This is a genomic window from Candidatus Rhabdochlamydia oedothoracis, assembly GCF_019453995.1.
Taxonomy (GTDB): Bacteria; Chlamydiota; Chlamydiia; order Chlamydiales; family Rhabdochlamydiaceae; genus Rhabdochlamydia; species Rhabdochlamydia oedothoracis.
Genome location: NZ_CP075587.1, coordinates 570,452 through 685,794 on the forward strand (window position 1 = coordinate 570,452; position 115,343 = coordinate 685,794).

113 protein-coding genes, 1 tRNA gene and 18 pseudogenes (1 of these 132 cut by a window edge) are annotated in these 115,343 nt (G+C 35.5%); 71 read left to right on the forward strand and 61 right to left on the reverse strand.

Annotated elements, in window-relative coordinates; genetic code table 11:
• Positions 1-175: 175 nt before the first annotated feature.
• The 3 genes from RHABOEDO_RS03160 to RHABOEDO_RS03170 all read right to left on the reverse strand — a co-directional run bounded on the left by RHABOEDO_RS03160 (position 176) and on the right by RHABOEDO_RS03170 (position 3,863).
• Positions 176-457, reverse strand: a complete 282-nt coding sequence (locus tag RHABOEDO_RS03160) for a transposase family protein (protein WP_220017869.1) — start codon at positions 455-457, stop codon at positions 176-178.
• 317 nt (positions 458-774) lie between these two features.
• Positions 775-2,319 carry a hypothetical protein gene (locus RHABOEDO_RS03165; RefSeq protein ID WP_220017758.1) on the reverse strand — a complete coding sequence of 515 codons (1,545 nt, stop codon included), beginning with the start codon at positions 2,317-2,319 and terminating at the stop codon, positions 775-777.
• Between the two features lie 71 nt (positions 2,320-2,390).
• Positions 2,391-3,863 (reverse strand): hypothetical protein, encoded by a 1,473-nt coding sequence (locus RHABOEDO_RS03170; RefSeq protein ID WP_215217656.1) that lies wholly within the window; start codon positions 3,861-3,863, stop codon positions 2,391-2,393.
• Between the two features lie 223 nt (positions 3,864-4,086).
• On the opposite strand from RHABOEDO_RS03170, the gene RHABOEDO_RS03175 reads away from it, so the two are divergent.
• From RHABOEDO_RS03175 to RHABOEDO_RS03195, 5 genes and pseudogenes are all read left to right on the forward strand, one after another.
• The gene (locus RHABOEDO_RS03175; RefSeq protein WP_215217041.1) at positions 4,087-4,440 is read left to right on the forward strand and encodes a transposase; all 354 of its coding nucleotides are present in this window, start codon (positions 4,087-4,089) and stop codon (positions 4,438-4,440) included.
• Positions 4,397-4,912 (forward strand): transposase, encoded by a 516-nt coding sequence (locus tag RHABOEDO_RS03180; protein ID WP_215216393.1) that lies wholly within the window; start codon positions 4,397-4,399, stop codon positions 4,910-4,912. Before RHABOEDO_RS03175 ends, RHABOEDO_RS03180 begins: the two co-directional genes overlap by 44 nt.
• A gap of 664 nt (positions 4,913-5,576) precedes the next feature.
• Positions 5,577-5,738: pseudogene (locus tag RHABOEDO_RS03185) on the forward strand (IS5/IS1182 family transposase); the annotation flags it as partial.
• Between the two features lie 30 nt (positions 5,739-5,768).
• A complete protein-coding gene (locus RHABOEDO_RS03190) occupies positions 5,769-6,431 on the forward strand; it encodes an HAD family hydrolase (protein ID WP_215216766.1) in 663 nt (220 codons plus the stop codon).
• Positions 6,432-6,682: 251 nt separating this feature from the next.
• The gene (locus tag RHABOEDO_RS03195; protein WP_215216765.1) at positions 6,683-8,206 is read left to right on the forward strand and encodes a peptide ABC transporter substrate-binding protein; all 1,524 of its coding nucleotides are present in this window, start codon (positions 6,683-6,685) and stop codon (positions 8,204-8,206) included.
• A 32-nt stretch (positions 8,207-8,238) separates the two neighbouring features.
• Here the strand turns inward: RHABOEDO_RS03195 and truA (RHABOEDO_RS03200) are convergent, their stop codons facing one another.
• The 3 genes from truA (RHABOEDO_RS03200) to RHABOEDO_RS03210 are packed head-to-tail and all read right to left on the reverse strand — an operon-like array spanning position 8,239 to position 9,992.
• The gene (truA, locus tag RHABOEDO_RS03200; RefSeq protein WP_215216764.1) at positions 8,239-8,997 is read right to left on the reverse strand and encodes a tRNA pseudouridine(38-40) synthase TruA; all 759 of its coding nucleotides are present in this window, start codon (positions 8,995-8,997) and stop codon (positions 8,239-8,241) included.
• Positions 8,997-9,710: a 2-C-methyl-D-erythritol 4-phosphate cytidylyltransferase gene (ispD, locus tag RHABOEDO_RS03205; protein WP_220017759.1), complete on the reverse strand. Its 714-nt coding sequence runs from the start codon at positions 9,708-9,710 to the stop codon at positions 8,997-8,999. The genes truA (RHABOEDO_RS03200) and ispD overlap by 1 nt, the downstream gene beginning before the upstream one ends.
• Positions 9,711-9,731: 21 nt before the next feature.
• Positions 9,732-9,992 (reverse strand): SWIB/MDM2 domain-containing protein, encoded by a 261-nt coding sequence (locus tag RHABOEDO_RS03210; protein WP_138106898.1) that lies wholly within the window; start codon positions 9,990-9,992, stop codon positions 9,732-9,734.
• 418 nt (positions 9,993-10,410) lie between these two features.
• Here RHABOEDO_RS03210 and RHABOEDO_RS03215 point away from each other — a divergent pair, with 418 nt between their 5' ends.
• A complete protein-coding gene (locus RHABOEDO_RS03215; protein ID WP_215216762.1) occupies positions 10,411-12,489 on the forward strand; it encodes a UTP--glucose-1-phosphate uridylyltransferase in 2,079 nt (692 codons plus the stop codon).
• An 88-nt stretch (positions 12,490-12,577) separates the two neighbouring features.
• Here RHABOEDO_RS03215 and RHABOEDO_RS03220 read toward each other — a convergent pair whose 3' ends face one another.
• The 4 genes and pseudogenes from RHABOEDO_RS03220 to RHABOEDO_RS03240 all read right to left on the reverse strand — a co-directional run bounded on the left by RHABOEDO_RS03220 (position 12,578) and on the right by RHABOEDO_RS03240 (position 15,076).
• On the reverse strand, positions 12,578-12,946 hold the full coding sequence (locus RHABOEDO_RS03220) for a hypothetical protein (RefSeq protein WP_215216761.1): 369 nt from the start codon (positions 12,944-12,946) through the stop codon (positions 12,578-12,580).
• A gap of 201 nt (positions 12,947-13,147) precedes the next feature.
• A pseudogene (locus tag RHABOEDO_RS10705) lies at positions 13,148-13,387 on the reverse strand (IS5/IS1182 family transposase); the annotation flags it as partial.
• A 78-nt stretch (positions 13,388-13,465) separates the two neighbouring features.
• Positions 13,466-14,441: pseudogene (locus RHABOEDO_RS11695) on the reverse strand (IS701 family transposase).
• Positions 14,442-14,488: 47 nt separating this feature from the next.
• Complete coding sequence (locus tag RHABOEDO_RS03240; RefSeq protein WP_215216757.1) at positions 14,489-15,076, reverse strand: hypothetical protein; 588 nt, start codon at positions 15,074-15,076, stop codon at positions 14,489-14,491.
• A gap of 199 nt (positions 15,077-15,275) precedes the next feature.
• On the opposite strand from RHABOEDO_RS03240, the gene prfB reads away from it, so the two are divergent.
• From prfB to RHABOEDO_RS03260, 4 genes are all read left to right on the forward strand, one after another.
• Positions 15,276-16,365, forward strand: a protein-coding gene (gene prfB / locus RHABOEDO_RS03245) for a peptide chain release factor 2 (RefSeq protein ID WP_215216756.1) whose coding sequence is annotated in 2 segments (ribosomal slippage) — positions 15,276-15,344 and positions 15,346-16,365 — 1,089 coding nt in all. Because the reading frame shifts where the segments join, the coding sequence is not laid out codon by codon here.
• A 90-nt stretch (positions 16,366-16,455) separates the two neighbouring features.
• A complete protein-coding gene (locus RHABOEDO_RS03250) occupies positions 16,456-16,872 on the forward strand; it encodes a GNAT family N-acetyltransferase (RefSeq protein ID WP_220017760.1) in 417 nt (138 codons plus the stop codon).
• A complete protein-coding gene (locus tag RHABOEDO_RS03255; RefSeq protein ID WP_215216754.1) occupies positions 16,869-17,381 on the forward strand; it encodes a GNAT family N-acetyltransferase in 513 nt (170 codons plus the stop codon). The genes RHABOEDO_RS03250 and RHABOEDO_RS03255 overlap by 4 nt, the downstream gene beginning before the upstream one ends.
• Positions 17,382-17,390: 9 nt before the next feature.
• Complete coding sequence (locus RHABOEDO_RS03260) at positions 17,391-18,107, forward strand: YebC/PmpR family DNA-binding transcriptional regulator (RefSeq protein WP_215216753.1); 717 nt, start codon at positions 17,391-17,393, stop codon at positions 18,105-18,107.
• On the opposite strand, the gene RHABOEDO_RS03265 is transcribed toward RHABOEDO_RS03260, so the two are convergent.
• The 5 genes from RHABOEDO_RS03265 to RHABOEDO_RS10710 all read right to left on the reverse strand — a co-directional run bounded on the left by RHABOEDO_RS03265 (position 18,104) and on the right by RHABOEDO_RS10710 (position 23,970).
• On the reverse strand, positions 18,104-19,324 hold the full coding sequence (locus RHABOEDO_RS03265) for an Lpg1974 family pore-forming outer membrane protein (protein ID WP_215216752.1): 1,221 nt from the start codon (positions 19,322-19,324) through the stop codon (positions 18,104-18,106). The two genes, RHABOEDO_RS03260 and RHABOEDO_RS03265, sit on opposite strands and share 4 nt — an antisense overlap.
• A gap of 165 nt (positions 19,325-19,489) precedes the next feature.
• Entirely contained in the window at positions 19,490-20,113 is a 624-nt protein-coding gene (locus RHABOEDO_RS03270) for a TVP38/TMEM64 family protein (RefSeq protein ID WP_220017761.1), read from the reverse strand.
• A gap of 96 nt (positions 20,114-20,209) precedes the next feature.
• Positions 20,210-23,077 carry an insulinase family protein gene (locus tag RHABOEDO_RS03275; RefSeq protein WP_215216750.1) on the reverse strand — a complete coding sequence of 956 codons (2,868 nt, stop codon included), beginning with the start codon at positions 23,075-23,077 and terminating at the stop codon, positions 20,210-20,212.
• 237 nt (positions 23,078-23,314) lie between these two features.
• The gene (locus RHABOEDO_RS03280; protein WP_320412789.1) at positions 23,315-23,854 is read right to left on the reverse strand and encodes an IS630 family transposase; all 540 of its coding nucleotides are present in this window, start codon (positions 23,852-23,854) and stop codon (positions 23,315-23,317) included.
• Complete coding sequence (locus RHABOEDO_RS10710; protein WP_320412793.1) at positions 23,806-23,970, reverse strand: IS630 transposase-related protein; 165 nt, start codon at positions 23,968-23,970, stop codon at positions 23,806-23,808. The genes RHABOEDO_RS03280 and RHABOEDO_RS10710 overlap by 49 nt, the downstream gene beginning before the upstream one ends.
• A 60-nt stretch (positions 23,971-24,030) precedes the next feature.
• On the opposite strand from RHABOEDO_RS10710, the gene RHABOEDO_RS03285 reads away from it, so the two are divergent.
• Together RHABOEDO_RS03285 and RHABOEDO_RS03295 are read left to right on the forward strand one after the other, a co-directional pair.
• Positions 24,031-24,399 carry an IS630 transposase-related protein gene (locus RHABOEDO_RS03285; protein ID WP_215216866.1) on the forward strand — a complete coding sequence of 123 codons (369 nt, stop codon included), beginning with the start codon at positions 24,031-24,033 and terminating at the stop codon, positions 24,397-24,399.
• 65 nt (positions 24,400-24,464) lie between these two features.
• A pseudogene (locus RHABOEDO_RS03295) lies at positions 24,465-24,889 on the forward strand (IS630 family transposase).
• 4 nt (positions 24,890-24,893) lie between these two features.
• Here the strand turns inward: RHABOEDO_RS03295 and RHABOEDO_RS03300 are convergent.
• Positions 24,894-25,109, reverse strand: a complete 216-nt coding sequence (locus RHABOEDO_RS03300; RefSeq protein WP_220017764.1) for an IS630 transposase-related protein — start codon at positions 25,107-25,109, stop codon at positions 24,894-24,896.
• A 471-nt stretch (positions 25,110-25,580) separates the two neighbouring features.
• Between RHABOEDO_RS03300 and RHABOEDO_RS03305 the strand changes: the two genes are divergently transcribed.
• Entirely contained in the window at positions 25,581-26,348 is a 768-nt protein-coding gene (locus RHABOEDO_RS03305; protein ID WP_220017765.1) for a leucine-rich repeat domain-containing protein, read from the forward strand.
• A gap of 7 nt (positions 26,349-26,355) precedes the next feature.
• Here the strand turns inward: RHABOEDO_RS03305 and RHABOEDO_RS03310 are convergent, their stop codons facing one another.
• The 3 genes and pseudogenes from RHABOEDO_RS03310 to RHABOEDO_RS03320 form a co-directional block, all read right to left on the reverse strand.
• Positions 26,356-27,390 (reverse strand): IS630 family transposase, encoded by a 1,035-nt coding sequence (locus RHABOEDO_RS03310; protein WP_220017632.1) that lies wholly within the window; start codon positions 27,388-27,390, stop codon positions 26,356-26,358.
• Between the two features lie 285 nt (positions 27,391-27,675).
• A pseudogene (locus tag RHABOEDO_RS03315) lies at positions 27,676-28,131 on the reverse strand (integrase core domain-containing protein); the annotation flags it as partial.
• A gap of 436 nt (positions 28,132-28,567) precedes the next feature.
• A pseudogene (locus RHABOEDO_RS03320) lies at positions 28,568-28,806 on the reverse strand (helix-turn-helix domain-containing protein); the annotation flags it as partial.
• A 23-nt stretch (positions 28,807-28,829) separates the two neighbouring features.
• Here RHABOEDO_RS03320 and RHABOEDO_RS03325 point away from each other — a divergent pair.
• Positions 28,830-29,015, forward strand: a complete 186-nt coding sequence (locus RHABOEDO_RS03325; RefSeq protein WP_220017767.1) for a hypothetical protein — start codon at positions 28,830-28,832, stop codon at positions 29,013-29,015.
• A 106-nt stretch (positions 29,016-29,121) separates the two neighbouring features.
• Here RHABOEDO_RS03325 and RHABOEDO_RS03330 read toward each other — a convergent pair whose 3' ends face one another.
• On the reverse strand, positions 29,122-29,661 hold the full coding sequence (locus RHABOEDO_RS03330) for an IS630 family transposase (RefSeq protein WP_320412794.1): 540 nt from the start codon (positions 29,659-29,661) through the stop codon (positions 29,122-29,124).
• Positions 29,613-29,981 carry an IS630 transposase-related protein gene (locus tag RHABOEDO_RS03335; protein WP_215216866.1) on the reverse strand — a complete coding sequence of 123 codons (369 nt, stop codon included), beginning with the start codon at positions 29,979-29,981 and terminating at the stop codon, positions 29,613-29,615. Before RHABOEDO_RS03335 ends, RHABOEDO_RS03330 begins: the two co-directional genes overlap by 49 nt.
• 189 nt (positions 29,982-30,170) lie before the next feature.
• On the opposite strand from RHABOEDO_RS03335, the gene RHABOEDO_RS03340 reads away from it, so the two are divergent.
• Complete coding sequence (locus tag RHABOEDO_RS03340; RefSeq protein ID WP_220017871.1) at positions 30,171-30,641, forward strand: ISAs1 family transposase; 471 nt, start codon at positions 30,171-30,173, stop codon at positions 30,639-30,641.
• Between the two features lie 161 nt (positions 30,642-30,802).
• On the opposite strand, the gene RHABOEDO_RS03345 is transcribed toward RHABOEDO_RS03340, so the two are convergent.
• Positions 30,803-31,816, reverse strand: a complete 1,014-nt coding sequence (locus tag RHABOEDO_RS03345; protein ID WP_215216525.1) for an IS30 family transposase — start codon at positions 31,814-31,816, stop codon at positions 30,803-30,805.
• A 179-nt stretch (positions 31,817-31,995) separates the two neighbouring features.
• On the opposite strand from RHABOEDO_RS03345, the gene RHABOEDO_RS03350 reads away from it, so the two are divergent.
• Positions 31,996-33,069: a hypothetical protein gene (locus RHABOEDO_RS03350; protein ID WP_215217097.1), complete on the forward strand. Its 1,074-nt coding sequence runs from the start codon at positions 31,996-31,998 to the stop codon at positions 33,067-33,069.
• 2 nt (positions 33,070-33,071) lie between these two features.
• Here the strand turns inward: RHABOEDO_RS03350 and RHABOEDO_RS03355 are convergent, their stop codons facing one another.
• The 9 genes from RHABOEDO_RS03355 to RHABOEDO_RS03395 form a co-directional block, all read right to left on the reverse strand.
• Positions 33,072-33,986, reverse strand: coding sequence for a 1-acyl-sn-glycerol-3-phosphate acyltransferase (locus tag RHABOEDO_RS03355; protein WP_220017768.1), 915 nt, complete (start codon positions 33,984-33,986; stop codon positions 33,072-33,074).
• Between the two features lie 67 nt (positions 33,987-34,053).
• Positions 34,054-35,595, reverse strand: coding sequence for an Rne/Rng family ribonuclease (locus RHABOEDO_RS03360; protein ID WP_350339704.1), 1,542 nt, complete (start codon positions 35,593-35,595; stop codon positions 34,054-34,056).
• 61 nt (positions 35,596-35,656) lie between these two features.
• The gene (gene plsX, locus RHABOEDO_RS03365) at positions 35,657-36,679 is read right to left on the reverse strand and encodes a phosphate acyltransferase PlsX (protein ID WP_220017769.1); all 1,023 of its coding nucleotides are present in this window, start codon (positions 36,677-36,679) and stop codon (positions 35,657-35,659) included.
• A complete protein-coding gene (gene rpmF, locus RHABOEDO_RS03370) occupies positions 36,663-36,845 on the reverse strand; it encodes a 50S ribosomal protein L32 (RefSeq protein ID WP_215217101.1) in 183 nt (60 codons plus the stop codon). The genes plsX and rpmF overlap by 17 nt, the downstream gene beginning before the upstream one ends.
• A 57-nt stretch (positions 36,846-36,902) precedes the next feature.
• Positions 36,903-37,385, reverse strand: coding sequence for a DUF177 domain-containing protein (locus tag RHABOEDO_RS03375; RefSeq protein ID WP_215217102.1), 483 nt, complete (start codon positions 37,383-37,385; stop codon positions 36,903-36,905).
• 54 nt (positions 37,386-37,439) lie between these two features.
• On the reverse strand, positions 37,440-38,567 hold the full coding sequence (lpxB, locus tag RHABOEDO_RS03380; protein WP_215217103.1) for a lipid-A-disaccharide synthase: 1,128 nt from the start codon (positions 38,565-38,567) through the stop codon (positions 37,440-37,442).
• Positions 38,567-39,319: an alpha/beta hydrolase gene (locus RHABOEDO_RS03385; RefSeq protein WP_215217104.1), complete on the reverse strand. Its 753-nt coding sequence runs from the start codon at positions 39,317-39,319 to the stop codon at positions 38,567-38,569. Before RHABOEDO_RS03385 ends, lpxB begins: the two co-directional genes overlap by 1 nt.
• Positions 39,291-40,541, reverse strand: coding sequence for a polynucleotide adenylyltransferase PcnB (pcnB, locus tag RHABOEDO_RS03390; protein WP_215217105.1), 1,251 nt, complete (start codon positions 40,539-40,541; stop codon positions 39,291-39,293). Before pcnB ends, RHABOEDO_RS03385 begins: the two co-directional genes overlap by 29 nt.
• An 80-nt stretch (positions 40,542-40,621) precedes the next feature.
• Positions 40,622-41,095, reverse strand: coding sequence for a hypothetical protein (locus RHABOEDO_RS03395; protein WP_215217106.1), 474 nt, complete (start codon positions 41,093-41,095; stop codon positions 40,622-40,624).
• A 66-nt stretch (positions 41,096-41,161) separates the two neighbouring features.
• Here RHABOEDO_RS03395 and RHABOEDO_RS03400 point away from each other — a divergent pair, with 66 nt between their 5' ends.
• Together RHABOEDO_RS03400 and RHABOEDO_RS03405 are read left to right on the forward strand one after the other, a co-directional pair.
• Complete coding sequence (locus tag RHABOEDO_RS03400) at positions 41,162-42,085, forward strand: thioredoxin fold domain-containing protein (protein ID WP_215217107.1); 924 nt, start codon at positions 41,162-41,164, stop codon at positions 42,083-42,085.
• 137 nt (positions 42,086-42,222) lie between these two features.
• Entirely contained in the window at positions 42,223-42,423 is a 201-nt protein-coding gene (locus tag RHABOEDO_RS03405; protein ID WP_215217108.1) for a helix-turn-helix domain-containing protein, read from the forward strand.
• Positions 42,424-42,513: 90 nt separating this feature from the next.
• Here RHABOEDO_RS03405 and RHABOEDO_RS03410 read toward each other — a convergent pair whose 3' ends face one another.
• Positions 42,514-42,687, reverse strand: a complete 174-nt coding sequence (locus RHABOEDO_RS03410) for a transposase family protein (RefSeq protein ID WP_220017770.1) — start codon at positions 42,685-42,687, stop codon at positions 42,514-42,516.
• A 52-nt stretch (positions 42,688-42,739) separates the two neighbouring features.
• Between RHABOEDO_RS03410 and RHABOEDO_RS03415 the strand changes: the two genes are divergently transcribed.
• The 4 genes and pseudogenes from RHABOEDO_RS03415 to RHABOEDO_RS10715 all read left to right on the forward strand — a co-directional run.
• Positions 42,740-42,904: a hypothetical protein gene (locus RHABOEDO_RS03415; RefSeq protein WP_220017771.1), complete on the forward strand. Its 165-nt coding sequence runs from the start codon at positions 42,740-42,742 to the stop codon at positions 42,902-42,904.
• The gene (locus RHABOEDO_RS03420; RefSeq protein WP_220017772.1) at positions 42,855-43,253 is read left to right on the forward strand and encodes a helix-turn-helix domain-containing protein; all 399 of its coding nucleotides are present in this window, start codon (positions 42,855-42,857) and stop codon (positions 43,251-43,253) included. Before RHABOEDO_RS03415 ends, RHABOEDO_RS03420 begins: the two co-directional genes overlap by 50 nt.
• Before the next feature lie 87 nt (positions 43,254-43,340).
• Positions 43,341-43,949: a hypothetical protein gene (locus RHABOEDO_RS03425; protein WP_220017773.1), complete on the forward strand. Its 609-nt coding sequence runs from the start codon at positions 43,341-43,343 to the stop codon at positions 43,947-43,949.
• 708 nt (positions 43,950-44,657) lie between these two features.
• Positions 44,658-44,807 (forward strand): annotated as a pseudogene (locus tag RHABOEDO_RS10715) (transposase); the annotation flags it as partial.
• A 336-nt stretch (positions 44,808-45,143) separates the two neighbouring features.
• On the opposite strand, the gene RHABOEDO_RS03435 reads toward RHABOEDO_RS10715, so the two are convergent.
• Genes RHABOEDO_RS03435 through rpmH form a run of 3 tightly spaced genes read right to left on the reverse strand, consistent with a single transcriptional unit; the run spans position 45,144 to position 47,632 of the window.
• Complete coding sequence (locus tag RHABOEDO_RS03435; protein ID WP_215217542.1) at positions 45,144-47,147, reverse strand: ATP-dependent helicase; 2,004 nt, start codon at positions 47,145-47,147, stop codon at positions 45,144-45,146.
• Positions 47,125-47,508 (reverse strand): ribonuclease P protein component, encoded by a 384-nt coding sequence (gene rnpA / locus RHABOEDO_RS03440; protein ID WP_220017775.1) that lies wholly within the window; start codon positions 47,506-47,508, stop codon positions 47,125-47,127. The genes RHABOEDO_RS03435 and rnpA overlap by 23 nt, the downstream gene beginning before the upstream one ends.
• Positions 47,498-47,632: a 50S ribosomal protein L34 gene (gene rpmH, locus RHABOEDO_RS03445; protein ID WP_215217544.1), complete on the reverse strand. Its 135-nt coding sequence runs from the start codon at positions 47,630-47,632 to the stop codon at positions 47,498-47,500. Before rpmH ends, rnpA begins: the two co-directional genes overlap by 11 nt.
• Before the next feature lie 184 nt (positions 47,633-47,816).
• On the opposite strand from rpmH, the gene rpmJ reads away from it, so the two are divergent.
• Positions 47,817-47,954, forward strand: coding sequence for a 50S ribosomal protein L36 (gene rpmJ, locus RHABOEDO_RS03450; RefSeq protein ID WP_138106870.1), 138 nt, complete (start codon positions 47,817-47,819; stop codon positions 47,952-47,954).
• Between the two features lie 13 nt (positions 47,955-47,967).
• Positions 47,968-48,273: a 30S ribosomal protein S14 gene (rpsN, locus tag RHABOEDO_RS03455; RefSeq protein ID WP_215217540.1), complete on the forward strand. Its 306-nt coding sequence runs from the start codon at positions 47,968-47,970 to the stop codon at positions 48,271-48,273.
• A 16-nt stretch (positions 48,274-48,289) separates the two neighbouring features.
• On the opposite strand, the gene RHABOEDO_RS03460 is transcribed toward rpsN, so the two are convergent.
• Positions 48,290-48,688 (reverse strand): DUF4339 domain-containing protein, encoded by a 399-nt coding sequence (locus RHABOEDO_RS03460; protein ID WP_215217539.1) that lies wholly within the window; start codon positions 48,686-48,688, stop codon positions 48,290-48,292.
• Positions 48,689-48,840: 152 nt separating this feature from the next.
• Between RHABOEDO_RS03460 and RHABOEDO_RS03465 the strand changes: the two genes are divergently transcribed.
• From RHABOEDO_RS03465 to RHABOEDO_RS03475, 3 genes are all read left to right on the forward strand, one after another.
• Positions 48,841-49,320 carry an Asp23/Gls24 family envelope stress response protein gene (locus tag RHABOEDO_RS03465; protein WP_215217538.1) on the forward strand — a complete coding sequence of 160 codons (480 nt, stop codon included), beginning with the start codon at positions 48,841-48,843 and terminating at the stop codon, positions 49,318-49,320.
• Between the two features lie 15 nt (positions 49,321-49,335).
• Positions 49,336-49,728, forward strand: coding sequence for a hypothetical protein (locus tag RHABOEDO_RS03470; RefSeq protein WP_215217537.1), 393 nt, complete (start codon positions 49,336-49,338; stop codon positions 49,726-49,728).
• Between the two features lie 209 nt (positions 49,729-49,937).
• Positions 49,938-50,207: a helix-turn-helix domain-containing protein gene (locus tag RHABOEDO_RS03475; RefSeq protein ID WP_220017776.1), complete on the forward strand. Its 270-nt coding sequence runs from the start codon at positions 49,938-49,940 to the stop codon at positions 50,205-50,207.
• A 912-nt stretch (positions 50,208-51,119) separates the two neighbouring features.
• On the opposite strand, the gene uvrC is transcribed toward RHABOEDO_RS03475, so the two are convergent.
• The 3 genes from uvrC to RHABOEDO_RS03490 form a co-directional block, all read right to left on the reverse strand.
• Positions 51,120-52,922 carry an excinuclease ABC subunit UvrC gene (gene uvrC, locus RHABOEDO_RS03480; RefSeq protein ID WP_215216781.1) on the reverse strand — a complete coding sequence of 601 codons (1,803 nt, stop codon included), beginning with the start codon at positions 52,920-52,922 and terminating at the stop codon, positions 51,120-51,122.
• The gene (mutS, locus tag RHABOEDO_RS03485; protein WP_215216782.1) at positions 52,922-55,510 is read right to left on the reverse strand and encodes a DNA mismatch repair protein MutS; all 2,589 of its coding nucleotides are present in this window, start codon (positions 55,508-55,510) and stop codon (positions 52,922-52,924) included. Before mutS ends, uvrC begins: the two co-directional genes overlap by 1 nt.
• 77 nt (positions 55,511-55,587) lie before the next feature.
• Positions 55,588-56,022 carry a hypothetical protein gene (locus RHABOEDO_RS03490; RefSeq protein WP_215216783.1) on the reverse strand — a complete coding sequence of 145 codons (435 nt, stop codon included), beginning with the start codon at positions 56,020-56,022 and terminating at the stop codon, positions 55,588-55,590.
• A 212-nt stretch (positions 56,023-56,234) separates the two neighbouring features.
• On the opposite strand from RHABOEDO_RS03490, the gene dnaG reads away from it, so the two are divergent.
• Positions 56,235-58,016, forward strand: a complete 1,782-nt coding sequence (gene dnaG, locus RHABOEDO_RS03495) for a DNA primase (protein ID WP_215216784.1) — start codon at positions 56,235-56,237, stop codon at positions 58,014-58,016.
• Here dnaG and RHABOEDO_RS03500 read toward each other — a convergent pair.
• Both RHABOEDO_RS03500 and glyS read right to left on the reverse strand, forming a co-directional pair.
• Positions 57,983-58,984, reverse strand: coding sequence for a dipeptidase (locus RHABOEDO_RS03500; protein ID WP_215216785.1), 1,002 nt, complete (start codon positions 58,982-58,984; stop codon positions 57,983-57,985). The two genes, dnaG and RHABOEDO_RS03500, sit on opposite strands and share 34 nt — an antisense overlap.
• Before the next feature lie 64 nt (positions 58,985-59,048).
• Complete coding sequence (gene glyS, locus RHABOEDO_RS03505; protein WP_215216786.1) at positions 59,049-62,015, reverse strand: glycine--tRNA ligase subunit beta; 2,967 nt, start codon at positions 62,013-62,015, stop codon at positions 59,049-59,051.
• A 193-nt stretch (positions 62,016-62,208) separates the two neighbouring features.
• On the opposite strand from glyS, the gene RHABOEDO_RS03510 reads away from it, so the two are divergent.
• From RHABOEDO_RS03510 to RHABOEDO_RS03520, 3 genes are all read left to right on the forward strand, one after another.
• Complete coding sequence (locus RHABOEDO_RS03510; RefSeq protein ID WP_220017777.1) at positions 62,209-62,472, forward strand: hypothetical protein; 264 nt, start codon at positions 62,209-62,211, stop codon at positions 62,470-62,472.
• 318 nt (positions 62,473-62,790) lie between these two features.
• Positions 62,791-63,825 (forward strand): dual-specificity RNA methyltransferase RlmN, encoded by a 1,035-nt coding sequence (gene rlmN / locus RHABOEDO_RS03515; RefSeq protein ID WP_215216788.1) that lies wholly within the window; start codon positions 62,791-62,793, stop codon positions 63,823-63,825.
• 82 nt (positions 63,826-63,907) lie between these two features.
• Complete coding sequence (locus tag RHABOEDO_RS03520) at positions 63,908-64,501, forward strand: CDP-alcohol phosphatidyltransferase family protein (RefSeq protein WP_215216789.1); 594 nt, start codon at positions 63,908-63,910, stop codon at positions 64,499-64,501.
• Here the strand turns inward: RHABOEDO_RS03520 and RHABOEDO_RS03525 are convergent.
• The 3 genes from RHABOEDO_RS03525 to RHABOEDO_RS11430 are packed head-to-tail and all read right to left on the reverse strand — an operon-like array spanning position 64,484 to position 66,626.
• On the reverse strand, positions 64,484-65,932 hold the full coding sequence (locus RHABOEDO_RS03525) for a glycogen synthase (protein ID WP_215216790.1): 1,449 nt from the start codon (positions 65,930-65,932) through the stop codon (positions 64,484-64,486). The genes RHABOEDO_RS03520 and RHABOEDO_RS03525 overlap by 18 nt on opposite strands.
• Positions 65,933-65,940: 8 nt before the next feature.
• On the reverse strand, positions 65,941-66,468 hold the full coding sequence (locus tag RHABOEDO_RS03530; protein ID WP_215216791.1) for a disulfide bond formation protein B: 528 nt from the start codon (positions 66,466-66,468) through the stop codon (positions 65,941-65,943).
• Between the two features lie 2 nt (positions 66,469-66,470).
• Positions 66,471-66,626 carry a DUF5993 family protein gene (locus tag RHABOEDO_RS11430; protein WP_350339698.1) on the reverse strand — a complete coding sequence of 52 codons (156 nt, stop codon included), beginning with the start codon at positions 66,624-66,626 and terminating at the stop codon, positions 66,471-66,473.
• Between the two features lie 545 nt (positions 66,627-67,171).
• On the opposite strand from RHABOEDO_RS11430, the gene RHABOEDO_RS03540 reads away from it, so the two are divergent.
• From RHABOEDO_RS03540 to RHABOEDO_RS10720, 3 genes and pseudogenes are all read left to right on the forward strand, one after another.
• Entirely contained in the window at positions 67,172-67,474 is a 303-nt protein-coding gene (locus tag RHABOEDO_RS03540) for a helix-turn-helix domain-containing protein (protein ID WP_215216793.1), read from the forward strand.
• 98 nt (positions 67,475-67,572) lie between these two features.
• Complete coding sequence (locus RHABOEDO_RS03545; protein ID WP_256439904.1) at positions 67,573-67,992, forward strand: transposase; 420 nt, start codon at positions 67,573-67,575, stop codon at positions 67,990-67,992.
• 47 nt (positions 67,993-68,039) lie between these two features.
• A pseudogene (locus tag RHABOEDO_RS10720) lies at positions 68,040-68,292 on the forward strand (helix-turn-helix domain-containing protein); the annotation flags it as partial.
• Between the two features lie 57 nt (positions 68,293-68,349).
• On the opposite strand, the gene RHABOEDO_RS03560 reads toward RHABOEDO_RS10720, so the two are convergent.
• On the reverse strand, positions 68,350-69,363 hold the full coding sequence (locus tag RHABOEDO_RS03560; RefSeq protein ID WP_215216525.1) for an IS30 family transposase: 1,014 nt from the start codon (positions 69,361-69,363) through the stop codon (positions 68,350-68,352).
• Between the two features lie 75 nt (positions 69,364-69,438).
• On the opposite strand from RHABOEDO_RS03560, the pseudogene RHABOEDO_RS03565 reads away from it, so the two are divergent.
• The 14 genes and pseudogenes from RHABOEDO_RS03565 to RHABOEDO_RS03625 all read left to right on the forward strand — a co-directional run.
• Positions 69,439-70,008 (forward strand): annotated as a pseudogene (locus RHABOEDO_RS03565) (IS5 family transposase); the annotation flags it as partial.
• A gap of 27 nt (positions 70,009-70,035) precedes the next feature.
• Positions 70,036-70,317, forward strand: a complete 282-nt coding sequence (locus RHABOEDO_RS03570; RefSeq protein WP_215217243.1) for a transposase — start codon at positions 70,036-70,038, stop codon at positions 70,315-70,317.
• Positions 70,318-70,729: 412 nt separating this feature from the next.
• Positions 70,730-70,801: transfer RNA gene (locus RHABOEDO_RS03575), tRNA-Gln, on the forward strand.
• A 25-nt stretch (positions 70,802-70,826) separates the two neighbouring features.
• Complete coding sequence (locus tag RHABOEDO_RS03580; RefSeq protein ID WP_215217244.1) at positions 70,827-71,744, forward strand: ribose-phosphate diphosphokinase; 918 nt, start codon at positions 70,827-70,829, stop codon at positions 71,742-71,744.
• 43 nt (positions 71,745-71,787) lie between these two features.
• Positions 71,788-72,348: a 50S ribosomal protein L25/general stress protein Ctc gene (locus RHABOEDO_RS03585; protein ID WP_215217245.1), complete on the forward strand. Its 561-nt coding sequence runs from the start codon at positions 71,788-71,790 to the stop codon at positions 72,346-72,348.
• A 19-nt stretch (positions 72,349-72,367) separates the two neighbouring features.
• Complete coding sequence (gene pth / locus RHABOEDO_RS03590; RefSeq protein ID WP_220017781.1) at positions 72,368-72,967, forward strand: aminoacyl-tRNA hydrolase; 600 nt, start codon at positions 72,368-72,370, stop codon at positions 72,965-72,967.
• A 32-nt stretch (positions 72,968-72,999) separates the two neighbouring features.
• Positions 73,000-73,323 (forward strand): annotated as a pseudogene (gene rpsF, locus RHABOEDO_RS03595) (30S ribosomal protein S6); the annotation flags it as partial.
• On the forward strand, positions 73,312-73,569 hold the full coding sequence (rpsR, locus tag RHABOEDO_RS10725; protein WP_245397591.1) for a 30S ribosomal protein S18: 258 nt from the start codon (positions 73,312-73,314) through the stop codon (positions 73,567-73,569). The pseudogene rpsF and the gene rpsR, both read left to right, overlap by 12 nt.
• An 11-nt stretch (positions 73,570-73,580) precedes the next feature.
• Entirely contained in the window at positions 73,581-74,048 is a 468-nt protein-coding gene (rplI, locus tag RHABOEDO_RS03600) for a 50S ribosomal protein L9 (protein WP_215217247.1), read from the forward strand.
• Positions 74,049-74,054: 6 nt separating this feature from the next.
• The gene (gene ispE / locus RHABOEDO_RS03605; RefSeq protein WP_215217248.1) at positions 74,055-74,915 is read left to right on the forward strand and encodes a 4-(cytidine 5'-diphospho)-2-C-methyl-D-erythritol kinase; all 861 of its coding nucleotides are present in this window, start codon (positions 74,055-74,057) and stop codon (positions 74,913-74,915) included.
• A 24-nt stretch (positions 74,916-74,939) separates the two neighbouring features.
• Complete coding sequence (gene rfaD, locus RHABOEDO_RS03610; RefSeq protein WP_215217249.1) at positions 74,940-75,929, forward strand: ADP-glyceromanno-heptose 6-epimerase; 990 nt, start codon at positions 74,940-74,942, stop codon at positions 75,927-75,929.
• The gene (locus RHABOEDO_RS03615; protein ID WP_215217250.1) at positions 75,923-77,251 is read left to right on the forward strand and encodes a bifunctional heptose 7-phosphate kinase/heptose 1-phosphate adenyltransferase; all 1,329 of its coding nucleotides are present in this window, start codon (positions 75,923-75,925) and stop codon (positions 77,249-77,251) included. The genes rfaD and RHABOEDO_RS03615 overlap by 7 nt, the downstream gene beginning before the upstream one ends.
• Before the next feature lie 114 nt (positions 77,252-77,365).
• Positions 77,366-78,169, forward strand: a complete 804-nt coding sequence (locus tag RHABOEDO_RS03620; protein ID WP_215217251.1) for an HD domain-containing protein — start codon at positions 77,366-77,368, stop codon at positions 78,167-78,169.
• Positions 78,170-78,519: 350 nt separating this feature from the next.
• The gene (locus RHABOEDO_RS03625; RefSeq protein ID WP_220017782.1) at positions 78,520-78,915 is read left to right on the forward strand and encodes a helix-turn-helix domain-containing protein; all 396 of its coding nucleotides are present in this window, start codon (positions 78,520-78,522) and stop codon (positions 78,913-78,915) included.
• On the opposite strand, the gene RHABOEDO_RS03630 is transcribed toward RHABOEDO_RS03625, so the two are convergent.
• Positions 78,904-79,938, reverse strand: a complete 1,035-nt coding sequence (locus tag RHABOEDO_RS03630) for an IS630 family transposase (RefSeq protein ID WP_220017534.1) — start codon at positions 79,936-79,938, stop codon at positions 78,904-78,906. The genes RHABOEDO_RS03625 and RHABOEDO_RS03630 overlap by 12 nt on opposite strands.
• Positions 79,939-80,107: 169 nt before the next feature.
• On the opposite strand from RHABOEDO_RS03630, the pseudogene RHABOEDO_RS10730 reads away from it, so the two are divergent.
• From RHABOEDO_RS10730 to RHABOEDO_RS11095, 3 genes and pseudogenes are all read left to right on the forward strand, one after another.
• Positions 80,108-80,212: pseudogene (locus tag RHABOEDO_RS10730) on the forward strand (IS5/IS1182 family transposase); the annotation flags it as partial.
• Positions 80,213-80,479: 267 nt separating this feature from the next.
• Positions 80,480-80,887 carry an ISAs1 family transposase gene (locus RHABOEDO_RS11090; protein ID WP_220017784.1) on the forward strand — a complete coding sequence of 136 codons (408 nt, stop codon included), beginning with the start codon at positions 80,480-80,482 and terminating at the stop codon, positions 80,885-80,887.
• Positions 80,865-81,209, forward strand: coding sequence for an ISAs1 family transposase (locus RHABOEDO_RS11095; protein WP_220017785.1), 345 nt, complete (start codon positions 80,865-80,867; stop codon positions 81,207-81,209). The genes RHABOEDO_RS11090 and RHABOEDO_RS11095 overlap by 23 nt, the downstream gene beginning before the upstream one ends.
• 208 nt (positions 81,210-81,417) lie before the next feature.
• On the opposite strand, the gene htpX is transcribed toward RHABOEDO_RS11095, so the two are convergent.
• Positions 81,418-82,359, reverse strand: a complete 942-nt coding sequence (gene htpX, locus RHABOEDO_RS03650) for a protease HtpX (RefSeq protein WP_245397555.1) — start codon at positions 82,357-82,359, stop codon at positions 81,418-81,420.
• A 405-nt stretch (positions 82,360-82,764) separates the two neighbouring features.
• A pseudogene (locus RHABOEDO_RS03655) lies at positions 82,765-83,031 on the reverse strand (transposase family protein); the annotation flags it as partial.
• 54 nt (positions 83,032-83,085) lie between these two features.
• Between RHABOEDO_RS03655 and RHABOEDO_RS10740 the strand changes: the two are divergent.
• Positions 83,086-83,358: pseudogene (locus RHABOEDO_RS10740) on the forward strand (transposase); the annotation flags it as partial.
• A gap of 21 nt (positions 83,359-83,379) precedes the next feature.
• Here RHABOEDO_RS10740 and RHABOEDO_RS03670 read toward each other — a convergent pair.
• From RHABOEDO_RS03670 to rpmB, 9 genes and pseudogenes are all read right to left on the reverse strand, one after another.
• Positions 83,380-83,933: pseudogene (locus tag RHABOEDO_RS03670) on the reverse strand (transposase family protein); the annotation flags it as partial.
• Positions 83,934-84,249: 316 nt separating this feature from the next.
• Positions 84,250-85,122, reverse strand: coding sequence for a methionyl aminopeptidase (locus tag RHABOEDO_RS03675; protein WP_215217725.1), 873 nt, complete (start codon positions 85,120-85,122; stop codon positions 84,250-84,252).
• Positions 85,123-85,131: 9 nt separating this feature from the next.
• Entirely contained in the window at positions 85,132-85,884 is a 753-nt protein-coding gene (truA, locus tag RHABOEDO_RS03680; RefSeq protein ID WP_215217724.1) for a tRNA pseudouridine(38-40) synthase TruA, read from the reverse strand.
• Positions 85,885-85,891: 7 nt separating this feature from the next.
• Positions 85,892-86,491: a MarC family protein gene (locus RHABOEDO_RS03685; RefSeq protein ID WP_215217723.1), complete on the reverse strand. Its 600-nt coding sequence runs from the start codon at positions 86,489-86,491 to the stop codon at positions 85,892-85,894.
• Positions 86,492-86,550: 59 nt separating this feature from the next.
• Positions 86,551-87,344 (reverse strand): annotated as a pseudogene (locus tag RHABOEDO_RS03690) (IS5 family transposase).
• A 297-nt stretch (positions 87,345-87,641) separates the two neighbouring features.
• On the reverse strand, positions 87,642-88,157 hold the full coding sequence (locus tag RHABOEDO_RS03695; RefSeq protein WP_215216393.1) for a transposase: 516 nt from the start codon (positions 88,155-88,157) through the stop codon (positions 87,642-87,644).
• Entirely contained in the window at positions 88,114-88,467 is a 354-nt protein-coding gene (locus RHABOEDO_RS03700) for a transposase (protein ID WP_215217041.1), read from the reverse strand. Before RHABOEDO_RS03700 ends, RHABOEDO_RS03695 begins: the two co-directional genes overlap by 44 nt.
• Positions 88,468-88,629: 162 nt before the next feature.
• The gene (locus RHABOEDO_RS03705) at positions 88,630-89,664 is read right to left on the reverse strand and encodes a phospholipase D-like domain-containing protein (RefSeq protein WP_215217227.1); all 1,035 of its coding nucleotides are present in this window, start codon (positions 89,662-89,664) and stop codon (positions 88,630-88,632) included.
• Positions 89,651-89,926, reverse strand: coding sequence for a 50S ribosomal protein L28 (gene rpmB, locus RHABOEDO_RS03710; protein ID WP_215217226.1), 276 nt, complete (start codon positions 89,924-89,926; stop codon positions 89,651-89,653). Before rpmB ends, RHABOEDO_RS03705 begins: the two co-directional genes overlap by 14 nt.
• Before the next feature lie 111 nt (positions 89,927-90,037).
• Between rpmB and sthA the strand changes: the two genes are divergently transcribed.
• The 3 genes from sthA (at position 90,038) to RHABOEDO_RS03725 (ending at position 93,225) form a co-directional block, all read left to right on the forward strand.
• Entirely contained in the window at positions 90,038-91,453 is a 1,416-nt protein-coding gene (gene sthA / locus RHABOEDO_RS03715; protein ID WP_215217225.1) for a Si-specific NAD(P)(+) transhydrogenase, read from the forward strand.
• A gap of 6 nt (positions 91,454-91,459) precedes the next feature.
• Positions 91,460-91,921, forward strand: a complete 462-nt coding sequence (locus RHABOEDO_RS03720) for a hypothetical protein (protein ID WP_215217224.1) — start codon at positions 91,460-91,462, stop codon at positions 91,919-91,921.
• 92 nt (positions 91,922-92,013) lie between these two features.
• A complete protein-coding gene (locus RHABOEDO_RS03725; protein WP_215217223.1) occupies positions 92,014-93,225 on the forward strand; it encodes an MFS transporter in 1,212 nt (403 codons plus the stop codon).
• On the opposite strand, the gene RHABOEDO_RS03730 is transcribed toward RHABOEDO_RS03725, so the two are convergent.
• Entirely contained in the window at positions 93,197-95,806 is a 2,610-nt protein-coding gene (locus tag RHABOEDO_RS03730; RefSeq protein ID WP_215217222.1) for an ATP-dependent Clp protease ATP-binding subunit, read from the reverse strand. The two genes, RHABOEDO_RS03725 and RHABOEDO_RS03730, sit on opposite strands and share 29 nt — an antisense overlap.
• Positions 95,807-96,299: 493 nt before the next feature.
• Here RHABOEDO_RS03730 and RHABOEDO_RS03735 point away from each other — a divergent pair, with 493 nt between their 5' ends.
• Together RHABOEDO_RS03735 and RHABOEDO_RS03740 are read left to right on the forward strand one after the other, a co-directional pair.
• Positions 96,300-97,229, forward strand: a complete 930-nt coding sequence (locus RHABOEDO_RS03735) for a hypothetical protein (protein WP_220017788.1) — start codon at positions 96,300-96,302, stop codon at positions 97,227-97,229.
• Positions 97,230-97,829: 600 nt separating this feature from the next.
• A pseudogene (locus tag RHABOEDO_RS03740) lies at positions 97,830-98,114 on the forward strand (DDE-type integrase/transposase/recombinase); the annotation flags it as partial.
• Positions 98,115-98,270: 156 nt separating this feature from the next.
• Here RHABOEDO_RS03740 and RHABOEDO_RS03745 read toward each other — a convergent pair.
• A complete protein-coding gene (locus RHABOEDO_RS03745) occupies positions 98,271-99,305 on the reverse strand; it encodes an IS630 family transposase (protein WP_220017482.1) in 1,035 nt (344 codons plus the stop codon).
• Positions 99,306-99,449: 144 nt separating this feature from the next.
• Between RHABOEDO_RS03745 and RHABOEDO_RS03750 the strand changes: the two genes are divergently transcribed.
• Both RHABOEDO_RS03750 and RHABOEDO_RS03755 read left to right on the forward strand, forming a co-directional pair.
• The gene (locus RHABOEDO_RS03750; RefSeq protein WP_220017789.1) at positions 99,450-100,232 is read left to right on the forward strand and encodes an IS630 family transposase; all 783 of its coding nucleotides are present in this window, start codon (positions 99,450-99,452) and stop codon (positions 100,230-100,232) included.
• Positions 100,186-100,482: a transposase gene (locus RHABOEDO_RS03755; protein WP_220017790.1), complete on the forward strand. Its 297-nt coding sequence runs from the start codon at positions 100,186-100,188 to the stop codon at positions 100,480-100,482. The genes RHABOEDO_RS03750 and RHABOEDO_RS03755 overlap by 47 nt, the downstream gene beginning before the upstream one ends.
• A 230-nt stretch (positions 100,483-100,712) precedes the next feature.
• On the opposite strand, the gene RHABOEDO_RS03760 is transcribed toward RHABOEDO_RS03755, so the two are convergent.
• The gene (locus tag RHABOEDO_RS03760; RefSeq protein WP_215216525.1) at positions 100,713-101,726 is read right to left on the reverse strand and encodes an IS30 family transposase; all 1,014 of its coding nucleotides are present in this window, start codon (positions 101,724-101,726) and stop codon (positions 100,713-100,715) included.
• 144 nt (positions 101,727-101,870) lie between these two features.
• Between RHABOEDO_RS03760 and RHABOEDO_RS03765 the strand changes: the two genes are divergently transcribed.
• From RHABOEDO_RS03765 to RHABOEDO_RS03795, 7 genes are all read left to right on the forward strand, one after another.
• Complete coding sequence (locus RHABOEDO_RS03765) at positions 101,871-102,707, forward strand: hypothetical protein (protein WP_220017791.1); 837 nt, start codon at positions 101,871-101,873, stop codon at positions 102,705-102,707.
• A gap of 2 nt (positions 102,708-102,709) precedes the next feature.
• Positions 102,710-103,696: an NAD(P)/FAD-dependent oxidoreductase gene (locus RHABOEDO_RS03770; protein WP_215217167.1), complete on the forward strand. Its 987-nt coding sequence runs from the start codon at positions 102,710-102,712 to the stop codon at positions 103,694-103,696.
• Positions 103,693-104,499 carry an MBL fold metallo-hydrolase gene (locus tag RHABOEDO_RS03775; protein ID WP_215217166.1) on the forward strand — a complete coding sequence of 269 codons (807 nt, stop codon included), beginning with the start codon at positions 103,693-103,695 and terminating at the stop codon, positions 104,497-104,499. Before RHABOEDO_RS03770 ends, RHABOEDO_RS03775 begins: the two co-directional genes overlap by 4 nt.
• The gene (hflX, locus tag RHABOEDO_RS03780) at positions 104,489-105,775 is read left to right on the forward strand and encodes a GTPase HflX (RefSeq protein WP_215217165.1); all 1,287 of its coding nucleotides are present in this window, start codon (positions 104,489-104,491) and stop codon (positions 105,773-105,775) included. Before RHABOEDO_RS03775 ends, hflX begins: the two co-directional genes overlap by 11 nt.
• Positions 105,776-105,778: 3 nt before the next feature.
• A complete protein-coding gene (radC, locus tag RHABOEDO_RS03785; protein WP_215217164.1) occupies positions 105,779-106,471 on the forward strand; it encodes a RadC family protein in 693 nt (230 codons plus the stop codon).
• Positions 106,472-106,548: 77 nt separating this feature from the next.
• Positions 106,549-107,793 (forward strand): tRNA (N(6)-L-threonylcarbamoyladenosine(37)-C(2))-methylthiotransferase MtaB, encoded by a 1,245-nt coding sequence (mtaB, locus tag RHABOEDO_RS03790; protein WP_215217163.1) that lies wholly within the window; start codon positions 106,549-106,551, stop codon positions 107,791-107,793.
• Complete coding sequence (locus RHABOEDO_RS03795) at positions 107,790-108,878, forward strand: hypothetical protein (RefSeq protein WP_215217162.1); 1,089 nt, start codon at positions 107,790-107,792, stop codon at positions 108,876-108,878. Before mtaB ends, RHABOEDO_RS03795 begins: the two co-directional genes overlap by 4 nt.
• A 548-nt stretch (positions 108,879-109,426) precedes the next feature.
• Here RHABOEDO_RS03795 and RHABOEDO_RS03800 read toward each other — a convergent pair.
• On the reverse strand, positions 109,427-110,737 hold the full coding sequence (locus tag RHABOEDO_RS03800) for a PhoH family protein (protein ID WP_215217161.1): 1,311 nt from the start codon (positions 110,735-110,737) through the stop codon (positions 109,427-109,429).
• A 204-nt stretch (positions 110,738-110,941) separates the two neighbouring features.
• On the opposite strand from RHABOEDO_RS03800, the gene RHABOEDO_RS03805 reads away from it, so the two are divergent.
• The 5 genes and pseudogenes from RHABOEDO_RS03805 to RHABOEDO_RS10745 all read left to right on the forward strand — a co-directional run.
• Complete coding sequence (locus tag RHABOEDO_RS03805) at positions 110,942-111,721, forward strand: hypothetical protein (protein ID WP_215217160.1); 780 nt, start codon at positions 110,942-110,944, stop codon at positions 111,719-111,721.
• A gap of 64 nt (positions 111,722-111,785) precedes the next feature.
• Positions 111,786-112,579, forward strand: a pseudogene (locus RHABOEDO_RS03810) (IS5 family transposase).
• A 140-nt stretch (positions 112,580-112,719) separates the two neighbouring features.
• A complete protein-coding gene (locus RHABOEDO_RS03815; RefSeq protein WP_220017792.1) occupies positions 112,720-113,922 on the forward strand; it encodes an SH3 domain-containing protein in 1,203 nt (400 codons plus the stop codon).
• A 186-nt stretch (positions 113,923-114,108) separates the two neighbouring features.
• Positions 114,109-115,122, forward strand: a complete 1,014-nt coding sequence (locus tag RHABOEDO_RS03820) for an IS30 family transposase (RefSeq protein WP_215216525.1) — start codon at positions 114,109-114,111, stop codon at positions 115,120-115,122.
• A gap of 177 nt (positions 115,123-115,299) precedes the next feature.
• Positions 115,300-115,343: pseudogene (locus RHABOEDO_RS10745) on the forward strand (IS5/IS1182 family transposase); its annotated part runs 61 nt beyond the window's last position; the annotation flags it as partial.

Sequence of the window (115,343 nt, forward strand, 5' to 3'; positions counted from 1 at the left end):
TTTTACGCATATCAAGCTATGCAGCTTCTTCCAAATCTGACGCTGAGGTAACCAATCTAATTTCTCAGTCGCCCATACTTCTCTTATCTCACTACGTCCTCGATTACATTTTTCAGACCGCCAATAATCACAGCTAGCTTCTTCCGGTATAACGTCCTGTGCTTGTTCAAAAAAGTTATGAGCTTCTGCATGTAAGTGGTCTTGAATGCATAAAACATGTACGGAACGAATGAGGATTTAAAAAGGCAAAAAACCTCTCATAGGTATCATGAGAAGCAGCTCCATATTTGCAGATATTAACAGATTGTAACCAATCGAGGTTCATCTGTGTCCACAAGCTAAAGCCCATGTAATCATCTTGTCCACATAGCATGGCTAGGATAGATGTGCTGATAATATCATGAAGGCTATTATAGTTGATTGCGCGCCTTTCTTGGGTCTGGTAATTTCGAAAAATGCATCATAATAGATGAAGAATGAATGAATCCTTCCATTTTATACTCCTTATGAAAAAGGAGCCAGAATCATTTTTTATCTCTCAATTATCAAGCAAAATCTTCATGCGTTGGCCCTGATCTTTAATAGGTGGCTTATTAATAGTCTATCTTCTTTAGTGATATGGTTAAAGTATTTATCCATCGACTAGTTTACTCCAAAAGTATAAAGTTTAGTTACTTTGTTGCATTTCGGTTAGAACTGGTGACGGTTTCATCAAGTTGTTTACCAACAAGCCGATAAAGTGAATGCCGATAGTATAGCTGCTTTTTAGGCAAGCTAAGAAAACCCTATCAATAAACGCGAGAGCATACCAGGCTTATGGTATTTTGTCGCAGATAACTTTTTCAACTTTCTTTCTATAAGATTTTCTTTTGTTTGTAGTGCTTTTTCTGGAGGATGAGTTTGTTTTAACTTATCTTTTTGCACTCTGCATAGCGCTTTGGCTTCTTTGGAAGGTCCATACAATCTTGCATCTGCAGGATCATTAATACAATATAAAAAAATTTTAAACCGTTCCCATTCGTCTATCAATTCTTTCTTTTGTTCAGAAGAAAATAATTGCTTTTCTGTATGGGCAATAAAAGTTTCAGTAAGTTTTTTTCCTTGTAAAGAGCAGTCATTGATTTTTTCCTGCTCTTTTTGATATCCTTTATAAATATCCTTGATTTTTCTCATACTGTTTTCTGGCTTTGCATCATAGGATGCATAAGATTCATGAGCATCAATCGTACGCCCCAACATCTCATCCTCCATAGCTTGGCGTGCCTCAGAGGCAATTTTAGCTAGAGCTATAATAAACTTATTCCTTTCTGTTCTTAATCGACCACTATCAAATTCTTTCTCTACTTTTGACAAGCATGCCTGCATAAAGGTTTCTAAACAAGTAGGCCGGATATAACAAAGTTCTATTGTTTGTCTTTTATGAGGCGGAATTCCCAATTCTAACTGGTTGAACATTATTCCCTCTAGGGGAAAATGTAAATATCTATTATTCGAATCATCTAGTTCAGAAAGTTGGTCTTTTTTGTTCTCTGTCAATGTTTCAATGGAGTGGCTACTAGGTACTTTGGGTAAAGAAGTAGCTAAATCCTCTGCTTCCAGATCATCGATGTTCTCCAAGCTATTGGTTTTTAATTTCGCTAACCTGTCTGAAATTTCTACTGTTTCTTTCTCTAAGAAGGAGAGTCGTTCGAAGCGCTCACAGGATTTTTGAAAGGCTGTTTTAGAACTTTCATCAGCTTCATTCATTAATCGGTTATAAACATTTTTAGCTAATTTCCATCCGGACACCAGACTGATTTTCTCTTTCTCAATAGATAATTTACAACTATCCGTGACGAAATTTTCTCGGATGACAAGGGAGTAAGTTCCTGTTCGTTCATCAACGAGACCCTTTAAACGCAGGTGATAGAGTATGCCTACCTTAAATGAAGTAGCTTCTTGAGGAAATGCGTCGACGAGTGCTGTATTATCTAAGGCTTGTTCGAGACATTTAAACTCCTTATATTCAAATTCCTTATCAGGATAAGAAGTTTGTTGTAAGGCTATTTTATAGCGTTGTTCATAAGGAACAATCCTGAGATTATCACGTTGTTTTATTAGTTCTAGCATCTGATTTGCGTAGTATTTCAACGATTCAAATTCCTTATGCATAGAAGCTGCACATTGTGGCATAAGCTGATCCCCCATAAAACAACTTGACTCTTCTTGGATATTAGCTTTTAAGGCGTTAAGCTGGGTATCGTATTCTTTTTGGATATGCGAGGCATTTAATCCTTCTTGGGACATGTGTTTATGGGATCTTCTTGGCGTAGGATCCATAACAGATCGGGAGTTTAGCATGTTGTTGGATTTTTCCTTTACGTTGAAAGTTTATTTTTAAATGACGTCGGTTAAGTCGTTAAGTGCTGTTTGTTTTTTAGTCTTGATTTATTGGATAATTGCTCTTCTTCTTCCACAGCGTTGTTGGTGGGCATATTCGCTGTTGTACCGAATAAACCCAATGGATTTGCCCGCTGCTCTTGTCTAAAAAGCGATTGGTTATAACCATCTGCAGTTTTTTTAACAAGCGCTAGAGGTCTTGCTTCATTATTGGAAATACAACCGATTCCCACAGATGCTATGAGAGGGTTGCTTCGATAATTTTCATGCAAGAAAGAAGCACATCCAGCACTGTCTTTAGGATTTGTTCTGACATTAGAGTTTGTTTCATGATGAAGAATCTTTGTTGGGCCGTTATTTTTATTAGCTTTTGCCAACGTTTCTTTGTTTATTTTTTGTAATCTTTCATCAAGTTCACCAATTAACTCTCTCCCCAAGGTTCCTATCTTGCTTATATTACTACCAATCGGTTGAATAGGCGGATTATTTGAAGCGAATGTTGAAGTTTCTTCATTCACTTCGCCTCTGAGGATTTTTAAATTTTCATTAAATTCTGAGAGGTGTCTATTTAATGTCCCTAAATGTATATCACGAGTATTTTTTGGTAAAATATTAAGGTTTCTATGCAGCTTGCTTTCTGCCTTGGCTATTTTAGAATTAATTTTGCCGATGTGATTTTCTTGAATATTTATTGCTTGCCTTTCTGCAGATAGCTTATCTTTTCCTTTTTTTTGGGACAACAAAGAATTTTTTTGTTCCATCTGATTTGTCCACATAGCAATATAATCTTCTGATTTTAACTTGACTAAATTCGTCATTTCCCGCATACATTTTTCTTCATATCCCTCCTCTGAGGCGCTCTGATCGTAAAGTTCATCTAATTGCTTGGTAATTCCGTCTACGCTTTTTTCTAAATTATAGAAATTTGAATTTCTTTGTGATTGACGGATGATCTGTTCTGCCAGTTTGTCTGCATGTGTCTCCAATTCGTTACTCTTTACATCAAAATTAGGCAATTCGCAGCGTAAGTTAAGATCTTTGATAAGCGCTTGATGGATTATCTCGCCACCTTTAACTGTAATCTTATTGTTCGCAAGCCCCAAAAAAAAATCTTCTGGGGTTTTATGTGGATTAATCATGTCTTTTACTAAAAAATCGATGCTTGTATCACTGATCTCATTATTATTCAGATAAATTTTTAACCCAGGTGAAACAGATGCATGGTTTTTAATGATAGGTTTCATCATATGTTTAAATTCCTTATCATTAATTTTTTTCCCCTCTTGTTGTTGATCGAACGTAAATGTCGTGTTTGGGAGTGCCTTTTTGATTACAAAACCAGAAAAAAATTCTAACAGTAATTTTCTTTCCCGGTAACTGGAACTGGTAGGCTGTTTGATATAAAGATTATAGCGATCGACTAATGAAGAGCTTTTAATAAACTTCTCAAATTGAATCGTTGAGTGTGAATCTAAAGGTGTCATAATATCTTTTCTCGTTTTTAATTTCGGTTTGTTCATTTCTAATGAATAATCGTTTGAGTCTTTTACTTTTACAAAAAAAGCTGTTTTTAAAGAACCGCGTAAGTTTTAAACTATTCATAACTATAAAGAGTTCTCTAATTGCACACAAGAACCTATCTTGAATTGAATATAAATTTTCGCTATGATACCAGATCTTTTTATTTTTTAACTAAAGACAGATGACATGAGCAAGCAAGGATTAAATGAAGAACAGTTTAAAATACTCGAACCTCAAATGGAAAAATGGGTAAATCGTAACCATTATGGAAGAAAATTAGCGCCATGGAGACCTGTAGTGAATACTATTTTCTGGGTGCTTCGGACAGGAGCTCCTTGGAAAGATGCACCTAGAAACAAGGAGTTTTCTCATCCCTCAACAGCACACGCATGGCTTGGAAGAATGCAATCTGCTGGATTTTTAGATCAATTTTTAGAAGAGCTGCTTAAGCTTGCCGAACAGCTGGGGTGTATTGATGCCCAGAGACTCTCTGTAGATGGTTTTTTTTTCCAGCGGACGCGGAGGAGGAGAGCAAGTTGATTATGGCTACAAAGGTAAAGGCGTGACATCGCATTTACTGGTAGAAAAATCAGGAAAGCCTCTTGCAATCACTTTTACATCAGCATCCGGGGATGAGAAAAAACAAGTGATCCCTCTGCTTAGGAAAGTCATTCCCTTCATTAAAAAAGCATGGAATCAGGGAAAAGTACCCATACTTGAAGCAGATAAAGGTTATGACTCAGAGCAAACACGTATCGATGTTCTTTCCCATGAGGTTTTTCCTCTGATAGCTCGGAAAAGAAACACTAAGGGATATAAGATAAAAGGCATTTGCTACCTTGAAAAGCAACGTTGGGTCGTTGAGAGAACGATTTCTTGGTTAAAGACATGCTTCCGTCGTCTTACAGTGCGCTGGGAAAGAAAGGCAATATATTGGAACGGACTATTAATGTTTGGACTACTGGGATATTGGATGAATTTCTTAAGTCGGCAAGTATCTTTAAAACAGTAAATTTAATTCAAGATAGGTTCAACCTTTGTTTTTAAGTATTACTATTACTTATTAAGTGAGTTATTTTTATATTATTTATTTTAACATAATTGTGTTTAAATAATACATTAATTTATATTAAGCTCTTTATAGAGCAAAAGAGAGATATACAGAATTTGAAAACTGCAAATTGTATAATTACCTGAAATAGGCTACATGTTTAGTCCCAAAGTATAATGGTGTATACTATAAACATTTAGCATCAAAGGAAACATTACGTACTCTCTATAGAGGACCGTGCTGCTTATCAATCCACTTTATTGCTGCAGTTCTTCCCGATATTTAGGAATGTTTTCAAAAAAGGCATAAATTGCCGTCTTGAAATTTAAAAATTTTTCATAATACCGATTATTGTGAACTTTATTTATTCATGAGTCGCCAAAGGCGTTCAATCAGATTGAGATCAGGAGAATTAAGGAGGCAAGAATTTGATTTCTACTCTGGATGTTTTTAGGTAATTTGCAACGATTTATCCCGTTCATGGCAATGACGAGCCTTAAGGATGTCTTTTTGATTTCTTGTTAAAAAGTTCGCTTCAGGTTGCATAGGGCTAAGGTTTATAACTCAATCAATGAGAAAAATTCAATCGGCTGCAAAAGATTCATTCCCATACAAATATGCCTAAAAGAAAAAACAACAATCCCTTGCCAAAGAACGCGTAATTAATGAAAATGTAATCGGGATGCTTAAGCGTTTTAAAATCATAGTAGATCGATATAGAAATCGACGGAGATGCTTTTGCTTAAGATTTAATCTTATAGCAGGAAGCTATAATTGGGCGCTTTAAAATTCAGGTTATGCAACAGCTCTAATAAACATGTTTAAAAAATTATTTGATTCTTACGATATTATTCTCTTTGACTTTGATGGTCTGCTTGTAGACACAGAACCCTTGCATTTTCTTGCATATAGGGAAATGTGTTCTAAGAATGAGATTTGTCTGAATTGGGACTTTGTTCGTTTCTGCCAAGAAGCGCATTCAAGTGCATTTGGAATTTGGAAAGCGTTTCAAAAAGAATTTCCTACTTTATTAAAAAAAAAATCAAAAGAGGTACTATATCAAGAAAAAAAAGAGATTTATCAAGAGTTACTAAAAACCACTATTTTAAAGCTTATGCCGGGAGTTCATGCTCTTTTACAAGCATTAGCTATGAGTAATACGCTATCTGCAGTTGTAACAAACTCTGCGCTCTCTCAAGTAGAGCCTATTCGCAAAACTCTTCCTATTTTAAATGTCATCCCTCTTTGGATAACACGTGAGGATTATCCATTAGCCAAACCAGCTCCTGATGGTTATTTACAAGCGATAGAACAACTGGGTAGAAAAGAGAGGATCATTGGGTTTGAAGATACATTAAAGGGTATTCATGCATTGCAAGCAGCTAAAGTAGAAGCTGTTCTTGTAAACCCTATATGTCCAGAAGGAGTCAAGGGGTTTATTCATCTAGATAGAATCGATCATATTTGTTTAAACATATAATTCTTTCCAAAAATACATTTCTGGACCTAATTGAAAATTAAATTGCAAGGTTGTAATTTGCAATTAATAGTATAATGCAGTACTCTTGTTTTTTTTGAATTATTGACCCAAGGCTATTTTCTATGGAAAGAACCTTTTTCCTCATAATTATTATCTCTGGCGTCCTTTTTTTTTTTATATTTGTTAAAAGCCTGAATCAAACTAAAATAGTTCAAACACTCCGCTTAAATATTAAAGCGGAACCAAAAACAATGGATCCTCGTAAAGGAGGAGAACAGTATTCTTCTCAGATGCATTTTCTGTTTTTTGAAGGACTTGTAAAACTCTATCCAGATGGCTCTATTAAACTTGCTCAAGCAGAATCCTATGAATTATCCGAAGATAATTTGCAGATTACGTTTCATTTAAGAGATACGGTTTGGTCAAATAACACTCCTGTGACAGCTTATGATTTTGAACAATCCTGGAAAGATATTCTAGATCCTAAATTTCCCTCCTTGCAATCAAATCTATTTTCTCCTATAAAAAATGCAGATGCTGCAAAACAAGGCCTTATTCCTCTTGATGAGGTAGGTATCAAAGCAATAGATGCAAAAACTCTTAGGATCACTTTAGATAAACCCACTCCTTATCTTTTTAAACTACTTGCCTGCTCCTCTTTTTCCCCTGTAAATATCAAAAATGATCGGCAGAATTCCAATTGGGCTGATCATGCAGGTCTTAACTTCTTATGTAATGGTCCTTATCTATTGGAAAAGTGGGATCATGAAAACCAAATCATTGCTATAAGTAATCCTCACTATCGAAAAACACAAGATCTGCGACCTAAAAAAATTATTTTCAATGTGATTAAGAATGATCAAATCACACTACAGATGTTCGAAAAAGGCTTAATTGATGTAATTGGTGATTCTTTAACTTCTATCCCTTTAGATGCAGTTCCTAGTTTAGAAAAAAAATGGACAATTTCTCGCAAACCAAGGGCTTCTACTTTATTGATTACTCTTAATACAGAGAAGTTTCCCTTTAATCATCCTAAAATCCGTAGGGCATTTGGCTTGGCAATTAATCGTCAAGAGCTGATTGGGTCATTTGGAAAAGGTATTAAAAAAAGCATCTTGGCTGATTATATTAATATTGCCTATCAAGCAAGCATGAGCGCAACGAATCTTGTTCCTCCTTGCTTAAAAGAAAACCGCCATCGATCTTTCTTTAAAGATAATGACGTGGTTCAAGCAAAGACTTTTCTGGAGGAGGCAATGGTTGAACTGGGGATAAGTAGAGAAATTTTTGATTCTGTAATTCTCTATTATTATTCTCGAACATTTGGAGCGGATGAGTTGATGCAAAAACTCCAGCAACAGTGGTTAAATGCTTTAGATATTTTCATAAAAATAGAATATTTAGACTCTAAAACGATTATGGATAAATTGATTAAAGGAGATTATCACATGTGTTTTATGCGCAGAGACGCTCTATATAATGATCCTATGAGTGTTTTAGAAAGATTTAAGTATAAAGATTATATTAAAAATTATTCCAATTGGGAAAACCAGGAATATATCCGTTTATTAGATAAGTCTTTTTATGAGCAATCAGATGCAAGATCTCAAATTCTAGAACAAGCGGAAAGGATTTTCTTAAATGAAATGCCAGTTATTCCTTTGTATCACGAAGATTATATATATATTATCAACCCCAACCTAAAGTATAAAGTACCGTTATCTGGAGATCGATTGCTTTTACCCTTGTCTTTTGAGGATCAAGGTTGTTAACTTTTTAACAAAAAAAGAGCAGCAGATCGAGACTATAGACATGTTGTCTCATAATCTACCTTAGCTAATATAAGCCCTTGTGCAGGTGCAGCGCGTCCTGCTAATCTTCGATCTTTTGCTTGGAAAATAGCGGGGATTTTTTCTAGCTCTATTTTTCCTGCACAGATATCAAGCAATGTACCAACAATATTACGAACCATTTTATATAAAAAACCATTCGCTTCTAACTCTAAGCGAATATACTCTTCTTCTTGCAGGATGGATAAGCGTCTAAGGCTACGGACTGCATTTTTTGCAGCAGAGCCTGTAGTAGCTTTATTTGCAAAAGAAGTAAAATCATGAGTGCCTATAAAAAGCTTTGCTGCTTGTATTAATGTATTTAAAAGTACAGGATGAGGAACTCTGTAAGCATAGAAACAATTAAAAGGATCCTTAACAGGGCCTACGTATAAATAGTAATGGTATACCTTGCCTATTGCACTATAGCGTGCATGGAAGTCAAGCGGAACCTCTTCAATACTCAATACTCTGATATCAGGTGGAAGTAAGCCATTCAACGATTTAAGTAAGCGAGAAAACTCAAAAGAAGTTGCTGTTTTAAAATGCGCAACTTGCCCTATTGCATGTACACCTGCATCTGTACGACCAGATCCTATAATTTTAATAGAACTGCGCAGAATAATGGATAAATACTTTTCCAACAGTGCCTGAATAGATATACCGTTTTTTTGTATTTGCCAGCCTGAATAACGTGTCCCCTCGTAAGCAATGAATAATTTATAGTTATGCATTATTTTAGAAAACTTTGTGCTAATTGCAGATCTTCGGGACTAGTAATTTTTATATTTGAGGATTTGCCTGAAACGAGTTTAACCATATGGCCCATTAATTCTATAGCAGAGACGTCATCTGTGACGTCTATTTTCTTTTTTTCTGCTTCAAGTAGGCCTTTCTTCAGTAGATCTAGTAAAATAACCTGTGGGGTTAGGGTTTCTCTAAGAATTTCCCGATTTAGGGTTTGTCTGACAAAACTAGTAGAATCTATTTCTTTAATGGTATTTTTAGCAGGTATAGCTAAAGCTGCAGCTTTATGAATCAAGGCTTGTTCGATCACTTTTTTTAAATCATCTAATTGCAGAAAAGGACGAGCGGCATCATGAATGCAGACAAAAGAACCTTTTGTGATTTGTGCTAAGCCATTGGATACAGAATCTTGTCTTCTCAATCCTGGATTAGCAAAACCAATTTTTACAGGAGTTTTAGAGTTAAATAAATGTCGATAAAAGCTCTCACAAACCACGATGATTTCTGTAATAAGATCAGACTTTGCTAAAAGTTCAAAGCTATGTAAGGCCAGCGGTTTTGAACCTAGAGGTAAAAATTGTTTGGGTATGGCACTTTTTAATCTTGTGCCTTTTCCACCGGCAAGCAAAATAGCTGAAATAAGAGGAGTGGGATACATATTTTTTGAAATTAAGCTCAAAAAAAGTGCAAGTGTATGCACTTTTTTGAGCTTGTCTTTTAGTTAACTTTTGAGATGTTTGCTTACAATTTTTGTCATTTCAAACATATTAATGGATTTCTTACCGCCAAAAACTTTGGCAAGTTTTTCATCTGGATTAATATTGCGTCTATTTTTGGTATCTTGACATTTATGTTTTTTAATATATTCCCACAATTTTTTTGTCACTTCAGTCCGAGGCATCGGACCTTTGCCAATAACTGCAGCTAATTCATCACTAATCTGCAGCGCTTGCATAAATTTAGATTCTTTTTTTTTTGCCATTTACTTCTCCTTATCGAAATGACTGTAATTACCCACAGTTGCTTTTTTTTAGAAAAACTGCGTTTAATTTTTCTATCCTAATAACCTTATGAAAACCACATTGTACCACGATTTTTCTATAAACCCCTTATGGAAAAACCAAAGAACGAGAACTTTGGATAGCTAATTTGAGCATTTTCTATTTTCCCCTCGCAGGACATGTTGTATCTCTAGAGGGAATTTATAGTCAAAAAAAATCGTTTTATAAAACCTTCACAAGGATAAGATTCTCGTTTCTTTTTTTTCAACTAATTGTGGATAAATGAGTTGAAAATTTCTCTATAAAATCATTTTTACCCTTAAAAGATCGCTTGCAATTTAGAACTAGATCGTGGCAATTTGGTCTTATTCTTTAATTTATAGCTAATTTTATATAGCAATGATAGCAGATCCAGAGATTTTTTTTGTTCTAGCAAATAAGCTTAGCTCTTGTAAAAGCGATCAAGAGCGCTTAAAATTATTAGAAAAACCTCTTCCAAAAGCAATCGATCTATTGCTGAGTGTAAAAGATCAGCTAATCTTGAAGTCCATTCTCGTGATTAATCAGGGCCATCTTTTTTACCCATTTGATAAAAATCAAATAAAAAATCTTTTAAAAGATCTCTATCCGATTGAATCTTTTTATCAATCCATTGGGGGAATAGTTGGCTATCACGCCACGATGTTATCGTTGTTTGCCAATCATACTTTATCCCATGAGCACAAGAGCTATGAGCAACCGGAATGTATTGATATAGCACAGGAGGACTCTTCAACTTGTAAGTATACCTTACAAGGGCTTTATGCACTTCCTTATTTGGCAGAAATTTATCCTGTAGGGGGAGCTGCTGACCGATTGCAGTTGATGGACCCAGTAACGCATGCTTCTCTTCCTGCTGCAAAACTTGAACTTTGTGGTAGAAGCTTATTAGAAGGATTAATTCGCGATCTTCAAGCTAAAGAGTATCTTTACTTTAAACTATTTGGTAAACAGCTTACAACACCTATTGCTATGATGACCTCTGAAGAAAAAGACAATCATCTTCACGTTTTATTCATCTGCGAACAAAATAAGTGGTTTGGGCGTTCTCAAGCTTGTTTTCGTTTTTTTCAACAACCACTTGTGCCTGCATTAAATATCCAAGGGAAGTGGTTACAAACGCAAAATAATCGCATTTTAAGAAAGCCAGGTGGCCATGGAATGCTATGGAAAACAGCCATTGAACAAAAGATCTTTACTTGGTTTACCTCTCAAGGATATACCAAGATTTTGGTTCGACAGATTAACAATCCAGTAGCTTCTGTGGATTATGGACTGCTTGCGTTTTCTGGGATTGGTTATCAAAAAAATAAACAGTTTGGCTTTGCTTCTTGTTTGCGTTTATTAGAAGCTGCAGAGGGGATTAATGTGCTCTGTGTAAATGAAAAAAAACAATATTGCTTAACAAACATTGAATATTGCGATTTTGAAAAATACCAAATGAAAGATTTTCCTTTAAAAAAGGGAAGCTCTGATTCACGTTTTTTTTCCAATACAAATATTTTATTTGCTGATGTAAAGGCTATTGAAGAAGTTACTAAGAAATGTCCTATTCCCGGGATGCTTGTTAATCAGAAAAAAACCTGTTTTATCAATAAAAAAGGGCATCTCGAAGAATGCGAAATTGCCAGACTAGAGTCAATGATGCAAAATATCGCTGAGTGTTTCTCCGCTACTCAAATAGAAGAGTTAGGTTCTTTTTTAAGCTATAACTTAAGACATAAAACCATTTCCACAGTAAAAAAAAAATCTACAAAAACAAGTTCTTTATTAGAGACACCAGAAGGCTGTTTTTACGATATCTTGTATAATGGATACGATCTTTTAAAAAATCGATGTGATTTTTCTCTACCTGCATTCTCTTCTCATCAAGAGTATATAACTAAAGGTCCTTCTATCCTGTTTCAATACCATCCTGCTCTAGGGCCTCTATACACGATTATTGCACAAAAAATCCAATCTGGCCAGATGACTTGGGGGAGCGAGCTGCGTTTAGAAATAGCAGAGGTACAATTAGAAAATCTCTATTTAGACGGAGTACTCCACATTATGGCTGAGCGTGTAATAGGACATTATTTAGAAGATCGCTTAGTCTATTCCCAACAAATCGGTAGATGTCGTTTAAGTAACGTCCGAATAAAAAACCAAGGGATTGATCGTTCCTCTTCTAATATCTATTGGAGAGATCAAATCTCTTACCATCAAAAATGCAAAATCACTCTAAAAGGGAACTCTTATTTTATCGCCGAAAATGTCGAATTCACAGAAGATATCCACATTGAAGTAGAAGATGGAATTTGCCTACAAGCCTTTCAAGAAAAAGACCAAGTGATCCTTCAGAAAAGACCTCTTATCTCCTCTGAAGGCATATGGAACTATAAGATAGAAGAAGATACAATCGCTCTGCAAGAAACAGGAGCTCTTAGTGAAAGTTTATAGAAGATAGAAAAAGACTAGAGATGTGACATCTCTAGTCTTAAAATAAGAGTTTAGAATTTCCTAAGGCCCATTTATCTTAAATGAAGATCTAAACCTTATACCCTGAACTTACCAAGAGGTCCCCATCACTAGTTACATTAGTTTCATGCATATTAATGCCAGGATCTTTTGGATGTGCCCCATCACTTTTAGCGAAAAACCGACAAACAACACTACCAACTGCAACAGTGACTCCAACACCAGTAACAAAAGAAAAAGTCTTTGGATATGCTTGTACTGTGTTAGAAACCGCAGTAGGGATAAATCTTCCTGCAACTTGACCCACTTTGCCTGTTAAAGAGGAACATACGGAACAGCCCTTGCTAAGTATATCTTTACCAAAGCCATAAACACTTGATGCTACAGTTGTAGTAGCAGTACAGGCAGCACTGAAGAAACTTCCTATTTTTAAATCCATCTTTAATCTCCTTAATGTTTAATGAGCATAATTAAAATAATTAGTTTATATTTTTTTTCTTGCAATTCATAAAATAGTTATAAGACATCTTAAGAATATAAATCTATCTTAAACTCGAGGTATTATTTCTATACGCATAGAAAAAAAATTCCTGGTTGTTTAAAAAAGAGCAGCTCTTAATCCACTTCTCTTAGAGCCTGTTTAAAATCTTTTCAAAAGTAGATCAATAAAAGCTAGAACCACCATATTCAGGCTTGTATGTAGTTTTCTTTCTCAATTTTTCCATAGCCTGCGACATTTTTCTATCCACGCAAAAGAACGCTTTACAATCCATCTTCTAGAAATGACTGTAAAAGTATGAAGTGCATTTCTTTTTGCTATTTCTACTATATATTCTAATATTTCCTGTACACTCTTTGCAAATCTTTCTCCAGAATATCCTCGCTTTTGAAAAGATTTTAAACAGGATCTTATAAAAAGTTAAATGGATTAGAAAATTGAGCAAGATGAGTTTAGGAGTTACGCAGTTAGCAAATATTTAGGATATTTTAAATAGGTCCTAACGGCTTCTCTAACGATTCTCAATTTAGCTTCAAACCAAGTAATGCCTTTTCGAAAACAAAATCTTTCTATTCTTAAAAAAGCTCTTAAAGAAAGAAGAATGTGATTTTTTTGCGCTTTTCCAGTCCTAGCTTGACAGCGTTCAACCCCACAAAATTGTTTAATCCCTCTGTGATATTCTTTAATTTTCCAAGCTTTTTCTGAACAACTTAAGCGCTGTAACTCGCTCATGTTGAGGTTATTTGTTGCCCAGTACTTAATCCTTTTTTAGAAACTATCTTAAATATTTTAATCCATCCATAAGCTTTTAAATGGGCTAAAGAACGCTTTCTTTTATTTCCACTTCACGAATAGGTCTGTTCACCTTGATTATCTGGATTTAATGAACGAGTTGGGGTTAATTTCGTCATCCATAACCATTCTAGATTTCTTACCTGTTTCAAATTTTCCAAACTAGCATACCAGGAATCAAATAACACATATTCAGGAGAAAAGCTTCTTTCTTTAGTCTTTAATATCATCTTGCGAAAATGATCGTTCTTGGTTAAACCTATTTTTGTCTTATCATAAATACAATAATCAAGCGGTATAAGACTCTCTTTTTCTGTCCGAATAAGACTTTTCAAGGTTGATTCCTTTATACTACTTTTCCCGACCATTAATAAGACACTAAATCCATTTTACTTGCGTATGGTTTATCTAGGGATGAATCATCAATCACCAAAGCATCCTTATACTTTATATTAACAAATTGAGAAGATTCTTGCCATAAAGATTCTGATGAGGGTTCCAGTCTATGCAGTATTCTCAAAATGGTGTCATGTGAAACCTTTTCATTCGGTTGCACTCGTTCTGCCTCTGTACAGCTATATGCCTTTTTCGTTGCAATTAAAAAATTGATGTAATCTTCTTCTTTGTATTTAGCTGGGTTCATATTAAATACATTGGAGTCTTTTTAGAATTTATTCAACTGCGTAACTCTTAAATGGATTGGAAAATTGAGACAAAATGAGTTTTGTATTTATTGGTTTCTGTTATCAATTTTGTAATTTTTTGCTTATAAGCTACTAAACTCTTTATATTTGTTTCTAGCAGGGCAATTTTTTCTTCAGGTAACTTCTTTAAATCATTTAGAATAAACCTGTGTTGATTTGTAATTTGCAATTGCTCAGCATTTATAAAGTCATGAATGGTTTTTTGAACCCTAGAAATATCTTGAATATTTTTTTCTATTTTTGTTAATTCCTCAAAAAAATTCTTGGAAAGAATGTTAATTTTTTGTTGAAAAGTTTTTTCTTTGTGTTTCTTATTGAACGATTTTAGAGAAGTTAATAGAGTTTTTCCTTTATAATAGATCACAAGAGTAGCAGTCGTTCCAGCAAGGATAGCTAGGGTTTTTTTCGGATGGGTTTTGACTGTTTGATAAAAAAGATGGGTAATTTTAATTAATTGAGAATATGCCCTTTTCCCAAATGTGGAAATCTGTCTGTCTACCCACTCTAATTTGGATAAGGTAACAGGTTTTATATGAGTTTCTATGGGAAGATGATTGATTGGTTGCGTTGACATAAATCTCCTGAAATTCTTAAAAGTTGTAAAAAAAAATAATAAAATATTTTTTAATATAGATTATATAAATATTTTTTATTTTTTTGTAAATTTTTAAATTTGAAAAAATGTAAATGAGTCACTTCTTTGAAAAATGCGCTGGGATCGAATTGCATAATTATGGCATCTTTAAGGATCAAACTTGAGATGAGATGAGTTTATGCAAGAATCTATACAAAATGTGATTAAAAGAATTCAAAATCGTTTGGCACATATGTGGAGGTATCTTTGACCTAGAAGAAAAAGAAAAGAAAATCGCTCTTCTAGAAAAAAAAATGGAAGATCCAGATTTTTGGGATGATCAAAATCTAGCGCAAAAAATTATTTCTGAAATTCATGATTTAAAAACTTGGATGGTTCCTGCTTGGCAAGTAAAACAGCGTTTCGAAAATGTGTATGAGCTGATCAATGAGGTGGATCCAGAAGCCGAACCAGAATTTTTTTACGAGTTAGAGCAAGAACTTAAAGAAGTTGATAAACAACTCTCTGATTTAGAAATTCGTAAAATGCTATCTGGAGAGCTAGATAAAAAAAATTGTTTTTTAACAATCAACGCTGGAGCAGGAGGTACAGAATCTTGCGATTGGGTAAGTATGCTCTCCCGCATGTATCAACGTTGGGCGAGTAAAAGAGGTTGGAAAACAGAAATTTTCGATTTTGTAGATGGGGATGTTGCTGGATTAAAGAGCATTACTATTCGGCTTACCGGTTCATTTGCTTATGGTTATGCTAAGGCAGAACGTGGTGTTCATCGACTAGTACGTATTTCTCCTTTTGATAGTAATGCACGTCGTCATACCAGTTTTGCTTCTGTCGATATTACTCCTGAGATTGATGAGAAAATCGAAGTTGAGATCAAGGAAGATCAACTACAGATAGAGACTTATCGCGCTTCAGGAGCAGGGGGACAACATGTAAATAAAACCGATTCCGCAGTGCGTATGCGATATGCAGGGATTACAGTGAGTTGTCAAAAAGAGAGAAGCCAAGTGCAAAACCGCGAAACGTGTTTAAAGATGCTTAAGGCTAAATTATATGAAAAAGAATATTTAGAAAGAAAAGCAAAATTAGAACAGATTTCAGGAGAAAAAAAAGAAATTGGTTTTGGGAGTCAAATCCGTAATTACATATTTCAACCTTATACTTTGGTAAAAGATACTCGTACAAAGTATGAAGTGGGCAATGTGCAAGCTGTGCTCGATGGAGAGATAGATGGCTTTATTAATGCATATCTTCAAGAATTTGGTTAATCGATGGCAGAAATGGAAGAAGAATTAGATGTTAGATATACTCATATTACAGATGAGGCCTATTTGCGTGGTTGGCTCAGGAACCCTAAATTGCAACATTTCCTTCCTGTTAGTAGTGAACAAGAAGTACATAACACATTGCAGTGTTGGTTAGGGTTTTGTCGTTATAGCGCAAGTCTTACCGCTACACTTAATGGAACACCTTGTGGAATAGCTACTTTATTTTTAATGCCTTATCAAAAGGTTTCTCACCACTGTTTATTTAAAATTATCGTGGATCCTATTCATCAAAATAAAGGAGTAGGTAATAGTTTATTAAAAAACGTCATACATTTAGCAAAAGTGTATTTTAAATTAGAAGAGATTTATACAGAAGTAGTGGAAGATAATCCTTTGATTCATCTACTCCATAAATACGATTTTTATCAATTTGCTGACCAAAAAGACTACGTTAAAGAAAACGATCAATACTATGCACGCCTTTTATTTGGAATCTCATTGATATGAACAGGCAAAAAAAAACCCTTTCTAATCTGAGCTTTCGTTTAACGGATCGCTCGGATGCTCCCTATTTAACCAAATGGCTCTCTGACCCTGAGGTCTTACATTGGTTCCCGATGCTTACGCAGCCAGAAGTGGCCGATGCTATCAGGATTTGGATTGAGCACTCTCGTTTTGGCTCAGGGATAACTGTAGAGCATAATAACGTGCCTTGTGGAATGGCAATTCTTTATATACAAGCTTATGAAAAGCTAAAGCATACCTGTGTTTTTTCTATTATTATACAAAAAGATAAAAGGGGATGTGGTATAGGGCAATTGTTAATGGAAAAATTAATGGAGCTAGCGGAAGAGAAATTTAAAATTAATATTTTGCATCTAGAGGTCTACGAAGGTAATCCTGCCCGCAAAATGTATGCAAAATTGGGGTTTGTAGAATTTGGACGTCAAGAAAGATTTATTAAGGAAAAAAATACATATCTTGCTAAAGTTTTTATGCAAAAAAGATTGATCTAAAGGAGAATTATGGCAGGGCATAGCAAGTGGGCAAATATAAAATATCGTAAGGGAAAGGCAGACGTTATTAAAGGAAAGCTTTTTTCTCGTTTAACCAAAGAGATCATCAGCGCTGTAAAACAAGGTGGAGCTGATCCTAAAGCAAATACCAAACTGCGAATGGTTTTACACAAAGCACGTAGTGCCAACCTGCCTAATGAGAATATTGAGCGCAATATTAAGAAAGCTACAAGTGCTGCCCAAACGGACTATATTGAAATATCTTATGAATTATATGGATATGCAGGTGTAGGCATTATTGTAGAAATTATGACCGATAATAAAAATCGAAGTGCTTCTGAAATGAGAATTGCCACCAATAAAAAAGGAGGCAGTATTGCAAATCCAGGCTCTGTAGCTTTTAATTTTGAGCGTAAAGGAATTATTCAGGGCAAAAAAAATGCCACTGAAGAAGAGCTCTTTAACCTTGTGATAGAATCAGGAGCGGAAGATTTCGATCAAGAAGAAGGCTTTTGCATCATTACAACAGCCTCTGATCAATTATTTCAAGTAAGAGAGAGCTTGGAAAACCAAGGATTTATCTGCGAAGAAGCACAGCTTCAAATGGTTCCTAAAACATATATAGAATGCAATTCGGAAAACCAAAGGTTAAATCTTGATTTGATCGAATACCTAGAAGCAATAGATGATGTAGACGCTGTTTATCACAACATGAAGTTATCTTAGAAGTCAATTGTAATAGTAGCGGTTAAACCATGAAGCTTTAAGCCATACATAGTGGTATTTCTAGAGGCAACAAAGAATGTGTTGTAATCCCACCAGAACTGCATTTCATAACCAGCTGAAACCCCTAAGTAGTATTGTTTGCAGAAACAAGAGCCCCAGTCTAACCCTATAAAGCATTCTACTAGAGGTTTTAGAGTGTGATAACGGGCGTGTTTGCTGCCTCCTCCCAAAGCTAAACTACCATTCGAAAGAAACTCATCGGTGTTATTTGTCGTTTTAATATTATTCCAAAGAACTGATCCAGCAATGTTGGCTAGGATAGCAAAATTAGAATACCCTAAATCCCATCTGCCCTGCGCCCCGAATCTAAGCCCTATACCTTGATTTCTATTTTTTAGAGATACATTAGCTGAATTAAAAAATGAGTTATTGACTCCTAGATAAGATGTGTTCAATCTAGATGTTACCCAAGCTCCTTTTAATCCTGCATAAGGGCGGATTGCAAGATTACGTCCAAGAAACAAACGTCTACCTAATTCTAAATCAACAGTATCGAAATGTAAGCTCCAACGTGAATTGACAGAATTAGATCCTACTATACCAGATCCTGCAAAAGGTGCTAATAAAGAAGCATTTAAAGTTTGACTTGTAGCACTCCAAGAAGAATGCGGTTGGGTGTGTAAACGGGTCCAGTTAGCAAAAATATCCCAATAGTCATAAGATAGGTTATATCCGAGTCCTAGCTTAAATCCGCTTTCGTATTTATAATCAATTTGTTTAATTGTTTCTTTAATTTGAAGGGGGCCTTTTTGTTGTATATTGGAAGTAACACTTAAATCTTCAATAGAACTACGCCAGTATAAATAAGCTGCTTCTAAATAAGGTCCAGTTGTCTTTATACAGCCTCTGGCAGAAGAAGTAACATCTATACAATGATCAAAGCTTTTTACTTTTTTTTTATCACAGCAAGCAGGTTCACAAAAATCGGTGTATATAGGTCCTTTATGAGAAGGCTTTTTTCTAAAACTACTTGGTTCTGCACAGAGAAAAACATCTTGAGGAGCTTTTTTATTAAATAGAGATAGACCTTTGTTATCCCATTTATTTAAAAAATCTGAGACAGAAAAACTAGATTCATGTGTTTTGCATCCTAAAAGATAGACTAAAGCAACTACGCTTAATCCTAAACCGAATATTGAATTAGTATGGTATTTCATAATTTTCTCAAATGTTTAAACTTAATTTTACAAGTAAAATAAATAAATTATTTTGTAAATACTTTTATTGAAATTATGAGTTTAATTTTTTTTTAGATTGTATTGTTTAGTAATTTAACTAGCTTATTTTTAGAATTTTATTAAATATAAATTAATGAGATTTAGTTATTTTAAAACTTTTTTATGAGGAAAATACTTTTTTAATAAAATAGGTAAAAGCGCAAGAAGCGCTAAAACAAGTAAGCTTAATTTAATTTGTATATTAAAAATGGCTGCAAAAGAGAAGTCGGTTTCATTTCTAAAAAAAGTAGAAAGGCCTCCTCCTGCCTGTGCAAGAACAATGATTAGAGGCAAGACCCCCACACAAGTTGTCCAAATAAAAGTATAGGTATTTACTCGAAAAACAGCAGAAAGTAGATTAATCAGCCAAAAAGGTAGGATATGGCTAAAGCGCAAGAAAAGCAGGTAGCTGATTTCATAGCGATAAAAAGACTCTCTTAAATGGATGAAATAGGCCTTTTTTCTATGGGAAAAAAATTGAAAAAATGCAGTGCGCATAATAAAAAAAAATATAATAGCTCCTAACGTTTCAGAAAAGCAAGTATAGGCGATTGCCAATGGCAGCGGGAATAAAAAGCCAGCAATCAGCGTTAATAAGGTGGAGGCTGGAATAATCAGTATTACTGAGATTGTATGGATCAAAATGAAACAAAACCCGGATAGAATGGGATAGTCCTGTACATATTGCTCCCAGATGACATGTTGGGATTTGATGAGGTTAAAATCCAATGCCTTGTATTTTCCTGTTAAGAAAAAATATAGGACAAAGGACAAAATGAGTAAAATAGGCAAAAAAGGCAGCCATTTTCTAATCACTAAAAACCTTTAATTAATAGATGTAAGTTGGCCTAAAGCTTGTACATCTTCTTTACAAGTAAGCTCATAGCAAAAGTTTTTATCATCATCCATAACCCCTTCTAATAAAATAGCCAATCTACGAGAGTTCTTTCGAGAAATCAACTTTTCAGCAGCTATACAAAAGTTGCTATAAGATAGAGCTTTTAGGCTATCTATTTGCTTATTTATCCATGCAAAATCTTGATAATAAAAAGCTAATTTAGCGGTTTCTATTGCTTTATTAAGCATATTTTCTGGTCTCATAGCAAGAGAGGTAATTAAGCTGGCACGGATCTTTTCAAAGCGTTCTAATGAGATTTCCATAAGCAGATTTTTACCAAAATCTTCTAAAAACAACTCAAAACGCGCTAGTAAATCAGTGGGCGTGTGTGTACTAGATTGCACTGCAAAATATTGCAGAAGCTGTTTTTCTTTTTCATCATCCCAGGCTTTAGCTATGTAAGCTGTTTGTTGTTTAGTGCGCAATGTTTCAAAAAACGCGCTTTTTAAGGCTTGGCCTAGGATTTGTTGAGTAGCCCATGACTCAAAACTAAATGATCCTTCTTGTAAAAGCAGTAAAGCAGCTGCTCCTTGTCTATTTGTTTCGAAAACAAGCTTATAAGGCCCATGTAGATCGGACAAAAGAAGAACTTTAGCCTTAGCTTGGCTCTGAAGAGAATAGGGGTTTGCTGCTAAAATTATCTGTAGCTCTCTACAAAGCTCTGTTGCTAATCCTTGGTTGAGGTTTCCGTATAAAAGAGCTTGCATATAAAGGCATTGGCTAAATTTTTCTGAAAAATCACATAAATCTTTTAAACTAGTTTTTTGTAAAGAGAGTAGCTTTTGCTGACTAGTGGGTTGATCAAAAATAACCCCGCTCATTTGCTCTAAAGCTTGATGCAAAGGGAGTTCTTTAGAAGCATTTTCATAATTAGCAGCTAAGGAGCTAGTATAAATTTGGAATTTTTCTTGCGAGCAAACAACATGTTTAAGTGCTTGAAAAATTTTCTTAGTGAGTAGAGGTGTTTTTTCACTAAGTCCTTGAATGTAGAGAATAACTTCTAAAGGTTTTAGTTTTAGTTCTACTTGGATCCCTGCATCTTTAGCAAAGGAGAGATCATCAGCAAGTAGATCCTGGAAAGCATAAGACCATAAATCAGTTAGTACTCGAGCCTTTGGAGTTTGGTCTAAAAGAGGCGACTTGAGTTGAAAAGTAAATACGGTTTCTGGAGTGCGATAATAGTTATCTGACAAAAAGTATACTTTAGACCCTTCATCTTGATGAATCAAAGTCGGAATTTCTTGCAAAGGTGTATTTTGCAGAGTTAATTGAGTAGGTAAGTAAGGATTTTGCCCTGGTAGGTTAATTTCAGGATGAACTTCGAGTTTTTGCCAGGCTTGTAGTTTCTTTTGATCGATTGGAATCACTGTGTATTCTGCTTGCATCCACTTTTCTTTTCGGTCGGGGACCACTCCTACTTTGTTCGGATCTGCGATGACAAAGTAGGTGCATTCGGAGGGTTTTAGTGTATGTAAGAAATTAAGAATTCCTTGAGGAGCAAATACAGTCGGAATCTTTGTTTTAATCGGATAAGAGCTAAGATCCTCATAAAGTATATCAGAGGCTATTTCCGAAGCCATTTCAAAGGCATCTTTCCTGGATTGATATTGATAATCTACAGTGGCCATGGTTTTAAATTCTTGAAATAAATATTCGGGTAATTTTTCTGCCCTTAAGCGCTCAAGAGCTGTAAATATATACGATATAGCGCTGTCGATTTGTAAAAGACCAGAATCGGTTAAAGAAACATCGATACAAAAAAGCAAGCTATCTTTGCTGAAACGATCACAGCTAACATGGAAATTTTCCGCAATATTTTCCTTCTTTAATTTAGCAAATAAGCTTCCCTCTACCTCTTTATTGAGAATATAAGCGATAAATTCCGGGGCTTTTTCTTCTATATTAGTAGCAAATGCACTTGGAACCTCCCAGCATAAAGAAAGAGTTTTTAAATTTTTAACCGGTTTAATAAAAATCATGCTTCCTTTTTGCTGCTCGGAGAATAGAGAACTTGGAAGGTTTTTTTTCTGATGAGGTGCATTAGTAATAGGCGAAAATTTTGTAACCACTAAATCTCTCATTTCAGCAATAGGTAAAGGAGAGATCATGACCAAATACATACAATTTGCATTGTAATGATTTGCGTACCAATTTTTTAAATCAGATTGAGAAATTTCACAAAGAGTATCCTTATTCCCCGTAGAAAATTTGCAATTTGGATGATCTGGGTTTCCCGTCTCTTTTAAGATCATATGCTGGCGCCATCCATCATGCTCTATATTCTTAGCGTGTTCATTATCAACGGCATTAAGTTCTCTTTGTCTACAGCTTGTGGAGAATAAAGGATCGATAAAAAAATGAGAGAGACGATCAATTGCTTGTGGATAAGCATCATTATGAATGGAAAACATGTAAACCGTTCGATCTGGGGCTGTATAGGCATTTACCTTGCCTCCATGATCTTTAATAAATTGCATGTATTCAGACTCATCTGGATAAGCTTCTGTTCCCATAAATAACATGTGCTCTATAAAATGTGCCATACCTGGATGATCATCATCCCAAGAACCAGATCCCACACAAAGACCTGCGCTGGATTGAGGGGTTTCTTTATCGGAAATAAGAAGAACTTTACATCCATTTTCTAGAATGAGTTTTTCGGTTTCTCTTTTAGCAAGAGAAGAAGTAAGGATAGGGACTTTGTGTTGATCCTGAATAATCGTATAAGAAGGAGCGGGTTGATCTACTGCATATAAAGGAGCACTCAAGCAAATTAAAGGTAAAAAATATTTCATGATCCAACCCTTATCTTAAAAATGTTATGGCTTGCATTCTGATTTAAAATCCTTTTTTTGTCGAGAAAACGTCAGAAAAGAGGATTCTCAAGTTAATTCTTTTAATTTCTATCTTTGTAATAAACTCTGTACAGGACAATTTTTTTCTACCCTGCTCAAAACATATCTACAATGCATTTCATTTCTTCGTAAGAGCTTCATGTATTCTAAAAGCTCTTTTAATCTATCTATAGTTATTTAAATCGACATTGATAAAACAGCTTGATCTAAGGCTTCGGATAAATTAGCTACAGTAGGTAAAAGTTCTCGGATTTTCGTTTTCATATTGGCCCAATATTTTTCGATAGGATTTAAGTCCGGTGAATAAGGCGGGAGAAAGAGCATTTCGTATCCACTTTCCTCTATCAATGTTCTAGTTGTCTTTGATTTATGAAAGCTCGCGTTATCGAGAATCAAAACTTGGCCATGAGTCAAATTTGGAATCAATTCCTGTTTTAGCCATACATTAAATAGATCCGTATTGCAAGTTCCTTCAAAACACATCGGTGCCAGCAATTTCTTCCCTTGTAGTGCCGAAATTACACTCTGTCTACCAAATCGTTTTCCTGAAATTCCTCCAAATATTTGTTTTCCCCTCGCGCTCCTCGCATATTGCCTATGCACATATTGACTGATTCCGCTCTGATCCAAATAGACCCTTTTTTCAGGAGAAATTGCTTCTATCTTTTTTAGATATTCCGCTCTTGCTTCCGCATTCCTTTCCTTATAAAACGCAATCTTTTTTTTCTTGTGATCTTGAGTCTTTTCAAAGCGTAAAAGATTGCTTGCAAAGTCAAACCAAAATGCTTTGCAATCTCTGATAAAAAATGATCGGGGTTTTTTTCTATAGTTATTTAAAATATTATTGATAAAGTTGTATATTTTTCTCCAACAAAATATATGGAGGTAGAGAAATGCCTAAACCTTATTCAATGGATCTAAGAAAACGAGTGCTTCAATACCTAGAAGAAAATAACGACAAAATGAAGGCCAGCCAGCTATTTCAAGTTGGGATTGCAACTGTCTACCGATGGGTAAAGCGTAAGAAACAAAGAGGAAACGTAGAACCTCTAAAAAAGAAAAGCACTTATAAGAAAATTGATGATCAGAGATTAATCGCTTATGTAGAAAAAAACCCCGATCATTTTTTATCAGAGATTGCAAAGCATTTTGGTTTGACTTTGCAAGCAATCTTTTACGCTTTGAAAAGACTCAAGATCACAAGAAAAAAAAGATTGCGTTTTATAAGGAAAGGAATGCGGAAGCAAGAGCGGAATATCTAAAAAAGATAGAAGCAATTTCTCCTGAAAAAAGGGTCTATTTGGATCAGAGCGGAATCAGTCAATATGTGCATAGGCAATATGCGAGGAGCGCGAGGGGAAAACAAATATTTGGAGGAATTTCAGGAAAACGATTTGGTAGACAGAGTGTAATTTCGGCACTACAAGGGAAGAAATTGCTGGCACCGATGTGTTTTGAAGGAACTTGCAATACGGATCTATTAATGTATGGCTAAAACAGGAATTGATTCCAAATTTGACTCATGGCCAAGTTTTGATTCTCGATAACGCGAGCTTTCATAAATCAAAGACAACTAGAACATTGATAGAGGAAAGTGGATACGAAATGCTCTTTCTCCCGCCTTATTCACCGGACTTAAATCCTATCGAAAAATATTGGGCCAATATGAAAACGAAAATCCGAGAACTTTTACCTACTGTAGCTAATTTATCCGAAGCCTTAGATCAAGCTGTTTTATCAATGTCAATTTAAATAACTATACATAAGCGATTAATCTCTGATCATCAATTTTCTTATAAGTGCTTTTCTTTTTTAGAGGTTCTACGTTTCCTCTTTGTTTCTTACGCTTTACCCATCGGTAGACAGTTGCAATCCCAACTTGAAATAGCTGGCTGGCCTTCATTTTGTCGTTATTTTCTTCTAGGTATTGAAGCACTCGTTTTCTTAGATCCATTGAATAAGGTTTAGGCATTTCTCTACCTCCATATATTTTGTTGGAGAAAAATATACAACTTTATCAATAATATTTTAAATAACTATAAAGGATGAGATAAGCACCTCTTTAGTCTTTCAAATCCAACCCTAAAAATACTTTTCCTTAAGCGTCCATGAGTTTCTTTCCGAATAGGCTCTTATGACTACCTAAGTTTCTATTATTTGTGATTGCACTATTTATAGAATATTGTGTAAAAAGGACTTAATTTTAATATCTGGTAAGTTAAGCAAAAACATCAAAATAAAGATTAATATTTTAATAAATTCAATTAATACATTTATACAGCAAGCTCTTACAATTCATTTAAAAATTGTTCAGTCAATAGGTTGGATTGCGTTAACTATTTCAACTCTTCCTTTTCTTATAATAAGTCGCAAACCCTTTGATTTTTTTACAAAAAAAACAGTAGAAGTTTGGAGTCAAAACACAACAGAAACCACAAATAAAGTGAATAAAGTCAATCCAAATATAAATTTATCTAAAAGCTCATTTGAAACCATTTTAAAGACATGGGTAGAAACAGCTCCAAGAGGCGAAGATCGAATCACAGCTCAGGAAAAAATTCGAGACTTTCTTGGATTATCAGGATTTCAAAGATGTCTCCATTTATTCCTAAAAAAAGAAACTTTAGATTTAAAAAATCTACATTTAACCTCATTGCCTGACATTTTTAATAACCCTTGTTTTAATCAGTTAAAATATCTGAGCCTTGAGCATAATCAACTTACAGCCCTCCCTGAATCCTTTGGGAACCTACAAGCGTTGACCCAGCTGCACCTTAGCAGTAACCAACTTACAGCCCTACCTGAATCCTTTGGGAATCTACAAGCGTTGACCAATCTGTACCTTAAAAAAAACCAACTTGCAACCTTACCTGAATCCTTTGGGAATCTACAAGCGTTGACCGATCTGATTCTTTGCAAGAACCAACTTACAGCCCTCCCTGAATCCTTTGGGAATCTACAAGCGTTGAACAAGCTGGACCTTAGCAGTAACAAACTTACAACCTTACCTAAATCCTTTGGGAAGCTACAAGCGTTGACCTTGTTAGACCTTAAACGCACTGCAACTTTATCTGGAATTCCTATGAGCATACTAGATCTTTCTTCTCACTGTACCATTAATCTAGCAGAATGTAATTTATCCATGGCTTTTCTAGAAAAATTAAGAGATATAACTCAGGATTCTAATTACTCAGGTCCTCGGATATACTAGTGCCGATTCAAACGGCTAGCTTAATGGGATTTAAGTCAACGACTTGAAACTTGTCGTTTATCCTACATTTCAAAATATCTGTTATTTTCGGTATCTCTTCTAAGAAGAATCCTCTAATTGCCTGAAAAAAAGTCACCGACGTTTCGTAATATCGATTGTATACCTTCTTTTCCTTTAAGATCTTCCACAAGCGTTCAATAGGATTCAAATTCGGCGAATAAGGAGGGAGATAGTGCACTTTAATCCTAGAAGACATCAGAAACTCTTCTAGTTTCTTATTTTTGTTTGATCTTGCATTATCCAAAATTACATGAATAATTCGAGCCTCTGTCTGTTTTTCTAGCTTCTTGAAAAAATCGAGCATTGCATCGGCATCAACTGTCTTATATTCCTCTGTAAAAATCTTCATTCCTGTCAGGCAAAGAGCTCCAGCAAAATGCAATCGCAATTGTTTCCCGGATGTCTGCAAAGTCTTTTGAACGCCTTTTTTGATCCATCCACATACGGCTTGGGACTGATGTTCAGGATGCACAGCATCTATGAAATAGATCTCTTCATCAGGGTTTAAGGTCTCCTTTAAAGCCCTATATTGTTCTATGAAAATTCGTTGTTTTTCAGGAGCTAATTTCCCAGGAATCTTTTTAGGACGTTTATAAACAAATCCGTGCTGTATGAGCCAATCTGTCATGCCACTTCGGGAATATTTTATCCCATATTGCTCATGCACATAAGCTATGATCCCTTTGACTTTAAGATAGGTCTTTTCATGTAGGTGTTTTAGTAGAGACTCTTTTTGGTCTTGTGAAAGTTTTGATTTGCTACCGCCTCGAGGGCTACTTCCAGTTTTATTTTCGGAATCATATTCTCTGAGGTATTTCTGAACAGTGATAGGGCTTATCCGGAGTGTTTTAGCAAGATTTTTTGTTGAGATACCCTCATCATAGCCCAAAATTACACAAAGCCTATTCCGTTCAGAATAGTCTTTTGGATGCTTTAACTTGTGTTCTAAGTCAGCTCTCTGGCTAGGGATCAGTTTTTTCATACTCAATAGCTTAACACAAAACAAAATATTTTTCTATACGATTGAATCGGAACCACTATATACCCTTCATATTCAAATTAAAAGTGTTCTAGACAGAACTTGAGTTGACAGACAGCACTTCACTGACAGTGTCAACTTGGTGTATACTAGTTTAATTTCAAATTAAGGATTATATCTTGGTATTTTGAAAAAAATCTCTTCACCTTCATAGAAGGTATTGTTCTTTGCTTAAAGATTTTTATATGGTTCAAATTCTTAATTTGAAGCCAAACTAGTATAATGTGTCTAGCATTTCATTTGTGCTAGATGCTTTGCATCCTGAAATGTTTGCCATGGTGTCTTCCCATAACAATATTTCCCAGAATGGACTCGCTCTTCATTGTACTCTGTTACCCATTTATCCACATCCATTTGCAGTTCTTCTAGACTATGATAAACTTTTTGCCTAAATGCTGATGCATAAAATTCATTTTGAATCGTCTGATGAAACCTCTCACAGATTCCGTTGGTTTGAGGATGCCTTGCCTTTGTTCGATTATGTTCAATATCTTCTATTGTAAGATAAAGCTCATATTCATGGTATTCCCGACTCCCACAGTACTCTATCCCTCTAAGGTTAAGTATTCTTAACACTCTTAACTCTTGTTCTTCAAACCAGGGTATTGTTTTATCATTTAATACTTCTGCTGCTACTAGTGCATTTTTTCTGTCATACAACTTAGCAAAAGCAACTTTACTATAAGGTATACTAGTTTGATTTCAAATTAAGAATTGCATAAATGGGTTTTTTTGAAAAAGTTGCTCTATCTTGCAAGAAGAGGTTGTTCTTTTTATAAAAATGTTTATATATTAAAACTCTTAATTTGAAATCAAACTAGTATATCAATCACTGTTTGCTGATAGATCCTTCCTACACCTTTAATAGTGCCTACATAATTAGGTATCTTGTGCAATAAGATAGCCTGGATGTTGTGTTTCTATAGTGGTTCCGATTCAATCGCATAGAAAAATATAGGATTAACAATAAGTTTCAAGTCATTGACTTGAAACTTATTAAGCTAGACTTTTGAATTGGCACTACTATATACGATTGAATCGGAATCACTATATCTCTCCATGAGCTTTTTTTTCTTCTTTAGCTTTTTCAAGCGCTCTTAATTGATCTTCTGTATAGCAAATGCAACTACGCTAGTTTCTATTTTTTCTTCCACTCTATTTTTAGGGCAGGGTTTCCTTCTAGAGATTTCTTGTAATGTGGCTTCTCCGCCTTTTTCATAAAGCTCTTTTGTATGTATAAAAGCTTTCTCTTGAATATCCCATGTGCTTACATGCTTGAGATACATTTCCTAGCGTTTTTGCTAATTTTAAAAGGCCTAGTTTATTTTTTATCACTTTTCTCTCTGTTGCTATATTCATAAATTACCACTTTGGTTCTGCTTTTGCAACTAAGGCATGATGCCTTAATTGCAAACGCTGTTTTTCTTTGCTATTTACCACTAAGTGTCAATTTAAGTCTTGTCTATTACACATTAACAGCAGACAATGGAAAAGAATTTGCCTATCACCAAATGGTTAGTTTCGCCTTATCCAGGCGATGTGTTTTATCCGCTTTAAGTTCTTTTTAAGCCTTCGGGAAACCGAAGGCTTTTTCTTTCGGATGAAAGGGCTCAAGTTACCAGAAGAGTTGCTGAGGAAAGAAGAGGTGACCGATATCGTCCTTGATATAGTTATTTAAATCGACATTGATAAAACAGCTTGATCTAAGGCTTCGGATAAATTAGCTACAGTAGGTAAAAGTTCTCGGATTTTCGTTTTCATATTGGCCCAATATTTTTCGATAGGATTTAAGTCCGGTGAATAAGGCGGGAGAAAGAGCATTTTGTATCCACTTTCCTCTATCAATGTTCTAGTTGTCTTTGATTTATGAAAGCTCGCGTTATCGAGAATCAAAACTTGGCCATGAGTCAAATTTGGAATCAATTCCTGTTTTAGCCATACATTAAATAGATCCGTATTGCAAGTTCCTTCAAAACACATCGGTGCCAGCAATTTCTTCCCTTGTAGTGCCGAAATTACACTCTGTCTACCAAATCGTTTTCCTGAAATTCCTCCAAATATTTGTTTTCCCCTCGCGCTCCTCGCATATTGCCTATGCACATATTGACTGATTCCGCTCTGATCCAAATAGACCCTTTTTTCAGGAGAAATTGCTTCTATCTTTTTTAGATATTCCGCTCTTGCTTCCGCATTCCTTTCCTTATAAAACGCAATCTTTTTTTTCTTGTGATCTTGAGTCTTTTCAAAGCGTAAAAGATTGCTTGCAAAGTCAAACCAAAATGCTTTGCAATCTCTGATAAAAAATGATCGGGGTTTTTTTCTACATAAGCGATTAATCTCTGATCATCAATTTTCTTATAAGTGCTTTTCTTTTTTAGAGGTTCTACGTTTCCTCTTTGTTTCTTACGCTTTACCCATCGGTAGACAGTTGCAATCCCAACTTGAAATAGCTGGCTGGCCTTCATTTTGTCGTTATTTTCTTCTAGGTATTGAAGCACTCGTTTTCTTAGATCCATTGAATAAGGTTTAGGCATTTCTCTACCTCCATATATTTTGTTGGAGAAAAATATACAACTTTATCAATAATATTTTAAATAACTATACAACAGGGTTAAAGACCTATGGAGAGGGAGAAAGTCGTGGAGGAAGTTGCATCATACAAAAAGCAATTGCTAAGAAGACCATAAATATGGGTGCAGACTACGTACCTCCAGTAAAAAGAAATCCCAAATCTTTTTGAAGAGATAAAAGCTTTATTTGAGAATGCTGAAACAAAAAACTATAGCGATTTTGATAATGATGCTTATGAGACAATGGAAAAATCCCATGGAAGAATTGAATTAAGAAAATATTATTCTCTAGATGCTACAAAACTTCCCAGCGCAAAGGAGTGGGAAGGGTTGCTGTCTGTTGGAATGGTGATACGTACCCGAACAGAGAAGGGAAAAACAAGCAGAGAAATGGAATACTATGTTTCAAGTTGTAAAAGAGAGGCTCATCTTCTAGCAAAAGTCGTTCGCGGTCACTGGGGAATAGAAAATTCATTACATTGGGTCTTGGATGTTAGCTTCCGAGAAGATAAACTTCGTTACCGAGATAGAATTGGAGTCCAAAATTTGGCAAGCATTAGAAAGCTTGTTCTAGGAGCATTAACCAAAGATAAAATCCTTAAGTGCGGAAAGAAGAATAAATAAGAGATTGATAGCAGCTACTGATCCTGTATATCGAAAGAAGGTTTTAAAATTACTCTTTTAATGTCCTGTGCCCTGCCGGGGTTATGCAACACACCAGTTATTCTTGGCCCTTTCAACCTTGAAGTGCACAAAAAAGAACATATAAATACTTGAAAAAACATCTATTGTGCACCCGAGCATAGCATGTTTGTAGATAATCTCGTAAACACTTCTAGTGGAGTTTCGAAGTTGAGAGCCTTTCTAGGTCTGTTATTTAGTAAAGTTTCCACCCTTTCTATATCCTTGGAAGTCGTATCTAAAAAGCTTTGTGTTTTAGGAAAATATTGCCTAACTAGTCCGTTTGTATGCTCATTTAAGCCTCTTTCCCAAGAATGGTAGGGCGTTGCAAAGTAGAAGTCTGTCTCTAGCTCGAAACTAACCATTTGGTGATAGGCAAATTCTTTTCCGTTGTCTGCTGTTAATGTGTGTACAAAATCTTTGATAGGTTTAAGTTGTTCAATTAACGCTTGACTTACTTCCTCTGCAGTTTTATGAGAAACTTTGGCGAGCTTAGTTAGCTTGGAAGTTCTTTCTACCATTGATACAATTACGCCTTTATGTCCTGCCCCTATGACTGTATCTAGTTCCCAGTCTCCTAAACGAGTCTTTTTTTCTACAATACAAGGCCGTTGCTTAATATCTATACGACCAGGCATGTTCCCTCTTCCAGAAGCTCCCTTTCTCTGCTTGTTATATTTTTTCCCTCGATGACGGAGCTCTCTATAAAGCTGTCCTCCCTGTCGTTTATCTTTCCAGATATGATTATAGATGGTCTCATGACTAACATGTTCTTTACCATGTCTTTTAAGCCATCCGGATATTTGTATAGGGCTCCATTGCAACTTGATTTTTTCTTCAATACGGGTAACTATTTGAGGAGTCATTTTTTTATTGGGCTGAGAATTTTTTCTAAGAAATGCTTTTTCTTGAGCTTGCTGATGACGGTATCCTCGTTGCCCTTTATTTCTCTTAAGTTCCCTACTAATAGTGCTATGATGAACTTTTAGAATGTTTGCTATTGAGCTAGATGTATCTCCTCTAGCTTTTAAAATATAAATCTGACATCTTTGGTCATAGGTTAGGTGATGGTAGCCTTTAGGCAAGGTCTCTCCTTGTGTTTGATTGTTAAAAATCACAATAGAGATTCTTTCATCGCCTGCCTATTCTTTTTTTAATTCTTCTGTGCACTTCAAACTTGAAAAGACTCTTAAATTACTTTTTAAATTTTTGTCTTTGTAATAAAGCTGTCATTAATTTAAATAATTTACTAATATTTATCTGCTTTCATTAAAACCAAGGTTAAAAGGAGTCTATTATGCCCCTAAATAATTTAGGTAAGTTCGATCCGCGAACAAATCAGTCAGTCCCAAGAGAAAATTCAATTGCAAATTTTCCCAAAGATCAAATGGCAGCTTTTGCCAGGAATATAGCTAATGCTAATATTAGTGCTGCATGTTCTCAGAGCACTTCGGTTTTAGATAAACAAATCAGGTTTAAAGTAAATGATCAAGAGCTACGGCTTCGTATTAAAGAGCCAGTTAAAGAGCTGAAAAAGAACAGAGATTTGCTTATTTTTTGGAAAGATATAGAGGATACTATTGATTTATCAGCACCTCTTCCGGCTACATTGCAAAAGTCAGAAGAATGCACGACTATTCTGAGCCTTCTTAAAGCAAGCTTTCCAAAATTAACATCATTATCTTTATTTCCTAAAGAAATACCAAGATTTGTTGTTTCTTCTCTTATTCCTTTAAATCAGGAAGGCAAGGGAAATTTTTTTCCTCAAATAGAATCAGAAGGACAGATTGCCTATATAGCGTGGGATTCTTCTGGTTCTCAGATAGCAAAAGGGTTTAAAGAAAAAACATGTGATATTCTACTTAAAAATAAAGAGGCTTTTTGTGGGGTCGGTTTATCTCAAGCCAACTTGGAAGGGATAGAAGAAGGAGCTGGAGTGTCTGCTCATTTTATGACTTCGAAGGTTACAGTAATAGGTATACTCATTGAGTCCCCAGTACCCACGCAATCATCATCATGGTGGTTGAGTGATGGTAGAGTTACTGATGATAGAAGGATTGCTTGTGATAGTGACTCTGATGAGGACAACCTTGGTTGCGATGTCCCGACTGGGGTAATCTCTAGGGGCCCTTCATCAAGAAATATTGATACTACTTTTGGGATGCTTGGAGTTCAAGGAGCTAGTGTTTCTTCTAATTCACCAAATTTGTGGGATAGGCCAAAAAAACCAAGAGAAACGCTTCACCCATTTTGCTTGGAAATTGTTCCTCAATTTTCTTCAGAAGAAACTCCGGTTCATGAAAAAGATTTGGAAATCGCAGTTGACATGCAGTTTCAGAAAAAAGCATTTAGAGATTTGTCTAAATCTTAAATTTAGGAAAAGTTATTGTACATCTTACGTACTAAATTATAGATGAATTCTGCACGCTCTTTGCGGCGTGCATGTTTATCGTGTGATGTTTGTAAGGCGCGGTTTTCCATGTTAATTTCGGGACCAAATGCTATTTGAATCGGCCCATAACTCACTGTTCGCGATTCTCCTAGTTCTACTTGGATGGTTTTGGGAGGAGGTAGGATAGCATAGGTTTTTAAAGCTAGAGGATAAAAATGCGTAGGGTGTAAAGAGCGTTTAGCTATGAGATAAAACATTTCAATGCTAGGAGGATCAAAATCTGCTACTTCAATAACTCCTTTGCTATTGCTTCTATCTCGACCACCACTAGGGGCCACATAGATAATATTCCCTCCTTTTTTTAAAAGGCAACTCATAGTATCCATGGTTTTTTTATTGTGTAGCTGCTTTTTCATTTTCAGTTCTGGAGGATTATCAATATAGCGCTTTGAATAGATACACAATAAATTACAACCCAAGCTTAAAGGAACCGCTAATGGATCGCTGATTACACGATCACCAGCAACAAAAATGAGTTCCTCTGCAATTTTTGGCAATTTTTTCTCTAATAAAATGTTAATCATTTGAGGATCTCCCTCGGATTGATGATTAGCAAAAAGAATAACATTGTCTTTATTCTTTAAATGAGAATCTATTTCTTCTAAGTAAAGTTCTCCTTTTAAAGAAGAAGAGGATATATCAATAAGAGGCCTTACAAAATCAAGGGCAAATTTGTGATAATCAAAATATCTACGTAATCTTTGGTGGTAATGAGAAAAAGAAAAAGGATCAGCGCATTGTAGGAGAACAAGTTCTAGAAAGGTAAGAAAAATTTGCTCTGTTTTTTCTCTTGTCTGTAGAGCCGCCGCTTTATATTCTGTATAAAATCCGTGCAAAATTGTGGCGGATTTCTTAGGAATAAGATTCTGTTTAATAGCAAACTGCAGCTTTTCTAAGAATGCATTAGATTTCGAGTTTTTTTTCATTGATTGTTGAATAAAATTGAAATTCATTTAGATGTAGGTTGTCATTACTATCAAAAGAGAGTTGCGCATGCCAGCTTTCTGCTAATTTTATCAGATTTTTCTTATCGTATTGATTCAAGTAGGCTTCTAGTTCTGGATGGGTAACTAATTTGAGACCAAAGTGTTGTTGTTGGCAAATCAGCTTTTTAAGTGTTCGCTTAATTTCAATAGAGGCGCTTTCATGGTTTTTTATCATTCCACTTCCGTGACAATAAGGACAACTTATAAACATGGTTTGAGTAAGAGATTCTCGGCTACGCTGTCTGGTCATTTCGACCAAACCAAATTCGCTCATACTTGAAATTGTACATTTAGCAGAATCATCTTTCATTGCCTCTTTTAAGCGTTCTAAGACACGGCGTTGATTTTTGCGGGAGCGCATATCGATGAAATCACAAATAATCAAGCCTCCAATATTACGCAAACGAAGTTGGCGAGCGATTTCCTCTGCGGCTTCCATATTAATATGTACCAATGCTTCTTCTACGTCAGATGCTGAACTTTGAGAGCGTCCTGAATTTACATCAATCGTATACATCGCCTCTGTTCGATCAAAGAACAAATAACCACCGCTTGGAAGCCAAATTTTACGCCGCAGAGCTCTTTCAATTTCTCTTTCTGCACCAAATCTTTCAAACATAGGCACTTTATCTCTGTATAACTCGATTTTTAAATGGTGCTCTGATGCATATTTTGTATACATGCGTTTACATCTTTGGTAAACAGAGTGATCATCCACCAACAAACGCTCAAACTTCTTATCAATTGCGCTTAAAATAGCGCGTTTAATGAGATCGGATTCTTCATACAGACATGTGGGTTTATTAGCTTTATGGAATTGATCGATAATATGTTGCCATGTTTTAAGCAATTCACTTGCTTCATTAATAAGCATTTCAGCAGAAGCATTCATACTTGCCGTTCGGCAAATAAGTCCCATGTCTTGCGGCATTTCAAAAGCACGAATGAGTTTTTTTAAACGATCTCTTGAAGCAGGATCTTCTATCTTACGCGATACTCCTCTATGAGGAGTATTAGGCAACAAAACAAGATACCTACCCGGAATAGAGATATTAGAAGTTAATCGCGCTCCTTTAGTGCCTATTGGTTCTTTTACCACCTGTACGAGTACAGATTGCTCTGGTTTTAAAAGCTTAGAAATATCGGTCTCTTTGCGTTGCTTGGTCTGCTTTGAGGAGATTTGATGATTCCATTCAAAATCCATATCAAATATTTCTTGAAATTTCTGCGTGTTTTCCAAAATATCAGAAATATGGATAAATCCATTTTCTCCTTCATTAATATCAATGAAAGCAGATTGGATATTGTGTAAGATATTTGTTACACGGCCGCGATAAATATTACCGGCTATTTGTCGATTTTTTTTTCTTTCTACAATCAAATCATAAAGAGTTCCGTGTTTAAGCACAGCATAGCGAACCTCTTTTGACTCGATATTTAATAAAATTTCTTGCATCAGGTCCTTTAAGCGAACAGATTTTAATGAGTATATGACTTAAAAGAAGTAATCCTATAAGATTTTACGTTCTTTTTCCAGAAAAAAGCAATGATTGCAACTGTTCTTTAACCTTGTCAATAAAATTATATTTAATTAACTGACAAGCATTATTAATACTGCTTAGGATACTCGAAGAAGAGCCTTCTCCATGACACTTAATGACAATTTTATCAATCCCTGCAAGAAGAGCTCCTGGATACTTAGAATAATCGAGTTTTTGGCGTAATTCATAAAGGGCTCTTTGTAATGGTAAAGAATGATTTTCTTTATCAATATCACCAATCATTTTTAAAATATTAAAAGCAATTCCTTCAGAGGTTTTTAAAAATATGTTACCCGTAAACCCATCGGTGATTAACACATCTAATTCCGTTTGAAATACATTTCTAGCTTCTACATTCCCTATGAATATAAAATGATTCTTATCAGACAGATGCTCTAGCGTTTGATAGGCATCCCTTAGTTCAGGGGTACCTTTTTTTGCTTCTGAGCCAATATTTAAAAGTGCCAATTTAGGATAAGAAATACCCCGACTTTTCTGATAGGCAATTCCCATGGCTGCAAAATGCACAAGATGAGCTGCTTTGTAAGAAATACTGGCCCCAACATCGAGCAGAGCAATCTCCGATTGATGCCCAGGGAATAGGGTTAGTAAAGCAGGCCTTTTTAAGCCAGATAGTGAGGCTAGATGTATCTTTGCACAGCTCATTAAAGCGCCTGTATTCCCCGCTGAAATAAAGGCATGCAAATGGCCTTCTTTTAACATGCGAATTCCCACACATAAAGAAGAATGAGGCTTACGTTTAATAGCAATTAGGGGCAACTCATGCATGTAAATAGCTTCTTGCACAGGAAAGAAAGAAAGGGAAGCAGAAGGGGAAGGAATACCTTCAAACACTTCCGAAGTGCCAAACAAAGTTAAATAAATGGGGTCGTCAAATGAGTCATAATGCAAGAGAATAGTTTCAAGCAGTTCTCTTGCAGGGGCATCGCTTCCCATTAAGTCGATGCCAATAGATAGGGGAGACTTAACCTTTCCTCTCACTGAATACCCAACGTCCTGCATAAAATCCACAATGAGAGCAAATACGATGAGACAAGCAGCTTTGAGCGCAATTCGTGCAGCTATTTACATTTTTTGGTTTTTTGGCATGGTGAGCGCGGCGGGAATTCTTTCGAGCATTAGAGGTACGGTTACGAGGGACGGCCATGGTTGAATACTCCTTAAAAAATCATCTGGATTATTTATAACTAATTTAAGACTTTATTTAAAGTTCAATGAAAAAATTGTCTTCTGCAAAAGGGAAGTAAACGTCTTTTGTTTTGCTAGGCCCATCTTTTACAGGGGTTTTTAAATATTTTTTTAAAGCAGGTCTGTCTGGGCAGTTACCTTGGTTACACTCACAAAAAGCAGGGACTAGGTTGAGGATTGTGGAGCGTATTTCATCGGTAAAGTCAAAAACAGCACCTTTAATCTCAGACAATGCTATGGAAAAGCAGGTATTGTTTAATTTTAAACTATTTTCTGTCATTTTGTTGCAAATAGAGCAAGGGATAAAAACACTGATATTTAATGTAAACTGCATCATTAAATGATCATTTGCCAAATAGGCTTCAGCATCTATCTTGAAGATCTTATCGAAGACAAGATCTTGTTCTTCAATTTCTAAAAAATCAGAGGAAATGCTTTCTGAAATCTTTTCTGTTTGACCTTTTTTTAAACGGTCGATGTAAATATGTAATTCTTTCATAAATTAGACCAAATTTAGTAAAAATCTATATTATTTTCTAGATAAAATAAGATTTTAATTACTGAGCATGAGACAGATCTGTTTGCTTACCTCTTTTGCTGCATTTGCTCTGCCAAGTAAAGTTAGTATATGTTTACATTTTTCTTGATAAACTGGGTGATTTTCAAGTAAGTGGTATGCATGAGATAGAAGAGAGGTGTTAGTAAAATAAGGCCCAATGAGCTCAGGAAAGATCTCTTGATTTGCAATGATGTTTACTAAACAATAAAATGGTAGTCGGATGCGTAATAGATCTCTTGCTATAATTAGATCGAGTTTAGATAACCCATAGGTAACCACTGTAGGAACAAAGTGAAGCACTAATTCAAGGGTTACCGTTCCTGATTTAGCAATTGCAAGATGGGTTTTTTGCATGAGTTCATAGCTATGAGTAGAAGGAACAAAAGTAATCGGATAATTCCAGTTTTTTTTTTGTAGAATGAAGAGGATTTGAGAATGAAATTTAGGTTGTGCTACAGAAAGAGCAATATGCAAATGAGGATTATTTGCGCATAAGTGTTTACAGGTATCGAGGTAAATAGGTAAATTACGCTCGATCTCTTTAGATCTGCTTCCAGGAAATAGCGCAATGATTTGCTTATCTTTTGGCAAATCAAGATTTTGATAGTTATAAGACTGAATGCGAAAATTAAGGGGATGACCAACATATTGTGTAGGGAGCTTTCGAAAAATTTGCGATTCAAAGGGCAAGATAGTAAATAAATGATCTAAATGCTTTTCCATAAAAGCAATTCGATGCTTCCCCCATGCCCATACCGAAGGACAGATAAAATGCACGATTTGTCCTTTAAAACCCCTTCTTTTTAAATGTCGATGTAATCGTAAGCTAAAACCTGGGTAATCAATGGTAAATACCATTTTTGGTTGTAGTTCTAAAATAGCGTTTGCTACTTTGTAAAACATACGTACCAGTTTAGGAAATGCGCAAAACACATCAATAAACCCCATAACTTGCAATTCTTCCATAGCAAGAACGGGGTTTACTCCTTGATGTCGCATGCGCGGTCCAGCAACACCAAATATGTTAAGAGTAGGCTTTTTTACTTTAAGCTCAGCTAAAAGAGATTCTGCATGTAAATCACCGCTTGGTTCTCCACAAAATATAAAAAGATCACAAGGCATTAAAAGACCTTAAGTTGCTTAGCTATCCATTTTGCCCCATGATGAAATGTTTCTTTTGCTGTGCCGTGACCATGATATCCAATCGAAGGTAAAATCCTCAATTCGATGGGAGGAGACAGGCATCTTTTCTGGTAAGCTGTTTCAGTAAGGGTTTCTATCAAATCAAAACAATTGCGTGTTCCTACTCTAACATCTCTATTTCCAATATAACAGCGAATTTTTTTATCAGATAGCAGATCAACTATATGCATAAGGTCCCAGCTAACCAAATCTGAAAAACCTGGCAGAAAAGAGAGTTTGGTTAAAGGAGCAAATCCCAACCAATAAGGAACTTCAGAGTTTTTTGCTGCTACATGTGCAGCAATCAAAGCTCCTCGAGATAGTCCCATTGCCGCAATCTTATTTGGTAGAATAAGTTTTTGATTTAGTAGAAGATCGATCGCATTTTGGATCTTTTTCAGATAATTTCCTAATAGATCTTCACCTTTTTGCATAGCTGTTGCCCATTCTGCAAGCCCTTTTGTAGCAGGTTTTCCTTCTTCATGATAAGGCAGAGTGATCGAAAAAATCCTCAAAGGAAACTGGGAAAGATACACGACTGGTTGATTAAAGGGATCTAAAACCAGGGAATCTTTAGCGGATAGAGCAAAATAAAATATAGCAGGAAGAGGACCTAAATCAACAGATGGTCCCAAATATTCTAACTGAATGGTAGAAGCTAGATTAAGTTGCTGAGGAGGAAGGGGTTTCATCTGTTTTTACTTTCTTTTTACGTCGTCGTCGCTTATTAGATGCAGGGTTTGTAAGGGCATGATTCCATTGTTGCCATACAACTTTAAGAGCCGGTTCTAATGTACAGCGAATTTCAAAAAATTGCATAGCTTGCATAAAATCTGGATCTTGAGGAATGCGAATGCGTCGTGGCTTTTTAGAATCAAAAGGAGTAATGCGATATTGCGAAACCAAAATCGACTGCAAGCTTGTACGTAATCTACGAGAAAGATTTATAAAGGGGCGAAACATTTCATCAAGTAGCTCATGTATTTCTTCGTTTATCTGTCCTAAATGCAGGATGATATCTCGATTCATATAATGTGTATAGATCTTTTTTTCCAGTATAGGAAATGCCAAGGCAGCTAATAAAACAGCGCGTGAAAGGTTTATATGATCCGATTTCATGAAGTAATTATCGATTTCTTTTAGAAAAGAGAAAACCTCTTCTGCATCTTTAGAATCTAAAAAATCTCCTAGTGAAGGCATTAACAAATACATAAACCCATGTTCCGCAAGAAGACGAAAAAAGGGCTCCGAAGCTTTAGATTCCAACATGCGCAGCAACTCTTCCAATATGCGTGCAGGCGAGCTTTTCATAATTTCCTGACGACATTCAAGCAAAGCAACATGTGAAGGATCATCAATGGTAAAACCAAACCTTGCTTGAAATTTAAGCATTCTTAGCATGCGAACAGGATCTTGACGAAAACGAATAAAAGGTTGGCCAATAGTGCGCAGAATTTGTTTTTTTATATCTTCAAAACCTCCAATGTAATCAATAATTGACTGAGAGTCTGGATCGTAAAACAATGCATTAATGGTAAAATCACGTCTTAAAGCATCCTCTTTTGCCGTTCCCCATTTATTGTCGCGTACGATCAATTCATCGAGCTCATTATCTCCGGAACGAAAGGTGGAAACCTCTAATGTTTTTTTTCCAAATCGAATGTGAGCAAGGCGAAAACGCCTTCCTACTAAAATACAATTTCTGAATATTTTTTTTATTTCTTCTGGTTGTGCAGATGTGCAGATATCAAAATCTTTAGGATTTTTATGCAGCAGCAGATCTCGAACACTTCCTCCGACTAGATAGGCTATATAACCTGCAGCGCGAAGTTTTTGCATAACATACAGCGCATCGGAGTCAACTTTTTTCATGCAAAGCTGATGTTCTTCAAAAGAATAAATGCGTTGAGACACTAAAGTCCTAAAATAAATAAATTTGCACTGAAAAACACTTTAATTCAAAGCGGTTGAAAAAGTCAAGATTGCCTTGGTTGTTAAATACTTAGGCCATACACTTGATTTTTTTCTATAAACAAATTTTTCCAATGATAGAAATCAAGGATCCCTTTGGGATCTCTTCTCAATATATAATAAGCTAAAAATAAGGCTTCAATAGACGCTAATCCTCTTTGAGGATCTAAGCAATCGTCTTGTTTGCGTGGGTAAGCGGTTTGAAAATGAGAAGGAAGGCTACGTGAGATAAAACGATGGGGTTGTGGGAGATTTTTAAAAATGGTTTGCGCGTATCTCCAAGTTGCATCTATTAAAAACAAACCGTAATTTGCATCTTTCAAAGAAAGGTAAGGAGCATCTAAAGTAAGTAAAACGTAGGAGGATAAATCAGGCAAGCTCTGAACAGGGTATGTAAAAAATTTGCAATCTTCTCTTGTTTCTATACCGCGTAAGCTACATTTTTTTAAATTTTCTTTACGATGTCGCAAAATAATAGTAGTAGGAAATACAGACATTTCTTATAGAAAAACCAGTGGTCGTTTTTAGGTTTAATAGTAATTGATTTTGTTTTTTTTGTAATTATGTTTCAGATGGGATGTTTATTTTTTGCTTTTACTAGTTTAGTCTTTGCGGATTGGGTATTTGAAGAAAATAAAGCTTTAACCCTTTCCTCTGAACGTAATCTGCCCATTCTTGCTGTTTTTCTTGTGGAAGAGGGTTGTTGTTGGTCAGATCAGTTGAAAACAGAGCTTTTTCAAAAACCTGAATTTATTAAAGAGATTTCGCAAGAAATGGTTCTATGGCAAGTCTTTTTGAAACAAAAAAAAGAAATACGCGATAAGTATCAGGTACAGGAATGTCCTTTAATTTTATTATTAGATCCTAAAGGAAGGGAATTTGCAAGATTGAACTTTATACCACTCGATCATAAACTTTTAAAAGAGCTTGTAATCTCTCTAATAAATGATTTTTCAACGATATGTTCCTTCATAGATACCGATTTTGATGAAGAGAAATGGCAAATAATTTATCAAAAGGCCTCTCGTTTATCCGCTTCTTGTTTTAAAGAAAAAATTTTGGAGCAAGGAGTAAAAAAAGAAAAAGGATGTTTTTTTCACTTAGAAAAATATGCTCAGCTTTTACAAGAAAAAGGGTCTCGTCATCCGTATGTTCTAAAATTTAAAAAAAAGACATTGCGAAAAGATAAAATGCATCAATTAGGTGCAAGAGCTTGCCTTGCCTCTATAGAATTTCATGATCGAAATCGCAAAGGCAAATCTGTTGATAAAACCATAGAACCTTTACTCGAATACCTACACACATCAGCTCTCATAGAGGCTCAATATCGTTGGGAGATAGAGTTATTACTAGGACAATTTCTATGGAAGAAAAATCGGTTAGAAAAGGCTAGAGAGTATTTGTTATTAGCCTATAAGCATGCACCTAATGCATTTAAACTGCAACTACAAGAGATCTATCAGTTAGAAGAATTTGATAATCAATGAGTTCCTTGACTCCCCTTCTTTTAAGCTAATGTAATTAAAAATAAATATAACTAGTTTATTTAATATAGTCTTTTCAAGTTTGAAGTGCACAGAAGAATTAAAAAAAAGAATAGGCAGGCAATAAAAGAATCTCTATTGTGATTTTTAACAATCAAACAAAAGGAGAGACCTTGCCTAAAGGCTACCATCACCTAACCTATAACCAAAGATGTCAGATTTATATTTTAAAAGCTAGAGGAGATACATCTAGCTCAATAGCAACCATTCTAAAAGTTCATCATAGCACTATCGGTCAGGGCTTACACATGAAGAATTTCCTTTGCACCTACCAGATCTAATAAATAATCTTTACGACATGATACAATGAAACGCCGTTTACGTAATAGGATCTATTGTCTTATTAGCAGAACCGCATAATGTCTTGGCCGTCAAATGGCAATGCTGTCTCTTCCAAATGCCTGAGCTATGGACTGAGTCCACTGCATAAAACATGTACGGAACGAATGAGGATTTAAAAAGGCAAAAAACCTCTCATAGGTATCATGAGAAGGAGCCCCATATTTGCAGATATACTGAAATGCATTAGAAAAAAGACTTTTCAAACACTAAATTCATTGAATTTTTCTCATTGATTGAGTTATAAATCTTACATCTATGCAACCTGAAGCGAACTTTTTAACAAGAAACCAAAAAGACATCCTCAAGGCTCGTCATCGCCATGAACGGGATAAAAGGCTACGCGATAGAATCAAATCTATTTTATTGTTAGATGAAGGGTTGGACATACCCACAAGTAGCACATGCTTTACTCCTAGATGAGGATACGATAAGGCGTTGCTATAAAACTTATTTAGAAGGTGGCAAAGAAGCATTGCTGAATTTGAACTATGCAGGAAAGGCATGCCGGCTCAATCAAGGCCAACTTAAACAACTAAAAATCTATGTAAAAGAAGAAGCTCCCAGTTCAGCTAAACAAGTTGTCAATTTTGCCAAAGACCACTTTGGAATATGTTATACACCATCAGCTATGGTTTCTTTATTGCAGCAGATAACCTTAAATTTACACCTGCACAAGTTATTCCCATTGGAGATTGTAACGCAGGTATTGGGTGCTGTGATAGTGGTAGTCTTAGGTATGCTAATCATAATTCCATTGGGGTTGTGCTAAAAGCTGGTAAAAACTCTCCAGCTGGTGTAATAAGGAGATAAGATCTATTGGGAGCTTAGCGGAAATGACCTTTGAGATTTTACGTTTATGTTGCAAGAAATTAAAATATTTTTTATTTTTGAATGCCTTAAACTAAAAAAGGGAGTAAATATGAGAAGATCAATTGAGAACTTTTATGCTAGAGGCTCTGCCAATATAAACAATCTCTGGTACGAGGACGGTTCTTTTTCTGTTCAAAGAGGAAATGAAAGCCCCTTTAGAATCTCTAAAGATAATATAGATAAAAATTTGCGAGGAATCTCCCCCAAGCAAATTGAAAAAATCAACAAGATCGGATACTTTACCATATTCGAAAGTCTAGGATCTTGTGAAAATTATTCCATTAATTATACGTACAGACTTCTTGGCGGAGGAAACGGCTCTTCTCATGAAAGCAATGCTAGCAATGATTCTCCTAACAACAATAGCTCTTCCAATAGCAATGATTATGCCTGTACGCATAATGATAGACCTGGGGTTTCTATTGCTGATATCGCAGAGCACGCTGGTAATTTGAACTTTGGAAGTGCTGGAAGAGATGTAATGGACCTTGTATCTGGTCATGAATCTTTCGGTGGGTTTAATCAAGCACCAAGCTCTGGAAGTGAATCCAGTTCTTCAAATTCAAGCTCTGCAGATACGTCAAAAACAGGATAATTATCAGTGTTGAAAAATATAATAGAGATTTTTACGGGATCTTTGGTAATTTTATTTTTTGCTTTCTTTAGAGTTGGAATATCCGCTTTTCTTTTGGAGTGGTCTTGGTCAAGGCTAAGAAAAGAGAAGATTACATTTAGAGGTTTCATTACATTTTTTATTTTTTGCCTAGGAATAGGAATCCTATTATGGTCTAAATGCGAGTGTAAATAAGTGGAAATTTCTATACACTTTGTTTGATTCATTATGAACTGGGATATTCAATAGCATTTCATTTTCAAAGCATCTTGGGAAGATGAGCCAAATATCTAGAAAAAATTTAGGGCACAGCCTGAGATATATAGAAGTGCCGATTCAAACGGCTAACTTAATGGGGTTCAAGTCAACGACTTGAAACTTGTCGTTAATCCTACATTTCAAAACATCTGTTAGTTTCGGTATCTCTTCTAAGCGCCTGTTTAAAATCTTTTCAGTAAGGTATAATGATGGTTTTCATAAAACCTTTGGAGGTAATTATGACCCGCTCTTATCCAAGCGATATCTCTCGTAACCAATTTAGCAAAATCCATCTAATATACTAGTTTGATTTCAAATTAAGAATTGCATAAATAGATTTTTTTAAAAAAACTACTCTATCTTCCAAGAAGATGTTATCTTTTGTATAAAAATGTTTATATATTCAAACTCTTAATTTAAATGTAAACGAGTATACTTGAGTCTACACGCAAAAAAACACGTCCACGAATAGTTGATCTATAGGATATTTTTTGTGGAATTTTGTACATTTTAAAAAGTGGTTGCCAGTGGCGTATGTTACCCATAGAATATCCTAAATGGGAATTATGTTATTATTATTTCCATTTCTGAAATAATGTCTGTGTTTTACCAGGGCCAACGCATGAAGATTTTTCTTGATAATTGAGAGATAAAAAATGATTCTGGCTCCTTTTTCATAAGGAGTATAAAATGGAAGGATTCATTCTTCATCTATTATGATGCATTTTTCGAAATTACCAGACCCAAGAAAGACGCGCAATCAACTATATAGCCTTCATGATATTATCAGCATATCTATGCATCATGTCGTAAAGATTATTTATTAGATCTGGTAGGTGCAAAGGAAAATCTTCATGCGTAAGCCCTGGTGTTTTACCTGTCTATTAAAGCAAGATCAATTGGTTTAATTTTAAGATGCTAAATAGTTTGCCAAGAGCTAATTTTTACTAACTGTTTGGGAATTTCAAGTAAAAAACGAGAAGGGTTAGTAGTAAGATCTTTTCCCATTTTTTTTCTCTGGCGCGCCATGCTTAAACAAAGATATTCTTTAGCGCGAGTCATGGCTACATACATTAATCTCCTTTCTTCTTCTAGGCCGGTTTCAAATAAGCTTTTTTCATGAGGGATGATATGGTCCTCTATTCCTACAAGGAAACAAGCGGTGAATTCTAACCCCTTAGCGCTATGAAATGTGATCAGGTTAACGTGATCGTCATCAGCTTTTTTTGTATGGGTGAATTCTTCTCTTTGATCGAGAAGAGCCGTAGATAAGAAGTCAGAAAGGCTAATTTCTTCTTGTTGTTTATTAAGACGTTTTTCTTCTTCATAGATGGTCATCATATCCACGCAATACATAACGTTTTCCCATCTAAAATCGCGCATTTTTTCAGATTTGGCTTCATCTGCAATGGCTTTTTTATAATCTATGGTTTCAATAAGCCAGGTGAGGGCTTCAGGAAGAGATAGATTAGAAAATTGATCTCTAGCGGTCGTAATTAGGTTTGTAAAACAGCAAATCGCGTTAAGCGCTTTATGAGGGAGATGTTGTTTTAGTTCAGAAGAGAGAGGGGACGCTATTTGTTCTAAAAGATCCCAAAGGGAAATATCGCTCTTGCGATTAAATTCGGTAAGTATTTTAAGCGTTTGATCAGAAATTCCTCTTCGAGGGGTATTAATAACGCGCAAAAGAGCTTCTTGATCAAGAGTATTTACAATCAGGCGTAAATAGGCAAGGAGGTCTTTAATTTCTGCTCTTTCATAAAATTCTGTTCCTCCAAACACCTGATAGGGGATTCCTCTTACCCAATTATCCTGTTTTTGCCATACAGCTTGCATAAGAGCTAATTCAAAAGACCTTGCTAATAGATTAGAGCGATAAAGAATAGCCATTTCTTTCCAGGGAATTTTTTTGTCTCTTTTCAGTTTAATCATTCTTTGAATCACAGATTGCGCTTCTTCTAATTCTGTGGGTGCGTGAAATAGGTGTATTAGCTCTCCTTGTTCTGCATTGCTCCATAGTTGTTTATTGTGACGGTTTTGATTATGAGCAATCACAGCGTTAGCAGCTTGTAAGATAGTAGGAGTAGAGCGATAATTTTGTTCTAGTTTGATGGTGGTTTTTGATTCAAATCCTAAGATGTTTTTAATTTCGGCACCGCGCCAACCATAAATCGATTGATCATCATCTCCCACTACACATAAATTCTGATGGCGTGCAGAAAGCAATTCAGCTAATCGGTATTGGATGGGATTAGTATCCTGGTATTCATCAATCATGATATAACGATATCTTTTTTGATAAGGCAACATTTGCATTTTATATTTTTCAAAAAGAGTAACAGAAAGAGACAAAAGTGAGTCAAAATCAACAGCATTGTATGCACATAGACACGATTCTAAGCGCGTATACAAATCCTGGCAAAATTGATCATGCCAAGTTATAATTTCTAGATCCGTTGAATTTAATCCTTTGTTTTTAATCTGAGTAATTTTCTTTAAGGCTTCTTCTAGAGAGGGAAGCTCTCCTTCATGTTCAAGTAGATTTTTTGTTACTTGCAGAGCAATGCGACGCACTTCTTTTTCTGTATAAAGAGTAAAGTTATTGGTGTATCCCAGATGGTGAATTTCTTTACGCAAAAGCTGCATGCAAAAGCTGTGGAAGGTGCTTAAGGTGAGTTTTTTTGCAAGTTTTACACCTACAATGCGAGCAACCCTTTCCCTCATTTCTTGTGCAGCTTTATTGGTAAAGGTTAAACCTAAAATAGCTTCAGGTTCAATTTTAAGGGATTGGAGCAGGTAGGCAATGCGATAAGCCAATACACTTGTCTTCCCACTACCAGCACCAGCTAAGATCAGCACTCTGCCTTCAGTAGCAATAACCGCTTGTCTTTGATCTGAGTTAAGATGAGGAAATGGTGACATTATTATCGCTTTGTACAATTTTTTCTACAATGCGCTTTAAGTCAATTAATACGATTTGCTTGGATATAAGCCCTAAGCGAGAGCAAGGGGAGATGTTTATTTCTAATCCAATGGGTAGATGGGAGCGCATTTCACGGAAAACCTCTCTAACAACGCGTTTAAAACGATTGCGATCATGAGCTTTTCCAAACTTTTTAGAAACAGTGATACCCAATTTGGAATCAAGGTCTTTTGAATGTTGAAAATCTACGGAAATCATTTCTCCAAAAATACGGCGATTATTTTTAGTCAAACGCTTAAAATGAGAGCTTTTTAAAATCCGTGCTGATTTAGGAAATCGCCAAGATTTGTTACAGGGCAAGGCGCTTACGTCCGGCTCTTCGACGTCTGTTAATAATCTTGCGGCCATCTTTGGTTTTCATTCTTTTGCGAAAACCGCATGCGGCTCTTCTTCTCTTTTTACTAGGTTGGTATGTGCGTTTCATTTTTTCTAATTCCTTGTGGCATAAAAGATTCAAAACTTGTGTGACAATATACATAAAAGAGTGCAAATTCCTCAAGCAGAATTCTTTTTAAATAAAAGAATTTACAAAAGAATTGCGCTTGCAACAAATCTAACGATTGCTTATAAGTTTACTAGAATTTTAGTTTTTATCTCTCAGGTAAATCATGAAAGTAAAAGCCTCGATTAAAGCAGACCCTTCAAAAGGGGATAAAATTGTTCGTAGATGCGGACGCATTTACGTCATTAATAAAATGGATCCTAACCGCAAGCAGCGTCAAAAAGGCCCTGCTCGCAAGAAGTAAGAGTTATAAAGATATGGCAACAAAATCTTCAATAGCAAAGCAGAAAAAACGCGAAAAACTCGTTAGTTTAAAATGGAACAAACGTCAAGAGTTAAAAAAAATAATAGTCGACATGGATAAAAGCGATGAAGAGCGTTTAGCTGCAAAAATCGCCTTAAATAAAATGCCTCGTAATTCCTCACCTGTTCGATTGCGCAATCGTTGCCAATTTACAGGTAGAGCTCGTGGGTATTTAAGGAGATTTAAAATGTCTCGTCTTTGCTTCCGTGAAATGGCTAATTTTGGATTAATTCCAGGTTTGGTTAAGGCTAGCTGGTAATTTTTATAAACTACGCTTAAATCTTAGGCGTAGTTATTTTTAGTACTTCTTTAAATTTCTTCCAATTTTCTAAGTCTTCATTCCATACATAGGATTCTCCCTGTATCTTTTTATTTTTCCAGGCGATAGTTAAGGCTTGAAAGCTAATGGGTCCAAACTGCTGCCCTTTTTCATCTAGATAATACCAGAGATTTTCCCGTTGTGGCGGATCAATAGGGATTAACTCTGGTTTATGTACAGGATTTGGAATTTTAAGATTTTTTTTACGCTGAAAAAGCACCGCAATAAAGGCCAAAGCACAAAAAAGAATCCCTGCAATATACCAATTTCTTGGATTTAGCCCCTTTTTTTGTGCAAAGAGTGCTGTGATCCATCCCCAAAAAAGACTAATTGTAATATAAAATAGTAAGGTCATGATCCATCTAGTGGCATTTTAACTAAGAAGGATAGCGAATTGGCTAAAATATAGCAAATTCATTAAAAAAATTAATTGAAATAAAGAAGATTAGCTGATTAATCTGCAGCTTGTTACAATGGGTTTTAAATATAAATTAAGGGTACGGCCTCATGCATAATCAATTAAAAGATATTGATAGTAAAGAATTAGATTTACCAGAAACAGTCTTTGTTCGCGATGTGGAGAGTAAAGTATTTCAATCAATTGTATGGCATTGTTTAACCAAGGTTAAAGATATAGAACCTTTGGAAGGAAATCTTTTTGACAGTCTTTTGGGTCGAGAGATCTTAGAAGGTGTAAAAGGAATCCATGTTGAGCAAGATCAAAAAAAACATTCAGTGAATATTCGAGTTGAGCTCAATATTTCCTACGGGATTTCTATTCCGGAGAAAGCTGAAGAAATTCATATGAAACTTCTAGAGGATATCACTAAATTAACCGGGCTACACGTAGGATCGATACATATTATCTTTAAAAATTTAATTATGCCTAAGTTGAAAAAAGAACAAAAATTAGAAGATCTTTTGCAAGAGAGAGTAAAAACGGCAAAGCCAGCTGCCGATTCTGATTACTATGATGAGAGTTTTTAACCTAAAAGGTCTATTTTGTATTATGCAATTGCTGTTTACAAAGAGATGTTTCTCTGTTTTAGTCTGAGTACTTTATTTGCTGGATTGGTCTTAGGGATTATCATTTCTCTAGGTGGATGTTACTATAGATTCACAACAGGTAATGCAGATGTCTTTGTCCATATGTCCATTTTGCGCAATTATGTTGAATGCTATGCCCATCAAGCATTTCCTTCACAAAACCTCACAATAAAAGTTTGCTTAAATAGATATAATGAAATTACAGTTGTCCTTGATTTGCTTAAACAGGTAGATGATACTCAAGTTTTTGAGCAAGCCGAAAAGGATTTATCAGCTCTTTTCTCTTGTTATCTGGGACATCAAAAGCCTTTATTTCTAGAGATTACTTATTTAAGGAATTTATCATGAATAAAGTTATGCTACATTTAGCCGTTCTTCTTTTTCCTTGTTTTATGTATTCTTTTTCTTTTCAGGATTTTGATTCTTATCAAGGCAAAGTTAGCAAACAAGAAAAGTCTTTTCAAGTTTGAAGTGCACAGAAGAATTAAAAAAAAGAATAGGCAGGCGATGAAAGAATCTCTATTGTAATTTTTAATAATCAAACACAAAAAGAGACCTTGCCTAAAGGCTACCATCACCTAACCTATGACCAAAGATGTCAGATTTATATTTTACAAGCTAGAGGAGATACAGCTAGCTCAATAGCAACCATTCTAAAAGTTCATCATAGCACTATTAGTAGGGAACTTAAGAGAAATAAAGGGCAACGAGGATACCGTCATCAGCAAGCTCAAGAAAAAGCATTTCTTAGAAAAAATTCTCAGCCCAATAAAAAAATGACTCCTCAAATAGTTACCCGTATTGAAGAAAAAATCAAGTTGCAATAAAGCCCTATACAAATATCCGGATGGATTAAAAGACATGGTAAAGAACATGTTAGTCATGAGACCATCTATAATCATATCTGGTAGGAGACTGGGAACTAGATACAGTCATAGGGGCAGGACATAAAGGCGTAATTGTATCAATGGTAGAAAGAACTTCCAAGCTAAATTAAGCTCGCCAAAGTTTCTCATAAAACTGCAGAGGAAGTAAGTCAAGCGTTAATTGAACAACTTAAACCTATCAAAGATTTTGTACACACATTAACAGCAGATAACGGAAAAGAATTTGCCTATCACCAAATGGTTAGTTTCGAGCTAGAGACAGACTTCTAATTTGCAACGCCCTACCATTCTTGGGAAAGAGGCTTAAATGAGCATACAAACGGACTAGTTAGGCAATATTTTCCTAAAACACAAAGCTTTTTAGATACGACTTCCAAGGATATGGAAAGGGTGGAAACTTATACTAAATAGATTTCTTGCATAACCCCTTATTTTAAAGCTTTCATTTATAGATTCCTAATCTTAACAAAAGCATTTCCAGCTATATCGCTCAAACAATCATATCTCCTGGATTAAAATACTTTAAAATTTTAGATTGCTTATTGGTTATGCAAGAGATCTATTATCTACAAACATGCTATGCTCGGGTGCACAATAGATGTTTTTTCAAGTATTTATACGTTCTTTTTTGTACACTTCGAGGTTAGAAGGGCCTAATCTTTGGATGAATTTAATGGAGCGAGCTCAGCAACAAGGAATTTGCCGTCTTTTATCAAGCGAGCAAGCATAAAATCATTATATAGTGGTTCCGATTCAATCGCATAGAAAAATATAGGATTAACGACAAGTTTCAAGTCGTTGACTTGAACCCCATTAAGCTAGCTGTTTGAATTGGCACTACTATAGACTAATTTAACTTAATCCCTTTTGTAAGGCATTTACATCAGATTGGGTAATCCCTTTAATTTGCAGAAGATCTTGGATAGAGGCTTTTTTGATTCTTTCTATACTGCCAAAATGGGTAAGAAGTCGTTTTTTTTTGATAGGGCCAATGCCAGGGATGTTATCTAATGCACTAGAAATGAGTCTTTTCTTGCGTCTCTTTTGATGAAAGGTAATTGTCTTACGGTGACTCTCATCACGGATTTTTTGTAAGAGCTGTAACAAAAAGGATCGGGGGTTGAGTAATATGGGGTCGTGAATATAAGGAAGATAGACTTTTTCTTGACTCATGCCTTTATCATGACGAGAGGCTTCTTTAGCTAGTGCGATTAGATCTATGGAAGCTATGTCGAGTTTCTTAAACACTTCAAGTGCTATGGTTAAGTGTCCTTTCCCTCCATCAAGGATGATTAAGTCAGGAAGGTCATCTGCTGCTTTAGCACGGGATAGATGGCGAAAAAGAGTTTCTTGCATGGAGGTGTAGTCATCTCCTGTATGCTGGGTTTTGATTTTATAAAGTCTTGTATATTTGGTATCTTTAACCCCATCTGTAAAAGCGATCACAGATGCTACCGAATCACTACCTGCTAAGTGAGAGGTGTCAAAACACTCAATTCTTTTAGGATAGCGATTGAGCTGCAGGGTGTCTTGCAGATCAAGCAACATTTTTTCCTTAAGGAGTTTTTCATCTTTTTCCTGTTTAAAAGTGCTTTTAGCATTTTCTTGTGCTAATTTTAACAAAATTCGTTTTTCTCCCTTTTTAGGAAAGAGCAATTGGATTTTACAGGTGCTTTTGAGAATTTCTGTCAAAGCCAAAGAGGGTTGAATGGGAGTTAGGATTTCTTGTGGAGGATTTTTATTGTTTTGATAGTGCTGCAGAATGAAAGAGGTCAGCAATTCATCGTCATCTTCAATAACATTAGAAAATGCATAATGCATAGATCCAGTTAATTTTCCTTGGCGCAAAAACAGGAGAAACAGGATGACTTCATCTGCTTGGCGGTAGATTCCTATAGCATCGGTAGATTCTATATGATAGCTAGCAGTAGAGGATTGTAAAACATGTTCGAGGTGGCGAATGGTTTTAAGTAGAGAAGCAGCCTTTTCAAATTGCAGATGATCAGAAGCTTGTTGCATTTGTGCGTAGAGCTCAGGAAGGATATCTTGATTTTTTCCTTTTAGAAAATAGATCACTTTTTGTACTTGCTGATCATATTGCTCTTTAGTGCATAAACCAACGCAAGGAGCAAGACAGCGATTCATTTCATAAAGCAAACAAGGTCTAGTGCGTTTTTTAAGCTCATTATCTGAACATTGACGCAAGCGGAATAATTTATTTAATAATTCGTAGATTTCTCTTGCTGCAATAGCGCTTGTATAAGGTCCAAAATAAAGGCCTTTATCTTTTATAGTCCCTTTATAACGTATAAGGCGCAGCATGGGCCATGGATGATCTACATTGATGGATAGACTGATAAAGGTTTTATCATCTTTGAGCAGTACATTAAATTTAGGCTTGTGTTGTTTAATCAAAGTATTTTCTAAAAGAAGAGCTTCTTTTTCGGAAAAAACTACAATCGTATCAATGTGTGCGATTTGCGCGATTAAAAGCGGAATCATGGCTCTGGTATCGTTAAGAGAGAAATATTGTTTTAAACGGTTTTTAAGTAATTTAGCTTTTCCAACATAGATTACCCTGTCTGCTTTGTCTTTCATCAGATAGACCCCAGATTGCATAGGAAACACATCAAGTTGTTTAGGATCAAAAACCATTATTTTGTTCTCTCTTTCCAATCGATAAGTTTTTGTAGAGCAGCTAAAGGAGTGAGATTATTTGGATCGATTTCCTTCAATTCTCCTAAAATATCTGGTTTATTTTCTATCTCTGAATTCATAAAAAGACAGAGCTGTTTTTCTGCTTTGGGTTTAGTCGTTTTTATAGAGGTTTGTTCTAGGCCTTTTAACATCTGTTGTGCGCGCTTAACCACAAAGTAGGGCAATCCTGCTAAACGAGCCACGTGAATGCCATAGCTTTTATCCGTACTTCCTCTTATGACTTTATGCAAAAATACGATTTTATTTTCAGACTCATGGGCAGAGACGCTATAATTTACAGCTCCAGGAATCTTTTGCTCTAATTCGGTTAACTCCCAGAAATGCGTAGCAAATAAGGTTTTGGCTTGTTTGCCTGGTTGAGTTAAGAGGTATTCTGCAACAGCCCATGCGATAGAAATTCCGTCATATGTACTAGTTCCTCGACCAATTTCATCCAAAATCACCAAAGAGCGATCTGTTGTATTGTTGAGAATATTTGCGGTTTCTGTCATTTCCACCATAAAAGTCGAAAGGCCTCTTGCTAAGTCATCACTGGCTCCAATCCGACTAAAAACCTTATCGATAATACCTATGGTACAGCTCTTAGCAGGAACAAAACTGCCCATTTGTGCAAGGATGGCAATTAATGCCACCTGGCGGATAAATGTGGACTTACCTGCCATATTGGGACCTGTAATTAAATGCAATCGATGACTTGTGGCATTTAAAAGAACATCATTGGGTATAAATAGTTCTTTTTTCATAACGGTTTCAATTACTGGATGACGCCCTTCTTCAATATGAAATAGATCGCTGGAATTGACAGTAGGCTTTATATATTTGTGAAATTTAGCTGCCTGTGCCAACGAACAAATCACATCGATTTCAGCAATGGCGCGTGCAATGAGATAAATCGAAGAAGCGTGTTCTGCAATTTGTTTTTTTAATTGCGTAAATAAAGCATATTCTAAGGCACAAATACGTTCTTCTATATGTAGAATTTTATGTTCATATTCTTTTAATTCTAGGGTTGTAAAGCGTTCTGCATTCACTAAGGTTTGTCTTCTTTGAAAAGAGGAGGGAATCTTTTCTGTTTTTCCACGGCTTAATTCAATAAAAAAGCCAAAGGCTTTTGTATATCCTACTTTGAGATTTTTGATTTGCGTTTCTTGCCTTAATTGTGTTTGATGTTGAGCAATCCAATTATGCGAGTCTTGTTTGATGGATTGTAAGCGATCAAGCTCTTCTGAAAATCCTGAGCGAAATATTTCGGCTTCTTTCAATTTTAAAGGGGGGGTATCTATAATCGCTTTTTGCAATAGTTGCACAAGATTTGAAACATCTTTTAAATTTGTTTTATTTTTAGTAATGAATTGACTAGTAAAATAACTTTCCAAAATATGGAAAATAGGTGAGATTTGTTCTAAAGAAAGGCGGAAAACCCCCAAATCGCGCGGGGTTGCATAATCGGTTTCAATTCGCATAATCAGACGCTCTAAATCGCGAATTTCTTTTAAATGCTCAAAGATCTGTTCGCTGAGCTGCCATTTGGATAAAAATTCCTCAATACCCTCTTGTCTTTGCTGTATTTCAGTCAGATCCAATAAAGGATGTGCAAGCCAGTATTTGAGCAGGCGTCCACCCATGGGAGTTAAGGTGTAATCAATAACTTGCAGCAAGGTATGAGAGGAATGAATATCTTGAATCGACTGAAAAAGCTCTAGATGTTTTTGAGTGGTTCGATCTAGTAACATATAAGAGGAAGAGTGTTCTTTTTTTATGCTCTTAATATGTTGAATCGGAAGATTTAATTCATCTTGCACGTAATGTAAAATAGCGCCAGCTGCATTAATGGCAGCAACCATACCTGTTAATCCAAAACTATCTAAACTACTCACTTTAAAATGTCGCAAAAGCACATTACAAGCATGTTTGTGTTCAAAATGCCACGCTTCTTTTACATGAATAGCTGGTTTAAATTGACGGTCTATTTCTTCAAGGAAATCAGGATGTTGCGTTATCCATTTTTGGGGTAGCAAAAGCTCTTTGGGTTGGATACGGCTTAGTTCATCAAATAGCTGCTTTTTATCTTCGAATTCCATAGCGCGAAACTCAGAAGTTGTAACATCGAGTACAGCAAGACCAAAGGCTTCATTAATTTGTATAAAACAACAGAGAAAATTGTTGGACTTTGCAGATAGTAGATTAGAGTGAACAATTGTTCCTGGAGTAATGATCTTAACGACTTCTCGTTTTATGATTCCTTTAATGGATTGCGGATCCTCTAATTGTTCGGCAATAGCAATGCGATACCCTTTTGCAACAAGCTTATCAATATAAGCATCGCTTGCATGAAAAGGAATTCCTGCCATGGGAATATCTTGTCTTTTAGTTAGTGTTATATCCAATTGCTTTGATAAGAGCACAGCATCATTTTCAAAGGCCTCATAAAAATCCCCTAAACGAAATAGCAATAAAGCATTTCCTGCTTGTTTTTTACAATGATGCCATTGAGCCATCATGGAAGAGGGTTTTTCTTCTTTCATTTCTAATACCTCGCTTATAAGCTCCTTATTATCTAAGCTAAAGCAGGAGAATGCAAGGTTTTATTGAGAAATAAACTCTAAATTTCATCAACTTTATTATGTAATTTTTTATAAAATTTATGCCACCAGCGTTTATTAGAGGAATCTAGAAAGTCGGAATGCAATTGTTTAAATCTAGAATTTTGTGGATCTATGTTAAGAGCTTCTTGAATTTGTTCAATGCATGCCTGACACCACATCATCAGTGTTTTGATATCTTTGTCTAGTAGTTTGAGTTTGTGAATAATAGATTCTCCATCACCTTCTGTAATGGGAGATGCATTAAGCGCGATCTCTTTATTTATGTGAATTTTAAGCTGAAATACTTTTAGCAGTAAAGGGAGCATAACGTTTTTGATTTGTTCTCTTAGCTGGGTTAAAGAGGGATCTTGCATTATTCCTATTTGAGAAAAATAAGTAGCTTTTTCTTCCTTAGATAAAGAATTAAGTAATAATTCTTCTGATTTATCCATTTTGCCTCACAGAAGTTTGTTCAACAAAATTTTTAAAGGATATTTGATTTTTAAATAAAGTAATTTTTTTCAAATCATTTTAAATATTTTTCTAAATCTCTATCTTAAAATGCATTTTAGCCTATACTTTTTTGTAAAATAGAAAACCTTGACGCAGTTGAATCAACTGTTGCAAGCTTAAAAAAAACCATAAATTTTTTGCTACGAAGCTTATGCCTTTATTTACTACAAGCAGTTTGGAAATGCTCCGTCATAAAATTGATTTATTCGAAGTATTGTCAGCTCACCTTACTTTTCAAAGAAGTGGATCTACTTATAAAACACTATGTCCTTTTCATGAGGAAAGAACGCCTTCTTTTATCATGCAAAAAGGCAGTGCTCATTACCATTGCTTTGGATGTGGAGCTCATGGAGACGCTATTTCTTTTTTAATGACCCATGTAAGGATGTCATTTACCGAAGCGGTAGAAAGTCTTGCGGAGCGTTTTCAAGTGCATTTAGAGAAGGAAGAGGAAAAAGGAAATACAAAAACCCCTAATAAAATTGCATTAAAAACGGCCTTGGCTTCTGCAAGCGAGTTATATCATTATTTATTATTATATACAGAAGAAGGAATAGAAGCTCTTAACTATTTATATGAAAGAGGGATACCTTTGCAGTTTATTCGTCGTTTTCAAATAGGGTATGCACCGCAACACTATAGTTTATTGATCCAGTATTTACAGACATGTGGCATTGAAGAGGACATCATGCTACAAGCTGGTCTAATCAAAGTATCTGGAGAAAAAAAACGAGATTTTTTTAGCGAGAGAATTACTTTCCCTATTCTAGATTCTTTGGGAGCTGTGATTGGTTTTTCCGCCCGTAAATATAAACAAAGTACATTTGGAGGGAAGTACATCAATTCCCCAGAAACCATCTTATTTAAAAAATCTCGTGTGCTATTTGGATTGAGTTATTGCCGTATAAGAATTGCAAAGCAACAAACCGCAATCCTCGTAGAAGGACAAATTGATGCTTTGCGATTAATTGATACAGGTTTTGATTATGTGGTTGCAGCTCAAGGCACAGCTTTTGGAGAAGAGCATGTTAAGGAACTGCTGCAGCTTGGTATTAAGAAAATCTATCTGGCTTTAGATGCCGATGAAGCAGGTCAAGCCGCAACGCAAAAAATAGGGGACCTATTTCAAAAAAATGGGATTGATACCCGAGTGGTTGCTTTAGAAAAAGAAAAGGATCCCGATTTATTGCTTAGGGAAAAAGGACCTAGCTTTTTTGCTTATCTTTTAGAGACTAGTTCAGATTATTTAAATTTCTTATTTTTTTATTTAGCAAAAGATCATGATCTGCAAGTTCCTTCACAAAAAAATCAAGTAGTCAATCAAATAGTAGATCAAATTAACAATTGGCAGCAACCAGTGCTAATACATGAGAGTTTAAAAAAACTCGCTGAAATTGCGCAGGTACCAGAGGCTAGTGTTGGAATGGATCAGATCTGTATGCCGGATCTATTTATTTCTAGACAAGAATCGATACGTTTACAAGAGGTAGATGGGGATCGCATTTTAGAGCTTGATTTATTGCGTTGGTTATTAATGGGATCTTCTCAATACCCAGAGATCATCCATATTGCCAAAGCTAATTTAAAGCAGAATCATTTTCGAGTGCCAAGTGCTTGGAAACTTTATGTATCCTTATCAGAGCATCAATCGAGCTGCTTTGATCTTTTAGCAATTGGCAGTAGCTTAAATGATTCTGAAGAGCAAAAACTTTTATCTGAGCTTTTACAACGTAAAATCAACTTAAATAAAACAAAAGAAGGTTTTCTAGAAGTTTTGCATAAAATTCTCCTAAGAGATTGGATGCAAAAAAGAGAACAAATCAGAATAGAGATTCAATCAGTTACGCATTCTGAAGAAGAAACGCTCCAACTAGCTCGTCAGTTTGATATTCTTAAAAATCAGGTTCCAGAAGTGTTCATTCCTAAAATTTGAGTATCTAAAAAAGTTCTAGCATTTTCGTAAGCAATAGATTGCAAAACAGGTAATTCTAACTTTACTGCTAGCTTTTCCAATAAAATAGGATAGCACTCAGCTGTATCATAGGGAGCGTGATAAAAAGATTGCCCTGGGTATTTAGCTTGTAGATTAGAGGCATCTCTATCACAGAAAAAATCAGCACCAAAGCAAAGAGCTTCTTTTGCATTAAGTGTAAGCGCATATTCTACATGTTGGATTAAGCCATTAGGTTCTTCTTGGTGAACAAAAGGAGCAAAAAAGTTCAATCCGATAAGACCCTTTCTATGAATGATCTCATGTACCAGCTCATCGGGAAGATTACGAGTAGCAAAGTGAACTTTGCGAAAATTACAATGGCTGGCAATGAGGGGGATACGCCAATTATTTTGATCAATTTTGGTTAAAATATCACAAGCTAAAGCATCAGAAGCATGACTTAAATCAATGGCAATTTTACGGTTGTCTAGCCATTCTAGTAAATGAATCCCATCGGGTTTTAGACCGATAGAAGTATCAGAGCCTCCTCCAAAGCGATTTTCTTCATTCCAAGTAATACCAATGTAAAGAAGAGGACCGATTCTACTTTGATAACTGGCCAGTCTTTGCAAACTCATAGTAAGAGGTTCTTCTTCATTTGCAAATCCAGAGGCTCCTTCAAAAGCTGCAATTGTGGATATGGCTGTTGGTGAAGCTTTCTGGGAAATAGGAGAAAAATAGGAGGGATGCTCTTTGCATAGCCACTGTAGTTTTTCGCTTTGTTTTTGAGCTAAATCAATGCTATTTAGCGCTTTTTTTGTAAAAATGGCAAGTACCTGGGTTTTTATACCTCCTTGTTTCATTTGCAAATAAGAACAACGAGAAAGGGGATCTAAGAAAGATCTATTTTCTTGCTCGACCAGGAAAGAAAGTAAATCGTTATGTAAGTCAAAAATGGGTAAATGCATCTCAAAATACCTTAGGTTTTCACCAGTATGGTTTTCCCCAATAAATTCAGCAAGAATTAAAGACTTAGAATTTGCTGAAATCCATTAAGGATTCAAATAATTTAATGAATTTCTTTAAAAGAGCAATCCTATTTCCACGCAGAACTGGATCATTTGTAAGGATGATTATAGTTTTGAAAAATTTTTCTAAAGGATTTTGCAATTCTGCTAGTAATTTGAACGCTTCTAGATACTGTTTTTTCTGTAGGATTTTTGGCCAGCATTTATGAATTAGAATATATTCTTGAAGAATTTTTTTCTCAGCAGGTTCAATCATAAGCTTTTGCTGAAAAGCAGGGGAATCATTCTGGGTGTATCCTTTAATGCGTCTATAGGTTTTAATAAAGCAAAAGAGGCTTTTTTTAGATTTGCGAAAGCTACAAAAAGCTTCTAATCTACATAATTGATCAAAAGGGTCATAAGGGCTTATCCTTATAATGGCATCAATTTCATCTTTTCTAAAGCCTAATTCTTCAAAGATCAATTTCTTGCGAGTATTGATGAAAGTGATAATTGCTTGCGTGGCTTTTTTTTTATTTATGATAGAAAATACCTGACAGGCTTTTAATAATAAAACTTGCAAGTTACAACTCATTTTATTTTTTAACAGGATTCGAATAATACCCATTGCCTGTTTACGTAAAGGATAAAGATCCCTAGAGGTGCTATAGGAACTAATAAGATCGTCTATTTTATCTGATAGACTTAGTATAATGCCGGTCGGAGTTTTAGGAACGGCATCGCATTTTGATCTAGGCATCCATTGTTCTTCAAGAGCTATTGCTACTTGGTGTTGTTCATTTTGCGCTAGAGCATAATATTTACCAATAATACCTTGCAAATCAGAAAACTCATTCACAAGTGCAGAGCAAAGGTCGGACTTACTTAAAAGAGCAGCTCTTTGTACGTGTGTATATTCTGCGACTTCTAAGTACTGATGAAGCATTATTGCTATTAGAGTTAGCCTTTCTACTTTATTCCAAAGATTTTTACAATTTTTCTGATAACTTATTTCTTGTAGTTTATAATAACTTAACTCAAGTGGAATATGAACTTCTTTTTCATAAAGAATAGCTCTATTAGACAAACGGAAAAGAAGTTCCTTTTCATTGCCCAGTTGAATCATTGGGTTGGGTTGATTATCAATTGTAATAATAAAAGCATTCATTAGTTGATTATGACGATCAGTGATAGGAAAATATTTGCGGTATTTTATAATTTGTGAAATAAGTACTTCTTGAGGAATTCTTAGAAATTTAGCATCAAAAAATCCCAGCATTAAGGTAGGCCATTCTGTAAGATGCAATACCTCTGGAAGTACTTTATTCTGCTCTATTGCATATCCTTTTATTTGTTGTTCTAAGATTTTAATTTGTTTTTCAATGTGTTGTTTTCTTTCTTCTATATCTGCTAGAACGCAGTGATTTTTTAAATCAGAAAGATAATATTTTGGATGTTTGATTTCAATATAAGTAGGCTTAAGTTGAAAATGGCCAAAGGAAAAGTTCCCGGATTGAATCCTGCCTAGATTAAAAGACACCACTTGGGTCCCAAATAAAGCAAGAATCCATCGAATAGGACGAGCATACCTAATAGATGGATCTTCCCAATACATTTTCTTGGGGAAGGCTATATTCATAATCAAAGACGGTAGCTGTTTTTGTAGAAGCGCATAGGTAGAGCTACCTTTTACATAAATGGTAGCAATTAGGTATTGAATGCCACCCATAGACATAAAATACAAGTTTTGTGTTTCTTCTTGCAATACTTCAGCTAAAGTACAAAAGGCAATATTACAAGCTTGTAAAAACCCCTTGCCTTCTCTTGTTAAATTACCTTTCTTATCGAAAGCTACAGTTATTGAAGGTCCTTTTATTTGTTCTTCCACGGATTCCGTTCCTTCTACAAGATCCTTTACCAAAATACTTAGGCGTTGAGGGGTTCCAAATATCTGCAGCTCTTCAAATTCTAATCCAGAGGTTTCTAACAAATTGCGCATGGCATTTTCTAGATATAGGCAGCCAATGGGTACAAAACTCGCAGGTAGTTGTTCTGAACCAATTTCTAAAAGAAAATCCCGTGTATTTTTTGGGTTGAAACAAGGATTTTTTTGTATAATAAACTTTGTACTTATAAAAGGGGTTGTTAAACAAACTTGTCTGGAAAGAATAGCTTTAGCAACTAGGTGGGTTAGATTTCGGATTTTTCTAATATAGCTATTTCTTTGAGTAAAGCAAATAGCACCTCTTGCATCTAACAAATTAAAAACATGAGATGCTTTAATCACAAAATCATAAGCTGGAATAGGAAGATTGTTTTTTATTAGATTTTTAATCTCTTGCTCATAATCACTAAAATGACGCAGCCACATAGGAACAGAGGCTTCCGTAAGATGATAATGACTCCATTCCACTTCATTTTGTAAAAATAGGTCGCGAAGAGTAAAAAGATGGTTGTATTGTATATCAAAAATTGCAGTCTTATTTTGAAGGAATAGAGCGAGTCTTTCTAAATCATAGGTGATCTCTACACTAATTGGTTTTAATGCAATGTCTCCCACTGTTTGTAAATAGGTAAATTGGGTGATTTTCATTCCATTACACCAAATCTTCCATCCTAATCCGGAAATACCTAATGAAGAGATTTCCCAATCATTATGTACAAATCGAATATCGTGTTTTTTAACATCCAGGTTTAATGCAAAAAGAGATTGTAGATATAGAGTACGTGTATCGGTTGGGGGTGGTTTGATGAAAACTTGATATTGATGAGACATCTGAAGTCGATGTGGATCTTTATCTTTTGCATCTTTTGGTCTACGACACGATTCTACATAAGCTGCTCTGTAAGGCTCTTTACCCAGACAGCGCAAAAATGTAGCAGGATTAAATATCCCAGCTCCAACCTCTAAATCATATCCTTGATGAATAATGCAGTTTTGTTTAACCCAAAAGGTATTAAGTCGCTCAATGATTTGCTCAAAGGTTAACATAAAAAATTTAACTAGATATATTAAGGTGTAATTAGTTCATTGTATAATAAGAGGTTATTTTTTATGTGTTTTTTTATTATCTAATTATGTAACTTTAAATTATGATCTACTTATTGTTAAGTAGTTCAAAAATAAGTATTTCCTACTATGTATTTGCTAATTATTGATTTAGATAAATAGTACATAATTTAAATTGTTTTTAAAATTTTCGTTAAAATATGTTAAAGTTGAGCTATGGAGGGCTTATGAATATTCATCCAGCGGTATATTTGCCTCTATCCTTGCAAAAGCAACCACAAAATCTACCCTCAGAAACCCTAGGAATGAGAAAAAAGAAGAAAGCAATACGTTTTCAAAAATATCATCAAGAACAAGAGAGCCTACCTCAAAATTTGTGTGCAAAAAAAAGAAGAGGTTTAAAAAGGTTACAAGAGAAGGGATTAAAAGTTTAAACTAGAACCTATAAGTCCTTATTTGTTTTAGACTTAGATTATTAAATTGATTTTAAAGATTTATTAAACTATAATAAAGGGTAATAAATACATGGGGGATACTATGAAAGCAATGCATCTTTTACAGCCATTAGTACATGTTAACTTTATTCAGTTCAGCATGGAATGCTCAAGATCTTTGAATAAACTTACACATGTAATCTCAAAAAATCTTCGTGAAAACCGAGAAGATCATGAATTAAGAAGTTCTCAACTGGATAAAGGTATTAAAAAAATACGAAAAATGAGTAAAGTATCTGCAAATACCCAAAACGATAATTTAAATGCCTCTTTCTTCCGTTCACACATTACCCCTAGAAAAACTACGTTCTAATTTATCCTTAGAAGGGTATAAATCCTTCCATGCTTCTCAAATCTTTAATTGGGTATACAAGCTAAGGCAATCCCGTTGGGATCAAATGACCAATTTGCCTTTAGATCTACGTTCTTATCTAAAAGAAAATTTACTAGTAATACAGCTAGTAAAAAAACGCGAGGTCCTTTCAGAGGATCGAGAAACCGTTAAATTTTTATGGCAGCTTTCCGATAACATGCTCGTAGAATCGGTTCTTATTTGCTCTGAGGGTAGACGTACTGTATGCGTTTCTTCGCAGGTGGGTTGTCCTGCTCGTTGTGCTTTCTGCGCTTCAGGAAAAGAAGGGTTAAAACGCAACTTAACCGCGGTGGAGATTTTTGAACAAGTGTACCAAATTGATCTTTGGTTATTTGAAAGGCAAGAGAAGGTATCTCATGTTGTTTTTATGGGTATGGGAGAGCCTTTTGAAAACTATGAAGCGGTTGTAGAAACCATTCGTTTATTAATTGATCCTAATCGATTGGCACTCTCTCAAAGACGGATTACTGTTTCTACAGTAGGCGTAGTGGAAGGAATTAATCGTTTCTCTAACGAGGGTTTAAAAACCAATCTAGTGCTTTCTTTGCATGCTCCCAATCAGCATATTAGGCAAAAAATTATCCCTTATGCACGTAAGTACCCCCTAGAAGATATTTTAGCAGCTGTGGGAAATTTTGCTAGAATAACCAAACGAGATGTAACTTACGAATATACCTTAATTCGCAATATCAACGACAGTATAGAGCAGGCTAAAAAATTAGCCGCTTTACTTAAAGGTCAACAATGCAGCGTAAATTTAATTCCTTATAACCCTATTGAAAAAGTTCGGTTGCAACGTCCTGAAAAGGAAGTCATTGAAGCCTTTCGAGAAATTTTACTCTCATCTAATATTGTCACCACCTGGCGTTATACAAAAGGAAAAGACATTGCAGCAGCTTGTGGACAACTAGCCTTGCAAAAGTGAATAGAGCTTTCTTTTCAAAAAAGACAGACATAGGGTACCATTACTCTAAAAAGACACGAAGTTTTAGATTAAAGGGGGATAAATGAGCATAGCGCTCATACTCACATTATTGCGTATTTTACTAGGGCCTATATTTGTTGTTCTTTATCTGTACTATGATCAATTGGGATTTACACTACTTGCTTTGCCTTATGTTTTGTTGTGCTTAACCGTGTTATCAGAGGTTTCAGATGTATTTGATGGGTTATTAGCTCGTAGATATAATAAAGTTACAGATTTAGGAAAACTGCTGGATCCAATGGCGGATAGTATTTTTCGTCTTTCAGTTTTTTTAGCTTTTACCCAAGGGGTAATACAGCTCCCTTTGTTGCTTGTGTGCATCTTTTTTTATCGAGATATTGTGATTAGTACACTTAGAGCTTTATGTGGGCTAAGAGGATTTGCTCTAGCAGCTCGTCTTTCAGGCAAAATTAAAGCGGTTGTGCAAGCAGTAATTATTTTCTTTATTCTTGTAATGCTCATTCCTTATTCCCTTGGCTATTTAGAATTGAGTTTATTACGGAAATTAAGTGTTTATAGCGTAAGTATAGGGGTTATTTATACCCTTTATTCAGGATGTGAATACATATTGGCCAATAGGGCTTATATTCAAAAAGCATTAGGACTTAAAAGATAAAAGTTCTTCATATATACATACGTATTGTTTAGCGCTTTTCTCCCAACTAGAATCGTAGATAAGACCAGCTTTCATGATTTGTTGCCATTTCTTGTGATCGTTATAGCAAGTAATCGCTCTTTCTAAGGCCCAATTCAATCCTTGCCAATCAGGAAATTCAAAAGTAAAGCCATTACGTTCTTCAAAGGGTTTATCCGAGGTATCAACATCAAAGACCGTATCTACAAGACCTCCTGTCATTCTAGCAATAGGAATTGTTCCATAATGCATAGCTATCATTTGTGTAAGACCACACGGTTCAAATAAAGAGGGAATAATAAATAAATCAGAGGCTGCAAAAATCAGATGAGCTAACTCTTCATCATTGATGAGTAAAATAGCCACTCTGTTGTTATCCTTATATTTTTCTTGTAAGGAAATAAACTGCTCTCTTATATCATTATTTGATTGAGAAACCGAACCAAGAAGAACAAACTGTCCTCCTAATTCTAGAGTACGTAGAATGCTATATTCAATTAAGTTGGGACCTTTTTGAGGAACAAGCCTAGTAATGCAAGAAACCAAAGGGACATTTTCTTGAGCAAGGGATAGATGCTTTTGTAAAAAACATTTGTTTATCAGTTTGGCTTTTAGAACATTTTCTAACTCGTTTATGTGATAATTTTTTTTAAGATAGGGATCTTTAGCCGGGTTCCAATAGTCTTGGTCAATACCATTTAAAATACTTACTAACTTCTTTTGAGACGCTCGTAAAACTAGATCTAACCCACATCCTCCTTCAGGCGTTTGAATTTCTTTTTGATAATTAGAAGAAACGATAGCTATGCAATCAGCATATACAATTCCTATTTCTAATAAATTCAAAGAATCAGAAAAACCAAGACCTTTTAAAAAATCTTTATCTAAAAGAGTATTTATAGAACAGATTCCTTGATGTGCTAAATTGTGAATGGTTAAAACACTCTTTCCTAATTTGTAGTTATTTTTCTGGCATAAAAGAGCAATTAAAGAAGTGTGCCAATCATGTAAATGTAGAATATCGGGTTGTTTTCCTAATTGCAGCAAATATTGCATAGCTACGCAAGAAAAATAGATAAAGCGATCGATATCATCAGAACATCCATAAATAACACCACGATGGTACAAGTATTCTGGATGATCCGATTCTATTAGAAAAATTTTTAATTCGCCTAAACTAGCTGACCAAATCGTATTGTTATAACGATGAGAGCCCACAAACATCCAGATGTCTTTCTGCTCTACTTTTAGATCCGTTAGGTATTTGCAATTAATACAGTCATATTTTGGTAGAATAACTTCTGTTATGTGTCCGAGTTTCAAAGTTTCTTGACAAATTCCATACACAACATCGGCTAATCCTCCTGCTTTAGCAATGGGGGTGAGTTCTGAAGCAATGTGTATAATGTGCATAGATGATTTTAGCCTGTACAAGCGCTAAGGCCACATTCTTGAAATATTGTAATAACATTTGCTGCAGTCATAAACAACACAAGCCAAAAACCCATATTTTCAAATGTGTTCATTTGCGTTTTTTGTATGTGCTGAGGAGATGTTGTGTGAAGAAAGAGCATAATTGCAGATACAAAAACAGAACAAGCAAAGACAACTAAAGCCCAAGTGTATAGTTCTAAGCCAAGAACAGGTTCTCCAAATGACGAGAATCCAGGACAAATATGAAGAGATATTTGTCTTAAAGAAACAAATCCTCCAAAAAGTGCGCTTAAAATCGAAACTGCATAATGAGCTGGATAAATACCAAAGCGTAAGTTTAGTAAAGGACCCATAGCTACTCCAATCATGCTTAAACGTTGTAATAAACAAAGAGGACAAGGTAGTTCATGTTTGAGAAATTGCACGGAATAGCCACCTAAAAGCACACCACAAATCACAAATGCCCAAATGGTATTCAAACTGCGTTCTAATAAAGTGCGTTCCAATTTATACATACTCAAATCCGGATCTTAAGAATATCTGTTGCATGGTGCCATAACATAAAGAGGCAGAAAACAAGATTGATTAGAGTTAAGCCAATCCCTACTTTTCGATAGCCTTTCCAAATGAACAAGATCGTAATCATAAAAATAAAAAACAACAAAACCATCATCAGTATTCACCACTTCTTTATGAAAGAATTAATCTATTTGTTTTTTTTAATCAACTTAACTTTCTGAAAAACCAGCTTGTAGTACGAGAGTTGGTCTTTGTAGATAATAAAATTATTATACAAAATTAAAATAATAAATTATTTATATCTCATATCCTACATTCCTACCCCCAGGGCCAGGGCACAGGACATTAAAAGAGTAATTTTAAAATCTTCTCTCGGTATACAAGATCGATAGTCCTTTTTCATAAGGAGTATAAAATGGAAGGATTCATTCATTCTTCATCTATTATGATGCATTTTTCGAAATTACCAGACCCAAGAAAGGCGCGCAATCAACTATATAGCCTTCATGATATTATCGTAACATGTTTTATGCAGTCAAGACCACTTACATGCAGAAGCTCATAACTTTTTTGAACAAGCACAGGACGTTATACCGGAAGAAGCTAGCTGTGATTATTGGCGGTCTGAAAAATGTACTTGAGGACGTAGTGAGATAAGAGAAGTATGGGCGACTGAGAAATTAGATTGGTTATACTGAAATGCATTGCCATGAACGGAATAAAAGGCTATGCGATGGAATCAAATCTATTTTATTGTTAGATGAAGGGTGGACATGCCCACAAGTAGCACATGCTTTACTCCTAGATGACGATACGATAAGACGTTATTATAAAATCTATTCAAAAGACGGAAAAGAAGCCTTACTAAATTTGAACTATACAGGAAAGGTTTGCTGGCTCAGTCAAAATCAGCTTGAGCAACTAAAAATCTATGTAAAAGAAGAAGCACCCCATTCGGCTAAACAAGTGATTAATTTTGCCAAAGACCGCTTTGGAATATAGTAGTGCTAATTCAAACGGCTAACTTAATGGGATTTAAGTCAACGACTTGAAACTTGTCGTTAATCCTAATTTTTCTATGCGATTGAATCGGAACCACTATATATTATACGCCATCAGCTATGGTTTCTTTACTGCACCGCTTAAACTTCACCTATAAAAAACCTAAGCTGATTCCTGGAAAAGTGAATGAGGAAGCAAAAAAGCTTTTTTCACAAGAATTACAAAAACTAGAAAAAGAATTCGCTCAAACAGATCAACTGCTTTATCTAGATGGGGTTCATCCTCAACACAATTCCAAACCCTCTTATGGATGGTATGAAAAAGGATCTAAAGCTATATTGCTAACGAACACAGGACGTAAACGTATTAATATCAATGGAGCCTTAGATGTAAAGCGCTTAGAAGTTACAACTCTTTCTTCCGACTCTATCAATGCGCAATCTACTCTTGATTTGTTTAAAAAATGGGAAGAAAAGTATCCTTTTGCACAAAAGAGCTCTTTCAAAACCAGGAAATAAAAAAGCCCTTGTATAAAATAATGCCCTTAAAAATACGTAAGGGCATGATGAAAATTGAAAAAGCAAAAAGTTTAGACAACGAGAAATTCCGAAGATTAACCGGATTAAAACGTAGCACATTTGATCAAATGAGCTTGATTTTGGAAGATAAGTCACAAAGAGAAAAAAGCCCGAGGAGGCCGCGTCAATAAATTAAAAATAGAAGACATGTTACTGATGACCTTAGAGTATCTAAGAGAGTATAGAACCTATTTTCACATAAGCCAGAGCTATAATATCAGTGAAAGTACAGCTTATAAAAGGCCCTTTCAACCTTGAAGTGCACAAAAAAGAACATATAAATACTTGAAAAAACATCTATTGTGCACCCGAGCATAGCATGTTTGTAGATAATCTCGTAAACACTTCTAGTGGAGTTTCGAAGTTGAGAGCCTTTCTAGGTCTGTTATTTAGTAAAGTTTCCACCCTTTCTATATCCTTGGAAGTCGTATCTAAAAAGCTTTGTGTTTTAGGAAAATATTGCCTAACTAGTCCGTTTGTATGCTCATTTAAGCCTCTTTCCCAAGAATGGTAGGGCGTTGCAAAGTAGAAGTCTGTCTCTAGCTCGAAACTAACCATTTGGTGATAGGCAAATTCTTTTCCGTTGTCTGCTGTTAATGTGTGTACAAAATCTTTGATAGGTTTAAGTTGTTCAATTAACGCTTGACTTACTTCCTCTGCAGTTTTATGAGAAACTTTGGCGAGCTTAGTTAGCTTGGAAGTTCTTTCTACCATTGATACAATTACGCCTTTATGTCCTGCCCCTATGACTGTATCTAGTTCCCAGTCTCCTAAACGAGTCTTTTTTTCTACAATACAAGGCCGTTGCTTAATATCTATACGACCAGGCATGTTCCCTCTTCCAGAAGCTCCCTTTCTCTGCTTGTTATATTTTTTCCCTCGATGACGGAGCTCTCTATAAAGCTGTCCTCCCTGTCGTTTATCTTTCCAGATATGATTATAGATGGTCTCATGACTAACATGTTCTTTACCATGTCTTTTAAGCCATCCGGATATTTGTATAGGGCTCCATTGCAACTTGATTTTTTCTTCAATACGGGTAACTATTTGAGGAGTCATTTTTTTATTGGGCTGAGAATTTTTTCTAAGAAATGCTTTTTCTTGAGCTTGCTGATGACGGTATCCTCGTTGCCCTTTATTTCTCTTAAGTTCCCTACTAATAGTGCTATGATGAACTTTTAGAATGTTTGCTATTGAGCTAGATGTATCTCCTCTAGCTTTTAAAATATAAATCTGACATCTTTGGTCATAGGTTAGGTGATGGTAGCCTTTAGGCAAGGTCTCTCCTTGTGTTTGATTGTTAAAAATCACAATAGAGATTCTTTCATCGCCTGCCTATTCTTTTTTTAATTCTTCTGTGCACTTCAAACTTGAAAAGACTAAACAATAAAATGGGTAGAATACACCCTGATAAAACATCCCCTATTTGCACTGCCTGGACGTAAAGAGCTATTAAAAAGCGATATGGAATATGATGTTATTTTAATAGATGCCACAGAAACACCAATAGAGCGCCCTAAAAACAAACAAAAACATTTTTACTCGGGGAAGAAGAAAAGGCACACCTTAAAGACGCAGCTTGTAATGAGCAAGGATACAAAAAAGATTATTTGTACCTTTTTTTCCAAAGGTAGAAGACATGATTTTAGGATATTTAAGGATTCTAAAATCAAGTTTCATTCCGAAATAAACCTTCTAACAGATGGAGGGTATCGAGGACTTAAAAAGCTTCATGCTAAAACCCAAATGCCTAAAAGAAGAAGCAAGAAAAATCCTTTAACAAAACAAGACAAAAAAAATAATCAATTCCTTTCCAAAGAACGTGTAATTAATGAAAATGCTATTGGTCTGCTTAAGCGATTCAAAATTTTAGCTGATCGTTATAGAAATAGACGAAAAAGGTTTGGTCTTCGGTTCAATCTAATTGCGGGCATTTATAATCTGGAGCTATGTTAATGGGTTTTGAAAGAGGTCTAAAGAATTGTGGTTATATGCGATAATGCTGCCTACTATAGGTCAAAAATTGTTGCAAATTACCTAAAAACATCCAGATTAGAAATCAAATTCTTGCCTCCTTATTCTCCCGATCTCAATCTGATTGAACGCCTTTGGCGATTCATGAATAAAAAAGTTCGCAATAATCGATATTATGAAAAATTCTTAGATTTCAAGACGGCAATTTATGCCTTTTTTGAAAACGTTCCTAAATATCGGGAAGAATTGCAGCCTCTTTTATCTAGGAAATTTTGCTTAGTTAAATCTTAATTTAAAAACAAACGAGTATACATCTAGTCCAATATAACACTTCATGGGTTGCTCCTAATTTTTTTTGCTCTTTAATGAGCGGTTTTTAGATTTAAAAAAATCTCTTTATATTGGAAAGTTTAACTTACTCCGTTTAAGGAGTAACCCCTTCTTTGTGTGCAATTATGGCATGTCTATTAGAGTCTTTTTAAAATTTATTCAACTGCGTAACTCCTATAAACATGGGTTTGAACTGGAGATTCTAGTCTTTAATTTTTTTTAAAAAATACTTTAACAAGCAAAAACCTTATTTAAAGATCTTTTTTTAAGTCAAGCGTAAATGCTGCATAAGCAGATCATTATCTGGGAAAAGATCTATTTAAAGTTGCTTTTTAATCTCCAAAAAACTAATCTTCGTTCTGTTTATAGATACTGGGGTGTCGCCAAGTGGTAAGGCAGCGGTTTTTGGTACCGCCATTCGGAGGTTCGAATCCTTCCACCCCAAATTAATTTAACTTAAAGCAATGTTCATGTCTTCGAGCAATTCTTTTATGTTGTTTGCAGGAACTTCTCATAGAGAGCTTGCAGAGCAAATTGCAAAAAGCTTGGAAATTGATTTAGGAAAAACTCTTATTGAGACTTTTCCAGATGGCGAGATAGGCATCTCTATTTTAGAGAGTGTCCGTGGTAAGGATGTGTTCGTTGTGCAATCAATGGCACGCCATCCAAATTCCTATCTCATGGAACTGTTGATTTTTGTTGATGCATTAAAGCGCTCATCCGCTCGCTCTATTATTGCCGTGATCCCTTATTTTGGGTATGCGCGTCAAGATCGAAGAGGGATGGGAAGAGAGCCGATTACAGCAAAACTTGTTGCAGATCTTCTGCAACGATCTGGTGTAACGCGTATATTAACAATGGATCTGCATACAGAGCAAATTCAAGGGTTCTTCGATATTCCTGTCGATAATCTTTATGCACGTCCGGCATTAGTAGATGCTGTTCGGAAATTACAGCCTAATCAAATAGTGACGCCTGATATCGGTAGTATTAAATTAGCTTGTGCTTTTGCAGAAAAATTAAATATTGATTTTGCAGTCATTGATAAACGACGTGTAAATGCAAATGAAGTGGAATCTGCTTTAATTGGAGATGTTCATCAGAAGCGTGTTTTGCTCGTAGATGATATGTGCTCAACCGGGGAGACTCTCAAAAAAGCAGCTTTAGTTTGCAAAAGAGCTGGGGCTAGCTTAGTTTTTGCAGCTGTTACACATGGATTATTTATAGGAAGATTTGAAAATAGTGGGATTGAAAGGATAATTATGAGCAATACTGTGCCAACTCCTAATTGCAATGTGGAAGTGGTCTCAGTAGCACCTTTGTTTGCAGAAGCAATACGATCAATTGTTAATGCTAAATCTATTTCCTCACTTTTTACACGGTTTTAATTTTATCTTAAGGAAATACCTTAGAAATTTGGAGTAATTTATTATGAAGCTTGTAGTGAAACCTCGTTTTAGCCAGAAAAAAAGCGAAGTAAAACAGATTCGATCCGTAGGGGATATTCCTGCTGTTATCTATTCTTTAAAAAAAGAGCCTGCGAGCCTAATCGTTAGTGGTCAAGAATTTGATACAGTATTAAGACAAATGCAACCAGGCCACTTACCAACAACTGTTTTTACCTTAAGTGATGGGGTAGAAGAGTGTCAGGCTATTATTAAAGAAATTCAATATCACGTAATTACCTATAAAGTTTCACACATTGATTTTGAAGAGTTAATAGATGGTGTAGATGTACATGTAAAAGTACCTGTTAATTGCATAGGAACCATGGAATGTATTGGGGTCAAATTGGGGGGAGTTGTGCGTCAGGTAATGCGTCATGTGAAAGTGAAATGTCAACCAAAACATATTCCTACAAAATTCGATGTAGATGTAAAAAACGCTAATATTGGGAATTCTTTACGTGTGAAAGATTTGCAAGGAATATCAAGTGATGTAACTATTCTAGCAAAAGAGCATGACGTTGTAGCTGTTATTGCAAAACGCTAATTTAAGAAGAGTTTTAACATTGAGAGAAACGGAAAAACATTTAATTGTTGGACTGGGAAATTCTGGTGAAAAGTATAAAAATACCAGGCATAATGTAGGGTTTAAAGCGATTGACTTTTTTGCTAATCATCACGGCCTTGTTTTTCGTGAATCAGTGCAGATTTGTGGATCTTTGGCTCAAGGTTGTATACAAAAGAAGCAGGTTATCTTATTGAAGCCTATGACATTTATGAACGTAAGTGGTGAATCGATAAAGAGCTGCATGCAATGCTTTTCTATTGCAAAAGAAAAGGTATTGGTTGTTTGTGATGATATCACAATTGCTTTAGGAAAGATGAGAATGCGAATGAAGGGATCTTCTGGAGGGCATAACGGGTTAAAAAGCGTATCTTTAAGTTTAGTTACTGAAGAATTCGCTAGATTGAGAGTTGGTGTGGATTTTCCACAATTAGAAGAAGATTTATCTGATTATGTATTGGGAAAATTCACTAAAGAACAACAAAAAATACTAGAAAAGTTGCTCCCTTTTACTACCTTGGTCTTAAGGGAATGGATTGTGAAAGGAATAGCTCCAAGTATGCAATTGGCCCATAGTTATCCAGATTGCAAAAATAGATAAATCATTTAAGTTTAAACTTATAGGAGAAAAAAATGGCTAAACAAAAAAGCCAACTCTACGAAGGAATATACGTTTTAAGCGCTACACTAAGCGAGGAAGCTAGACAAAAAGCGCTTGAGAAAATTACAAACGGTATTTTAGAGCGTGGTGGGGTAGAACATAAGATTTTTGATCAAGGTCGTAAAAAACTAGCTTATGAAATCAATAAGCGACGTGAGGGATATTATTACGTAATATATTTTACAATTGATACATGCTATTTCAAAGAAATTTGGAGAGAGTATCATTTAAATGAAGATCTTATCCGCTTTATGACTCTTAGAGCAGATAACGTTCCTGAAAAAATAGAGTTTAGTTATGAAGAAAAACAAACGGTTGAGAAGCCTTTTGCAAAAAAAAACAAGCAATGTCCTTTTAAATCAGCTGGGGTGCGCCATATTGATTATAAAGATGTTGAAACATTAGTTCGTTTTATTACAGAGCGCGGTAAAATCATTCCAAGAAGAATTACCGGTGTATCTGCTTATTACCAACGTAAATTAGCTCAAGCGATCAAACAATCAAGACATATGGCCCTTTTACCATTTGTCGCACAAGACTAAAAGGAAGATGTATGCGTAACCAACGTCAACGTAGTCAATTACTACTTTTGAAAGATGTCGAACAGCTTGGACGTAGCGGAGATATTGTACATGTGAAGCCTGGCTATGCGTGGAATTATCTGATCCCTACAGGTAGAGCGGTTTTCCCCGATAAGCGCACACTGCGCAACCAAGCAAATCTTAAGGAACAAAGAGAGCAGCAAGCAAACTTAGATCGTGAAGAATCTGAGTTAGTTGCTAAAAACTTAGAAGGAAAGTCTTTGGAAATTTTTGTGAAGGTAGATCCTGATGGTCATATGTATGGATCTGTAAAACCCCAAGATATTGTACTTTTACTGCAAGAAAACGAGCAAATTTTATTAGATCGCCGTAACGTTTTAACTCCAACTATTAAAGAGTTAGGAACATATAAAATTTCTCTTGCTCTTAAAGAAAATGTGCCTGCACAATTTACGTTGCATGTGATTAAAGAGGTCTAGAGTCTCTTGAACCTAAAAAATTTTAAGGGGAAAGATCAAGCGCTCACGCTGCTTTCCCCTGCTAAAGTTAATTTGTTTTTTCGTATACATCATCGAAGACAAGATCAATATCATCAAATTTCCTCTCTTTATCAAGCCATTAATTTATCAGATACCATCTCTATTTCTTTAGCTGAGGAAGACCTTTTTCATTGTAATTTGAATCATCTCTGTGACCTGCAAGGAAATTTCATTTGGCAAGCCGTATCTTTATTTCGTCAGAAAACAGGTTGGAATCAGAAGTTATCTATTCGCTTACAAAAGAATATTCCTTTGCAAGCGGGTTTAGGGGGAGGAAGCAGTAATGCAGCAACGACTCTGTGGGCTCTTAACCAGCTTTCCCATTACCAATTTGAAGAAAATCAGTTAGCTCTTTGGGCTGCTGAATTAGGTTCTGATATGGCTTTTTTCTTTTCGCAAGGAACTGCTTATTGCCAAGGAAAAGGGGAGATTATACAGCAGATAACCCACTTGCCGAGCACTCATTTCTGGTTAGCAACGCCTCAATTTGGCTTATCCACTACTGCAGTCTACCAAAAATGCGATGCGAGTAAGTTAACGCATTGGGATAGTGCTCAAGCTTTATCCGATACGCTCCAAGGTAAATTCATTTTAAGGAATGATTTGGAGCCAGCAGCCTTTGATTTAAAGCCGGAATTACGAGTCATCAAACATCAGCTTTTAGCGATGGGGTTTACACAAGTGTCTATGACAGGAAGTGGTACCACTTTTATCTGCTTTGGATCTTTAGAAACACTAGAATCACCAGGAGTCGTTTTTTATCCTGTGCATTTTTTACAAAGAAAGCTAGGCTATTGGTATCAATAATATTTAAACTTTAAGCGACTTTTAATGGATACAAAGATCTATGACGATCAATTTATTGTAATCACAGGAGCTGCGGGATTAATAGGTTCTTGCTGTGTCCGTTATTTAAACGATCAAGGATTTACTAATCTGATTTTAGTCGATGATATTAAAAAAACGAATAAGTGGAAAAATCTCCTAAACAAAAAGTATATCGATTTTATTTCAAAGCATCAATTATTTGATTGGTTAAAAGGTAAAGAAAAAGAAATAAAGGCCTTCATTCATTTAGGAGCTTGTTCTGATACTTTGGAACAAAATGAAGATTACTTGATGCAAAATAATTTGCGTTATTCCATTCGTTTAGCTGAATATGCCCTTCAAGCAAAACATCGATTTATTTATGCTTCTTCGGCTGCTACATATGGGGATGGATCTCAAGGCTTTATTGATGACCATGGTCAGCTCGAGTACTTAAAACCCTTGAATCTATACGGTTTTTCTAAACATGCTTTTGATTTATGGTTGAAGCAGCAAGGGGTTTTGGATCAAGTTACAGGTTTAAAATATTTTAATGTTTTTGGGCCTAATGAAAATCATAAAGGACGTATGGCTTCCATGATTTATAAAATGACATCGCTTGTGCAAAAGGAAAAAGTGATTCGTTTATTTGCTTCTTCAGACCCAGATCAATTTGCTGATGGAGATCAGTGTCGTGACTTTATCTATGTAAAAGATGCCTGTCAGATGACGTGTGAGTTCTTAAAAAATTCCCTAGGTGGTATTTTTAATATAGGATCAGGATCTGCTACTACGTGGCACTCTTTAGCTCTAGCTATTTTTAAAGCATTGAAAATACCACCTAAAATTACATTTATAGAAATGCCTAAAGAGCTCGGTTCTCAATATCAAAATTATACCTGTGCTGATATGGCAAAATATATAAAAGTTGTGGAACAGCCTAAGTTGTATTCTATACAAGATGCAGTAGAAGATTATGTGCAAAATTATTTAACCGTGGATAAGCGATGGTAAAACTTAGCGGCATGCTTAGTCAATTTGATCCTGTACATGTTTTGGTCATTGGTGACTTTTTGTTAGATACCTATACAACAGGTAAAATCAAAAGAATGTCTCCAGAGGCACCAGTTCCTGTTCTACATGTAGAAAAAGAAGAAAATCGCCCAGGAGGAGCAGGGAATGTTGTCTTAAACCTTATTTCACTAGGAGCGCAGGTGACTGCTGTAGGAAGAATAGGGTATGATTTTGCAGGAAAGTGGTTATACGGTTTTTTAGAAACAGAAGGGGTTAACGTCCAAGCGTTGTTATTTCAAAAAGGATATAAGACCTCTGTTAAAAATCGATTAATTGCAGATGCACAGCAAATTTTGCGATTTGATCATGAAGAGATTACTCCTTTATTACAAGATCTAGAAAAAAACCTTATCCAACAATTGCCAACTCTTTTAAAAAAAATACAAATGGTTGCTATTTCTGATTATGGTAAAGGATTTTTAACAGACTCGTTGTTAAAAGCTGTGATTCAGCTGGCTAAAAAACTTTCTATTCCTGTTATTGTGGATCCTAAAGGAGAAGATTTTAGCAAATACAGTGGAGCTACAGTACTCAAACCTAATCTATCTGAAGCAATTGCTGCTGCAAAACTTTTAAAAACCAGTCCTTTAGATCAAGTAGCCGAAGTTATTTTTAGCCAATGCTGTGCAGAAATGCTTTTAATTACATGTTCAGAAAAAGGAATGTCTTTATTTAAGCGGTCAGGGGATACATGTGATTTCTTTGTGTCTTCTAAAGAAGTGAAAGATGTAACGGGTGCAGGAGACACGGTTCTTGCTATGATGAGCATTGCATTAGCCAATCAGATGGATATAAACCACGCAATCCAACTCTCTAATATTGCTGCAGGAATTGCTATTGAAAAACTAGGTTGTGCACGAGTAACCCTGTCTAATATAGCTCAAAGGCTACTAGAGCTTGATGTTGAGAATAAGATTTTTGAGGAACATCATCTTTTTGTTTTGCAACAATCCTTAAAAGATGTTAGGTATACCGTTCTTGGAGTAGATAGTCAAAAAGGGATGACAACAGCTTTATTCTCTACTTTTCGAAAGCTATGCTCAAAAAAGCTTAAATCAAAACTCATTATTTATATCTGTGATACAAACCCAGATCAAGAATTTGTCCTATTGCTATCTTCTTTATCTGAAGTGGATTTTATCGTGCTTAAAAGTGAGAGTTTAAAAAACTTGTGCAAAATTATCCATCCTGAACATGTATTTATCATGGACCAATCAGAATTAATTCCGTTAACACATCCAATGGAGCTGTTTGTGTTATAAGGGGTAAGTGCATTTTTCTTTGATAAACAAAAAACTTTAATATCAGAAAATTTCTTCTTTTGTATATATATACTTATCTTTTATGATAATTTAAGTCTTAGTTTGGAAATTTTTATGAATAACTTTGCGTTTCCCTGTTTTATTTTAGCTATAATCACTAGCTCTTATGCTGATGATGTAAAGCCAAAGGTATCTATTTGTCAAGAATCTGCTCAGAAATTTACTAAGCAGATCATTCAGGAAAAAATAGAAGAGACAAGAGTTTTAGTTAGTAAAATTGTGCATGATGATGAAATTGTCATGACGCAATTTGATCTATTAGCAGAAGAGCTTATTACTGCTTATTGTCGAGAAAAAGGAGTTACTTTAAATGAAGTAGAAGAGATCTTACAAGCCATGCAATTTTCTGCAGAAAAGCATCGTTTTCAAACACGTAAAAATGATCGTAAAACCCCTTATGTATCTCATTGTTTTGAGGTTGCCTATAAAGTGATGAGTGTGGGAGAAGTAAGAGACTTAACGAGTATTTTAGCAAGTCTATTGCATGATACTCTAAAAGATACGCAAACAACAGCGGAAGAAATCGAAAAAAAATTTGGAAAGCAAGTTGCTAAGGTAGTAGATGAGCTAACAGGAGACAGAAAAATATCCTTACAAGAGAAAAAAAGACAAGAAACAATCAATGCATCATATCGATCAAAGCCCGCAGCCATAGTTCAACTGGCCGATACTCTTTGTAATACATTAGAGCTTCTAAATCACCCCCCCAAAGGCTGGAGTCGAAAATATATTGATCAATACTTTCAATGGGCACAGACGGTTGTAGACCGTCTTCCATCTGTTAACTTTAAGCTAAAAGAAGCTGTACTTCTTACATTAAATCAATATTGGGAAACACAAGCGGCTTCATCAAAATAAATGCAATGTGCTTTTTTACGCTGTTCTTTAAAGTTTAAAATTCTCTGGACCTATTCTGATCTTGCTACAATAGATCTCTTGCATAACCAATAATTTTAAAGGAATTTAGTCCATGAGATATGATTGTTTGAGCGATATATCTGGAAATGCTTTTGTTAAGATAGGAATCTATACATGAAAGCTTTAAAATAGGGGGTTATGCAAGAAGTTCAATAAATAATCCCCAATTACTCTACACAAGAAATATTTCTAAGTTAGTAAATATAAAAAACTAATACTAAGTCTTTTCAAGTTTGAAGTGCACAGAAGAATTAAAAAAAGAATAGGCAGGCGATGAAAGAATCTCTATTGTGATTTTTAACAATCAAACACAAGGAGAGACCTTGCCTAAAGGCTACCATCACCTAACCTATTACCAAAGATGTCAGATTTATATTTTAAAAGCTAGAGGAGATACATCTAGCTCAATAGCAAACATTCTAAAAGTTCATCATAGCACTATTAGTAGGGAACTTAAGAGAAATAAAGGGCAACGAGGATACCGTCATCAGCAAGCTCAAGAAAAAGCATTTCTTAGAAAAAATTCTCAGCCCAATAAAAAAATGACTCCTCAAATAGTTACCCGTATTGAAGAAAAAATCAAGTTGCAATGGAGCCCTATACAAATATCCGGATGGCTTAAAAGACATGGTAAAGAACATGTTAGTCATGAGACCATCTATACTAGTGCCGATTCAAACGGCTAGCTTAATGGGATTTAAGTCAACGACTTGAAACTTGTCGTTTATCCTACATTTCAAAATATCTGTTATTTTCGGTATCTCTTCTAAGAAGAATCCTCTAATTGCCTGAAAAAAAGTCACCGACGTTTCGTAATATCGATTGTATACCTTCTTTTCCTTTAAGATCTTCCACAAGCGTTCAATAGGATTCAAATTCGGCGAATAAGGAGGGAGATAGTGCACTTTAATCCTAGAAGACATCAGAAACTCTTCTAGTTTCTTATTTTTGTTTGATCTCGCATTATCCAAAATTACATGAATAATTCGAGCCTCTGTCTGTTTTTCTAGCTTCTTGAAAAAATCGAGCATTGCATCGGCATCAACTGTCTTATATTCCTCTGTAAAAATCTTCATTCCTGTCAGGCAAAGAGCTCCAGCAAAATGCAATCGCAATTGTTTCCCGGATGTCTGCAAAGTCTTTTGAACGCCTTTTTTGATCCATCCACATACGGCTTGGGACTGATGTTCAGGATGCACAGCATCTATGAAATAGATCTCTTCATCAGGGTTTAAGGTCTCCTTTAAAACCATATATTGTTCTATGAAAATTCGTTGTTTTTCAGGATCTAATTTCCCAGGAATCTTTTTAGGACGTTTATAAACAAATCCGTGCTGTATGAGCCAATCTGTCATGCCACTTCGGGAATATTTTATCCCATATTGCTCATGCACATAAGCTATGATCCCTTTGACTTTAAGATAGGTCTTTTCCTGTAGGTGTTTTAGTAGAGACTCTGTTTGGTCTTGTGAAAGTTTTGATTTGCTACCGCCTCGAGGGCTATTTCCAGTTTTATTTTCGGAATCATATTCTCTGAGGTATTCCTGAACAGTGATAGGGCTTATCCGAAGTGCTTTAGCAAGATTTTTTGTTGAGATACCCTCATCATAGCCCAAAATTACACAAAGCCTATTCCGTTCAGAATAGTCTTTTGGATGCTTTAACTTGTGTTCTAAGTCAGCTATCTGGCTAGGGGTCAGTTTTTTCATACTCAATAGCTTAACACAAAACAAAATATTTTTCTATCCGATTGAATCGGAACCACTATATACGCCTTTTATTTCACAAGAGAAATATCGGCTTGGAGATCTTAGAGCCTGTTTAAAATCTTTTCAGTAAGGCATAATGATAGTTTTCATAAAACCTTTGGAAGTAATTATGGCCCGCTCTTATCCAAGCGATATCTCTCGTAACCAATTTAGCAAAGTCCATCTAATACTTGAGTCTACACGCAAAAAAACACGTCCACGAATAGTTGATCTATATTGGTTCCGATTCAATCGCATAGAAAAATATAGGATTAACGACAAGTTTCAAGTCGTTGACTTGAACCCCATTAAGCTAGCCGTTTGAATTGGCACTACTATATACGATATTTTTTGTGGAATTTTGTACATTTTAAAAAGTGGTTGCCATTGGCGAATGTTACCCATATGAATATCCTAAAATACAGGGCCAACGCATGAAGATTTTGCTTGATAATTGAGAGATAAAAAATGATTCTGGCTCCTTTTTCATAAGGAGTATAAAATGGAAGGATTCATTCATTCTTCATCTATTATGATGCATTTTTCGAAATTACCAGACCCAAGAAAGGCGCGCAATCAACTAGATAGCCTTCATGATATTATCAGCACATCTATCCTAGCCATGCTATGTGGACAAGATGATTACATGGGCTTTTGCTTGTGGACACAGATGAACCTCGATTGGTTACAATCTGTTAATATCTGCAAATATGGAGCTCCTTCTCATGATACCTATGAGAGGTTTTTTGCCTTTTTAAATCCTCATTCGTTCCGTACATGTTTTATGCATTGGACTCAGTCCATAGCTCAGGCATTTGGAGGAGACAGTATTGCCATTGACGGCAAGACATTATGCGGTTCTGGTAATAAGACAATAGATCATCCATATGGTAAGCGCTTTTGCTTCTGAGCAAAGTCTTGTGTTGGGACATCTTAAATGTTCTGGAAAAGGAAAAGAACTAGAGACCATTCAAAGCCTGCTTACCATATTAAATATTAAAGGAGTTGTTGTAACAATCGATGCAGCCGGTTGTCACAAAATAGTAGTAGAACAGATTTGTTCCCAGGGAGGAGATTATGTTATTGCTCTTAAAGGCAATCAAGACCACTTACATGCAGAAGCTCATAACTTTTTTGAACAAGCACAGGACGTTATACCGGAAAAAGCTAGCCGTTTGAATCGGCACTACTATATACTCGTTTGCATTCAAATTAAGAGTTTGAATACATAAACATTTTTATACAAAAGGTAACATCTTCTTGCAAGATAAAGCAGTTTTTTCAAAAAAACCTAGTTATGCAATTCTTAATTTGAAATCAATCTAGTATAGGATAGCGGATGTTCTTTTTGAAGAAGACTTTTCTTTGACAGATAGAGAAAATAGTGCTGAAAACAGGGGTTTAGTCTGCCATGTTATTATTTAAGAGGATAATATCTTCTCAAGAGAAGCCATTATGGTCTTTCAATCTTTCTATTCGCGCTTCTAAAGGAGGGTGAGTAGCAAACCAACGGGTAATGCTGCTTTTTTTAGGGGTTGAGATTTTAAATGCTTGAAAAGCCGCAACAGCTGTTTGAGGATCTTGAGTCTGTACATTCTTTTGTAATGCTTTTAAAGCGGCTATCATATTTTCTCTGCCTGCTAAAAAAGCGCCACCGCGATCTGCTCTAAACTCTCTAAAACGAGAAAAGGCACAGATAATCAAAGATCCTAAAACCATAAAGATCACCTCAAATAAAAAGACGAAGATCACATAGCTAAAATAAGACCCTGTAGAAGAATTGTTCCTGTTTCTGCTAAGTCCTGAACAGATATAGGCAAGCACTCTAGCCAAGAACATGACAAAGGCATTAATAACGCCTTGTAATAGGGTCATTGTGACCATGTCCCCATTTTGAATATGAGCCATTTCATGAGCAATAACCCCTTCTAATTCTTTTTCAGACATGCGATTTAACAAACCGGTTGAAACAGCAATTAAACTGCGTTTTTTGGTAGGGCCTGTAGCAAAAGCATTTAATTCAAGGGAATTATATACCCCTACTTGAGGAAAATCCGATAGATTTGCATCTCGAGAAAATTTATGCACAATGGTTAATAATCGCTGTAAACTAGGGTCTTTGGTATGAGAATCTATTAACTGTACTCTCATCATCCATAAAGCGATTTTACGAGAGAGCAAAAGCGAAATAAAGGCTCCTCCCATACCCCAAACAAAACAGAAGATCATTAAAGAATAGAGATTTAAGCCATATGATTGTAAATAAGGTTTTATGTTAAAAACGCTTAGAAAAAAAGAAAGGGTAATAACGACAAGAAAATTGATTAACAAAAATAAAAAAACTCTTTTAGCAATAGCCATTTTTTTCTCCTTATAATCCATCTATTATCTGCTTTTTAAGATTGTTATGTCAATAACCTATGTAATATTTTCAGCACAAAATCTCTGTACAGGACAATTTTTTAGGAGCAGATAAAAAGAATAGCCCGCAAATATGACCAGAGATCTGGCATAATACTTCCAGAAAGCAATCTAAGAGGTATTATGAAATATATTTGCGAACTGAAAAATATTTTAGCAGATAGTTTCCACATAAATATAGTGGTTCCGATTCAATCGTATAGAAAAATATAGGATTAACGACAAGGTTCAATTCGTTGATTTGAACACCCCATTAAGCTAGCCGTTTGAATTGGCACTACTATTACAACTCTAACGTGGAGTTGTGGTTTTTTCCATATAGATATTAACCTTGAGAATTATAGATGAGACCTCTTTCAAAACCCATTAACATAGCTCCAGATTATAAATGCCCGCAATTAGATTGAAGCGAAGACCAAACCTTTTTCGTCTATTTCTATAACGATCAGCTAAAATTTTGAATCGCTTAAGCAGACCAATAGCATTTTCATTAATTACACGTTCTTTGGAAAGGAATTGATTATTTTTTTTGTCTTGTTTTGTTAAAGGATTTTTCTTGCTTCTTCTTTTAGGCATTTGGGTTTTAGCATGAAGCTTTTTAAGTCCTCGATACCCTCCATCTGTTAGAGCCTGTTTAAAATCTTTTCAGTAAGGCATATAGAAGCATTTTCACTACATAAAAACCATTTGTTCGTTGTAAAAAGTGTTTTAGCAGATGGAGGATATTCTGGAGAAAGATTTGCAAAGAGTGTGCAGGAAATATTAGGATGTATATTAGAAATAGCCAAAAGAAATGCACTTCATATTTTTACAGTTATTCCCAAAAGATGGGTTGTAGAGCGTTCTTTTGCGTAGATAGAAAAATGTCGCAGGCTATGGAAAAACTGCGAAAGAAAACTACATACAAGCCTGAGTATGGTGGTTCTCGCTTTTATTGCTCTACTTTTGAAAAGATTTTAAACAGGCTCTTAGAAGGTTTATTTCGGAATGAAACTTGATTTTAGAATCCTTAAATATCCTAAAATCATGTCTTCTACCTTTGGAAAAAAAGGTACAAATAATCTTTTTTGTGTCCTTGCTCATTACAAGCTGCGTCTTTAAGGTGTGCCTTTTCTTCTTCCCTGAGTAAAAATGTTTTTGTTTTTTTTAGGGCGCTCTATGGGTGTTTCTGTGGCATCTATTAAAATAACATCGTATTCCATATCGCTTTTTAATAGCTCTTTACGTCCAGGCAGTGCAAATAGGGGATGTTTTATCAGGGTGTATTCTACCCATTTTATTGTTTTATAAGCTGTACTTTCACTGATATTATAGCTCTGGCTTATGTGAAAATAGGTTCTATACTCTCTTAGATACTCTAAGGTCATCAGTAACATGTCTTCTATTTTTAATTTATTGACGCGGCCTCCTCGGGCTTTTTTCTCTTTGTGACTTATCTCCAAAATCAAGCTCATTTGATCAAATGTGCTACGTTTTACTCCGGTTAATCTTCGGAATTTCTCGTTGTCTAAACTTTTTGCTTTTTCAAATTTCATCATGCCCTTACGTATTTTTAAGGGCATTATGTTATACAAGGGCTTTTTTATTTCCTAGTTTTGAAAGAGCTCTATTGTACTCTTTTATCCATATCCATTTACAGTTCTTCTAGACTATGATAAACTTTTTGCCTAAATGCTGATGCATAAAATTCATTTTGAATCGTCTGATGAAACTTCTATCGAGTAGATGCATAACCTCCATTATGCATACCTCAAATTAAGAGTTTGAGTGTATAAATATCTTTATAAAAAAAGAATAACATCTTCTTGCAAGATAGAGCAGTTTTTTCAAAAAAACCTAGTTATGCAATTCTTAATTTGAAATCAAACTAGTATAATCAGGAATTGTCAAAATTTCATAACCGGTTTCGGTAATTAAGAAGGTATGTTCCCATTGCGCGCTTGGTTTTCCATCAACTGTTCTACAGGTCCAATGGTCTTTATCAATATATCCACTGCGTGTACCCGCATTGATCATAGGTTCAATGGTTAAAGTCATTCCAGCAGTCAAAGGAATTTGGGAGTGATTATAATGATGAGCAACCTGTGGCTCTTCATGAAATCCAATCCCTACTCCGTGGCCTACAAATTGATCTACGACAGAGCAATTTTGAGAAGAAGCATAGGAATCAATGGCTTTACCAATCTCACATAGTTTATTTTTGGGCTTTAAAACCTGTGCTGCTCTATTTAAGCATTCTAAAGAAACATCAACTACTCTGCGTTTTTCAGCATCGATGGGTTCAAGAGCGACCATTTTACTACAGTCGCCATAGTATCCATTTAAAACACAAGCCACATCGATATTAATAATATCGCCCTGCTGCAAGGGAATATCATTGGGAATTCCATGACAAATCACATCGTTGAGCGATGTACAAATGTGTTTAGGAAAAGGCGGTTCTCCATATCCTATACAACAAGAGATCGCATTTTTTTCTTCAAACAGCTCTTTTGCATATCGATCTAGTTCATTTGTGGTAACCCCCACTTTTGTAATAGAGCAGAGTTTATCTAAAACGGTGGCAGCAAGCCTGCATGCATGACGAATGCCAACGATTTGCTCGTCATTTTTTAAAATGATTCCATATTTCTTTAAATACTGTTCTTTAAGGGGTTGTTCAGGATAGTGGCATTTTTTCCATTTTTTTTGACTACCACACCAACAGGGATCGTTACGCATCATTGTTTGACCTTAATAACATACTTTTTTTAATAATAAACCATGAGCAGGAGCGGTCATTCCTATACGAGAACGATCCTTGCTCATTAAAAAACCGGGAACCTGATTAACAGCTAGCTTAGAACAACCTATATACACTAAGGTTCCTACTAAATTACGAACCATTTTGTAGAGAAAGTGATCTCCGTGAATTATAAACCGCAATCTATCTTTAGAAAGAGGTACAATGGATAGCTTTTTCACATCGCAAATCACATTACGATCCCAATTAGGTTTTTGGTTACAGAAAGCTGAGAAGTCATGTTCTCCTACTAAACTATGAGCTGCTTTTTGCATAGAATCAAATTCTAAAAAACGAGGGAAATGCCAAGAAGTTCTGCGAAAAAAAGGATTTTGTATTTTCGCAAAGCATACGTGATACCAATATTCTTTTTTAACGCAGTTCAAAGTAGAGTGAAACTGCATAAAAGCTTCTTCTATATGTAAAACGGAAATAGTTTCATCTAAAAGAATATTGAGAGATCCTTGTAATTTGTATAAACAAATAGAGCTAGTTGTAAGGAAATGAACTACCTGTCCTTTTGCGTGTACCCCAGCATCTGTTCTACTTGCTGAAGACAAAAACACATCTTCTTGCAAGATTTGTTGTAGAACGTTTTGCAGACTTTCCTCAACGCTAGGACCTGCATTATTTTTCTGCCATCCTAAATAAGGAGCGCCGTCATAGGCGATGGTCATTTTAAGATTACGCTTTGTTTCTATCATAGCAAATTTAAACCGCTTTTAAAAACAGCTGGACTCCTTCTAAGAGCATTTGAATAGCAATTAAAATTAAAATTAAACCCATTAAGCGCTCTAAAGCAGAAATTCCTCTTTTTCCTATTAGCTTTTTTAAATAGCTAGATCCCAACAAGATTAATGTTGAAGGGAGCCAAGCAATAAAAATAGCACTAATAATGCTAAAATGATTCTCTGCTTGACCTGCATATAGCATTACAGCAGCTAATATAGCAGGCCCTGCTACCAGAGGGATTGCCAAAGGAACGATAAAAGGCTCCTTATCTACAATGTCTGTTACAGGTTCAGCCTGTGGGGGGAATATCATTTTTAGTGCAATTAAAAACAAAATTACTCCACCAGCAATGATAATAGTGGGCGTTTTAATATTTATGAAGTTTAAAATCATATCTCCTAAGAGTTCAAAAAGAATGATGACCCCTAAAGCAATCAACATTTCACGGAGAATAATGCGCTGTTGCTTCTTAGGCTCAAAGTTTTTAAGCAAAGAGGCAAATAAAGGGATATTACCTATAGAATCGATCATTAAAAAAAAGGTAAGCGTCATAGAAAGCACTTGGGGATTAGACTTCATAGAACCGTCCTCATATTTATTTTTTAGTCTACGTTATTTAATAGATTCTAAGAGCCTGTTTAAAATCTTTTCAAAAGTAGAGCAATAAAAGCAAGAACCACCATATTCAGGCTTGTATGTAGTTTTCTTTCGCAATTTTTCCATAGCCTGCGACATTTTTCTATCCACGCAAAAGAACGCTCTACAACCCATCTTTTGGGAATAACTGTAAAAGTATGAAGTGTATTTCTTTTGGCTATTTCTACTATACATTTTAATATCTCCTGCACACTCTTTGCAAATTTTTCTCCAGAATATCCTCCATCTGCTAAAACATCTTTTACACCGAACAAATGGTTTTTATGTAGTGAAAATGCTTCTATACACCCATTTCTGTCAGTGATATTAGCGGTGGTAATGTGAATCGCATGAGGAAGCCCTTGGGTATCGACTGCTATATGTCTTTTTATTCCTGATATTTTTTTCCCTGCATCATATCCTTATCTTTTCCGCTGTATCAGTATTTTTAACACTTTGAGCATCAATAATTACAAAGCTTGTTTTCTCTTTCCGACCACTGCTTTTTCTGACCTCGCCAACCCATTTTTTTTAAAACTATTTCAAGAGTACTCTTAGAATTTTTATCATCTTTTTTATTTCAAAGAGGGAAATAATAATAACATAATTCCCATTTAGGATATTCTATGGGTAACATACGCCACTGGCAACCACTTTTTAAAATGTACAAAATTCCACAAAAAATATCATATAGATGAACTCTTCGTGGACGTGTTTTTTTGCGTGTAGACTCAAGTATTAGATGGATTTTGCTAAATTGCTTACGAGAGATATCGCTTGGATAAGAGCAGGTCATAATTACCTCCAAAGGTTTTATGAAAACTATCATTATACCTTAATGAGAAGATTTTAAACAGGCTCTAAGGCTTTTCTAAGTACTCTGACGCAAGAGCTTTAAAATCTATCTTTTACAGTTATTCCTAGAAGATAGGTTGTAGAGTGTTCTTTTTTTGCTTGGCATCATATTCCCTCTGATAATCATAAACCGAAGACTCGCTGATTCTCAGAATTTTCGCTAGAAAAATATCCAGTTTTTGTAGAAAAAATAGATATCGCTTTTTGCTAGGTAGTATGAACCTATCTTGAATTAAATTTACTGTTTTAAAGATACTTGCCGACTTAAGAAATTCATCCAATATCCCAGTAGTCCAAACATTAATAGTCCGTTCCAATATATTGCCTTTCTTTCCCAGCGCACTGTAAGACGACGGAAGCATGTCTTTAACCAAGAAATCGTTCTCTCAACGACCCAACGTTGCTTTTCAAGGTAGCAAATGCCTTTTATCTTATATCCCTTAGTGTTTCTTTTCCGAGCTATCAGAGGAAAAACCTCATGGGAAAGAACATCGATACGTGTTTGCTCTGAGTCATAACCTTTATCTGCTTCAAGTATGGGTACTTTTCCCTGATTCCATGCTTTTTTAATGAAGGGAATGACTTTCCTAAGCAGAGGGATCACTTGTTTTTTCTCATCCCCGGATGCTGATGTAAAAGTGATTGCAAGAGGCTTTCCTGATTTTTCTACCAGTAAATGCGATGTCACGCCTTTACCTTTGTAGCCATAATCAACTTGCTCTCCTCCTCCGCGTCCGCTGGAAAAAAAAACCATCTACAGAGAGTCTCTGGGCATCAATACACCCCAGCTGTTCGGCAAGCTTAAGCAGCTCTTCTAAAAATTGATCTAAAAATCCAGCAGATTGCATTCTTCCAAGCCATGCGTGTGCTGTTGAGGGATGAGAAAACTCCTTGTTTCTAGGTGCATCTTTCCAAGGAGCTCCTGTCCGAAGCACCCAGAAAATAGTATTCACTACAGGTCTCCATGGCGCTAATTTTCTTCCATAATGGTTACGATTTACCCATTTTTCCATTTGAGGTTCGAGTATTTTAAACTGTTCTTCATTTAATCCTTGCTTGCTCATGTCATCTGTCTTTAGTTAAAAAATAAAAAGATCTGGTATCATAGCGAAAATTTATATTCAATTCAAGATAGGTTCATGACAGTTAGAAAAGATGTATAACTATAGATAATTGCGACATATCGTGTATTTGCGTCAAAAGGAAGAGAGCTGCATTAAACTTACCTAATTTTCGATAAGTTTAGACTCTACTTTTATCATTTTGCAAAGTTTTTTTAAAAACTTCTTGAGTTTAGGATCTTTTAAATAAAGGACTAATAAAAGGTCTGCGTTCTTGCTAAAAGCTGCTTTTGTCCAGTTAGCAGACCCTGTGATCAGAATTTCTCGATCTATTACACAAAGTTTATGGTGTAGTAGATGTGCACCTTGACTAGCACAAATAGCAAGTCCCTGAGCTTTTAGCTGGTCTAATGCTTTTTTACTAGCTCCTTTGGCGCTATAGCCATCTAAGACAATGTTTAGATCTACATTGCGATTTTTTGCAGAGATCAGAGCATCGCAAATAAGTGGATGGGTTAGAGTAAATGATGCTATGTCGATTGTTTTTTTTGCTTGGTTGATTAGTTGCAATATATGAGCAAGCGCTTCTTTCCCTGCTGTTGGTAATAAAAAGGCTTCAGCTTGCTGTTGATTTATTTCAAAGGAATAATAGGAGCTGGCAGGATTTTGAAGAAAACTAGCAAGAGGTGGGTGATATAAACCAATTACAAGATTAGAATGGTAAAGAAGAGAAGAGGGAGTGAAATTAGCAGAGCCTAGAAAAACCAGTTCTTTATCCAAAATCAGGATCTTCCTATGCATCAATCCTTTTGTCTTTACTGGGAAGGAAGAGCAACTTTTAAGTTTTTTATTTAGTTTGGGAGATGCTGAAGAATCGTAGTAAACTTCAACAGGGGTATGTAATCCTTTCTGCTTGAGTATGTGAATGATGCTGACATCTGTTAGCCCATAGATACTTAAATAAACATGTGATTTAGCCTCTTTAATCGATCGATAAAATACAGCTTTAATATCATCTCTTGTTTGATTAGAATAAAAAATCAGAGGATTTTCTATAGAGGGAAAAGTGGTAGTAGTAGCGGTAAATACAAGCCAAATGAAAAATAGAGAAAGGCTACCTATCAGGAGGGAGAGGGAAACTCTAAAAAAGATAAAACCTGATAGGTTACGCAGAATAAAAAAACTTTTAAACCTTTTCACCTTTTTTGCGAAGCTCACGAACAATAGATTGCAAGCCATTTTTATTAATTGTACGTAGAGCGCTTACCGATAGGGTTAAACTAATAAAACGATTTTCTTCTGCAAGCCATAAACGTTTTTTAATTAAATTTGGTTGAAAACGGCGTTTTTTAATTCCTGTAATCTTTAAGCCAATCCCCTTTTTTTTCTTTGGAATTCCACGAATTGCATAGGATTTTCCTCGAACAGGACATTTACCAGTGACTTGACATCTTTTAGACATCTTTCCTTTACTCCTGTGATTCTTATAAAAGAAAAGATCTTAGCAACTTAAAACTTATTGAACAAGAATATTTCAGATTGTTAGGGTAAATTTAACTTTTAGGAGAAAAATGTGAAAGAAATATATGCGGAGCTTGTGGTTATTGGATCTGGTCCTGCTGGACAAAAAGCAGCCATTCAAGCCTCAAAAATGGGTAAAAAAGTTGTTGTTATTGAAAAAGATTCCGTATTGGGAGGTGCATCTTTAAACTCTGGCACAATTCCATCTAAATCTTTAAGAGAAGCTATTATAGACCTTACAGACTTTTATAAAAGAAGTTTTTATGGGAAAAATTGCCCGTTAAAAGAGGTTTCCATTAATGACTTAAATTATCGACTTACGTTTGTTTTAGAAGAACAAAGAAAGATTTTAGTAAAGCAATTTGAAAAAAATCATATTCAAGTAATTCATGGGACCGCCTGCTTTAAGGATATTCATCACGTCAATGTATGTAATTTAGATAAAAAGATTTTATATAGAGTAGAAGGACAATATTTTTTGATAGCAACCGGTTCTAGACCACGTAATCCCAACTCTGTTCCTTTTGATGATCAAAAAATTTTAGATTCCACCAGATTGCTTTCTATTGACCATTTGCCAAAAACGCTTCTTGTATTGGGAGGAGGGATTATTGGTTCTGAGTATGCTAGTTTTTTTGCTGCTTTAGGAACAAAAGTGACGGTTATCGATAAAAAAGCTCATCTCTTACCTCTCTTAGACTCGGAAATTGGTTTGCATCTACAAAAATCTTTAAATGCAATTGGTCTTAAAATGTTGGGAAATAAAGAATTAGATACGATTGAAAAGAAAGATGATTTTGTAAAAGTCACTTTTAAAGATAAAACGCATGTGCAAGCAGAGGTGTTATTATATGCCTTGGGAAGAAGTGCGAATGTAGAACATTTGCATATTGAAAATCTGGGAATTTCTATCGATAAATTTGGCTATATTCCTGTTAATGCTCTTTTTCAAGTTAAAAGATCTGATCACACAACGCTGCGCAATATTTATGCTGTAGGGGACGTTATTGGAGGACCAGCTCTTGCTTCTACTAGCATGGAGCAAGGTAGATTAGCAGCTCGAAATGCTTTTGGCGCAAAAACTCATCATTTTCCTGATTTCTACCCAATTGGTATTTATACAATTCCAGAAATTTCTTCATGTGGTTATACTGAAAATCAGCTTAAAGAACTTGATTTTAGATATGAGATTGGTAGAGCTTACTATTACGAAATTGCTAAAAATCAGATCATAGGAAATGATCTAGGTATATTTAAAATTTTATTTCATGCAGATACATTAGAAATTTTAGGAATTCACATTATAGGTCGAGCTGCCACAGAGTTGATTCATATCGGGCAAGTAGCAATGAGCTTTAACGCAAAGATTGATTATTTTATCGATCAAGTGTTTAATTATCCGACTTATGCGGAAGGTTATCGCATTGCAGCTTTAAACGGTTTTAATAAGCTCAAGCACAAACAGTAGGATATCATGGCAATTTACGATATTTCTGAAGTCACAAAAGTAGAATCTACAGAAGAGCCCTCCTCTAGCAAGGAATTCTTTGAAAATCTAGAAGAATCTGTAGATAAGCCGCTTAAGCAAAAAGATCGCCTCTTTTCAGCAATTTTAGCGCGATTGTTTTTTGTTCTTTTATTTTTAGGTGATTGTCTTTGGATTATTTATGCACTTTTATTATTTACTGTATCAGGAGTTGGCATGTTCCTTAGTTTAGGTAAGGTTAAAGGCTTTTCTAAGCTTAATGCAGCAGCTCGGCTTACTATAAAAAGAGCTTTGGTCTGTGGGATCTCTTTGTTTATTGCCTTATTTAATCCTGCATTTGGGATTATGATTGCTTGTACATATTTTTTAATGTATGACAAATCAGGAATCGAAGAAGTGATACCTTCTTCTCTGCGCTCACAATTTAGCGATTTTTTTCAAAAAAAATAAGTGATAATTTCTAATTGGTATTTCCTAGAGAGAAACGCAAGAGCTATGGTAAAATAGGCTCAAATTTTTTTTACGAAAGGGCTATTTTACCCATGACAAAAGGCTGTCCTCAAACGCGTTTAGCCATGCTGTGGACAAATCTTGCTAGTGAACCTCTTGTATCATTGTATACTCTGTTGCCATTCATCTTGCGTAAAGAATATGTGGCAAATGTATTCCAACTTTCTATTTTTCTTACCCTGCGTCCTGTTTTATCCCTTTTTTCTTTTTGTTGGAGCGCTTATTTTAAAAAAGGAAGAGCTCACTTAATAGCTAATTTAGTAGGTGCTTTCCTTTTAACCTATTTACCCTTTGTTTTTTTGCCTTGGATAGAAAATTTTTCTTTTTTTCTATTTGCCGCAGCTTCTTATCAATTATTCAGTAGAGCTGCTATTCCTTCCTTAATGGAAATCATTAAATGTAATATTCCTAAAAAACCAAGAGAGGATGCTTTTTCTCTCTATTATCTATTCGGTTTTATAGAATCAGGTATTTTAGGGCTTTTATTTGCCTACCTTCTGCGCTCTCATATTATGGACTGGAAGACTCTATTTTCTTGCACCTCGCTCATTGGACTAAGCAGCATTTTATTTTTTAGAAGAATTCCTTTGATAGAGGAAAAGGAAATTGAACAACCCAATTCTATGAAGCCTTGGAAAGAAAGTTTTTACTTATTGCATAAACATAAAAATTTTCGCTATCTACAATGGATTTTTATGTTTGGAGGTAGCGCCTTAATGCTAATGGGACCTGCATTTTCTAGCTTTTATGTAGATACCTTATCTTTATCTTATACAAATATGGCAACAGCCCGCTTTATTTTTATGGCGTTAGGTGTAGCAGGATCTACTTTTTTATGGAAAAGGGGATTGAGAGTGTGCGACATTCTTAAACTCAGCTTGTGGGTTCTGATTGGAATGGGAATTTTCCCTATTATGCTCCTTTTTGCTCAAATACACATTGCTTTTCTCTATTTAGGTTTTATGTTGTATGGGGTGGCTCAAGCAGGAAGTCATTTGATTTGGAATCTCTCTGGTACAATTTTTGCAGGAGAACATGATAGTTCTCCTTTTACAAGGGTCAATATTTTACTAATTGGGATAAGAGGGATTGTTATGCCTTTACTAGGGGGACTCTTATGTCAGCTTTTTAGCAGTGTATTTGTGCTCATTTTAGGAGGAGGCCTTTGTTTAATGGGCCTCCTATTTGTTGCAAAAATTGCAAAAATTAAAGTGACTACTTTAACTCATTTGCAAGATTTTTAAGCGCGATGAGCCCTTTTCTATCCACGATTAATGTAATTTTAGAATGACTGGTAATTTTTTCTTCTAAAATTGCATTAGAAAGCAGATTGACCACTTCTTTTTGAATTAAGCGTTTCAAAGGACGTGCTCCATAAATAGGGTCATAGCCTGTTTTTGCAAGTAGTGCTTTTACCTCATTTGTGTAATCCAGCTCCACTTCTTTTTCTGCTAAGCGCTCTTTTACTTTTTGAAGTTGAAGCTCTACAATTTGTTCCAGATCTTTTTCTTGCAGAGGTAAAAAAGGGAGTATTTCATCCAAGCGATTAAGAAACTCTGGGCGAAAATGTGCCTTTAAAATGGGCTCTAATATTTGAAGGAGCTCTTCTTTGGGAGGTTGTTTTGTTTGTATTTGAAGATATGTGTTTAATATCTCTGATCCTAAGTTAGAAGTCATAATAAATAACGCATTCTTACAATTCACTTTTCTGCCTTTGCTATCTGTAATGTGGCCTTCATCAAAAACTTGTAATAATATGTTAAAGATCTCTGTATGTGCTTTTTCGATTTCATCAAATAAAACCACAGCATAGGGACGACGACGTAGTTTTTCGGTTAACTGCCCTCCTTCTTCATAACCGATATAGCCAGGAGGGGATCCAATTAATTTCGCTGTTGATTGCTTTTCCATGTATTCAGACATATCAAAGCGCAATAGTGCATCTTTTTGATCAAAGAGAATTTCTGCAAGCGCTTTAGCGAGTTCTGTTTTACCCACTCCTGTTGGTCCCATAAATAAAAAAGCACCAATGGGCCTTTCAGGATCGTTTAAACCAGATCTGGATCGACGAATGGCTTCACCAATTGCTTTTATTGCAAAAGATTGTCCTATAACTTTTTCATTGAGCAAGGTTTCTAGATGCAAAAGGCGCATCTTTTCTTCTCCTAACATTTTCTGTACAGGAACACCCGTCCATTTGGCTACGATTTCTGCAATTAAAGGAGCATCTACCTCCTCTTGCAAAAGTCGATGTGGAAGTTCTTTCAAGCTCGATTGAGCCTGGTCTAGTTCTTGTGTCATTTGTGGAATCAGACTATATTTTAGCTCTGCAGCTTTATTGTAATCGAATTTGCGCTCTGCTTCTTGTTCTTGAAAACGAAGATTCTCTAAAGCATTTTTCTTTTGTTTTACTTGCTCGATAAATTGTTTTTCTAAGTTCCATTCATTAGTCAGAAGAGAGAGCTCTTCTTTAATTTGTGCAATGAGCTCTTGGAGTTTTTTTTCCTCTGCTTGCGCAAAAGGAGAGTTTTCTCGTTTTAATCCTTCTTGCTTTACGATGAGAGAAGAGAGCTCTCTTTCCTTAATGTCTATTGGTAAGGGACGAGAGCTGATTTGCATGCGGATCACACTGGCTGCTTCATCGATTAGGTCGATAGCTTTATCGGGTAAATAGCGATCAGAGATATAACGAGCGGATAAAAACACAGCTGCATGTAGAGCTTCTTCTGTGATTCTAACCCCATGGTGAATTTCATAACGCTCACGCAATCCTCTTAAAATGGCGATAGCATCTTCTAATGAAGGTTGTTGAACAAGAATAGGCTGAAAACGTCTTTCTAAGGCAGAATCTTTTTCGATATATTTTTTATATTCACTAAGCGTTGTAGCCCCAATACAATGCAATGTTCCTCTTGCTAGAGCGGGCTTTAATAGATTGGCTGCATCCATCGCTCCTTCTATAGCACCTGCTCCAATCAGCGTATGCATTTCATCAATAAACAGAACAATTTGCCCTTCAGCCTCCTCCACTTTCTTTAAAATGCTTTTTAAGCGCTCTTCAAATTCTCCGCGAAATTTAGTGCCTGCAATTAAGCTGCCCATATCTAAGGCAAAAAGTTCTCTGTTTTTTAAAGCATCTGGAACATCTCCTTGAACAATCCGTAGAGCTAACCCTTCTGCTATAGCGGTTTTCCCAACACCTGGCTCTCCAATCAATAACGGGTTGTTTTTAGTACGCCTACTAAGAACTTGCATAGTGCGCCTGATTTCTTCATCTCTGCCAATTACAGGATCTAATTTTCCTTCTTTAGCTAATTGAGTAAGATTTTTACAGTATTTTTCTAGTGCATTATATTGATCTTCTGATGTAGGAGAATCACTATGCATATTACCCCTTAAACCTTTGAGATGGTTTTCTAATTGTTCTAATGATAGCTTGGATGACTTTTTCCAACTAGCAAAAGGTTCTTGGGCAGATTGCCAAAAAGCATAAAAAAAGTGTTCGCTGCTTAGGTAAGAATCCCCCCATTTATCAGCGAGTTCTTGAGCTCTTTTAAGTATTTTTTGTAATGAGGGGGAAAGGGAAGGTTCCGTGCCTGTTTTAGTAAACTTAGGAAGATTGCTTAACACGTCTTTCAGCTGGCCAAGAAGCATTTTCGGGTTTAATTTCAAAGAAAGGGCAATAGAGTGAAAAAGACCCTCTATATTTTCAAAAAAAGAATATAATAAATGATTTTCGGTAATCTCTGTATCTAAATACTTTTGAGCATAACGAAGAGCTGCTTCAAAAGCTTGTTGGACTTTTTCTGTAAATTGGTTAGGCATTTCTCATAATCCTTGAATTTAAAAAGTTTTGGCTAATTTAAAGAAGTAAACCATTTTCAGTCTAATTATTTTTTTTAAAATAATATGTTAAGATCATTAGGTTTTTATTATTAAAAAATGAGAATTATATGTTATAATAAGTATTATGTTTACTAACTTTAATAGAACTAAGGCTGCTTTAGTCGCAGGGATAAATCAAGGTGGTTGTCAAGCTCTAAGAGCTTGTAAGACAACGGCTAAGGTTTCTGGTCTGTGTTTAAAAAAGGCAATAAAAGCTCCTTTTTTAGTAAAGAACCTCTTTATAAAAAGATCGATTGTAAACGATTTTCCACCTCTTACGCAACAAGAAGTTATAGTAGAACCCCTTAAAGGTCCTAATCCTTTGATGGAGGATATCTCTCAAATTCTTAAAGAGACAGTCATTTTTTACAAACAATTGAATAGTAAATCTGGTGATTTAGCAGAAAGAACGATAGATCAAACAAGCCGTTTTTTGGAAAAAACAATCAATCAAAAACCCTCTATAGAAACCCTTCCTTCTTTAGATCGAATAGATTTTGGAAAATTAATAGACTCTTCATTACAATTTACAAAACAGTTCTTTCCTAAAGAATTTTTACATCTTACTAACAGAAATAAGAGAGAAAAAGAAATTACAGAAAACCTAGAATCTCTATTGGCATGTTTACAACATTTTGAGATTCCTTATTTTAAGCTATCTAAAACTTTTACTCTATCAGATTTAGAAAGTATGACAAAGCAGTTAAAACTTATCGATAAGGGCATGCGGGGGTTTATAGTAAGAGAAATAGATTTGTCAGAAGATGAATGTTGTATGTTAGCAAATGCGCTTGAGTCTATAAGTGACCTGCAAAGTCTTTTAGAAGCGTATCAGAAAGATATAAATAAACCTATAGACGAAGAAGATAGAATCCTTGTTAAAGAGACAATCGAAAACAATCTTTTAGTGACTAAAGTAGTGTCTCCTACAGTCATAGCATTAGGATCGTTAGTCACCCCTTTGATAACCATTGATGGTATGTCTTATGTAATGAGTTCATTAAAAAATGTAATAGGCCTTTTTCAAGAAAGTGCGCCTTTAATGCCTGTTTTGCAAAATGCAACAATAGCAACAGCTTCTTATGTTTTAGCGGTTAATTGTGCTGAAGAAGAGCAAGAAGGATATGCACTGTATATGGTAAAAACCTTGCTTAACCAAGTTGCTATAGGTACTTTTGCTTATATAGGAGCTCGTATGTGTGGAAGCAAAATAAGAGTAAAAGAATTTGTAGAAAAAAGAATTTCTAGCGTGTTAGCGTATAAAATATGCTCCAATGGTCTAGAGCATTTAGGAACCTCTTTTTGGCCAAATAGAGCTGTTTCTGTATTTGTAAGCGGCTTGATAAATTGTATGCTTCATTAACTTCTGTGTGTAAATGCTTTTGAGCATAACGAAGAGCTGCTTCAAAAGCTTATTAGACCTTTTCTGTAAATTGGTTAGGTATTCCGATTATCCTTAACTTAGAATTTCTGACTAGCTTAAAGAAACAAACCAGTTTTTGTTAAATTGTTTTTAAATTAATTGGTCCTTTCAACCTCGAAGTGCACAAAAAAGAACATATAAATACTTGAAAAAACATCTATTGTGCACCCGAGCATAGCATGTTTGTAGATAATCTCCTAAACACTTCTAGTGGAGTTTCGAAGTTGAGAGCCTTTCTAGGTCTGTTATTTAGTATAAGTTTCCACCTTTTCAATATCCTTGGAAGTAGTATACTAGTTTGATTTCAAATTAAGAATTGTATAACTAGGTTTTTTTGAAAAAACTGCTCTATCTTGCAAGAAGATGTTATCTTTTGTATAAAAATTTTTATATATTCAAGCTCTTAATTTGAATGTAAACGAGTATATAGTAGTGCCGATTCAAACGGCTAGCTTAATGGGGTTCAAGTCAACGAATTGAAACTTGTCGTTAATCCTATATTTTTCTATACGATTGAATCGGAACCACTATATTCATATTCATATTCATATTGATATTGCTGAGGTGCGTACCCAAGAAGGAAAGCTTTATCTCATTGTAGCTATTGATAGGATCTCCAAATTTGCTTACGTAGAGGCTCATCCTCAAACTAGTAAGGCTCTTGCTGCCCAATTTTTGCGGAATCTCATCCAAATTCTTCCCTATAAAATCCATACTATTTTGACAGATAACGGCATCCAATTTACCCATAGGCAACAAGATTTATATGCTTTTACACACATTTTCGATCGAGTATGTGATGAAAACCAGATAGAGCAAAGAATTTATTTACGGTGAGCCAAAGGCAGCTTAAAAACGCATTTTTTTAGAAATAAAAACATTAGGAAAAGTGACTAAAATTTTTTGCAGGAGAAAACCGAAGAAATAGGTAAAGACGACAAATGAGTTGGCTCTTAGAAGCCGTAATATACTAGTGCCGATTCAAACGGCTAGCTTAATGGGATTTAAGTCAACGACTTGAAACTTGTCGTTTATCCTACATTTCAAAATATCTGTTATTTTCGGTATCTCTTCTAAGAAGAATCCTCTAATTGCCTGAAAAAAAGTCACCGACGTTTCGTAATATCGATTGTATACCTTCTTTTCCTTTAAGATCTTCCACAAGCGTTCAATAGGATTCAAATTCGGCGAATAAGGAGGGAGATAGTGCACTTTAATCCTAGAAGACATCAGAAACTCTTCTAGTTTCTTATTTTTGTTTGATCTTGCATTATCCAAAATTACATGAATAATTCGAGCCTCTGTCTGTTTTTCTAGCTTCTTGAAAAAATCGAGCATTGCATCGGCATCAACTGTCTTATATTCCTCTGTAAAAATCTTCATTCCTGTCAGGCAAAGAGCTCCAGCAAAATGCAATCGCAATTGTTTCCCGGATGTCTGCAAAGTCTTTTGAACGCCTTTTTTGATCCATCCACATACGGCTTGGGACTGATGTTCAGGATGCACAGCATCTATGAAATAGATCTCTTCATCAGGGTTTAAGGTCTCCTTTAAAGCCCTATATTGTTCTATGAAAATTCGTTGTTTTTCAGGATCTAATTTCCCAGGAATCTTTTTAGGACGTTTATAAACAAATCCGTGCTGTATGAGCCAATCTGTCATGCCACTTCGGGAATATTTTATCCCATATTGCTCATGCACATAAGCTATGATCCCTTTGACTTTAAGATAGGTCTTTTCATGTAGGTGTTTTAGTAGAGACTCTTTTTGGTCTTGTGAAAGTTTTGATTTGCTACCGCCTCGAGGGCTACTTCCAGTTTTATTTTCGGAATCATATTCTCTGAGGTATTTCTGAACAGTGATAGGGCTTATCCGGAGTGTTTTAGCAAGATTTTTTGTTGAGATACCCTCATCATAGCCCAAAATTACACAAAGCCTATTCCGTTCAGAATAGTCTTTTGGATGCTTTAACTTGTGTTCTAAGTCAGCTCTCTGGCTAGGGATCAGTTTTTTCATACTCAATAGCTTAACACAAAACAAAATATTTTTCTATACGATTGAATCGGAACCACTATATACTGAAATGCATTAGAAAAAAGACTTTTCAAACACTAAATTCATTGAATTTTTCTCATTGATTGAGTTATAAATCTTACATCTATGCAACCTGAAGCGAACTTTTTAACAAGAAACCAAAAAGACATCCTCAAGGCTCGTCATCGCCATGAACGGGATAAAAGGCTATGCGATAGAATCAAATCTATTTTATTGTTAGATGAAGGGTGGACATACCCACAAGTAGCACATGCTTTACTCCTAGATGAGGATACGATAAGGCGTTACTATAAAACTTATTTAGAAGGTGGCAAAGAAGCATTGCTGAATTTGAACTATGCAGGAAAGGCATGCCGGCTCAATCAAGGCCAACTTAAACAACTAAAAATCTATGTAAAAGAAGAAGCTCCCAGTTCAGCTAAACAAGTTGTCAATTTTGCCAAAGACCACTTTGGAATATGTTATACACCATCAGCTATGGTTTCTTTATTGCATCGGTTAAACTTTACCTATAAAAAGCCTAAGCTGATTCCTGGAAAAGTGAATGAGGAAGCTAAAGAGCTTTTTTCACAAGAATTGCAAAATCTAGAAAAAGAACTCGCTCAAACAGATCAACTGCTTTATTTAGATGGGGTTCATCCTCAACACAATTCCAAACCCTCTTATGGATGGTATGAAAAAGGATCTAAGGCTATATTGCTAACAAATACAGGACGTAAACGTATCAATATCAATGGAGCCTTAGATGTAAAGCGCTTAGAAGTTACAACTCTTTTTTCAGACTCTATCAATGCGCAATCTACTCTTGATTTGTTTAAAAAATTGGAAGAAAAGTATCCTTTTGCACAAAGAATCGTGGTTATATGCGATAACGCTGCCTACTATTAGGTCAAAAATCGTTGCAAATTACCTAAAAACATCCAGAGTAGAAATCAAATTCTTGCCTCCTTATTCTCCCGATCTCAATCTGATTGAACGCCTTTGGCGATTCATGAATAAAAAAGTCCGCAATAATCGATATTATGAAAAATTCTTAGATTTTAAGAAGGCAATTTGTGCTTTTTTTGAAAATATTCCTAAATATCGGGAAGAACTGCAACCTCTTTTATCTAGGAAATTTTGCTTAGTTAAATCTTAATTTAAAAACAAACGAGTATATAGTGGTTTCGATTCAATCACATAGAAAAATATAGGATTAACAATAAGTTTCAAGTCATTGACTTGAAACTTATTAAGCTAGCCTTTTGAACTGGCACTACTATATACGATTGAATCGGAATCACTATATATGATATTTTTTGTGGGGTTTTGTGGCCCTTTCAACCTTGAAGTGCACAAAAAAGAACATATAAATACTTGAAAAAACATCTATTGTGCACCCGAGCATAGCATGTTTGTAGATAATCTCGTAAACACTTCTAGTGGAGTTTCGAAGTTGAGAGCCTTTCTAGGTCTGTTATTTAGTAAAGTTTCCACCCTTTCTATATCCTTGGAAGTCGTATCTAAAAAGCTTTGTGTTTTAGGAAAATATTGCCTAACTAGTCCGTTTGTATGCTCATTTAAGCCTCTTTCCCAAGAATGGTAGGGCGTTGCAAAGTAGAAGTCTGTCTCTAGCTCGAAACTAACCATTTGGTGATAGGCAAATTCTTTTCCGTTGTCTGCTGTTAATGTGTGTACAAAATCTTTGATAGGTTTAAGTTGTTCAATTAACGCTTGACTTACTTCCTCTGCAGTTTTATGAGAAACTTTGGCGAGCTTAGTTAGCTTGGAAGTTCTTTCTACCATTGATACAATTACGCCTTTATGTCCTGCCCCTATGACTGTATCTAGTTCCCAGTCTCCTAAACGAGTCTTTTTTTCTACAATACAAGGCCGTTGCTTAATATCTATACGACCAGGCATGTTCCCTCTTCCAGAAGCTCCCTTTCTCTGCTTGTTATATTTTTTCCCTCGATGACGGAGCTCTCTATAAAGCTGTCCTCCCTGTCGTTTATCTTTCCAGATATGATTATAGATGGTCTCATGACTAACATGTTCTTTACCATGTCTTTTAAGCCATCCGGATATTTGTATAGGGCTCCATTGCAACTTGATTTTTTCTTCAATACGGGTAACTATTTGAGGAGTCATTTTTTTATTGGGCTGAGAATTTTTTCTAAGAAATGCTTTTTCTTGAGCTTGCTGATGACGGTATCCTCGTTGCCCTTTATTTCTCTTAAGTTCCCTACTAATAGTGCTATGATGAACTTTTAGAATGTTTGCTATTGAGCTAGATGTATCTCCTCTAGCTTTTAAAATATAAATCTGACATCTTTGGTCATAGGTTAGGTGATGGTAGCCTTTAGGCAAGGTCTCTCCTTGTGTTTGATTGTTAAAAATCACAATAGAGATTCTTTCATCGCCTGCCTATTCTTTTTTTAATTCTTCTGTGCACTTCAAACTTGAAAAGACTTGTACATTTTTAAGAAACCATTGGTTATAGTTTTTATTTTTTCTCCTTTAGAACTAGTTAACATTTAAGCTTTGGTGCTATCATTAGCTTTATTTTACTACATTTTGCCTATGAACTGGAATGATATAGAATTTTCTTTTAATCGAGCATTGCGACTGAGCTTTTCGATAAAAAAGCTGTTATTTGTATTTGTGATATTGTGGTGTTGTGGATTTGGTCTGCTTCTTTGCAAGTCATTAGGATTACAAACACAAGATTGGTTGATGCTCAATTGGAATTTCCTGCCATTTTTTTCTATGGGTATATTAGGGCTAGCTCTTGGAGTTTTGTTAATCCGTCTTTATCATGATGAGATTAAAGAGAAAAAAATGAACTATCAAAAAACCTTTTCTTTATCCAAAAGGGTGATGGTTGAAATTGCTTACCTAGGAATGCCTTTAATAATAGGGTATTTAATCCTATGGACAGTCCTTGGTTTGTTTTATTTGATTAAAGCACTACCTAAGGTAGGTTGGGCTTTAGGGGTTTTTCTATCATTTGGTCCTTTTTTACTGTTTTTGAGTATGGTTCTTTTAGTTGTTCTATTTTTGTTCTTATTTTTCTTTTTAACGCCAATTGTAGCTTTAAGGGATTGTTTGCCAAAAGAATGGATTAAATGCATGCTGAGTAGAATAAGTAATTCTTTACTTACTAATTTTGTATTGTTTATCATCTCAGTCATTCCAGTAGGGTGTATTTTAGGACTGCTCATGATCTCGCTGAATATGACCCATGCATTCTACCTTTCATCAGCTAACCCCTTAGATTTGGTATTGATCATGCTACCGGTTTCTATTCTTTTGGCGCCGGGTGTGGTATTCTTTTTTCAATTTGCTGCAGAATCGCATATTTTAATGATGCAAAAAAGATAGTTATGCGGATTGCAATTATAGGTGCTGGTTTTTCTGGATTAGCAGTAGCTTGGAATTTGCTGAATCTAAAGAATCAAGTAGTTGTATTTGATCCTTTTTCAGGGGGAGCATCATTTGTAGCAGCAGGTTTACTCCACCCTTATGTAGGTGAAGAGGCGCAAAGATCGCTTTTTGCAACCGAAGCTATGCAAAAGACAGAAGATTTGCTACACGTAGCAAAAAGAAGCTTAAAGAAAGAACTCTATAGAGAAGGTATTATTCGCATTGCTCAAAATGAAAAACAAAGGAAGGCCTATAAAAATCACTGCGTGGTTTTTAAAGATGTCGTAGATTTAGGCAATGATCATTTCTTGATCAAATCGGGAAAGACGGTATTTTGTAAACGTTACCTGCAAGGAATGCGACTAGCTATTATAGAAAAAGGCGGCCAGTTTATTGCAGAGAAAATTACAGAGTTAGAACAGCTAAAAACCTTTGATCAAATAGTTGTTGCAGCAGGAGCCTCTATTCGTGATTTCTCAGAATTTGTGCAATTAAAATTGAGTTTTATCAAAGGACAGGTTCTCACTTGTGAAATTCCCCTTAATTTACAAATAGAGAGAAGTCTTGTGGGCAAAGGCTATATAGCAACATCTCATAAGTGCGGGATCTACCATGTGGGTGCGACGTATGAGCGCCATGATTTAACAGAAACAGTGAATCTATTGAATACGCAAAAAGTGCTTTTTACTAAGGCGGCTAGTTTTTATCCAGATATTTGGCAGCTAAAACCTATAGACTGCTCTTCTGCTATAAGAGTGATGCGTCAAGGACACTATCTTCCCATTGCAACAAAAGTCTCTAATAAGGTGTGGGTAATTACAGCTATGGGATCTAGAGGTTTATTATATCATGCTTATTTCGGAGAAAAATTGGCGCAGGCAATAATAGGGAACAACAACTCTTTCTTTTCAAGAACTAATGTATTACTTAAAATAGATCGACTATGAGCATACAAGCGCAATTTACATTTATGGGGACCGGTGGATCTATGGGAACTCCTGTGATTGGTTGTCATTGTGCGATATGTCATTCCCTTAATCCGCTAGATCAAAGGATGCGTCCTTCTGGTTTGATACAAGTAACGGATAAGAATTTTGTGATTGATGTAGGCCCTGATTTTCGTATGCAAGCTTTACGATTGGGGATTGAAAAAATAGATGGTGTATTGATCTCTCATGCACATTCAGACCACATTGCTGGATTGGATGATTTAAGAGCGTATTATTTTTTGCATAAATCTAAAACGCCTTGTTTGTTATCCGAGCTAACTTTTAAAGAACTAAAGCAACGCTATCCCTATTTATTCCAGCCTACCAACAATGAAAAAAGTGTAACAGCTCAACTCGATTTCTGTGTGCTTCCTCAAGAATTCGGCTCTATTTTTTTCCAAGGGATTCAATGGGTTTTCTTTTCCTATCTGCATGCAGAAATACAAGTAACGGGTTTTCGCATAGGGAATTTTGCCTATGTGTCTGATATAAGGTATTACTCTAATCAAGTAATAGACATGCTAATTGGAGTAGAAACCCTTGCGATAAGTGTGCATAAAAAAGAGGCTACAGAGGTGCACTTTGGAATAGAAGAAGCCATGGAATTCTCTACATTTATAAGGACTAAAAAAACGTATTTCACCCATTTATCTCATGATTTCGAGCATGGTAAAATAAAGCTTCCGTTTGGATTTGAGCTTGCCTATGATGGCATGGTTATTTTTTTTACAATACCTAAAAAGGATCTACATGACAATTGACCCAGCATCACTGGAGTTAAAAAATTCACATAGAGCGATTCTTATAGGGGTTTATTCTCATAGCCAACAAAAGGCTCTTTGCATTGATTATTTAAGTGAATTAGAACGTCTTTGTGAAACCTATGGTTGGCAAGTTACCGCTATATTTGCCTGCATGTTGCGTAAGGTAGATGCCGCAACTTATTTGAGCAAGGGTAAGGTAGAAGAGCTAGCCCAAATGGTGATTGATTTAAATGCGGATGTAGTGGTGTTTGATGATGAAATTAGTCCTCATCAACAACGTAATTTAGAAAAGCAATTAAAAAAAGCTGTAATTGATCGCACAGAATTAATTATTGAGGTGTTTGCACAAAGAGCGCAAACCAGAGAAGCACGTTTACAAATCGAGCTTGCAAAAGCAAGATACCAGATGCCTCGCTTGAAGCGTTTATGGACCCATCTTTCTCGTCAAAGTGCAGGGGGTGGAGCGTATTTAAAAGGTGAAGGAGAAAAGCAACTGGAAATTGATAGACGGATTTTGCGACGTCAAATCGATTCGTTAAAGCAAGAAATCGACCAAGTAGCTAAGCAGCGTCATACCCAACGGGGATTGAGAATGCGCACACAAATACCGACATTTGCCATAGTGGGTTATACAAATGTAGGTAAATCCACACTTCTTAGAGCGCTAACTCAAGCTGATGTTTTAGTAGAGGATAAGTTATTTGCAACCCTGGATACCACAACTCGTAAATTTGTTTTGCCTAATAAACAGGCAATTTTATTGATCGATACCGTTGGATTTATTCGCAAGATTCCACATACACTCGTTGCAGCCTTTCGCAGTACATTAGAAGAGGCAATTCACACCGATATTTTATTGCATCTGATCGATGTGAGTCATCCAATGGCTTTTTCTCAGGCGGAGGAGACCCTAGTTGTTTTAAAAGAGCTAGGAGCTGAAGACAAGCCGATTATTACCGTGTTGAATAAAATCGATCTATTTCCCAATCCCTCTACATTAGCCAAATTTCGGATTTTATATCAGAAAACCGTGCCTATTTGTGCTCAAACAGGAGAGGGCTTTGAACTCTTACTCGATAGCATGATGCGCGAAATTGCTCTTTTACGCAAAACAGTGCGGGTCAAAATCCCACAAAGCCATTATGCACTTGTTAGCGAATTGATGCGTTTAGGAAGAGTTCTTGAATGTGAGTATGAAGAAAATGATGTTGTAATGAAATTAGAAATACCAGCTTCCTTAGAACATCGCCTGCAACCGTTTTTACTAGGTTAATCTATGACTTTAAAAGCAATCCCAGCAGAAGAGAGGCCGAGGGAGCGTTTATTACGAGATGGAATTGATTCTCTTTCTTTGGCAGAGCTCATAGCTATTGTTTTAAGCAGTGGAACGCGAGGCAAATCGGTTTTGAGTTTATCAGAAGAACTTATTGTGCGATTTGGTAGTCTTGAATATCTTTTAGATGCTTCTGTAATTGAGCTTATGGAACTCAAAGGAATAGGACTTGCTAAAGCAATTCAGCTAAAAGCGGTTTTTGGTATCGCATTGAAATGTCGTCGTCCTCAGTCTTTAAAAAAATACTCCATTCAATCTGTGGAAGAGGCCTATCTTTTAGCAAAAGGAGAAATCGGTCATTATTCTCAAGAAATTTTATTAGTCATTCTGCGAGATGTGCGTGGGTTTTTAATTCATAGAGAACAGGTAGCGGTTGGAACGCTATCTCAGGTTTTGATCCACCCAAGAGAGGTGTTTTATCCTGCTGTGCGTTATAAGGCTCATAGTATGATTTTAGCTCATAATCACCCCAGCGGAGATCCCACTCCATCTCATGCTGATATTGAATTGACGAAAGTTCTTATGCAATCTGGTCAGATCATGGGCATTGAGATTGATGACCATTTGATTATAGGTAGAGATCGTTTTGTTTCTTTGAAAGAACAAGGCGTTATGAATAGCTTTTCAAAATATTAATCTTTTTTAAAAGATTGCTATCTTTTCTTTATTTCTATCTATTTTTAGGCTTGTTTTAGTATACTTTTATCCATAATATGAACCAGAAAAAAAAATTTAAAGTTGTCACTTTAGGCTGTCGTACTAATCAATACGAATCACAGGCTTATCAAGATCAATTGCTCACTTTAGGCTATAAAGAGGCTAAAGGAGCAGAGCGGGTAGACTTGTGTATTATAAATACTTGCACCGTTACAGAATCAGCAGATAGCTCCAGTCGCTATCAAATTCGCCATTTACATCGCAAATACCCTGATGCAAAGATTGTTGTTACGGGATGCCTTCTGGAAAGCGCAAAAGAGGCCTTGCAGGGCATGGATGAGATAGATTGTGTTGTGCCCAATAAAGATAAGGAAAATCTCCTCTCTTATGTATTCCCAGAACAAGAAATGCCGGAATTTAAAATCTGTCAATTCGAAGCCCATACCAGAGCCTTTGTTAAAGTCCAAGATGGATGTAACTCTTTTTGTACCTATTGTATTATTCCTTATGTACGGGGTCGCTCTCGTTCTCGAGATGTAACAGAGATTTTGCAAGAAGTAAAAGGATTAATTGCTAATGGATATAAAGAAATTGTTTTAACAGGAATTAATATTGGCGATTTTGAATCTAAGCAAATTCGTTTAGCAGATCTGGTCAGGCAAGTCGATGCAATAGAAGGAATACAAAGACTGCGCATCTCTTCGATTGATCCCGATGAGATAGATGAGGATTTAGCAGGTGCTGTTTTACACTCCAAGCACACCTGTGCTTCTATGCATGTTGTTTTGCAATCAGGATCAAATACCATTTTAAAACGCATGAATCGTAAGTACACCAGAGAAGTTTTTTTAGAAACAATAGATAGACTACGCAACGCAAACCCTGATTTTACCTTCACAACCGATGTCATAGTTGGTTTCCCAGGTGAAAGCGAACTGGATTTTCAAGATACACTAGCTATGATGGATTACGTGCGTTTTGCAAAAGTACATATGTTTCCCTATAGTCCACGCCCGCGAACAAGAGCAGTTCTTTATCCTAACCGGATAGATTCAGCAGTTGTTAACACAAGAAAACAACAGGTTTTGCGCTTAGCAGAAGAACATGCGTATTTTTTAAGAGAAAAATATGTTGGGTCTACTCTTCCTGTATTAATAGAGAAAGCAGAAGATGTCTCCAGTGGTCATACAGAAAATTTTCTGCACGTAATTAGTCAAGATAAAGGTCTTAAATCTAATGATCTTGTAGAGATGCAACTATATGAAAACACCCCTGAGGGTCTCTTGGGAAGGATTGTATGAATATCACTATTGCGCATCGTATGCGTCCTTTCTCTCATAAAATGGGAAGTATTTTTCTTTTACCTAATAGCCATTTTAAAGTGGAGCTGTTTCCCACTCTATTGCGATTTACCGATTTAGAAAGTCGCATTGAGCCCATAGAAATACGTCTTTTTATTCGAGGACCTATTCAATCATTTACAGCGGAATTGAATTTAGAAACCGGTTCAATTTGTGTGTTTGGTAGGGCTTTAGATGGATATATACGTTATTCTCTTTTCTATAAGGCCTCAGAACTACTGCTGCTTTGTGAAAAAACCTCTTTTACTTTGCACCTGCAATACAAAACCACATTATCGCAGTTGAAACCAAAACAAACATTCTCTATTCCTGTGCCATTTTGCTTAAAAGAATCTCAAGGCCTGCAAGAAAGATTACACTTAGGTATTCATAAAGCTCAAGATTGGGAATTGATGCAAAGGCGTTTTAACCTACAAGAACTGTTTCCTTTTTGGCTAGCTCTTTCCCAATGGGTTTCCCCTATTGCTCATGAAGATAACAATCTAGGGATGTTCTCTCTCATTCATAAATGCCAGACTGCCATTGAAAAAAAAGAAAAACTACAAATCATTAGCTCCTTTAAAAAGGTATTCTTAGCCGCTTTTGAAGGGGTATTTGTTCCTCGCTTATTCGATAGTGATTATCAAGGCATCCTTGATGCAGAAGAGAATACCTTACCTGCAATAGCTCTTCTTTTACAAAGTGCTAAATTACTAAGAAGGCTCTTTTTTGTGGAAGAAGAGAACCTCTTTTCCATTTTACCTTGTGTTCCTCCAGAGCTACACTGTGGTAGATTGATTCAATTACAAACGACAAAGTTAGATCGGATAGATATAGAATGGTCTAAGAAAAGACTACGTCGTATGTTCATGCAAACAAGCAATACAAGACCTGTTATATGCCAGCTCCCCAAGGGAATTTCCAGCTGTCGTTTGAGAGTGCACAGAAAAGATCAGGGGCAAAAGCTACAGGTGACAAAAGAGGGAATTTTACAAATCCCCGTTCTTGCTCACTTAAAAGCTTGGCTAGACTGTTTTGAGAGATGAGTATAATTTTACCCATTTGTTTATGGTTTTATAATTAACCCTGTGTTTTTTGCCTAGTTCTTTTGTGCTCATAACCCTCTGTACAGGACAATTTTTTAGGAGCAGATAAAAAGAATAGCCCGCAAATATGACCTGAGATCTGGCATAATATACATGCCATAATTGCACACAAAAAAGGGGTTGCTCCTTAAACGGAGTAGGTTAAACTCTCCAATATAAACAAGATTTTTTCAAATCAAGTTCTGTCTAGAACACTTTAAATGTGCTTAATGGAATTTACGCAAGGAATTGAAAATGACTAATTAGATCGGCTGCTTGTATTTGAATCCTCTGAGTTAAAAAATCCTTTGCAATGTTTAGCTGTCCAAAGATTTCCATAGTTCGAGCTTGAATACCAACAGCTCTAGAGCGCTCTGCTAAGATTCACCTTTATCGATAATTCGACAAGAAAGGCCATGCCGAGCAGCTTCTGCTGCTGCCATTAGCATTCCTAGTTGGTCCAGCTCCTATATAACCAACACACCTCAATTAAATCGCTCAATGATGGTTTATAACATCTCTGTAGCTAAAGCAGCTAATTCAGAGCGCTCTGTGCGATCCAAGAAAATATGACCGTAAATAGGGTGTTCCTTAAATCTACCTACCGTATACGTCAAAGCGTTAGAGTCTTTATCTAAATAAGGATTGTCTATTTGAGTAGGATCTCCGGTTAAAACCACTTTTGTCCCTTGACCTGCGCGAGAGATAATGGTTTTTACCTCATGCGGTGTTAGATTTTGTGCTTCATCGATGATAATATACATATTGGGAAGCGTGCGCCCACGAATATAGGTTACCGCTTCCATTTCAATTTTTTTACTTTCCATAATCCATTTTTGCGTTTCAGCAGAATTCGCTGAGCCTGTTGATTCACATAAAAATTCTAAGTTATCGTAAATAGGCTGCATCCAATGATAGAGCTTTTCTTCTTTGCTACCTGGAAGATACCCAATATCTTTTCCTAATGGCACAATGGGCCGACTCACGAGAATTTTTTTATGATTCCCATCATCAAAAATCTTTTTCAAACCCACGGCTAAAGCTAAAAGGGTTTTTCCTGTCCCTGCAGGACCCATAAGGGTTACTAATTTGATATCATCGCGCAGCAGCAAATCTAAGGCACATTTTTGTTCTATATTCAGAGGATGGACACCCCAGATATCTCTTGGCAACTTTAGTAAAGGTTCTAGCTGTTTGTTTTGAGAGTTGTATTTGCACACAGCAGATGACTGCTCTTTTGAGCTAATCAAGCAATATTCATTGGGATACAAATCAGGCAAATCAATTGGCAGGACCCCATCTTTATAAAATAGATCTAGATTTTTCTTACTCATGTCTAATTTACGATACCCTTTATAGATATTTTCGTAAGAAAATCTTAAGTTAATATAGTCTTGTGATTCTATCCCTACAGCTTCTGCTTTAACGCGCACAATAAAGTCTTTAGAAATAAGAGAAACCGGGACACCTTGCTCCTTTAGTTTAAAAGCACTGAAAACAATTTTATGAGCACTGCGATCCAAAGAAAAAGGAAAGGCTTCTCGATCTGCAAATTTTGTATCCATTTGCACTTTTACTAAAATATCATTTTCAATAGAGACTCCTTGCGCCAGTTGACCTGGATGAGCATTTTTTAACCCATCGATATAACGTAAAACATGACGAGCATTCTTTCCCAATTCATCGGAAAATCTTTTCATTCCATCTAGTTCCTCAAGAACGGCAAGAGGGATTACGACATCATTATTATGAAATTTAATGATCGCATCAGGGTCATGTAAAAGAATATTGGTATCTATGATAAATGTTTTACGAACCACTTGATTTCTCCTTTAGTGCAGGTTAAAGTGCAGCATAGCGTGCTCTTTTACTAGACTCAACCTAATTTTTTTAACTAAATTATAAGCATTTTATTATTAATATCTTATGAAACAAGATCAGCAATTAGACATTTCGAGTGCTAAATTCTTGACGCTGAACTTGAAAATCGCTTATAATGGATTTTGTAATTGAAGGAGAAATTTATGAACATTAATCAGAAAATGCTAAACATACCCCCTTATATATCTACCTCTTGGAAAAATGTAGCTGCTTTATATGTTGATAATCAGCAGAATAAGCCCATTCTTAGCATTGCTCTTCTTAATGGAACTTGTATACAAATTCCCAACTTGACGCCTTGTGTTCTAGAAGAGATTTTTTCTATGCACTCTAAATATTTAGAGCAAGAGCAATCTCTATGCAATAAAGAAAAAAGAACTTTGCCAAAAGGAGTGCTAGGAATCATTCCTGGGATTGAGCTCGTCAATACTTCTGAATTAGCTGAGGATTCTGAGTCCTTCCAGAATCTTACAACCTTTTTAAAGACCTTAAGTGCTTCCTTTAAAGGAATATTACCTGGAATAGACTTGCTTCTCCAACATAACTCTCAACTAACAGAAGCCCCTCTTCTCTCTAAGGATATTTTAGAACATATTTTTTCCTTTTTAAAATCTTTAGATGATGAATCCATGCTAAATGGTTTGCTTACTAAACCAGAGCATCCTCATTGTAACTGCCCTTATTGTCAAATCAGTCGTTTTGCTCAAAATAAAACAGAAGAGCTTGAAGAAGAAGTATCTGATAAAGATTTAAAATTCAAAACTTGGGATATCGAGCAGACAGGTGATAAGTTATTTGCTGTAACAAACCCTTTTGATGCAAATGAAAAATACAGCGTATATATTGGTGATCCTATCGGATGTACTTGTGGAGAAATGCGTTGTAAACATATTCATGCCGTGTTAAGTGTAGATATTGCTTAGAGCCTGTTTAAAATCTTCTCATTAAGGTATAATGATAGTTTTCATAAAACCTTTGGAGGTAGTTATGACCCGCTCTTATCCAAGCGATATTTCTCGTAAACAATTTAGCAAAATCCATCTAATACTTGAGTCTACACGCAAAAAAACACGTCCACGAAGAGTTCATCTATATGATATTTTTTGTGGAATTTTGTACATTTTAAAAAGTGGTTGCCAGTGGCGTATGTTACCCATAGAATATCCTAAATGGGAATTATGTTATTATTATTTCCCTCTTTGAAATAAAAAAGATGATAAAAATTCTAAGAGTACTCTTGAAATAGTTTTAAAAAAAATGGGTTGGCGAGGTCAGAAAAAGCAGTGGTCGGAAAGAGAAAACAAGCTTTGTAATTATTGATGCTCAAAGTGTTAAAAATACTGATACAGCGGAAAAGATAAGGATATGATGCAGGGAAAAAAATATCAGGAATAAAAAGACATATAGCAGTCGATACCCAAGGGCTTCCTCATGCGATTCACATTACCACCGCTAATATCACTGACAGAAATGGGTGTATAGAAGCATTTTCACTACATAAAAACCATTTGTTCGGTGTAAAAGATGTTTTAGCAGATGGAGGATATTCTGGAGAAAAATTTGCAAAGAGTGTGCAGGAGATATTAAAATGTATAGTAGAAATAGCCAAAAGAAATACACTTCATACTTTTACAGTTATTCCCAAAAGATGGGTTGTAGAGCGTTCTTTTGCGTGGATAGAAAAATGTCGCAGGCTATGGAAAAATTGGGAAAGAAAACTACATACAAGCCTGAACATGGTGGTTCTTGCTTTTATTGCTCTACTTTTGAAAAGATTTTAAACAGGCTCTTAAGCTTAAAATTAGTTTAAATCATATATTTTCTTGTAAATGTTTTGTCATACTCGATAAATTTGTGGTATGAAAAAACAATTCTTCCTAGAATACGACTAGATTATTATGATCAGGAGGAATGTAGTAGCATGTCTAAGTATTTTAAGTTTTTTTGCGCATCCTTGTGCGTTTTTTCCTTCCATGTACTTTTTGCAGATGGATTTGCACAAGAAGATGTATTTAATGATTCTCTACCAGCTGTTCAAAATTCTGAAACTCCCTCAATTTCCCTTTCAACACAGCAAGAATCATTTGAACCTTTTACCGGTAAAGTAACAGGAAGAAAAGTCCGATTACGGTTAAATCCAAGTTTAGAAAGCGATGTGGTTGCAGAAATGCAAGCAGATGAGCTCTTATCCATTAATGGAGAAAAAGAAGATTTTTGGGTGGTCTCCCCTCAGAAAGATTTTAAAGTATATGTCTCTCGTAAGTATGTACTGGACAATTTTATAGAAGGCAATCGCGTCAATATTCGCTTAGAACCAAGTGTTGATGCTCCTAGTGCCGGTTTCTTCGATCATGGCTATGCTGTAACCAATCCCTCGATTTCTTCTAAAGATCAAAAGTGGTTTAAAATTGATTGTCCGCCACAAGTACAATTTTATGTTGCAAAGCAATATATAGAATATGTAGGCGGTCCCGAAGTAAAAGAGCAATTCGATTTACGTGTTGCTACAGCAGAACAAAAACTAGCTTCCGCAAATCTACTTGCAAAATCAGACCTCCATAAAAATGTAGATGAAATCGACTTCACAAAGCGAATAGATGCCTATAATGAATTAATCCATGAATATAAAGATATTGCTGCTGTTTCTGAGCAAGCTAAAGAGGCTTTAGTAGATTTTCAAGAAAAATATCTGCATAAAAGAATCCAATACTTAGAAGCTCTGCAAACCCAAGATACTTTCTCTGATACAGAAGATGGTAGAGCTGATGCAGATAATACTGTTTGTACTAACCAAACCGATAAGATGAAGATGTGGGAACATGTAGAAGAAGCTCTTTTCTTAACTTGGACCAATATGAACTACAACAAAAATATGCAAGACTACTATAAAGAGCAACAAATAACGGCTAGTGTCGTTTCCGGAATTGTTGAGGCTTATAACTCTGCTGTTAAAAACAAACCCGGTGATTTTATCCTACGCGATAAAGATATTCCTGTTGCCTATGTATATAGTACCATTGTCAATTTACAGGATCTAGTGGGCAAAAGGGTTTCTCTTGTTGCCACGCCACGCCCTAACAACAACTTTGCTTTTCCTTCTTATTTTGTTTTAGACGTTAAGTAATCTCAAGAAATAAAAGGAGCTTATACGAGCTCCTTTTTTGATATAAAACTTAAGTTTTACTAACAAAAGATCTATTCCTATCAGACAAAATTATAAAAATCAGTAAATTGATATCCAGTCTTTTCAAGTTTGAAGTGCACAGAAGAATTAAAAAAAGAATAGGCAGGCGATGAAAGAATCTCTATTGTGATTTTTAACAATCAAACACAAGGAGAGACCTTGCCTAAAGGCTACCATCACCTAACCTATGACCAAAGATGTCAGATTTATATTTTAAAAGCTAGAGGAGATACATCTAGCTCAATAGCAAACATTCTAAAAGTTCATCATAGCACTATTAGTAGGGAACTTAAGAGAAATAAAGGGCAACGAGGATACCGTCATCAGCAAGCTCAAGAAAAAGCATTTCTTAGAAAAAATTCTCAGCCCAATAAAAAAATGACTCCTCAAATAGTTACCCGTATTGAAGAAAAAATCAAGTTGCAATGGAGCCCTATACAAATATCCGGATGGCTTAAAAGACATGGTAAAGAACATGTTAGTCATGAGACCATCTATAATCATATCTGGAAAGATAAACGACAGGGAGGACAGCTTTATAGAGAGCTCCGTCATCGAGGGAAAAAATATAACAAGCAGAGAAAGGGAGCTTCTGGAAGAGGGAACATGCCTGGTCGTATAGATATTAAGCAACGGCCTTGTATTGTAGAAAAAAAGACTCGTTTAGGAGACTGGGAACTAGATACAGTCATAGGGGCAGGACATAAAGGCGTAATTGTATCAATGGTAGAAAGAACTTCCAAGCTAACTAAGCTCGCCAAAGTTTCTCATAAAACTGCAGAGGAAGTAAGTCAAGCGTTAATTGAACAACTTAAACCTATCAAAGATTTTGTACACACATTAACAGCAGACAACGGAAAAGAATTTGCCTATCACCAAATGGTTAGTTTCGAGCTAGAGACAGACTTCTACTTTGCAACGCCCTACCATTCTTGGGAAAGAGGCTTAAATGAGCATACAAACGGACTAGTTAGGCAATATTTTCCTAAAACACAAAGCTTTTTAGATACGACTTCCAAGGATATAGAAAGGGTGGAAACTTTACTAAATAACAGACCTAGAAAGGCTCTCAACTTCGAAACTCCACTAGAAGTGTTTACGAGATTATCTACAAACATGCTATGCTCGGGTGCACAATAGATGTTTTTTCAAGTATTTATATGTTCTTTTTTGTGCACTTCAAGGTTGAAAGGGCCTCCAATATTTAAAAAAATTGAATGGGTAAAAAAAGGGGTTTTGTGATTCACTGTAAGAGTCTGTTTGAAATCTTTTAAATAAGGCATAAAGATAGTTTTCACAAAACATTTGGAAGCAATGATGACCCGCTCTTATCCAAGCGATATCTCTCGTAACCAATTTAG

Bases quoted from the DNA above. Each gene is read 5' to 3' on its own strand.
- rpsN (WP_215217540.1), top strand. From the start codon at position 47,968: ATGGCAACAAAATCTTCAATAGCAAAGCAGAAAAAACGCGAAAAACTC.
- RHABOEDO_RS03240 (WP_215216757.1), bottom strand. From the start codon at position 15,076: ATGTCAACGCAACCAATCAATCATCTTCCCATAGAAACTCATATAAAA.
- truA (WP_215217724.1), bottom strand. From the start codon at position 85,884: ATGATAGAAACAAAGCGTAATCTTAAAATGACCATCGCCTATGACGGC.
- RHABOEDO_RS03530 (WP_215216791.1), bottom strand. From the start codon at position 66,468: ATGTATAAATTGGAACGCACTTTATTAGAACGCAGTTTGAATACCATT.
- dnaG (WP_215216784.1), top strand. From the start codon at position 56,235: ATGCCTTTATTTACTACAAGCAGTTTGGAAATGCTCCGTCATAAAATT.
- htpX (WP_245397555.1), bottom strand. From the start codon at position 82,359: ATGGATTATAAGGAGAAAAAAATGGCTATTGCTAAAAGAGTTTTTTTA.
- rpmB (WP_215217226.1), bottom strand. From the start codon at position 89,926: ATGTCTAAAAGATGTCAAGTCACTGGTAAATGTCCTGTTCGAGGAAAA.
- RHABOEDO_RS03730 (WP_215217222.1), bottom strand. From the start codon at position 95,806: ATGCCTAACCAATTTACAGAAAAAGTCCAACAAGCTTTTGAAGCAGCT.
- RHABOEDO_RS11095 (WP_220017785.1), top strand. From the start codon at position 80,865: ATGGTAAGCGCTTTTGCTTCTGAGCAAAGTCTTGTGTTGGGACATCTT.
- RHABOEDO_RS03460 (WP_215217539.1), bottom strand. From the start codon at position 48,688: ATGACCTTACTATTTTATATTACAATTAGTCTTTTTTGGGGATGGATC.
- RHABOEDO_RS03525 (WP_215216790.1), bottom strand. From the start codon at position 65,932: ATGCACATTATACACATTGCTTCAGAACTCACCCCCATTGCTAAAGCA.
- RHABOEDO_RS03630 (WP_220017534.1), bottom strand. From the start codon at position 79,938: ATGAAAAAACTGACCCCTAGCCAGATAGCTGACTTAGAACACAAGTTA.
- rpmF (WP_215217101.1), bottom strand. From the start codon at position 36,845: ATGGCCGTCCCTCGTAACCGTACCTCTAATGCTCGAAAGAATTCCCGC.
- mutS (WP_215216782.1), bottom strand. From the start codon at position 55,510: ATGAAAGAAGAAAAACCCTCTTCCATGATGGCTCAATGGCATCATTGT.
- uvrC (WP_215216781.1), bottom strand. From the start codon at position 52,922: ATGGTTTTTGATCCTAAACAACTTGATGTGTTTCCTATGCAATCTGGG.
- RHABOEDO_RS03210 (WP_138106898.1), bottom strand. From the start codon at position 9,992: ATGGCAAAAAAAAAAGAATCTAAATTTATGCAAGCGCTGCAGATTAGT.
- RHABOEDO_RS03540 (WP_215216793.1), top strand. From the start codon at position 67,172: ATGCATTGCCATGAACGGAATAAAAGGCTATGCGATGGAATCAAATCT.
- RHABOEDO_RS03175 (WP_215217041.1), top strand. From the start codon at position 4,087: ATGAGCAAGCAAGGATTAAATGAAGAACAGTTTAAAATACTCGAACCT.
- rfaD (WP_215217249.1), top strand. From the start codon at position 74,940: ATGGATACAAAGATCTATGACGATCAATTTATTGTAATCACAGGAGCT.
- RHABOEDO_RS03500 (WP_215216785.1), bottom strand. From the start codon at position 58,984: ATGCATTTACCCATTTTTGACTTACATAACGATTTACTTTCTTTCCTG.
- RHABOEDO_RS03220 (WP_215216761.1), bottom strand. From the start codon at position 12,946: ATGGATTTAAAAATAGGAAGTTTCTTCAGTGCTGCCTGTACTGCTACT.
- RHABOEDO_RS03395 (WP_215217106.1), bottom strand. From the start codon at position 41,095: ATGTCTGTATTTCCTACTACTATTATTTTGCGACATCGTAAAGAAAAT.
- RHABOEDO_RS03435 (WP_215217542.1), bottom strand. From the start codon at position 47,147: ATGTCACCATTTCCTCATCTTAACTCAGATCAAAGACAAGCGGTTATT.
- RHABOEDO_RS03310 (WP_220017632.1), bottom strand. From the start codon at position 27,390: ATGAAAAAACTGATCCCTAGCCAGAGAGCTGACTTAGAACACAAGTTA.
- RHABOEDO_RS03350 (WP_215217097.1), top strand. From the start codon at position 31,996: ATGCCCCTAAATAATTTAGGTAAGTTCGATCCGCGAACAAATCAGTCA.
- RHABOEDO_RS03255 (WP_215216754.1), top strand. From the start codon at position 16,869: ATGAACAGGCAAAAAAAAACCCTTTCTAATCTGAGCTTTCGTTTAACG.
- RHABOEDO_RS03580 (WP_215217244.1), top strand. From the start codon at position 70,827: ATGTCTTCGAGCAATTCTTTTATGTTGTTTGCAGGAACTTCTCATAGA.
- RHABOEDO_RS03805 (WP_215217160.1), top strand. From the start codon at position 110,942: ATGAACATTAATCAGAAAATGCTAAACATACCCCCTTATATATCTACC.
- RHABOEDO_RS03420 (WP_220017772.1), top strand. From the start codon at position 42,855: ATGAAGGGTTGGACATACCCACAAGTAGCACATGCTTTACTCCTAGAT.
- hflX (WP_215217165.1), top strand. From the start codon at position 104,489: ATGACAATTGACCCAGCATCACTGGAGTTAAAAAATTCACATAGAGCG.
- RHABOEDO_RS03400 (WP_215217107.1), top strand. From the start codon at position 41,162: ATGTTTCAGATGGGATGTTTATTTTTTGCTTTTACTAGTTTAGTCTTT.
- RHABOEDO_RS03300 (WP_220017764.1), bottom strand. From the start codon at position 25,109: ATGCCTAAACCTTATTCAATGGATCTAAGAAAACGAGTGCTTCAATAC.
- RHABOEDO_RS03180 (WP_215216393.1), top strand. From the start codon at position 4,397: ATGGTTTTTTTTTCCAGCGGACGCGGAGGAGGAGAGCAAGTTGATTAT.
- lpxB (WP_215217103.1), bottom strand. From the start codon at position 38,567: ATGCCTTGTGATCTTTTTATATTTTGTGGAGAACCAAGCGGTGATTTA.
- RHABOEDO_RS03170 (WP_215217656.1), bottom strand. From the start codon at position 3,863: ATGACACCTTTAGATTCACACTCAACGATTCAATTTGAGAAGTTTATT.
- RHABOEDO_RS03215 (WP_215216762.1), top strand. From the start codon at position 10,411: ATGATAGCAGATCCAGAGATTTTTTTTGTTCTAGCAAATAAGCTTAGC.
- glyS (WP_215216786.1), bottom strand. From the start codon at position 62,015: ATGTTAACCTTTGAGCAAATCATTGAGCGACTTAATACCTTTTGGGTT.
- RHABOEDO_RS11430 (WP_350339698.1), bottom strand. From the start codon at position 66,626: ATGATGGTTTTGTTGTTTTTTATTTTTATGATTACGATCTTGTTCATT.
- mtaB (WP_215217163.1), top strand. From the start codon at position 106,549: ATGAACCAGAAAAAAAAATTTAAAGTTGTCACTTTAGGCTGTCGTACT.
- RHABOEDO_RS03195 (WP_215216765.1), top strand. From the start codon at position 6,683: ATGGATCCTCGTAAAGGAGGAGAACAGTATTCTTCTCAGATGCATTTT.
- RHABOEDO_RS03770 (WP_215217167.1), top strand. From the start codon at position 102,710: ATGCGGATTGCAATTATAGGTGCTGGTTTTTCTGGATTAGCAGTAGCT.
- RHABOEDO_RS03490 (WP_215216783.1), bottom strand. From the start codon at position 56,022: ATGGATAAATCAGAAGAATTATTACTTAATTCTTTATCTAAGGAAGAA.
- RHABOEDO_RS03750 (WP_220017789.1), top strand. From the start codon at position 99,450: ATGCAACCTGAAGCGAACTTTTTAACAAGAAACCAAAAAGACATCCTC.
- RHABOEDO_RS03335 (WP_215216866.1), bottom strand. From the start codon at position 29,981: ATGCCTAAACCTTATTCAATGGATCTAAGAAAACGAGTGCTTCAATAC.
- RHABOEDO_RS03465 (WP_215217538.1), top strand. From the start codon at position 48,841: ATGCATAATCAATTAAAAGATATTGATAGTAAAGAATTAGATTTACCA.
- RHABOEDO_RS03425 (WP_220017773.1), top strand. From the start codon at position 43,341: ATGTTGCAAGAAATTAAAATATTTTTTATTTTTGAATGCCTTAAACTA.
- radC (WP_215217164.1), top strand. From the start codon at position 105,779: ATGACTTTAAAAGCAATCCCAGCAGAAGAGAGGCCGAGGGAGCGTTTA.
- RHABOEDO_RS03745 (WP_220017482.1), bottom strand. From the start codon at position 99,305: ATGAAAAAACTGATCCCTAGCCAGAGAGCTGACTTAGAACACAAGTTA.
- truA (WP_215216764.1), bottom strand. From the start codon at position 8,997: ATGCATAACTATAAATTATTCATTGCTTACGAGGGGACACGTTATTCA.
- RHABOEDO_RS03775 (WP_215217166.1), top strand. From the start codon at position 103,693: ATGAGCATACAAGCGCAATTTACATTTATGGGGACCGGTGGATCTATG.
- RHABOEDO_RS03795 (WP_215217162.1), top strand. From the start codon at position 107,790: ATGAATATCACTATTGCGCATCGTATGCGTCCTTTCTCTCATAAAATG.
- RHABOEDO_RS03190 (WP_215216766.1), top strand. From the start codon at position 5,769: ATGTTTAAAAAATTATTTGATTCTTACGATATTATTCTCTTTGACTTT.
- RHABOEDO_RS11090 (WP_220017784.1), top strand. From the start codon at position 80,480: ATGGAAGGATTCATTCATTCTTCATCTATTATGATGCATTTTTCGAAA.
- RHABOEDO_RS03375 (WP_215217102.1), bottom strand. From the start codon at position 37,385: ATGAAAGAATTACATATTTACATCGACCGTTTAAAAAAAGGTCAAACA.
- RHABOEDO_RS03585 (WP_215217245.1), top strand. From the start codon at position 71,788: ATGAAGCTTGTAGTGAAACCTCGTTTTAGCCAGAAAAAAAGCGAAGTA.
- rpmJ (WP_138106870.1), top strand. From the start codon at position 47,817: ATGAAAGTAAAAGCCTCGATTAAAGCAGACCCTTCAAAAGGGGATAAA.
- RHABOEDO_RS03285 (WP_215216866.1), top strand. From the start codon at position 24,031: ATGCCTAAACCTTATTCAATGGATCTAAGAAAACGAGTGCTTCAATAC.
- RHABOEDO_RS03620 (WP_215217251.1), top strand. From the start codon at position 77,366: ATGAATAACTTTGCGTTTCCCTGTTTTATTTTAGCTATAATCACTAGC.
- rpmH (WP_215217544.1), bottom strand. From the start codon at position 47,632: ATGAAACGCACATACCAACCTAGTAAAAAGAGAAGAAGAGCCGCATGC.
- RHABOEDO_RS03700 (WP_215217041.1), bottom strand. From the start codon at position 88,467: ATGAGCAAGCAAGGATTAAATGAAGAACAGTTTAAAATACTCGAACCT.
- RHABOEDO_RS03415 (WP_220017771.1), top strand. From the start codon at position 42,740: ATGCAACCTGAAGCGAACTTTTTAACAAGAAACCAAAAAGACATCCTC.
- RHABOEDO_RS03720 (WP_215217224.1), top strand. From the start codon at position 91,460: ATGGCAATTTACGATATTTCTGAAGTCACAAAAGTAGAATCTACAGAA.
- RHABOEDO_RS03695 (WP_215216393.1), bottom strand. From the start codon at position 88,157: ATGGTTTTTTTTTCCAGCGGACGCGGAGGAGGAGAGCAAGTTGATTAT.
- rlmN (WP_215216788.1), top strand. From the start codon at position 62,791: ATGCCTCTTTCTTCCGTTCACACATTACCCCTAGAAAAACTACGTTCT.
- rplI (WP_215217247.1), top strand. From the start codon at position 73,581: ATGCGTAACCAACGTCAACGTAGTCAATTACTACTTTTGAAAGATGTC.
- RHABOEDO_RS03265 (WP_215216752.1), bottom strand. From the start codon at position 19,324: ATGAAATACCATACTAATTCAATATTCGGTTTAGGATTAAGCGTAGTT.
- RHABOEDO_RS03275 (WP_215216750.1), bottom strand. From the start codon at position 23,077: ATGAAATATTTTTTACCTTTAATTTGCTTGAGTGCTCCTTTATATGCA.
- RHABOEDO_RS03615 (WP_215217250.1), top strand. From the start codon at position 75,923: ATGGTAAAACTTAGCGGCATGCTTAGTCAATTTGATCCTGTACATGTT.
- RHABOEDO_RS03260 (WP_215216753.1), top strand. From the start codon at position 17,391: ATGGCAGGGCATAGCAAGTGGGCAAATATAAAATATCGTAAGGGAAAG.
- RHABOEDO_RS03725 (WP_215217223.1), top strand. From the start codon at position 92,014: ATGACAAAAGGCTGTCCTCAAACGCGTTTAGCCATGCTGTGGACAAAT.
- RHABOEDO_RS03675 (WP_215217725.1), bottom strand. From the start codon at position 85,122: ATGATGCGTAACGATCCCTGTTGGTGTGGTAGTCAAAAAAAATGGAAA.
- RHABOEDO_RS03165 (WP_220017758.1), bottom strand. From the start codon at position 2,319: ATGGATCCTACGCCAAGAAGATCCCATAAACACATGTCCCAAGAAGGA.
- RHABOEDO_RS03815 (WP_220017792.1), top strand. From the start codon at position 112,720: ATGTCTAAGTATTTTAAGTTTTTTTGCGCATCCTTGTGCGTTTTTTCC.
- RHABOEDO_RS03385 (WP_215217104.1), bottom strand. From the start codon at position 39,319: ATGAAACCCCTTCCTCCTCAGCAACTTAATCTAGCTTCTACCATTCAG.
- RHABOEDO_RS03520 (WP_215216789.1), top strand. From the start codon at position 63,908: ATGAGCATAGCGCTCATACTCACATTATTGCGTATTTTACTAGGGCCT.
- RHABOEDO_RS03685 (WP_215217723.1), bottom strand. From the start codon at position 86,491: ATGAAGTCTAATCCCCAAGTGCTTTCTATGACGCTTACCTTTTTTTTA.